The following is a 111,653-nucleotide window of genomic DNA, read 5'->3' as shown; positions in this document are numbered from 1 at the left end:
CGGCGTAGTCGCTGAGCTCCAGCGTGTCCATCGCCGAGGAGCTCATGTTGAACCAGATGATCGGGTCGGCGTCGCTCTCGACCTTGGCCACCTCCGGCGGGCGCGCTTCCAGCGGCATGCGGTCGGCGACGCGGCTGACCGCGTCGCGCACGTCGTTGGCGGCGGCTTCGATGTCGCGGTTGGCGGTGAACTCGATACTGACCGAGGCGCGGCCGTTGGTGCTGCGCGCATTGATGGTGTCGATGCCCTCGATGCCGGCCAGCGCGTCTTCCAGCACCTGGGTGATGCGGCTCTCGATCACCGCCGCCGAGGCGCCGGTGTAATCGACCGAGACCGAGACGACGGGCGGGTCGATGGCCGGCAGTTCGCGCAGGGTCAGGCGGTTGAAGGACATCAGGCCCAGCACCACCAGCAGCAGGCTCATCACCACGGCCAGTACCGGCCGCTTGATCGAGAGGTCCGACAGCTTCATTCGGCCGCGGCCTCGGCGGCGGCCGGCGCGGCCTTGGCGTCGGCGATGCGCAGGCCCGGGCGCAGCTTGCCGGTACCGTCGACGACGATGCGCTGCCCGGCCTCCAGCCCCTGCACGATCTCGACCACGCCGGAGCGGCGGGTGCCGGTCTTCACGTCGACGCGCTCGACCGTAGCGTCGTCCTTGACCCGGAACACATAGGAATCACGGCCGACCTGCACCACCGCGATCTCCGGGATCACCAGCGCCTGCCGCTCGGGGCGGAACAGGCGCACGTCCAGCAGCATGCCCGGGCGCAGGGCGTGGTCGGGATTGGGGAAATCGGCGCGTACGGTGACCGCGCGGCTGCCCGGATCCACGCGCGCATCGACCGTGCTGACCTCGCCGTCGAAGCTGCGCCCCGGGTAGGCGACGCTGCTGCCGCTGACCTTGTCGCCGGGCTTGAGCGAGGCCAGCTCGGCCTCCGGCACCTGGAAATCGACATGCATGCGCGAGATGTCGTCCAGGGTGGCGATGACCGTGGTCGGCGTGACCAGCGAGCCCGGACTGACCTGACGGATGCCGAGCACGCCGGCGAACGGCGCCCGCACCTGGCGGTCGGACACGTCCGCGCGCATCTGCCGCACCCGCGCCTCCGCGGCGTCGCGGATCGACTTCTGCGTATCGAGGGTGGAACTGGCGACCAGCTGCTGGGTGGCCAGCTCGCTCTGGCGCCGGTACAGCCGGTCGGCCTCGTCGAAGGTGGCCTGGGCCTGCGCCAGTGCGGCCTGCTGCGCGTCGATGCGCAGGGTCACCAGCGGCGCGCCGGCGGCCACTTCCTGACCGCTGCGGAAATGCACGGCGTCGATGATCTCGCTGACCTTGGCGGTGACGGTCACCGACTCACGCGCCTTGGCGGTGCCGATCGCCTGCAGGGTGTCGTTCCAGGCCGAGTGCGCCACCACCTGGGTGGTGACCGGCACGGCCCCGCCCTGCGGGCGCGGCGCCTCGCCCGCCCCACGCCCGCAGGCGGCCAGGGCCAGCATCAAGACAGCACCACCGGCGAAGGTGGCGGAAAAACGCCCCGACATACGCAATCCCGTCAAATACACGATCAGGCAGTCTAGCCGGCGTGGATGACAGTCCGGATGTGCCATTGGGTGGGGCGGGGCCGAAAATCCCGGCAGGAGCGCACTTGTAGGAGCGCACTTCAGTGCGCGAATGGGCTTCACCGGTAGAGCCCCATCGCACACTGAAGTGCGCTCCTACAGCTTTCAGCGCAGCGCCAGCCGCACCACCTGGTCGGCCATCGCGTCGAGCGCCTCGCCGTCGGCGTACAGGTGCAGCTCGGGCGCCTCCGGCGGCTCGTAAGGCGAGTCGATGCCGGTGAAGTTGGGGATCTGCCCGGCCCGCGCCTTGCGGTACAGGCCCTTTACGTCGCGCGACTCGGCGACCTCCAGCGGCACGTCGACGAAGATCTCGACGAACTCGCCCTCGGCGAAGCGCTCGCGCGCCATCTGCCGCTCGGCGCGGAACGGCGAGATGAAGCTGACCAGCACGATCAGGCCGGCATCGGCCATCAGCTTCGCCACCTCGGCCACGCGGCGGATGTTCTCCACCCGGTCCTCGTCGGTGAAGCCCAGGTCGCGGTTCAGGCCGTGGCGGACATTGTCGCCGTCGAGCAGGAAGGTGTGGCAGCCGCGCGCATGCAGGCGCTTTTCCACCTGGTTGGCAATCGTGGACTTGCCGGCGCCGGACAGGCCGGTGAACCACAGCACCTTCGGCGTCTGCCCCTTGATGCGCGCACGCGCGGCCTTGTCCACGTCCAGGTGCTGCCAGTGCACATTGCCGGCGCGGCGCAGGGCAAAGTCCAGGGTACCGGCGGCGACGGTGGCGTTGCTCTGCCGGTCGATCAGGATGAAACCGCCCAGCGCGCGGTTGCGCACGTAGGGCTCGAAGGCGATGGGCTCGTCCAGCGACAGGTTGCAGTAGCCGACCTCGTTCAACTCCAGGCGCTTGGCCGCCAGTTTGTCCTGCGTGTTCACGTCGATGCGGTGCTTGATCTCGCTGACGCTGGCGGCCACGGTGCGGCTGCCGATCTGCAGCCAGTACGGGCGGCCGGGCAGCAGCGCGGCATCGTCCATCCACAGCACGTGCGCGGCGAACTGGTCGGCCACCTCGGGCGGGTCGCCGGCGGCGGCGATGACGTCGCCGCGGCTGACGTCGATCTCGTCGGCCAGGGTCAGGGTCACCGCCTGCCCGGCCGTGGCGGCATCCAGCGGACCGTCCGGCCCCAGCACCTCGCGCACGGTGGAGCGGCGCGCGGAGGGCAGCACCACCACCGCGTCGCCGGCGGACACGCGGCCGGCGGCGACGGTGCCGGCGAAGCCGCGGAAATCCTGGTTGGGCCGGTTGACCCACTGCACCGGCAGGCGCAGGCCGCTGTCGGCGTCGTGTCCGGTGATCGCCACCGTGTCCAGGTGCTCGAGCAGGCTGGGACCGGCGTACCACGGCATCAGCGCCGAGCGCACGGACAGGTTCTGCCCTTCCAGCGCCGACAGCGGGATGGCCTGCACGTTGGCGATACCCAACTGCGCGGCCAGCGCGCAGTACTCGCCGGCGATGCGCTCGAACACGCCCTGGTCGTAGTCGACCAGGTCCATCTTGTTGACCGCCAGCACCACCTGGCCGATGCCGAGCAGCGAGATGATGTAGCTGTGGCGGCGGGTCTGCTGCAGCAGGCCCTTGCGCGCGTCCACCAGCACCACCGCCAGGTCGGCGGTGGAGGCACCGGTGGCCATGTTGCGGGTGTACTGCTCGTGGCCCGGGCAGTCGGCGACGATGTACTTGCGGCGGTCCGTATCGAAGTAGCGGTACGCCACGTCGATGGTGATGCCCTGCTCGCGCTCGGCGGCCAGGCCGTCCAGCAGCAGCGCGTAGTCGATGCGCTCGCCCTGGGTGCCGTGGCGGCGGCTGTCGGCCTCCAGCGCGGCCAGCTGGTCGTCGAACAGGCGCTTGCTCTCGTACAGCAGGCGCCCGATCAGGGTGCTCTTGCCGTCGTCGACGCTGCCGCAGGTGATGAAGCGCAGCAGCGGCTTGGATTCGTGCTGCTGCAGGTAGGTCGAGATATCGGAAGAAGTGGCGACCGCGTTCATCAGAAATAGCCCTCCAGCTTCTTCTTCTCCATGGAGGCGGACTGGTCGTGGTCGATCAGCCGGCCCTGCCGCTCGGAACTGGTGGAGACCAGCATCTCGGCGATGATCTTCTCCAGCGTGTCGGCTTGCGATTCGATGGCGCCGGTCAGCGGGTAGCAGCCCAGCGTGCGGAAGCGCACCCTGCGCAGCTGCGGCACCTCGCCCGGATGCAGCGGCAGGCGCTCGTCGTCGACCATGATCAGGCTGCCGTCGCGCTCCACGACGGGCCTTTCAGAAGCAAGGTACAGCGGCACCACCGGGATCTTCTCGCGGTAGATATAGAGCCAGATGTCCAGCTCGGTCCAGTTGGACAGCGGGAACACGCGCACGCTCTCGCCCTGGTGGATGCGGGCGTTGTACAGGTTCCACAGCTCTGGGCGCTGGTTCTTGGGGTCCCAGCGGTGACGGTCGTTGCGGAACGAGAACACACGCTCCTTGGCCCGCGACTTCTCCTCGTCGCGGCGCGCGCCGCCGATGGCGGCATCGAACTTCCACTTGTCCAGCGCCTGCTTCAGTCCCTGGGTCTTCATCACGTCGGTGTGCACGGATGCGCCGTGGCTCACCGGGCCGATGTCGCGGGCGATGCCGTCGGGGTTGATGTGCACGCGCAGGTCCACGCCGGTCTCGGCGACGCGGCGGTCGCGGAAGGCGATCATCTCGCGGAACTTCCAGCGCGTGTCCACGTGCAGCAGCGGGATCGGCGGCACCCCCGGCGCGAACGCTTTGAGCAGCAGGTGCAACAGCACCGAACTGTCCTTGCCGACCGAGTACAGCAGCACCGGGTTGGAAAAGCCCGCCGCGACCTCGCGCAGGATGTGGATGCTCTCGGCTTCCAGCCGGTCGAGGTGCGACAAGGGAACAGTAGCGGTCATTGCGGCAGGTTCTGGGAACGCTCTGGAAACGGAAGGGTAGCAATGCAGGCCGGCGGGGAATCCGGCAGAGCAGCGAGTGTGCGGCCCGTCCGCCCCGCGCAGAAATAAACGCAGGGCATGAACCGATAACCGCACATCCTTTCCCCCTCATCGCACGCCTCCCTAGCATCGGCCCTCCAATCCCAGACCGGACAGGACATGACCGCCGCCGCTGCCACCGTGCCCCCCAGCCCCCTGCCCGATGACCGCAGGGTCCTGCTGACGCGCCTGGTGGACGGCCTGGACGGCAACAGCCTGTGGTGGCTGTCCGGCTTCGCCGCCGGCCTGGCCCAGGGCCATCCGCCACCGTCGCTGGCGGTGATCGCCGGCGGCCAGCCTGCCGCACAGGCCGCCGGCCGGCTGACCATCGTCTATGGCAGCCAGACCGGCAATGCGCGCCGTGCCGCCGAGCAGCTGGCCGGCGACGCCGAAGCCGGCGGGCTGGCGGTGCGCCTGGTCCGCGCCGACGCCTACCCCACCCGCGAACTGGCCGGCGAGCGCCTGCTCTACATCGTCATCAGCACCCAGGGCGAAGGCGATCCGCCGGACGACGCCATCGGACTGGTCGAGTTCATCGCCGGCAAGCGCGCGCCCAGACTGCCGGAGCTAAAGTACGCCGTGCTCGGCCTTGGCGATTCCAGCTACGCCGATTTCTGCGGCATCGGCCGCAGGCTGGACGCGCGCCTGGCCGAACTGGGCGCGCAGCGCCTGCAGCCGCTGGGCGAGGCCGACCTCGACATCGACACCGTGGCCGCGCCGTGGCGCGCCAAGGCGCTGGCCGATGCGCGCGAAACCCTGGGCAACGCTGCCACGCCCACCGCCAGCAACGTCACCCCGCTGCGCCATGGCCAGAGCGCTGCGCACAGCGCACAGCATCCTTTCCATGCCGAACTGCTGGCCCGGCAGCGGGTCAGCGGCCGCGATTTCAAGGGCCCGGCCTACGGCCACCATGGGCGCATCGACAAGCACGTGCATCACCTGGAGCTTTCGCTGGAAGGCAGCGGCCTGCACTACGAGCCCGGCGATGCGCTGGGTATCGTCCATCGCAACCCGCCGCGCCTGGTCGATGCCATCCTCTCCGCCACCGGCCTGGATGGCGATGCCGGCGTCAGCCATGACGGCCACACCCGCCCGCTGGCGCAGTGGCTGGGCGAGCACCGCGAATTGACCCGCATCTCGCGCCCGCTGCTGGCGACCGTGGCCGAACGGAGTGGCAACGCCGACCTGGCCACCCTGCTGGAACCGGCGCGCGGCGGCGAGCTGGCCGCCGTATTCGCCGATCATCAACTGGTCGACGTGCTGCATCGCTGGCCGGCAGAGTGGAACGCCACCGCGCTGGTCGCCGCGCTGCGCCCGGCCGCGCACCGCCTGTATTCGATCGCATCCAGCCGCAAGCGGGTGGGCGAGGAAGCCCACCTGACCGTGGACGAACTGGTCTACGACGCGCACGGCCGCGGCCATGCCGGCGCCGCCAGCGCCTTCCTCGCCGCACTGGAGGAAGGCGCCCAGGTGCCGGTGTTCATCGAGCCGAACGAACGCTTCCGCGTTCCCGCCGATGCCAGCCGCGACATCGTCATGATCGGCCCGGGCACCGGCGTGGCGCCGTTCCGCGGTTTTGTGCAGGAGCGCGCCGAGACCGGTGCCGCCGGCCGCAACTGGCTGTTCTTCGGCGCCCGCCACTTCAACAGCGATTTCCTTTACCAGGTCGAGTGGCAGGACGCCCTGCAGCGCAAGGAACTGCACCGCCTCGACCTGGCCTTCTCCCGCGACCAGGCCGAAAAAATCTACGTGCAGGACCGCCTGCGCGAGCGCGGCCGCGACCTGTACGACTGGCTGCAGGGCGGCGCGCACCTGTACGTATGCGGCGCCATCGGCATGGGCAAGGACGTGCACGCCGCGCTGCTGGACGTTGTCGCCGCGCACAACGGCGGCGATGCCGAGGCCGCAGCCGACTACCTGTCCACGCTGCAGCGCGAAGGCCGCTACGCCCGCGACGTTTACTGACCTCCGGACTCCCCGCAGGAGCGCACCTTGGTGCGCGWGGGGCTTCACCGGGAAAGCTTCATCGCGCACCAAGGTGCGCTCCTACAACAAGCGCAGATATCCCACGACCATGTCCCACCCTTCCGTAGAAAAGATCAAACTCGAAAGCCGGCGCCTGCGCGGCACCATCGACGAGGGCCTGCGCGACGCCACCACCGGCTCGCTGAACTTCGAGGACCAGCGCACCATCAAGTTCCATGGCAGCTACCAGCAGGACGACCGCGACCTGCGCGACGAGCGCCGCCGGCAGAAGCTGGAACCCGCGCACCAGTTCATGATCCGCATCCGCGCGCCGGGCGGCGTGTTCACCCCCCAGCAGTGGCTCAAGCTCGACGGGATCGCCACCACTTACGCCAACCACTCGCTGCGCGTGACCACGCGCCAGACCTTCCAGTTCCACGGCGTGATCAAGCGCGAACTGAAGGCGACGATGCAGGCGATAAATTCCGCGGCGATGGACACCGTCTCGGCCTGCGGCGACGTCAACCGCAACGTGCTCGGCGCCAGCAACCCGCAGCAGTCGGCCCTGCATGCGCAGGTGAACGACTGGGCGCAGCGGCTGTCGCTGCGCTTCAAGCCGGCCACCCGCGCCTACTACGAAATCTGGCTGGACGAGGAGAAGGTCGCCGAGAGCGGCGTCGAGCACGAGCCGGTCTATGGCGACGCCTACCTGCCGCGCAAGTTCAAGATCGCCGTGGCCGTGCCGCCGTACAACGACGTGGACGTGTTCGCCAACGACCTGGGCCTGATCGCCATCGTCGACGACACCGGCAACCTGGACGGTTTCAACGTGACCATCGGCGGCGGCATGGGCGCCAGCCACGGCATCGCCGCGCACTACCCGCGCGTGGGCAATGTGATCGGCTTCGTCGCGCCGGAGCAGGTGTTCGCCATCGCCGAAGCCGCCATCACCGTGCAGCGCGATCTGGGCGACCGCGAGGAACGCAAGCACGCGCGTTTCAAGTACACCATCGACGACCACGGTTCGGACAGGATCGTGGCGATGATGGAGGAGCGCGCCGGCTTCAGGCTGCAGGCGGCGCGGCCGTTCCTGTTCGAACACAACGGCGACCGCTTCGGCTGGGTCGAGGGCGAGGACGGCCTGTGGCACCTCACCCTGTCCCTGCCGTGCGGCCGCATCGCCGACACGCCCGGGCGCCCGCTGCTGACCGGCATGCGCGAGATCGCCAGGGTGCACCAGGGCGAGTTCCGCATGACGGCCAACCAGAACGTCATCATCGCCGGCGTGCCGGCGGCGCAGCGCGCGCGCATCGACGCGCTGGTCGCGCAGCACGCGCTGGACCTGGAGAACAAGGCGCCCACCGCCATCGCGCGCAGCGCGGTGGCCTGCGTGGCGCTGCCCACCTGCGCGCTGGCGATGGCCGAGGCCGAGCGCTACCTGCCCGGCTTTCTCGCCGCGCTGGAGCCGCTGCTCGCCCGGCACGGCCTGCGCGAGGCGCCGATCCTGCTGCGCGTGTCCGGCTGCCCGAATGGCTGCTCGCGCCCCTACCTGGCCGAGATCGCCCTGGTCGGCAAGGCGCCGGGCCGCTACAACCTGTTCCTCGGCGGCGACCACCGCGGCCAGCGCCTGAACACGCTGTACCGCGACAACATCACCGAGGCGCAGATCCTCGAGGCGCTGGAACCGCTGCTGGCCCGCTACGCCGTCGAGCGCGACGCGGACGAACGCTTCGGCGACTTCCTGCACCGCAGCGGCCTGATCGAACTGCCGCCCTACCCGACCCACCGCCAGATTGCCGTGGAACTGCACGCATGAACGCCCTGTCCCTGCCTCCCCTCAACGACGAAACCATCGCCGCCCTCGACGAGGACACCGCCACGCTCGACGTGCGGCTCGAGGCGATGGACGCGGCCGCGCGCGTGCGCTGGGCGCTGCAGCACACGCCCGGTACGCATGTGCTGTCCTCCAGCTTCGGCGCGCAGTCGGCGGTGACGCTGCATCTGCTCAGCCGCGAGCAACCGGACATTCCGGTGATCCTGATCGACACCGGCTACCTGTTCCCGGAAACCTACCGCTTCGCCGACGAACTGAGCGGGCGCCTGGGCCTGAACCTGAAGGTGTACCGCCCGCTGGTCAGCCGCGCCTGGATGGAAGCCCGCCACGGCCGCCTATGGGAGCAGGGGCTGGTCGGCATCGAGCAGTACAACAACCTGCGCAAGGTCGAGCCGATGAAACGCGCCCTGGACGAACTGCAGGCGGGCACCTGGTTCACCGGCCTGCGCCGCAGCCAGTCGGCCAGCCGCGCCGCCACGCCGATCCTGCAGCGCCGCGATGCGCGCTGGAAGGTCAACCCGATCGCCGACTGGAGCGACCGCGACGTGTGGCAATACCTCAAGCAGCACGACCTGCCCTACCACCCGCTGTGGGAACAGGGCTATGTCTCCATCGGCGACTACCACACCACCCGCCGCTGGGAACCGGGCATGCGCGAGGAAGACACCCGCTTCTTCGGCCTCAAGCGCGAGTGCGGACTGCACGAGATGTAACCCGCGCCCGGCGCGGGCCGGGCAGGGATGCGGGATATCGCGGGGTTCGATGTTGACGGAGCGGCCGGCCGATGGGCGGCACCGGCTCTCCCCCATGATTCCGCCGGCGCAATTCCGGCCGGGGTGGCAGGATCAGGAGTCCGCGGCTTGCTGCTGGCGCTCCCAGAACGCGAGCAGTTCGCGCAGGCCCGGCGCATCGCCGGCGCGCGCCACGTCTTCGTGCAGATAGCGCGCCTCCTGCCGCCACTGGCGGTTGCTCAACGCCTGCAGCACGCTGCCCTCGGTATGGCTGCAGCCCATGTGCCACTGGGTGAAATACAACTGTTCCACCGGGCCGTTCTGCAGTTCCTCCAGTTCGACATGCATGCGCGAGGCGCGGATGCGCGCGTAGATGCGCGCCACGCCGTCCTTGGGCCCCTCGAAATACTGGAAGAAGCGATGGCCGTCGTGGAGCAGGACGCCGGTGACGCCCTCCATGTGGTTGTGCGCACGCGCATCCACCAGCAGGTGGTCGAGGTCGGCCGGCGTCAGCCCGGCGACGGCGGTACTGATGTAGGCCACTGCCTGATGCGTCATCTGCCGCCTCCCTGGTCCTTCCCCGATCGCGCGAGCATGCCACAGGCGTCCCGCTGCCGGCTGGCCGGCAGCGGGAGAATCCGCGTCAGTAGCGGTAGTCCAGCTTCAGCCAGAACGTGCGGCCCGGCTCGTTGATCCGCACCGGGTCGGCGGGGAAGCCGAAATCGGCGCTGCCCGCCAGGTTCAGATGCTCGGCATAGGCGCGGTCGAACACGTTGTCCACGCCGGCGCTGGCGCGCAGGCCGTCGCTGATGCGATAGGCCGCATTGAGCGAGAGTGTGGCGAAGCCGGCGCTCGGGCCGAGATCGCGCGCCACCACGTTGCCCTCATCCTGCGCGACGCGGTTCTGCCGGCCCGCCACCCGCAGCAACGCGCCGGTGGACCAGCGCGCATGTTCCCAGGACGCGGTGAAACGCCCTTCCAGCGGCGGGATCTGCGGCAGCGGACGCTGCTCGTCGCGGTTTTCGCCCCAGGCATAGGCCAGCGTGCTGCCCAGCTTCCAGCCGTGCGCGGGGCGCCATTCCAGCCCGGCCTCGGCGCCGGCGATGCGCGCATCGACATTGCCCGCGCGCGTGCTGCTGCCCATCATGCCGCCGCTGCGGTAGGCGAACAGGATGTAGTCCTGCAGGCGTCCGGCATAGGCCGATACCCAGGCATCCAGCGCTCGCCCGTGGAACTGCAGGCCGAGGTCGAGCTGGGTGGTCTTCTCCGGCTTCACCCCGGCGAAGGCGTTGGCGCTGCCGGCCGGGCCGGCGTCGGCCGAGAACAGCTCCCAGTAGTCGGGCATGCGCTCGCTGTGGCCGAGCCCGGCATACCAGGTCCAGGCCTGGCCATGGTCGCGCTCGTAGCGCAGGAAGCCGCTGCCCAGCGTTTCCTCGCGCGTCTGGCCGGCGGTGGGATTGGGCATGGCCATCATCCCGGCGGTCTGGCGCAGGTCCTTCGCCTGCGCCTTGTCCACGCGCAGGCCGCTCACCCAGCGCCGCGGGGTGTCCTCGCCGAAGGTCAGCTCGGCGAATACGCCCTGGCTGCGCAGTTCGGCGTCGCGGGTCCACGCTTTCTGCTGCCACATCCCGCGCATGCCGCTGCGCTTGCGGTGACGGCTGTCCTGCGCATCGATGCCGGCGACGATGGCCACGTCCTGCCAGCGCCATTCCGAAGCAATGCGGCCACCGCTGGTGCGCCGCTCCACGTTCGACGCCATCGGCATCGGCATGCTGCCGTGCGGGTTGGGCGTGCGCAGCGTGTAGTTGTCCATCACGTGGTCGGCGTCGTTGTAGTACAGGTTGGCCTGCAGCTTGTCCCAGGCGCCGGGCAGGTTGCCGCGCTCCAGGCGCAGGCCATAGCTGCTGCGCCTGAACGCCGCGCCGTCCATACCACGGCCGGCATAACGGGCCAGCGCGTCGCCGGTGCCGGCATTGAGTTCGAGCACGGTATCGGCGTCGGGTGTCCAGCCGATGGCGGCGTCGGCGTTCCACTTGCGCCAGCGCGAGGGCACCACGTCGCCGTTGCCGTCGTGGTAGTCGCCGGACTCGGAGCGGTTGCCGTTCACCCGCACATAGCCCGGCCTGCTGCCGAAGCTGGCGTCGAGCATCTGGTCGTTGCGGTTGTTGGAGCCGCCCAGCGCGCTGGCCTGCAATTCCATGCCCGGCGCGTCGAAGCGCGGCATGTCGCGCTCGAAGCGCACCGTGCCGGCCGAGGCGCCAGCGCCCCAGCGCACGCTCTGCGGGCCCTTGATGACGGTGAGCCGGTCGTAGGTTTCCGGTGCGATGTAGGACAGCGGGTTGTCCATGCGCGACGGGCAGGCACCGATCAGGCTGCCGTCGTTGCTGAGGATGTTCAAGCGCGAACCGGACATGCCGCGCAGCACCGGATCGCCATTGGTACCGCCGTTGCGGATGGCGGAAAAGCCGGGGACGGTCTTGAGATAGTCGGCGCCATCGCTGGCCGGCACCGGCTGCCGCGGCAGGCGCGGATCGGTGACCCAGTTCAGCGGCGAGGACGGTGCGGCACTGGTCACGACCAGCGTGTCCAGCGTCTTGATCGAATCGGGTTCGTCGGCGTGCGCGGGATGGGGAAACAGCGCCACGCAGACACAGGCGGCCAGGCACGCCGGGACACCCGGCATACGGGAAACGGGATACATGAGGTTCTCCGGTACGACATGCCGCGTACTGCCGATGGGCAGCGGGCGGCAGGAAGAAGGGGAAGTGTCGTCAGGAGAACAGCGGCGGCCCGCGCGCCAGGTGCGCCGGCCAGCGCAGGCCAGCGGTGAAGACGGTCGCCCGCGGCGACTGCGGCACGATCCGGTACAGCAGCGGCGCCAGCACCAGCAGCACCGCCAGCCACGGCAGCAGCCGCGACGCCATGGTGCAGTAGTCGCAGGCCTCGCCATGGGCGGCATGCGGATCGGCCGGGGGCGTCTTGCCGATCATGCTTTCGGCAGCCCTATGCCCGGCGTGCGCGTCCATCGCGTGGTGTTCCGCCGGCATGTCGCCCGGCATGACCATGGCGGGCATCGCATGCGCCATCGTCGCGTGCGAGCCCTGCCCTGCCTGCATCCAGCGGCTGACCACCGGCGCCAGCGCCATCAGCAGCGTGGCCGCCAGTGCGAGCAGCAACATCCAGCGATGCAGGAGCGGGGATCGGTTCACGCCCCGATTTTAAGGCGCCGTCGCGGCCTTTTACGTGCGACGGAGTGCCGCAGGGGGAGGCAGGGGAAATCGACAGGAGCGCACTGCAGGAGCGCACTTCAGTGCGCGATGGAGCATTCCCGGTACAGCCCCTCGCGCACTGAAGTGCGCTCCTACGGTGCGCGTCTGCGACTCAGCTGGTAATGGTCTGGGTCAGCTCTTCCCAGGTCGGCGGCACCGGCCAGTCGGCGTCCTGGTTGCCGTCGAGCACGCGGCGCAGGTCGCGCTTGTCGATCTGCGGGGCCAGCACGTGCACCAGCTCCAGTGCGTAATCGCGCAGCACGCGGTCGCGCGGCAGCACCGCCCAGGCCGTGCACTCGGGGATCGATGCCGGCGCCGGCCAGGCGCGCAGGTCGCTGTCGCCGGCGCTGACCGCCATTTCCGCCAGCAGGCCCGCGCCCAGGCCGGTGCGCACATAGGTCTTGATCAGGTCGGCGTCGAGCGCGGTCAGCGCCAGGTCCGGTTCCAGCCCCTGCGTGGCGAAGGCGCGGCGCAGCGAGGAGCTGGGCCGGGTCGAGGATTCGTAGCTGATCAGCGGGTGCGCGGCCAGCGCGGCCATGTCCGGCACCTTGCCGGCGCGGTCCAGCGCGTGGCCCTTGGGCACCAGCACCAGCCGCCGCCAGCGGTACAGCGGCACGGCGATGCCGGTGCTGGGTTCGCCGCCGGCGGTGCTGACGATGGCGATGTCGGCATCGCCCTGGCTGAGCAGGTCCAGCGCGTCGCTCTCGGCCGCCTGCTGCAGGTGCACGCTGACCTGCGGATAGGCCAGCTTGATCCGCGCCACCGCCGGCGGCAGCACGAAGCGCGCCTGGGTATGGGTGGTGGTCAGGATCAGCTGGCCATGGCTCTCGCGGCGCTGGTTGGCTGCGTAGGTGCGGATGTTGTTGGCCTCGGCCAGCACCAGGCGCGCCCGCGAAATCACTTCCCCGCCGGCCGGCGTCACCGACTCCAGGCTGCGTCCCTTGCGCACGAACAGCAGGAAACCCAGTTCGTCCTCCAGCTGCTTGAGCTGCTTGGACAGGCCCGGCTGGGTGGCGTGCACACGCGTCGCCGCCAGCGTGATGTTGAGCTCGGCGTCGGCAATGGCCACCAGATAGCGCAGTTGGGTCAGGGTCATTGGAGGTCGGGAAGGCGGTTCGGCAGGGACGGACGACTGTAGGTCAGATTGCCCGGCCCACTTATAACCGAAAGTAATTTAATAGGCGCCGCAAGTCATTTCCGGGCCCGGGGGGCCAGGGCTACGGTCAGCATCCCTTCCGTCACCGCCTCCCTTCCCGCCTTGGACGCCCCCCTGTTCCCCCTGTTCGCCGATCTGAACGGCCGCGCCGTGCTGGTGGTCGGCGGTGGCGCGGTGGCCGGGCGCAAGGTCGAAGCGCTGCTGCATGCAGGCGCCCGCCCGCGGGTCGGCGCACCGCAGTTGTCACCGGCGCTGCGGGACCTGGCCGAAGCCGGCCGCATCGACTGGCTGCCGGGTCTGTTCGACACGCGCTGGCTGGCCGAGGACGTGTGGCTGGTGATCGCCGCCACCGACGCGCCGGTGGTCAACCGCGCGGTGGCGACCGCCGCCGAGGCACAGCGGCTGTTCGTGAACGTGGTCGACGATGCGCAGCTGTCGCGCTTCCACGTACCGGCCGTGGTCGAACGCGGCGCGTTGCAGATCGCCGTTTCCAGCGGCGGTGCGGCACCGATGGTGGCGCGCCATGTGCGCCGCCGCCTGGAAGAACTGTTCGACGGCGCCTGGGGCCGGTTGACCGAACTGGCCAGCCGCCATCGCCCGGCCATCCGCGCGCGCTTCCCCGACACCGGCGCGCGCCGCCGCTTCTTCGACCGCCTGCTCGACGGCCCGGTACTGGACCTGCTGCGCCGCCACCGCCAGGCCGACGCCGAGCTCGCCCTGCAGCAGGCGATGGCCGATGAACCGCCGGCCGCCGCTGGTTCGGTGGTGCTGGTCGGCGCCGGTTCCGGCGATCCCGGCCTGCTCACCCTGGCCGCACTGCGTGCACTGAACCAGGCCGACGTGATCCTCCATGACCGTCTGGTCAGCGCCGACGTACTGCAACTGGCCCGCCGCGACGCCGAGCGCATCGAGGTCGGCAAGTCCGCGCGCGGCCACAGCACTGGCCAGGAGCATATCCACGCGCTGATGCTGGAACACGCCCGCGCCGGCCGCCGCGTGGTGCGGCTCAAGGGCGGCGACGCCTTCGTGTTCGGCCGCGGCGGCGAGGAACTGCAGTTCCTGCGCGCGCATGGCGTTCCCTATGAAGTGGTGCCCGGCATCACCGCGGCGCTGGCCTGCGCCGCGTACACCGGCATCCCGCTCACCCATCGCGACCATGCCCAGCAGCTGCGCCTGGTCACCGCCCACTGCAAGGATTCGCTGGACACGCTGGACTGGCCGGCGCTGGCCGCGCCGCGGCAGACCCTGGTGTTCTACATGGGCGTGGCCGCACTGGCACAGATCCAGGCGCGCCTGCTCGATGCCGGCCTGCCCGCCGCCACGCCGTTCGCGCTGGTGGAAAACGGCTCGCGTGCCGACCAGCGCGTGGTCAGCGGCCAACTGCGACAGCTGGCCGACGCCGCCACCCGGCACGCCGTGCAGTCTCCGGCGCTGCTGATCCTCGGCGACGTGGCCGCGCTGGCCGGCGAGCTGCACTGGTTCGGCGACGCGCCGCTGCCAGCCTCCCCCCGCACATCCTCACCTTCCGCAAAGACGCCGCCGCCGACACTGGCCGACGCCGCCTGATTCCTTTCCAGGAGATCTCCATGGCCATCTACAGCAACATCCTCGACACCGTCGGCAACACCCCGGTGGTGAAACTCAACCGCCTGGCACCGGCCGGCGTGGACGTCTACGTCAAGGTCGAATCCTTCAACCCCGGCGGCTCGGTCAAGGACCGCCTGGCACTGGCGATCGTGCTCGACGCCGAGAAGCGCGGCGTGCTCAAGCCCGGCGACACCATCGTCGAGGCCACCTCGGGCAACACCGGCGTCGCCCTGGCCATGGTCGCCGCCGCGCGCGGCTACAAGTTCGTCGCGGTGATGACCGAGACCTTCTCGGTCGAACGCCGCAAGGCCATGCGCGCCTATGGCGCCAAGGTGATCCTGACCCCGGCCGCCGCGCGCGGCACCGGCATGGTGGAGAAGGCGAAGGAACTGGCCGCCAAGCACGGTTGGTTCCTGGCCAGCCAGTTCGCCAACCCGGCCAACCCGGCCTACCACCGCAACACCACCGCCGCCGAGATCCTGCGCGACTTCGCCGGCAGGCGCCTGGACTATTTCGTCAGCGGCTGGGGCACCGGCGGCACCCTGACCGGCGTCGGCGAAGTGCTGAAGCTGGCGCGCCCCGACACCCGCATCATCGCCACCGAACCGGCCGGCGCCTCGCTGCTCAAGGGCGACGAGTGGAAGCCGCACAAGATCCAGGGCTGGACCCCGGATTTCGTGCCGGAAGTGCTCAACCACAACGCCTACGACGAGCTGTATTCGGTACAGGACGAGCGTGCGATCGAGACCTCGCGCCGGCTGGCCGCCGAGGAAGGCATCTTCGTCGGCATCTCCTCCGGCGCCACCGCCGCCACCGCGCTGGACGTGGCCACCAAGGCTCCGGCCGGCTCGGTGATCCTGGCGATGCTGCCGGATACCGGCGAGCGCTACTTCTCCACCCCGCTGTTCGCCGACATCAACGAAGGCAGCGACGACGACTGGCTGGCCGGCCTGCCGTAAGCCAGGGCCCCAGGACGTTCCGCACCACGACCGGGGGACGCCCCGGTCGTCCCCGCAGTCCGCAACCGCTCCATCCCCGCGTCTTCTGCTTGCATCCCCTGCTCCTCCCCCGGCACGAAGGCCGCCCCGCGCGGCCTTCGTGCTGTCCGGCCGCCCCGTCGCAGCCGCCGAGACGCCCCCTCCTCAGACTTTGCCGCGAGCGGACGCAAGCCGTGCATCCGTCACGTTTTGCTCATATACGGGAAGGGAAGATCGCGGGCATGAACATCGACATCTGGCAGGGCGACATCACCACCCTCGACGTGGACGCCATCGTCAACGCGGCCAACGAGAGCCTGCTCGGCGGCGGCGGCGTGGACGGGGCGATCCACCGCGCGGCCGGCCCCGGCCTGCTGGCCGAATGCGAACGCCTGCCGGAACTGCGCCCGGGCGTGCGCTGCCCCACCGGCGAGGTCCGCGCCACCGCCGGCCACGCGCTGCCGGCACGCCATGTCTTCCACGCCGTCGGCCCGGTCTGGCATGGCGGCCAGCGCGACGAGGCCGCACTGCTGGCCAACTGCTACTGGCAGTCGCTGCGGCTGGCCGAGCAGATGCGGCTGGAATCGATCGCCTTCCCGGCCATCAGCTGCGGCGTCTACGGCTACCCGATGCACCAGGCCGCCGCCATCGCCGTCACCGAGACCGTCACCTGGCAGAAGAGCCACGCGCGCCCGGTGCGCATCGTCCTGGTGGCCTACAACACCGCCACCTTCAAGGCCTACCAGCAGGCGCTGGCCGTCGCCGGCCAGGCCAGCACGGCGATGCCCGTCATCGACGATCCGCTGCTGCCATCCTTCGCACGCTAGCGGGCGCCGGCCGCACGCAGCGTGCCTTGCCTGTGCATGACCGTGGAAGCGCATGTCGGCCGACACAGGCCTGTAGTCGATTCGCCCGTCGCCCGAGCGACATCCGGCGCGCTGGATGCGTGCATCACGGGTCGGCCGGCGAAGCGGGCGGACCCGCCGGCCTGCCTCGCCCCGGCATGGGCGCGGCGCGAAACCCGGCTCGCGCGGCATCCGCAGGGCAGGCACGCATCGTGCCCAGGCGCCATCACCTCCGCACATGAAAACGCCGGCACGAGGCCGGCGTTTTCATTTTCATCGCGGGCGGTCGGCGATCAGCCTTCCCATTTGCCCAGCGCCGCCAGGCCATTTTCCTTGGCGCGCTCGTACACGGTCTTCTGTGCGGCGTCGTAATTGCCCTTCATGTCCTGGCCCCACAGCTTCAGCGCGGCCTGCTGCATGGCGCGGCCGTAGGAGAAGCTCAGCGGCCACGGCAGCTTGTCGAGCTGGTTCATGGCGTTCAGGTGCGCGGTGGACTGCTCGTCGCTCTGGCCGCCGGACAGGAACACCACGCCCGGCAGGATCGCCGGCACCACCGACTTCAGGCACATCACGGTGGCTTCGGCCACTTCCTCGACGTCGGCCTGCTCGTCGCAGTCCTTGCCGGAGATGACCATCGAGGCCTTCAGGATGGTGCCTTCCAGCAGCACGTTCTGCTGGTACAGCGCGTCGAACAGCGAGCGCAGGGTGGCTTCGGTGACTTCGTAGCAGGTCTCGATGTCGTGGTCGCCGTCCATGATCACTTCCGGCTCGACCATCGGCACCAGGCCGCATTCCTGGCACAACGCGGCATAGCGGGCCAGCGCGTGGGCGTTGGACTCGATGCAGGTGCCCGACGGGATGCTCTCGCCGATGTTGATGACCGCGCGCCACTTGGCGAAGCGGGCGCCGAGCTTGTAGTACTCCTGCAGGCGCTCGCGCAGGCCGTCCAGGCCTTCGGTGACCAGCTCGCCCGGGCAACCGGCCAGCGGGTGCGCGCCCTTGTCGACCTTGATGCCGGGGATCATGCCGTGGTCGGCCATGTACTTGGCGAACGGCACGCCGTCCCTGGTCGACTGGCGGATGGTTTCGTCGTACAGGATCGCGCCGGAGATGTGCTCGTTGAGCTTGGGCGTGGTCAGCAGCAGCTCACGGTAGGCACGGCGGTTCTCTTCCGTGTTCTCGATGCCGACGCTGGCGAAGCGCTTGGCGATCGTGCCGGTGGATTCGTCGATGGCGATGATGCCCTTGCCCGGGGCGACCATGGCCTGGGCGGTTTCAGCCAGCAGTTCGATGCTCATGAAGTTCCTGTGACGGGGTGCGGGAAAACCCGGATTATAGCCCGCGGCAGTCGCGGGCCGGCCGTGGAAATGGCCTGCAAACGTTTCCATCTTGTCCGCAACAGACAAAACCTGTCGTCACCGATGCTCGTGCGCGGCAACGGGGCGCTTGCCTCAACGCAGGCCCGCACGCAGTGCCATGGCTTCCCCGCCGATAGCCGCGCCCGCCGGTCCCAATGCGGCGACCAGACCATCGAGCGCATCCAGATCGCCGCGCGCGCCACTGTGATCGCCCGCTCCCAGCCGCAGCCGGGCACGCAGCAGCAGGCCACTGGCGTGCAGCGGGCCACGCGTATCGCCCTGCAGCTCCGCCAGGCGGAACTGCGTCGCCAGCAGGATCGTCGCTTCGGCCGTCTTGCCTTGTCGCTGCAGCAACTCGGCCAGCCGCAGTCGCGTCCCCATCGCCACGCGGCTGCCCTCGCCCCCCAGGCGCGTGCCCATGTCCAGTGCCTGTTCGAGATCGGCGCGCGCTTCGTCCAGCCGGCCCTGCTTCAGTTCCAGCGTGCCCAGGTTGCTCAGCAGCGCGGCCAGGTGCGGCGATTGCGGATTGGCCTGCCGGTAGATTTCGGCCGCGCGGCGGAACGACTGCTCGGCCGTCGCCAGGTCGCCCAACTGCACCGAGGCCACCGCGGCATTGTTGAGCGCGCCGAGTGCGTCGCTGGTGGACTGCAGCTGCAGTCGCTCGAACATCGCCCCTGCCGACTGCGCCGTCTCCCGTGCCCGCGCCGCATCGCCCATGCCCATGTAGGCAGCGGCCAGATCGGCCGTGCGTGCGGCGACGATGCGGTCGGGGCCGCCGTCCAGCAGCGCGCGGCGTGCGGCAATGGCCTGCTCCAGTATCCGCGCCGCCACGTCCGGGTGGCCGCCGGCCCGCTCCAGATTGGCCTGCAGCGACGCGCTCTCCTGCAGGTCCACCACATGCCGGGCCGGATCGCGCTTCCAGTACGCCAGCGCCTCGTCCAGCAGCGCACGCGCGCCGACGTTGTCGCCGTTGAAGTAGCGCACCACGCCCAGCCCGTATTGCGCGGTGGCGCGCTGATCGGGGAAACGCTCCACGCCCGGCCACGCCAATGCCTGTTCGTACAGCGCCTCCGCTGCTTTCAGGTCGCCCAGTCGCTGCGACAGGTCCGCGGTGGTGACCGCCAGGTGGATGCCGGTGGCCGGATCGCCGCGATAGCTGTCGGCGATGCGGCGCGCGCCGTCGCCCAGCACATCCGATGCCGTCGCCCGTTCGCCGTCGATGCGGTCGCCGGCGTCGCGGAACAGCATGGCGAAATAGTCGCCGATGGCCGCGTTGCGGCGCGCTTCGGCCAATGCCGCATCGCGCTGCACGCGCACCTGGCGCAGCTGCCAGGTGGTGCCCGCCAGGCCCGCCAGCATCGCCAGCACCGCCAGTACCGCCATCGCCACGCTCCAGCGGTTGCGCTGGACGAACCGGCGCGCGCGATAGCCGAACGTATCTCCCATCACCGATACCGTGCGTCCCTGCAGGAAACGCAGCAGGTCGTCGGAGAACGCCTGTACGCTGGCGTAGCGCCGCCCGGGCTCCTTGGCCAGTGCGGTCTGCACGATGCGGCCGAGATCGCCGCGCACGAAGCGACGGAACGCCGCTTCGCTGGTGCGCCGGTTGGCGATGCGCGCGGCCACTTCCCCGGGATCGCCAGAGGACAGCACCACGTCCATCCGCGCCGGTGCATCGACAGTGATGGCCTGCACCGCCTCCTGCAGATTGGCCGGATCGAAGCGCCAGGGGCGTTCGCCGCACAGCAGCTCATACAGCACCACGCCCAGCGCATGCACATCGGTGGCGACGCTCGCCGGCTGCCCGAGGATCTGCTCCGGCGCGGCATATTCGGGGGTGAAGCCGGCAGACAGGCCGGTCCGGGTGGTGCCGGCATCGACATCCAGGCGCTTGGCCACGCCGAAGTCCAGCACCTTGGCATGGCCTTCGCCATCGACCAGCAGGTTGGCCGGCTTGAGGTCGCGATGCACGACCAGGTGCGCATGGGCGTGCTGTACGGCGCCGCACACCTGCCGCAGCAGTTCCACGCGCTGGCGCAGGTCAAGCCGCTGCGCGTCGGCATGCCGCAGCAGGTCGCCGCCATTCACGTATTCCAGCGCGAACCAGGGGCGCGCCTGCCCGTCGACGCCATGGTCGATCAGCGCGGGAATGCCTGGATGCGACAACCGCGCCAGGATGTCGCGTTCCTCCAGGAAGCGCTTCGCGTGCACGGTGCCGGTCCACTGCGGCTGCAGGCGCTTGACCGCCGCGTGCTGGCCGCTGTCGTCCTCGCGCCGCGCTTCATAGACACAGCCCATGCCGCCATGGCCGAGCATGCGCAGCAGACGCCAGGGCCCGAGCCGCTGGCCGGATTCGTCCACCGGTGCGTGCGGCGGCCAGCTGGCGTCGAACATCCCGGCCGCCTGTGCGTCCAGCGGACCACGCTCGTCCACCGCCGCCAGCATCCGGCCCAGTTCGGCGGCCAGCGCCGGCTCCTCCCGCCCAAGGCGCTCCAGCAGAGCCGCGCGCTGCCGCGCATCGCCATCGAACGCCTGCTCGAACAATATCGAGAGCTGCTGCCAGCGTTCGCGCTCCATGCTCATGTCGCCTCTCCCAGGCGCGCGTGCAGCCAGGCCCGCGCCCGCTGCCAGTCGCGATAGACGGTACGTTCACTGCAGCCACGCAGGGCGGCGATCTCGGAAAACTCCATGCCGCCGTAGAAGTGACACTCCACCAGTTCGGCCAGGCGCGGCTCCAGCTGCTCCAGCGCCTGCATGCCCGATTCCAGATCCAGCGCGTCGGTATCGGCAGTGCCGCCGGACAGGCCGGTGTGCAGCGTGATCCTCTCCAGCCCCCCGCCACGCTTGCCCGCCTGGCGGTCGCGCAGGGAGTTGGCGATCACCTGGCGCATGGCCTTGCCGGCCAGCGCCATGAACTGTCCACGCCCGGCCACGAGCGCGACCTTGCCGTCGAGCTTGAGGAAGGTTTCGTGCAGCAGGCCCACCGTATCGAGCGCGGTATGCCGCGCACGACCCAGCCGGCGATGCGCCAGGCGCTGCAGCTCCTCGTACAACTCGCTGAATGCCGCGCGCACGGCGGCATCCCCTGCCGGGTCGCCCATCCCTTCGCCCTCCCCATCCTGACGGCGATCTTCCATCGCCCAGCCCAGCGGGGCAACCAGGGCAAGAGAGAACGAGGCCAGGGTCGCGCCTCCCTTCTGTACCGGCCCGCCGGCACCGCCGCAGGGACGAGGCGACTCCCTGCCCGGTTTCTCAAGGCCAGTGGATGCCGATCTCGCCCACGACCAGGTTCCTGCCGATATCCGGCCACTTCGCGTCATCGCTGCGGAAGCTGCTGTCGCCCACCGGCACGGCATCGGCACCCGCGCCTTCGCGCGCAGCCAGCCTCACCGCACGGAAGCGCACCGCCCCTTCCGCATTGTCGAGCTTGCCGCCATGCCAGTCCTCGACCGTGCCGCCATGATCCCAGTCCAGGCCGAAGAAACTGATCGGCGCGCCATTCAAGGCCACCAGTCCGGCCAGCGGCATGCCCACGCGCAGGCCGCCGGCGTCATGCCACAGCGATTGCGCATCGGACACGCTCACCCCGGTGACGACCGCTTCCGCGCGGGCGGTGTCCAGCTCCAGCACCAGGCGTTTTTCCGGATCGTCCGGGAACAGCACCAGTACGGGATACTCGCCCTCTCCTTCCGGCCCGTAACGGGTTTCGGCGTGCAGATTGGCCTTGCCGAAGCGCGCTTCCCATTGCGCGCGGGTGCCTGGCGTGGTGGGAAGCTCCCAGGTTTCGGCCGCCGGCTCTGCCGCTGCCTGCACGGCTCCGGCCGTCTCGACAGGCACCGCCTGCGCGGGGTGGGCAGGCGCCGTCGAAGGTGGGGACGGCGAGCAGGCGACAAGCACGGCTGAAAGCGGCAACGACAGGAAACGGGACTGGCGCATGCACGGGGCTCCAACGGTCGGCTGCGTGCACGATAGCCCAAAAGGCGGCCCGCCTCCGGTTCCGGCATTTCCCCGGACAGATGTCAGTCGACGGCCGTATTCCGTGTTCTTCCCGTTGGTGGCAATGAAGCCCCGCCCAACCGGAGAACATCATGCGCATCCGCAAGCCCTGTATTTCCCAGCATCCCGCGCTTCCCCTGCTGGCGATCGCGCTGGCCTCATCCTTCGCATCGCCGGCATCGGCCGCCGATCCTCCATGCTACGTATGGGATGCGGCCGCGCAGGACTGGGTGGCCGATCCAGCGAAAAACACCGACCAGGGCACCGAGCACGGCAGCAATGCCACGACCTGCGATTCAAGCGCGGTCGCCTATGGACGCAACGTCAATGCCAGCGGCGTATTCACCACGGTCTTCGGCCAGGCCAGTACGGCTGCGGGCCAGTCCAGTGTCGCTTTCGGCAATCTCAACTTCGCCGGAGGATCGTTCAGCAGTGCATTCGGCATCCAGAACTCGACCGATGGATTCGGCAGCAGCGCTTTCGGCATGAACAACCTCGCCCAAGGCGACAGCAGCAGCGCCTTCGGCTACTGGAACATCGCCAGCGGTGTCGCCAGCAGCGCCTTCGGCCATCTCGGCGAGGCTTCGGGCAAGGGCAGCGTCGTCCTTTCCGGCTGGTTCGATCTCAATGGGGATGGGTTCTGGAACAGCGGCGAAACGGCCATCGCCAGCGGCACCGGCTCGGTGGCGATGGGGGCAGCGGTCACCGCCAGCGGCGAAGCCAGCGGCGCGATAGGCGTGGGCGGCAAAGCCAATGTCGACTTCAGCTATGCGATCGGCGGGTTCAATACCGCCAACGGCCTGGCCAGCAGCGCCGTCGGCTACAACAACACTGCCAATGGCTGGGGCAGCAGCGCCTTCGGCGCCTTCAGCGTAGCCAACGCCCAGTACGGCAGCGCTTTCGGCTATGCGGCGAGCGCCAGCAACACCGGCAGCACCGCCATCGGCTACATGGCCATCGCCGACCGCGACTACGCCGTGGCCGTGGGCCGCGCCGGTGGCGAGAACCAGATCATCCACGTCGCCGACGGCACCCAGGCCACCGATGCGGTGAACCTGCGCCAGTTGCAGGCCGGCAATGCCGGCACCCTTGCCGCCGCCAACGCGTATACGGATACGAAGGTGGCGGCAGCGGCCGACGCGGCCGCCACGGGCGCGCTGGACGCCGCCAAGGCCCATGCCGATGCCGGCGATGCGGCGACGCTTGCCTCGGCCAATGCCTATACCGATGCCCAGGTGGCCTCCGTCGCCGGCACTGCATTGAGCGGGGCGAAGGACTACACCGATACCCGCGAAGCCCTCGTCCGCGACGACATGGTCGCCGGCGATGCCGCCACGCTCGCCACGTCCAAGTCCTACACCGACACCACCGCCGCGCAGACGCTGGCATCGTCCAGGTCCTATGCCGACCAGAAATTCGCCACCTTCAACGACCAGTTCAATCAGTTCCGCAGCGACGTCGACCGCCGCCTGGGCCATATGGACGCGCGCATCGACCGCATGGGCGCGATGGGCGGAGCGATGGCTGCCGCCGCGCTCAACACCGCCGGCCTGCCGGGACAGAACCGGGTGGGCGTGGGCATCGGTGCGCAGGGTGGACGCTCGGCACTGGCGGTGGGTTACCAGCGGATCGTCGCGCCCAATACCAGCGTGTCGTTGAGCGGGGCGTTCTCCGGCAGCGAGAAGAGCGTGTCGGCGGGCGCCGGCTTCAGCTGGTGAACCGCCGCCGCATCGGATGATGCCCCGTTCCACGCGAACCGATGGCAACAGCCCGCCCGTTTTCCATGCCGGTGCGGTACGACAGGGAAGTCACCGGGGGCGGGCAACCGCCCCCGTTCATTGCCGCAGCCATGCCGGCGGCGGCGAAGACCCTGTCCGGCAAGGCGCAAAGAAGGCGGCGCCGGCAGCGCGCTGCCGCACCTCGCCGGCCGCGGGCGCGCCATCCTGCTGGAACCGCTCGATCAACCGGCCTGTGTGGCTGGCCATGTCCCGGCAGCGCGCTGCCGGTCCGCAGGATTACAGCTCGCCCAGCCCGCCAGCGCGGCCATCGCTGCCGACTTCGAGCAGGCGCAGGGTGTTGGTGGCGCCGTGGGTTTCCATGTGCTCGCCGCTGGTGAACACCACGCGGTCGCCGGCCTGCAGCAGGCCGGCCTCGACCAGCAGGCGGATGCTGCCGCGCGCGGCTTCGCGCGGGGTGAAACCGCGGCTGTCGAAGTTGATCGGGAACACATCGCGCATCAGCGCCATCTGCCGGCGCGCGCCGTCGTGGCGGGTCACCGCGAACACCGGCGCCTTGGCGCGGAAGCGCGACAGGTAGCGCGCGGTGCCGCCGGATTCGGTCATCGCCACGATCGCGCGCACGCCCACGTGCTGGGACAGGAACATGGTCGCCATGGCGATGGCCTGGTCGGCACGCTCCAGGTTGCGCGGCGACGCGTTGAAATCGGTATCGATCTGGAACTGGCGCTCGGCGCCGAGGCAGATGCGCGCCATCGCCTCGACCGCCTTGACCGGGTAGGCGCCGGCCGCGGTTTCGGCCGACAGCATCACCGCGTCGGTACCGTCGATGACCGAGTTGGCCACGTCCAGCACCTCGGCGCGGGTCGGGATCGGGCTTTCGACCATCGACTGCAGCATCTGCGTGGCGGTGATCACCACCTTGTTCTGCGCCAGCGCGGCCTTGATGATCTTCTTCTGCAGGCCCGGCAGCTCGGCGTCGCCGATCTCCACGCCCAGGTCGCCGCGCGCGACCATCACCACGTCGCTGGCCTCGACGATTTCTTCCAGATTCTCGATGGCTTCGGTGCGCTCGATCTTGGACACCAGCGCCGCATCGCAGCCGTGCTGGCGGGCGATGGCGCGCGCGTCATTCATGTCCTGCGCGTTGCGGCAGAACGAGACGGCGATGAAGTCCACGCCGATCTTGGCGACGATGCCGATCAGTTCCTTGTCGCGCTCGGTCAGCGCGCCCAGCGACAGGCCGCCGCCCTGCTTGTTCAGGCCCTTGCGGTCGGACAGCACGCCGTCGTTGAGCACGGTGTTGACGATGCGCTCGCCCTGCACTTCAACCACCTGCAACTGCATCAGGCCGTCGTCGAGCAGCAGCACATCGCCCGGGCCCACGTCCTGCGGCAGGCCGAGGTAGCTCACGCCCACCTGGGTGGCGTCGCCGGGTGCCGCATCGGCGCTGGCGATCAGGTCGAAGCGGTCGCCGGCCTTGAGCTGCACCTTGCCCTCGGCGAAGCGCTCGATGCGGATCTTCGGGCCCGGCAGGTCGGCCAGGATGCCCACTTCCACGCCGATGCGGTTGGCGGCGGCGCGCACTTCGGCGGCGCGCTTGGCCTGGCCGGACGGATCGCCATGGGAGAAGTTCAGCCGCACCACGTTGACGCCCGCGCGGAACAGATCGTCGAGCACGCCCGGCGCATCGGTGGCCGGTCCGAGGGTGGCGAGGATCTTGGTGCGGCGCTGGCGTTCGATCATGGTGCGAAAACTCCCGGAAAGACCGCCGAAATTAGCATATCCAGTGCATGACAACGATGTCGCATACGATTTCAGAAGACACTTTCCACGCTGTCCCGCAGACAGGGCGGACAGCCTGTCCGGACAGCGCGGCGGTGGTACCGGACGGTGTCCCGCGCAGCCGCACCGGCAGGACATGCGCCGGCACATGCAGGGCATCGCGGGACAACCGACAGGCCAACCAGGACATCGTTCCGCTGCACGGACGCGGGCCGCGCACCCGGCGTCCCGCCCGTATCGACGGCCACCGGAACAGACGCAATCAACGCGGGAAAGAACGTCGTTGCCCGGGCGACACGCGGGCAACGACGTCATGGCCCCCCACGGGGCCATCGATGCCCTACGGCGAGAGCAGCCGCCCCAGGTCCACCGGCGTGGCCACCAGCACGTCGGCCCCCGCAGCGGCCAGTTCCTCGCGGCCGCCGAAGCCCCACAGCACGCCGACATTGCGCATGCCGTGGTGGCGCGCGCCTTCGATGTCCATGCGCCGGTCGCCGATCATCCTGCACTGCCCGGACGCCAGCGACAGTCGCCGCAACGCTTCGGCAATCAGCTCCGGCTTGTCGCTGCGCGAACCATCGGCGGTCGCGCCGATGATGTCCTCGAAGCAATCGCCGAACGGCAGGTGCTCGACGATGCGCCGCGCATGCGGTTCGTTCTTGGCGGTGACCACGGCCAGGCGGTGGCCAGCGGCGTGCAGGCCCAGCACCACCTCACCGATGCCGGGGTAGACCTCATGCTCCAGCCAGCCATGCAGCTCGAAGCGCTCGCGGTACAGCTCCACCGCGCGTTCGACGCGCTGCGCGTCGCCGAACACCGGGCCGAAACTGGTGCGCAGCGACGGGCCGATCCACTTGCGCAGTTCGGCCTCGCCGGGCACCGGCTGCTCCATCTTCTCCAGCGCATGGGCCACGCAGCGGGTGATGCCGATGGCCGAATCGATCAGCGTGCCGTCGAGATCGAAGAACAGGACATCGCGGCTCACGCGCCGCGGGCCTCCAGCGCCGCCACGGCGGGCAGGGTCTTGCCCTCCAGGAACTCGAGGAACGCGCCGCCGCCGGTGGAGATGTAGCTCACCTCGTCGGCGATGCCGTACTTGTCCACGGCCGCCAGGGTGTCGCCGCCGCCGGCGATGGAGAACGCGCTGGACGCGGCGATGGCACGGGCGAGCGCCTCGGTGCCCTTGCCGAACGCGTCGAACTCGAACACGCCGACCGGGCCGTTCCACACCACGGTGCCGGCCTTGGCGATCAGTTCGGCGTACTGCGCGGCGGTCTTCGGGCCGATGTCCAGGATCATGTCGTCCGCACCCACCGCATCAACGGCCTTGACCGTGGCCGGGGCATCGGCGGCGAACGCCGGGGCGACCACCACGTCGACCGGCAGCGGGATTTCGGCACCACGCGCCTTCGCATCGGCGTCGATCTTGCGGGCGGTGTCGAGCAGGTCGTTCTCGACCAGCGACTTGCCCACGCCGTGGCCTTCGGCGGCGATGAAGGTGTTGGCGATGCCGCCGCCGACGATCAGCTGGTCCACCTTGCCGACCAGGCTGGAGAGCAGCTCCAGCTTGGTCGAGACCTTGGAGCCGGCGACGATGGCCAGCAGCGGCCGCGCCGGGTTGGCCAGCGCCTTGTCCAGCGCATCCAGTTCGGCCATCAGCAGCGGGCCGCCGGCGGCGACCGGGGCGAAACGGATCACGCCATGGGTCGAAGCCTGCGCGCGGTGCGCGGTGCCGAAGGCATCCATCACGAACACGTCGCACAGCGCCGCGTACTTCTTCGACAAGGCCTCGTCGTCCTTGCCCTCGCCAACGTTCATGCGGCAGTTCTCCAGCAGCACGATGCTGCCCGGCGCGACCTCGACGCCATCCACCCAGTCGCGGACCAGCGGCACGTCCACACCCAGCAGTCCGGACAGGCGCGCGGCTACCGGCGCCAGCGAATCGGCCTGGCTCCACACGCCCTCCTGCGGCCGGCCCAGGTGCGAAGTAACCAGCACCGTGGCGCCCTTTTCCAGCGCCAGCTTCAGCGTCAGCAGCGAGGCGGTGATGCGCTGCTCGGAGGTGATCCTGCCGTTCCCGTCGATCGGCACGTTGAGGTCTTGCCGGATCAGGACACGCTTGCCGGAAAGATCAAGGTCGGTCATGCGAACGATGGACATGGCGGGGTCGGCTCCGGAAGACTGTGGGGAAACCGCGATTCTCGCCCGCCCCCGCAAGCGGGGCAAACCCGAGGTGCACCGCATGCCGCCGCGTCTGCCGCAACCCGAACTGTCCAGCCCGCGGCTGCGCCTGCGCGAAGTGCGCGGGGACGACGCACCGGCCCTGTTCGCCATCCACAGCGACCCGCAGGTGATGCGCTACTGGAGCCATCCGGCCTGGACCGAACCGGCGCAGGCCGATCGGAAGGTGGCCGACATCCAGCGCCAGCGCCGCGAGCTGGACATGCTCGTCTGGGCCATCGCCGACGCGCACAGCGACCGGTTGATCGGCACCAGCGCGGTATTCGCGATGCAGCTGGAGCAGGGCCGCGCCGAGATCGGCTACAGCCTGCACCCCGACTGGCAGGGACGCGGGCTGGCCAGCGAGGCGCTGCGCCTGATCCTGCGCCACCTGTTCGACGGCATGGGACTGCGCCGCATCGAAGCCGACATCGACCCGCGCAACCAGGCCTCGTGCCGATTGGTCGAAAAGCTCGGCTTTGTCCGCGAGGGTGTACTGCGCGAACGCTGGCACGTGAACGGCGAACTCGCCGACACCGCGCTGTACGGCCTGCTGCGCGGGGATTTCATCGACCGCACGTAGGAGCGCACTTGTAGGAGCGCACTTCAGTGCGCGATGGGGCTTTCCCGGTAGAGCCTCTTCGCGCACTGAAGTGCGCTCCTACAAGCGCCTCCTGCAAGTGCGCCCCTGGGTCTGCTTCAGTCGTTCGCGGGGCGGTTGCCGCGCAGCAGGTTCATCGCGAAACCGGCCACCGCCAGCGCGCCGGCCACCAGCACGGCCCACAGCACCAGGTTCTTCCAGTCGCGCACCGGCGCCGCCGGCGCATAGGCCTTGTCGCCCGCGCGCACCGCGCCTTCGCCGAGGCTGGCGGCCGCTGGCTGCCATTGCGCGCCATTGCGGGCGCGCAGGGCGGCCAGCATCGGCTCCAGGTTGCTCTCGCGCACGCCGGCGCGCGCATTGCCGGCCACCAGCAGGTACGGCGCGCGCCCCTGGGCGAGGAACACCACGCTGCCCGGCCGGTAGCCCAGCTTCAAGGCCGGCGCCGGCGTACCGGCCACCGCCGGTTCGGCCTGCAGCTGCCAGTCGCGGTCGCTGGTTTCCTGCCCGAGTTCCAGCGGCGCCGAGGCCTGCGTGCGCCCGTCTTCCTGCAACGTCCAGGTGTTCCAGCCGCTGGCCCGCACCTGCCAGGCCTGCTCCGCATCGGCCACCTTGCGGTCGTCGTCGCTGCTGGAAACATTCCACGACACCGCGGTGTTGGCCGGCATCGTTACGTCCACGCGCTGCACCGGGAAGCGGCCCTGCGCCCGATAGCGGAACCGGGCCGGTGCGCGGTTGTCGGGCGCCGACGCGGCCAGTTCGATCCACTGCCAATCGCCCAGGGCCACGTCGCCGGCCAGTTCGCCCTGCAGCGCGCGCAGCGGCGGCGCGCCTTCGCGCTGCAGCGGCACCAGCCGCAGGTAACGCAGCGACGTGGACACCGCGACCCGGTCGTTGCGCAACTGCCGTCCCTGGTTGTGCAGGCGCACCAGCCGCACTTCCGGGTCGAGCACCTGCCAGCGGCGCAGGTCGTCGCTGCCTTCCAGCCGATAGCCCAGGTCCAGCGCCGTCGGCTCGCCGTCCCATTCCACGCGCAGCGCCTGTACCTGCCCGGCCTGCCGGCCGAGGTCCACCAGCCACGACGGATCGCCCTTGCCCGTGCCAGCGGCGCCCAGCGTATTGCGCACCGACACCACGTTGCCGCCGGCATCGCGCTGCACCACCACGCTCAGGTCATCGCCCGTCGTCGTGGCGGCGCTGGCGGGCAAGGCAAACCAGTCCAGCGCCACCTGCCGCACCGGTCCGGCGATCGGCATGGCCGCGGCCTGCACCGCGCTGGCCATGGGCCTGCCGTCGGCGTCGATCACCTGCACGTCGTGCAGGTCGCGCCAGTACGCGGCGCGGTAGACCCCCGCGTCCAACGTGACGCGGTAGGCGCCGGCCTCGGCCTGGGCCAGCTGCAGCGGCCATTGCGTCGCGAAATCGTCGGCGGCCTGCGCCGTCAGCGGCAGCAGCGCCATCCACCACAAACGCCTGATCATGCGGAAGCTTCCTCTTGTTGCGTCTCGTCGCCGCGCTTGCGCGGCGGTGCCGGGGCCAGCCAGCCGACCAGCGTGCACAGCAGTCCATAGGCGATGAAAGCGCCGATGCCCAGCAGGTCGCCAAGATTGCCGCGGTCGATCAGCAGCAGCTTGGCCAGCACCACGGCCATCAGGATCGCACCGGCCAGCCACAGCCCCCATTGCCCGCGCCGCGAGCCGCTCACCCAGCCGATCACGCCGAACAGGCTCCACACCACGGTCAGGCTGGTCTGCGCCAGGCTGGTATCGATCAACCGGCCATCCCAGTCGATGCCGCCCCAGTGATGCACCGCGCGCAGGGTGATGGTGCTGACCAGCACCAGCGCCGCCAGCGGCAGCAGGCCCAGGCGCAGCCCGGCCAGGCGCGAGCGCGCCTCGACCGACCACAGCCGCAGCGCCGCCAGCACCAGCACGGCCAGTTGCGCCAGGTCCAGCGGATTGAGCAGCGCGATCCACGACAGCGGCGCCGAGGCGCCATCGCTGGCCAGCGATACCAGCCACCACAGGCCCAGCACCGCGAAGGTCGTCGCCTGCAGGATCGGCCGGTAGCGGTCGAACGCCGCGCCCAGCGGCTGCGCCAGCCAATGCCAGCGACGGATCGACAGCGCCGCCAGCAGCAGCCACGGCAGCGCCAGCAACATGCCGACCCAACCGCCGGCCAGTTCGAAGCGCTTGCCCAGGTGCCAGGACAGCAGCGACAGCACCGTCGGCCACAGCAGCCACCAGGCAAGCTGCGCCGCACCGGCGATGGCGTCACCCGCCGCGCGCAGGCAGAGCAGGCTGCGCACGCCCAGCGCGGCGAACAACGGCCAGGCCCATGCGCCGTGGCCGGCGAACGGCTGGCCATAAGCCGCCAGTTGCAGGAAGGCCAACGGGAACGCCAGCACCAGGCAGCCCAGCGTGGTCAGCGACAGCGCCAGTGCCGGCCGGCGCCGATGTACCTCGGCCGCCAGCCAGCCGGTGACACCCAGCAGCAGCAATACCCCGTGCAGGGTGCTGGACGGTTCGACGAAGCGCTCGATCTCGGTACCGACATTGCCCATCCACCAGACCAGGCCCCAGGCGTAGGCGATCACCGCCACCGGTCGGTTGCCGGTGCCGCGGTACAGCCATGCGGTGGCGAAGGCGGCCAGTGCGATCAGCAGCGCGCCCATGAAGACCGCGTTGGCAACGGCGAACCGGGCGCCATCGTGGATCGCATGGGCGCCGTCGATACCCATCGCCAGCGCGAACGCCGCGGCCAGCTGCAGGCCGATGCCGGTCCAGCGTGCCAGCCGGCGCTGCTGGGCCAGACCGAGCCAGACCAGGCCGGCGCCTTCCAGCGCGAACACCGAGGCGGTGGCCTTGGCCGACAGCGCCAGCGGCACCGCCAGCGTGGCGAATCCCACCGCGAGGATGGCGTAGCCCTGCGCCAGCAGATGCAGGCGCTCGCGGCCCAGCAGCGCGCGCGCCAGCATGGCGTAGAGCACGGCCACGCCCAGCGCGCACAGCGCCAGCGGCATGCGCTCGCCCTGCAGCAGGCCGGCCTGCAGCGAGAACGCCACCAGCGGCGTGCCGAACAGCAGGCAACCGTCGATGCGCGCGCCGCCCGGCGTCGTCGCCTTGCGCGCATACAGCAGCGGCAACAGCAGGTAGAAAACGAAGAACAGCAGCAGGAACGGCTCGGTGCTGGCGAACTTGGCCGGGACATAGTCCAGCACGCCCCAGATCGTGCCGATGCCCCAGGTGAAGGCGAAGCCGAGCAKGTTGAGGATGCGCCACGGCCGCACCCAGGCGATGGCGAAGATACCGGCGTTGAGCAGGGCGTAATACGAGAACAGGCCGACATGGTTGCCGCTGCCGTCGGACAGCCAGACCGGTGCCATGAATCCGGCCAGCACGCCGAGGATGGCGAGCGTGCGCGACTCCTGCAGCACGGCCATCACGCACAACCCGGCGATCAGCACCACGCTGATGGCGAACGCCGGCAGGGGATCCAGTACGCCGTAGTTCTTGGTCGCGGCGAACACGGTCAGCAGCAGCACGCCGATCGCACCGCCCTGCAGGGCCAGGGCAAAGGCGCGGTGGCTCTCGCGCTTGCGCCAGGCGAACACCAGTCCGGCCAGCGCCGCGGCGCTGATGCCGGCCAGGCGCAGCTCGATCGGCAGGCGCAGCCAACCCTGGTCGCTGACGTACTTGAGCAGCGCCGCCACGCCGGCCAGCAGCACCAGCATGCCGACCTTGACCGGCACGTTGCCGGTGGTGAACCACTGCTTGACGCGCGCGATGCCGCGCTCGATGACACCCGGCTCCATCGGCGCCCGAGGTTCCGGCGACGGCGCGGAGGCCGGGACGGCACGGGCCAGCGGCGGCGCCACGGGCTCCGGCAACGGTGGCAACGGCGGCGTGGCGCCAGGCAGCGGCGGCTCCGGCGCCTCCATCGCGGGCCCAGGCAGGGGTTCGTCGGGCCCGTCAGGCGCGGACTCGAACTCCCCCGCCTCTGGCAACGACTCTTCCCAGGCGCTGCTCCATGCGGCGGCCGGGGGCGGCGCCGCGTCGCCAACCTGCCCGCGCGCCAGCGACGCCTCGAGCGCGGCCACGCGCTGCTTGAGCGAGGACACCGACACCAGGGCCATGACCAGCAGCACCGGCACCGCCAGCACCACCACGACAACCAGCAACCCAAAGAACATCAACGCGCCATCCATTCCTCGTCCTTGTCACCGGGAGGTGCGGCACCACCTTATCCACGCCTCGCCGAAACGCAAGATGCGGCATGGCCGGTCTGTGGCGTGCTGCAGGAAAACCGCAGGGCATGGCCCGCCGCCACGCAGGAGCGCACTTCGGTGCGCGATGAGACCCTCAGGGGAAGCCCCATCGCGCACCGAAGTGCGCTCCTGCAAATGCACCCAGCCCGGCGCCACGGTGGCGGGCCGGGAAAAAAGAAGGGCGCCCATGGCGCCCTTCCCTTCATCCAACCGCGACGGATCGATCAGGCCGCGATCACGCGCACCATTTCCAGGCACTTGTTGGAATAGCCCCACTCGTTGTCGTACCAGCTGACCAGCTTGACGAAAGTGGAGTCCAGCGCGATGCCGGCGTCGGCGTCGAACACCGAAGTGTGGGTCTCGCCGCGGAAGTCGGTGGCCACCACCTTGTCCTCGGTATAGGCCAGCACGCCCTTCAGCGCGCCTTCGCTCTGCGCCTTCACTTCGGCGCAGATCTCGGCGTAGGTGGCCGGCTTCTCCAGCTCGACGGTCAGGTCGACCACCGACACGTCCGAGGTCGGCACGCGGAAGCTCATGCCGGTGAGCTTCTTGTTGAGTTCCGGGATCACCACGCCCACGGCCTTGGCCGCGCCGGTGGAGGACGGGATGATGTTCTCCAGGATGCCGCGGCCGCCGCGCCAGTCCTTGTTGGACGGGCCGTCGACGGTCTTCTGGGTGGCGGTGGCGGCGTGCACGGTGGTCATCAGGCCACGCTTGATGCCCCACTTGTCGTTGATGACCTTGGCCAGCGGAGCCAGGCAGTTGGTGGTGCACGAGGCGTTGGAGATGATCGTCTGGCCGGCGTAGGTCTTGTGGTTGACGCCGAACACGAACATCGGCGTGTCGTCCTTGGACGGGGCCGACAGCAGCACCTTCCTGGCGCCGGCATCGATGTGCTTCTGCGCGCTGGCCTTGTCCAGGAACAGGCCGGTGGACTCGATCACCACGTCCACGTCCACTTCGTTCCATTTCAGGTTGGCCGGATCGCGCTCCTGGGTCAGGCGGATCTTCTTGCCGTTGACCAGCAGGTGCCCGTCTTCGACGGCGACGTCGGCCTTGAAACGGCCATGCACGGAGTCGTACTTGAGCATGTAGGCCAGGTAGTCCGGCTCCAGCAGATCGTTGATGGCCACGATCTCGATGTCGTTGCCGAAGTTCAACACCGCCGAACGCAGCACGTTGCGTCCGATGCGACCGAAACCGTTGATGCCGACCTTGATTGCCATGTTCACGAACTCCTGCAGCCGCAGACCGCTGCGGCGGGGGTGGAAAGGGACCGGCATTGTAGCAGCCGGGCTTGTCCGGCTGGCTTGAGGCCCCCGCGCCGCACATGAAAAAGCGGTGCCGGGCCACAGGGCAAAACCATGAACGCCCCATGAGCACAAACGCACGTTTGATCCGGATCAAGGCGGGTACCAGGCACGCGGCAGAGACTGGCCGCAACTTCACCAAGCAACGGAAACACACCATGCGCAAGACCCCCGCCCTGCTGCTGTCCGGCCTCGCCGCCGCCCTGGTCCTGGCCGCCTCCCCCGCCATGGCACAGTCCAAGGGCGACTGGACCCTGGGCGTCGGCGTCCACAACGTCGATCCGAAGTCCAGCGCAGGCGACCTCGATGGCTCGGCCCTGGGCCTGGGCGCACTGCCGACCAAGGTGGACAGCAGCGTACGTCCGACCGTGACCTTCGAGTACTTCGTCGCCGACAACGTGGGCCTGGAAGTGCTGGCCGCGCTGCCGTTCCAGCACGACATCAGCATCGACGGCGTGGGCACGGTGGGCCGCACCAAGCAGCTGCCGCCGGTGGTCTCGCTGCAGTACCACTTCGCCAACAGCAGCAAGGTCACTCCGTTCGTCGGCCTGGGCGTGAACTACACCACGTTCTTCAGCACCGACAGCAAGGGCGCGCTGCAGGGCACCAAACTCAAGCTGGCCAACTCCTGGGGCCTGGCCGCGCATGCCGGCCTGGACTTCGCCCTGACCAAGAAGGACGCGCTGCGCGTGGACCTGCGCTGGGCCGACATCGACACCAAGGTCAAGGTGAACGGCCACACGCTCGGTACCGCCAACATCGACCCGCTGGTGTACGGCGTGGCCTACGTCCGCACGTTCTGATCCAGCCTTCCCCCGGTACCGCGGGGGAAGCCGGTTCCCAGGGCCTGTTCATGACCCGCCGCGAGCCAAGCGCGGCGGAATCGTGGACAGGCCCGCCACTTTCGGCACACGGCCGCGGCGGTGCGGCCGCTAGAATGCGGCGATGAAAATCCGCGTCCGCATTCCCCTCCTCATCTCCGGCGTCGTCCTGGCCGCTTCCACCCTGTTTTCGGCCCCCGCCTTCGCCTGGGGCGCGCAGGGCCACCGCCTGGTCGCGCGCCTCGCCGAAGCGCAGCTGGACCCCGCCGCCAAGGCGGAAGTAGCGCGCCTGCTCGCCACCGAGCCCGGCGCAACCCTGGCCAGCATCGCGCCGTGGGCCGACCAGCTGCGCGCCGAAGACCCCGACCTGGGCAAGCGCTCGGCCGGCTGGCATTACGTCAACATGGCCGAAGACGGCTGCATCTACGACCCGCCGAAGCACTGCCGCGACGGCGACTGCGTGATCGAGGCGTTGAAGACGCAGAGCGCGCGCCTGGCCGACCGCGGCCTCTCCGACGCCGAGCGCCTGCAGGCGCTCAAGTTTGTCGTGCACCTGGTCGGCGACATGCACCAGCCGATGCACGCCGGCTACGGCCACGACAAGGGCGGCAACACCTACCAGCTGCAGTTCAACGAGCGCGGCACCAACCTGCACTCGTTGTGGGACAGCGGCATGTTCTACGCCCTGCAGCTGGACGACGACCAGTACCTGCAGCGCCTGCAGGCACTGCCCGCCCCGACGGGCGTCGTTGCGCCGCAACTGCAGCGCGATGCCGCACAGTGGGCCGAACAGAGCTGCCGCATCGCCACGCGCGAGGGTGTATATCCGCCCGGCCACAAGGTCGACGATGCCTATGCCGCCACCTGGCGTCCGGTCGCCGAGGCACAGTTGCGCCTGGCGGGTGGACGGCTGGCGGCGCTGCTGAACGAGTTGCTGGATACCCCGCAGAAGCAGCACTGACCGGCATGTGACGCTGCGTCGCCGGAAGGCCCGGCACCTGTATCGACAGGCGTCAATTCGCAGATGCGGGGCTTGCCCCGCATCTGCGGCATCGCCGGCTCAGTGCGGCGCCTTGCCGACCTGCACCCGTGCCTGCCCCTGCACGATCTCGAAGGTGAACGCATAGGGCAGCGTCACCGGTACTTCTTCCACCTTCGCCACGCCGGTGCAGTCGTCCGGCGCGACAGGCGACGAGCCGGGGGCGAAGTGGCAGATCGCCGCGGGCGTGAAGCGCCATTGGCGCACGGCATCACCCGCGGCCTGCAGCAGGTATCCATTGTCCGCATCGTTGCCGGCACCGCATTGGCTATGCGCCAGCAACGGGAAGCTGCGCTGCACCTGCCCCTGCGCATCGACGACGACGTTCAGGCACACCGTCACCGGTGGCAGCGATTGCCGGCCCTGCAGGGTCGGCAGCTCCGGCAATGGCGCATGCACCGGTTCGGGCATGCGGAAGACTTCGCGTCCGGACAGTACATAGCGCTGCACTTCCCCGCCCTGCCCGCCCGCCGACTCCGGCAGCAGCAGGCGCTGGCCGATGTTGTAGCTGCTGTCCGGTGCATCCCCGGTGGCAGCCGGTCGCGTCGCGCAGCCGGCCAATGCCAGCAGCAGGCATAGCGCGCCGCATGCAGGGCTCCGCGTCACGATGCACCGTCTGCGCCGGGGGCGGTGGTTTCGTCCCTGTCGAAACGCACCGGCACGCGCACCTTGCCGGCGACGGCCTTGCCATCCTTGTAGGCCGGAACGAACTTCCACTCACGGGCTGCTTCCATCGCCGCCTCATCCAGGTCGGCATGCCCCGAACTGCGATCGACCGTGACACCGGCAGCCGTGCCATCGGCGGCCACCTCGACCTTCAGCACGACCTCGCCGGTGTTCATGCTCGGCGGATAGCGCGGCGGCGACATGTTGGCGAATCCCGGTGTGCTGGCCGGCGCATCCGTCGGGACCACGTTGATGCGCCCCTGCCCGGCAGGGGCCGGGACGGCGTCCGTGGGGCTGGCCTCCATGCCGAGGTCAGCAACGATGGCTTCCATCTTGAACAATGAAGCTCCGTCCTTCGTGTTGACGTGGATGCCGGCCGTGCTGTCGGTCGTCACCACCAGCGTCGGCGTGGCGACCACCTCTCCGCCTTCGCGCAGAGTGCCGGACAACACGACCTTGGCCGCATCCAGCGGCTCCACCTTGAACTCGCCCGTCCAGTTACGGCCGGCCGGCGTGTCCATGGAGAACGCAAACGGCTTGCCCGCATGCTCACGCACTTCGAAGTCGCGCGCCTGGCCATCCACATCCAACCGCAGCTTCACGCTGTAATAGGCGGCGCCCGCGGCGATCTTCTCCACCTGCGCAGGCTGCGCGGCCCAGGCCGCATAACCCAGTCCCGACGACAGCCCTGCCGACAACAGCACCATCGCGAACCACTGCTTCTTTCCCGGCACCGGACGCTTCAACATGGCGATACGCTCCTTCAACGGATGGCGGTCCTGCCAGTGGCAACCCACCGGCAGGGGCGACAGCGCCAGCCCGGTCTTGAGCATGGCGCTGCCATAGCTGCGGCGCGCACCATCGCCGCGGGCGATGACACGTTCGTCGCAGGACAGCTCCTGGTCCTCGCGGCAGCGGCGCACCGCCAGCGGCAGCAGCGGGTTGAACCAGTACAGGCACCGCATCGCCGCCAGCAACGCGTTGACCACGATGTCGCCGCGGCGCAGGTGTACCTGCTCATGCAGCAGCACAAGCTGGCGCTCCCGTGCGGTGTAGCGCCGCTCGAAATCCGCCGGCAGCACGATGCGCGGCCGCCACAGTCCGACGACGGCCGGCAGTCCGGCAGCGCCGCGCGCCTGCCACAGGCCATCGTCGCGACGCTGCAACGTTCCGAGGCCACGGACGAAACGATGCTGCTGGCGCAGCAGCCATGCCATCGTCAGCAGCGCACCCGCCAGCCAGATTCCGCCCAGCACCGGTACCCACGGCAGCATCGACGTGCCTTGAACAACCGCACGGGTGGCCACCGGCATCGCCGCGCCGATGGCCGTCATCGGCAGTACCGCGACGCGCGGCGCCGGCAACAGCACCCCAACCCATGCCACCAGAACCGCCAGCCACAGCAGGTAGGCCGCGCTGGCCCCCAGCCAACGCCGCACCACGCCGCGCATCAGCAGCACCACGGCCATCGCCGCACTGCCGGCCAGCGTGGTCGCCAGCAAGGCCTGCAGGAATTCAGGGCTGGTCATCGTCGAGCTCCTCCAGCAGCCTGCGCAGTTCGGCCACGTCGTCGCGGCTCAGCTTCCGGTGCTGGCTGAAATGCGCCACCAGCGGCGCGACGCGCCCATCGAACAGGCGTTCGAGCAGGCTGCTGCTCTCCTCCAGCAGCCACGCGTCGCGCTGCACCAGCGGCGCGTACAGATAGCGTCGCCCGTCCTTGATCGCGCTGATCGCGCCCTTGTTGAGCAGGCGGTTGAGCAGGGTCTTGATGGTGGCCTCGGCCCAGTCGTTGCGCCCCGCCAGGCGCGCCATCACGTCCTCGGCGGCGAGCGGATGCGCCTCCCACAGGATCTCCATCACCACCGCTTCGGCTTCGCTGATCCGGATCATCGTTTACGCCTGTAATTTTTATCGATTACACGAGTAAACGAAACACCTGTCAAGCGTCCCGACCGGAGCTTCATCGCCTCGATGCTGTAATGCGGCCTCCACGGAACAGCACACCTGCCATGCCCCATCATGTGATCGATCCCGATGCCGCCGTGGCGTGGCTGCTGGCCCATGTCGAGGGGCCGCTGCGCATCGGCGCGCCGCTGGCGCTGGGCAAGCCGCACCGCCTGCTCAACGCGCTGTATGCGCGCATCGAGCAGGATTCCTCGCGCCCGCTGCAGCTCTACACCGCGCTCTCGCTCGATCCGCCCCACGCCGGCGGCAACGATCTGCAGGCGCGCTTCCTGCGCCCGTTCGTCGAACGCCACTTCGGCGCCGACTTCCCGCGCCTGGCCTATGCGCAGGCGGTCGCGCGCGATGCCCTGCCCGCGCATGTGCAGGTGGAAGAGTTCTACATGCAGTCCGGCGCGCTGCTCGGCTCCTCGCAGGCGCAGCGTGCCTATACCAGTCTCAACTACACCCAGGCCGCCGACGCGGTGGCGCAGCGCGCGCCGCATGCCATCGTGCAGAAGGCAGCCATGCGCGAAGGCAGCGCGCGGCTGTCGCTGTCGTGCAACAACGACATCACCCAGGACACGCTCGATGCCATCGCCGCGCGCGGGCTGCCGCGCCCGCTGCTGATCGCCGAGGTCGACCCGGAACTGCCGTGGCTGGGCGGCACCGCCACGGTGGATGCGGATTTCTTCGACCTGGTGCTCACCCCGCCCGGACCGTATCCGAAACTGTTCGGCCTGCCGCGGCAACCGGTAAGCGATGCCGACTACGCCATCGGCCTGTATGCCAGCACGCTGGTGCGCGACGGCGGCACCCTGCAGATCGGCATCGGCACGCTGGCCGACGCGCTCAGCCATGCGCTGGTGTTGCGCCATACCGACAACGCCCGCTACCGGCAGATACTGCATGCGCTCGATCCGACGCTGGCAGAGCACCCGCTGGTGCGCGAGGCCGGCGGGCTGGAACCGTTCGAGACCGGCCTGTACGGCTGCAGCGAGATGCTCAACGAAGGTTTCCGCAAGCTGGTGCAGAGCGGCGTGATCCGCCGCAAGGTGCACGACGACCTGGCGCTGATGCAGCGCCTGGCCAACGGCAGCGCCTACACCGCCGATCATGCGCGGCTGGCCGAGGAAGGCGAATACCTGCATGGGGCGTTCTACCTCGGCTCGCCGGAGTTCTACGACTGGCTGCGGCACCTGCCCGAAGACGAATGCCGCGCCATCGGCATGCGCCGCATCAGCGAGATCAACCAGCTCTATGGCGGCGACGAGACCCTGCAGCGGCTGCAGCGCCGCGACGCGCGCTTCATCAACTCCTGCATGATGGCTACCGCACTCGGCGCGGCGGTGTCCGACGCACTGGAGGACGGCCGCGTGGTCTCCGGCGTCGGCGGCCAGCACGACTTCGTGGCGATGGCGCACGCGCTGGCGGATGCGCGCAGCGTGTTGATGTTCCGTGCACTGCGCGAAGACACAGGAAGCGCGCGCTCCAATGTCCGCTGGAACTACGGCCATACGACCATTCCCCGCCACCTGCGCGACATCTTCATCGACGAATACGGCATCGCCGACCTGCGCGGCATGACCGACGAGGATTGCGTGATCACGATGGCCGGCATCACCGACGCCGCCTTCCAGGCGCCGCTGCTGGAACAGGCGAAGGCGGCGAAGAAGCTGGCGCGCGACTTCATCGCGCCCACGCACTGGCAGCGCAACCGCGCCGACGTGCTGGCCACCGCGTTGGCACCGTTCCGCCACGACGGCAGCCTGCCCGATTACCCGCTGGGCAGCGACTTCACCCCGGTCGAGCAGGATCTGCTGCGCGCCCTGACCTGGTTGAAGGCCAACACCGGCGGTGCCGGCGGCAAGCTGCGCACCGTGCTCGCCGCGCTGCGCCAGCGCGCTGGCGACAACGACACCATGTACCTGCAGCGCATGGGCCTGGAGCGGCCGGCGGGTTTCGGCGAATGGCTCGACGCGCGCCTGCTGCGGTTGGCGCTGGCGCGCACCGTGCGGGCCTGAACGGCGGCGCGTCGCTCAGGCGGCCGCGGCGGCCGGATCGTGCTGCAGGATGTTCACCAGCCTGCCGAACGGATCACGCACGAAGAACCGGCGCACGCCCCACGGCTCGCTGGCCGGCCCGTATTCGATGGCGATGCCGGCGGCGCGGATGCGGGCGAGCGCTTCGTCCAGGTCGTCGACCTCCACCGACAGATCCGGCACCGGTGTTCCCGATCCCCCGTCGATGGCGAAGCTCAGCGGCGGGTCATGCGCGACGCCGCCGCATAGGTGCGGATCCAGCCGTGGTCCAGGACCGGATCCAGGCCGAGGATCGCGTGATGGAACGCATCGGCGGCGTCCAACTGGTCGGTGCGGATGTTGGCGACGATGCGGTTCACTTTCATCGGATTCTCCACGGTGCGCGCTATTGCCCAGCCGGCGGCTCCCACAGCTCGACTTTGTTGCCTTCCGGGTCGATGACCCAGCCGAACTTGCCCTGCTCCGAGGTTTCGGCCCTGTCCATGACGTCGCAACCCTCGGCACGGAGTACCGGCAGCAATGCATCGAGGTCGGCGACGCGGAAGTTGACCATGAACGGGGAAGTACTTGGCGCCATGTAGGTCGTGTCGGCGGCGAACGGACTCCAGATCGTCATGCCCGGCGCACTGCCCTCGCCGCCCCACGGGAAGACCGCGCCGTTCCAGCCGGCGACATCGAGCCCGAGATGATCGCGGTACCAGGCCGCCAGCGCCGCCGGGTCCTGCGCCTTGAAGAAGATGCCGCCGATACCGGTCACGCGCTTCATGTGCCTTCTCCGGATGTGCCGCCCACGACGGGAGGCCTGCGGCCGATGCTCGCACGCGGATGGAACCGGGGCCAGCGCGCAGACGGGAGGTTCTCCGGCCGACGCCCCGCCAACGCTGGATGACCTGGCCGTAGGAGCGCACTGAAGTGCGCTCCTACGAAGAGCGGGAAGCGCTCCCGCCGGAGGAGGGCCAAAGAAAAGGCCGGGAAGTCCCGGCCTTTTCTCACACCGATACGCTGCCGCGCATCAGTTCGCCAACTGCGCCTTCGCGGCGGCGACCACCGCTTCGGTGGTGATGCCGAAGTGCGGGTATAGCTTGTCGGCCGGCGCCGAGGCACCGAAGGTGTCCAGGCCGATCACCGCACCGTCCAGACCGACGTACTGGCGCCAGAAGCCGGTGACGCCGGCTTCCACGGCCACGCGCGCGCGGATGGCGTGCGGCAGCACGGATTCGCGGTAGGCCGCGTTCTGGCGGTCGAACACGTTGGTGGACGGCATCGACACCACGCGGGTCTTGATGCCGGCCGCGTCCAGCTCGGCCTTGGCGGCCATGGCCAGGCCCACTTCCGAACCGGTGCCGATCAGGATCACGTCCGGCGTGCCGGCGGCGTCGGCCAGCACGTAGCCGCCGCGTTCGATCTGCCTGACCTGCTCGGCGCTGCGCTGCTGCGGCGCCAGGTTCTGGCGGCTGAAGACCAGGCAGCTCGGGTTGTCCCTGCGCAGGATCGCTGCCTTCCAGCTCACCGCCGATTCGGCGGCGTCGCACGGACGCCACACATCGTTGTTCGGGATGTAGCGCAGCGAAGCGATGTGCTCGACCGGCTGGTGGGTCGGGCCGTCCTCGCCCAGGCCGATGGAGTCGTGGGTGAACACGTGGATGACCTGCGCCGGGATCAGCGCGCTCATGCGCAGTGCGTTGCGGGCATAGTCGCTGAACACCAGGAAGGTGGCGTCGAACGGCAGGAAACCGCCGTGCAGGGCCAGGCCATTGGCGATCGCGCTCATGCCGAACTCGCGCACGCCGTAGTGCACGTAGTTGGCCTGCGGGTCTTCGCCGACCACGGTGTGCGCGCCCTTCCACAGGGTCAGGTTGGAGCCGGCCAGGTCGGCCGAGCCGCCGATGATTTCCGGCAGCAGCGGCGCAAAGGCCTGGATGGCGTTCTGCGAGGCCTTGCGCGAGGCGATGTTCGGCGCTTCGGCCTGCACCTGGGCGATGTAGGCATCGGCCTGGGCGACGAAGTCGGCCGGCAGTTCGCCGTGCGAACGGCGGGTCAGTTCCTCGGCCTGTTCCGGGAACTGTGCGGCGTACTTGTCGAACAGCAGCTCCCACTCGGCCTGGCGCAGGGTGCCGGTGCCGCCCGCGCGCCAGCCGGCGTAGATGTCCTCGGGAATCTCGAACGGGCCGTACTCCCAGCCCAGCGCCTTGCGCGTGGCTTCCAGTTCGTCCTTGCCCAGCGGCGCGCCGTGGCTGGATTCCTGGCCGGCCTTGTTCGGCGAGCCGAAACCAATCGTGGTCTTGCAGCAGATCAGGGTCGGCCTGTCGAACTGCGACAGCGCCGCGTCGATGCCGGCCTTGATGCTTTCCGGATCGTGACCGTCCACGCCGCGCACCACGTTCCAGCCGTAGGACTCGAAACGGGCCGGGGTGTCGTCGGTGAACCAGCCTTCCACTTCACCGTCGATGGAGATGTTGTTGTCGTCCCAGAAGCAGACCAGCTTGCCCAGGCCCCAGGTACCGGCCAGCGAAGCGGCTTCGTGCGAGATGCCTTCCATCAGGCAGCCATCGCCCATGAACACCCAGGTGCGGTGGTCGACGACTTCGAATTCCGGGCGGTTGTAGCGCCGCGCCAGCAGCTTCTCGGCCAGCGCGAAGCCCACGGCATTGGCGAAACCCTGGCCCAGCGGGCCGGTGGTGGTTTCCACGCCCGGGGTTTCATGACGCTCCGGGTGGCCGGCGGTCTTGCTGCCCAGTTGGCGGAAGGCCTTGAGCTGCTCGATCGGCAGGTCGTAGCCGCTCAGGTGCAGCAGCGCGTACTGCAGCATCGAGCCGTGGCCGTTGGACAGCACGAAGCGGTCGCGGTTGAACCACTTCGGATTGTTCGGGTTGTGCCGGAGGTAGTCGTTCCAGAGCACTTCGGCGATGTCGGCCATGCCCATCGGCATGCCGGGGTGGCCGGAGTTGGCGGCTTGCACCGCATCGGCGGCGAGGAAACGGATGGCGTTCGCCAACTGGCGGCGGGTGGGCTGCGTCATGGTTCGTCGGGTCGGGAGGCTCCCGCGGAGCTGCGGGCGGCCTATTGTCCCACAGTGCACCGGGCAGGTCAGGCCATGTCCGCCTGCGGCAGAGGCAGTATCAGCCTGCTTCCGGAACGGCGAAGGCCGCCCGGAGGCGGCCTTCGTGCGGGTCCGGATTGCTGGCCAGCTCAGTGATGGCCGGCGTTGTCCGCCACTTCCGGCACCTCGTCGTCGGCCACGCCGCTGCGGTGGGAAACCACCACGGCGGTGGCGAGGTCGCCGGTGACGTTGAGCGAGGTGCGGCACATGTCCAGGAAGGTGTTGACGCCCAGGATGATGCCGATGCCTTCGGGCTTGATGCCGATGATGCCGCAGATCATCGCGATCACCGGCAGCGAGCCGGACGGGATGCCGGCGGTGCCGATGCCGCCCAGGATGCACAGCAGCAGCACCATCAGCTGCTGCGGCAGGCCCAGGTGCAGGCCATAGACCTGTGCCAGGAACAGCACGGTGATGCCCTCGAACAGCGCGGTGCCATGGTGGTTGGCCGAGGCGCCGACGGTCAGCACGAAGCGCGAGACCTTGCGCGGCAGCTTCAGGTTCTCCTCGGCCACGCGCAGGGTCACCGGCAGGGTGGCCGACGAGGAGGCGGTAGCGAAGGCGGTCAGCGTGGCTTCCTGGGTACCGCGGAAGAAGGTGCGCACGGGCATGCCGCCCAGCAGCCGCACCCACAGCGGCAGCACGATGAAACCGTGGATGGCCAGCGCCAACAGCACGGTGACAACGAACCACATCAGGCTCTGGATCACGTCCCAGCCCAGCCGCGCGGTCAGGTTGAACATGAAGGCCGCCACCGCGAACGGCGCCAGCTTGATGAACATGCCGATCAGGTGCATGCACACCTCGAACAGGCCCTGCACGGCGTTCTTGAACGCGGCGGTGCCGGCGGTCGGCTTCATCACCAGGCCGATGCCGATCATCAGCGCGAAGAACACGATGCCCAGCTTCTTGCTGTCGTCGCCCATCGCATTGACGATGTTGTGCGGCACGATGTTGACCAGCAGGTCCATCAGCCGCAGTTCGTTGCCCTTGCTGATGATCTCGCCGGTCTTGGCGCTGCTCATCGCCTGCTCTACCAGGGCCGGGTCCATGTGCGTGCCCGGCTGCAGCAGGTTGACGCAGAGCAGGCCGATGCCGACCGCCAGCGCGGTCACCACCGCGGTGTAGTTCAGCGTCTTCCAGCCCAGGCGGCCCAGCGAGGCGATGTCGCCCAGCTCGGCCACGCCCAGCACCAGCGCCGAGAACATCAGCGGCACCACCAGCATGAACAGCAGGTTGAGGAATATCTGCCCGAACGGCTGGGTCACGTAGTCGATGGTGGTCGTCACCCATGCCGCGTCCGCTGCGGTGGCGTGTGCGACCAGGCCCACGATCGTTCCCAGCATGAACCCGAGCAGCACCTTGATGTGCAGGGGCATGGAGGGCTTCCGGGGCGCGTGGGCGTGGGACATGCGGCGGTACTCGCGGGCGAAAGGTCGCGTAGCTTAACAAAAGCTGCACACCCGCCACCCCTGCCATATGGGCCAGTGCGCCCAGGTCGATGCGTTCCCGTGGATGCGGGGCTTGCCTCGCATGAAACCTTCCAGGTGAAGCCGCGTGCCGGGCAAGCCCGGCACCTGCGAAGGCCGACGGCCGGCCTCCGGCTGATACCGCTCAGCAGGATTTCCGGTGATCAGGGTAGAGCGGTGGCAACGGCCCTGCCGGCGCTCCCTCGTCAGCCCGCCATGCGGGCCCGCTGCTGAATGCGGCGCGCAGCGCGGCCCGTGCCGCGGTTCCGTCGCCATTGGCCCAGCGCGCGCGGCGCAGCGCATCCAGCGCCTCGCGCTGCGCGGCACTGCCCAGGCGCGCGGCCAGTGCGTCGAGGTCAGCGACCGGAGGACGGGCCATGCCACGCAGTGCCTGCTCGACGTCATCCAGGTCGCCGGTATCCAGCGCGCGTTTGAGGTCGGCCAGCGAATGTGTGGCCAGGCCGGTGGCACGGTGCGCCGCATCGCTTCCCGCCGGCGCGTTGCGGCCCGGCGGCGCACGCCGCCGGGTCAGTGCCCAGACCAGGGTTGCCAGCCACAACAGGGCGAATCCCGCTGCCAACAGCGGCCACAGCCGCTCCGGCAGGTTCCGGCCGCCCGGCAGCGCGATCGCGCCATCGCCGGCTTCCGGCGTGGGAACCGAAGTCGTGGTTGTGTCCGGCACGACGGGCGGCGGTATCGCCGCCGCGGTCCCCGGCGCCACCGGCAGGCTCAGATCGGGCAGCGCGGCGGTCTTCGCCTCGGCGGCGCGCACGTCCCACCAGCGCAGGCGGATGCCGGGTACCGCCAGGGTGCCGGACTGCTGCGGCACGATGGAATAGCGGCGTGTCAGCTTCAGCTGCGGCCCGTTGTCATCAAAGGTCTCTTCGTACTGGACCGGCTCGGCGAATACCTGCGCGGCGTCGCCGAGCGCGGGCACCGGCAGGTCCGGGAACTGCGCACGCGTCGCGCCGACAGCGGTGGCTTCCACCTGCAGCGTCACCGCCTCGCCGACCCGTGCCGCCTGCGGCGCGGCGACATAGCGCAGGCGCAGGTCCTTCAGCGGCAGCCAGGGCTGCGGCGCGGCATCGGGTACGGCGCGCACCTGCAGGGTCTGGTCCGGCGCACGCGCGTTGAGCGCGCCGTTGCCGCGCCCGAAGACATCGTCGAAGAAACCGCCGGCGCCGCGGCCGCTGAAGCGCGCGCCTTCCAGCCGCAGCGGGCCACTGCGCTCGGGAATCAGCAGGAAACGCCGTTCGACCACGTTGTAACGGCGGCCGCCGACCTCGCGCGACGAGCTGCGATCCTCGCCCACGCGCTGCAGAGAGGCAGAGGCCGGCGTCGCCAGATCCAGCTCGCCCGACGCCAGCTGGGTCGCGAAGTAGAGCCGCACCACCACGCCCACGCTCTGCTGCACGTAGGGCTGCGGGTCGTCGACGTCGGTTTCCACGAAGGCCACCGCATCGCCGGCACGGCTGGCCACCGGCGCGGCTTCGACCGTCAACCGCAGCGGCTGGGTCTGCGTCGCGCCGACCCGCAATGCCGGCACCTCCAGCACGCCGCTGTGGCGCGGGGTGAGCACCACACCGAATACGGCTGTATTGCTGACGCTGCCGTTGACCATGCGCGTCTGCCGGCCGCTGGTGCGCCCGCCCAGCGCGAAATCGGCCTGCAGCGGCGCGTAGTCCGGCGCCGCGCCAGCCTGGTCGGTCTCGATGTTGAGGGTGACCGCATCGCCCTCGCCGATGCGATCGCGGTCCAGCCACGCGCGCGTCTGCGCCTCCACGCTGGCGGCGCAGGCCAGCAACGCGAACAACCACACCACCATGAGAACGCTTCGCCGCTTCATCGCCCTTCCCGCCTGCGCCGCTCGTATTCGAGCTGGAATTTCGCCTTCAACAGATCGCCCGGCTCGTCGGGCACGCGCTGCATCCATGCCTCTATCGCCTGCCGCCGCTCACGCTCCTGCGGGCTCATCGCCGCCTGCGCCGCACGCTTCGCGGCGTCGCCGTCGTCGGCCTGCTGCCCGCGCATCGCCTCGGCCATGCGTTGGCGCTGGGCCTGGTCGGCCTGCTGCTGGCCCTGGGCATCTTCGGCTTCCGGCGCTTTGCGCTGCGCGTCCGGCGGCGATGGCTGGCCCTGGCCCTGCTGCGGTGATTGCGCGTCCTTCTGCTGCTGCGACGGCGACTGCCCTTGCCGCGGCTGACTCTGCGCTGGCGAATCCTGCGACTTGGACTTGCCGTCCTGCGACTGGCCCGGCGACTGCTGCCCGGGCGATGGCTTGCCCTGTTGCGTATCGGGCTTGTCCTGCTGGCCGCTGCCCTGCTGTCCCTGCGGCTTGCGCTTGCGTGCGGCATCGACCGCGGCGCGGTTGGCCGTCGCATCGGCCATGTCCGGCGCAAGCTTCAGCGCATGATCGTAGGCGTCGACCGCCTTGTCGTAGCTGCCCTGCCGCGCCAATGCGTTGCCCAGGTTGTACCAGCCCTGCGCGTTGTCGATGCCCTCGAAACGGCGCTGCGCAGTGGCGAAATCACCTTTGCGGTAGGCCTCGACACCTTCGGCCAGGCGCTGGTGGTCGCGCTGGTCGGCGCGCTGCCACCAGCCTCCGCCTTCGGCCGCATGCGCGGGCATGGCCAGCGGCAGCCACAGGCAGAGCACGCCGGCGGCCAATGCCTGCCGGCGCCGCCGGAACGCCAGCAGCGCGACCAGCATCAGCGGCGGCAGCAGCCAGTAGCCTTCGTCCTGCCAGGTCTTGTCGGTACCGCGACCGGGCCGGTCGCTGTCGGCCACCTGCGGCTGCAGGACACCCAGCGACCGCAGGTCCGCATCATTGGCCGACAGCCGCGCGTAGCTGCCGCCACCGGCAGCGGCCAGTGCACGCAGCGACCCTTCATCCAGCCGCGCCTGTTCGATATGCCCTTCACGGTCCTGGTAGGCCGCGCCCACCGGCGTGCCCAGGCCCAGTGCCGACACGCGATGGCCGGCCGCGCGCAGGCGCACGGCCTCGGCATCGGCGGCGGCATCGGCGTGGTCGCTGACCAGCAGGATCACGCCCTCGCGCGCGCTGGCCTGGTGCAGCAGGTCGCCGGCCCATTCCAGCGCCTTGTCCGCCCGCTGCCCATCCACCGGCATGACGCCCGGCGCCAGCGCGTCGAGGAACAGCGCGACATTGGCGGCGTCGTCGGTCAGCGGCGCCACGGTGAACGGTTCGTCCGCATAGGCGACCAGCGCCACGCCGCCGCCCCGGCGCTCGCGCAGCAGCATCGCAAGCTTGGCGCGCACCTGCAGCAACCGGCTCGGCGGCAGGTCCGCCGCGCCGGTGCGGCTGGACATGTCCAGCACCACGACCAGCGGCGTCTTCGATTCCCACAGCGGTTGCTCGATCTCCCGCCAGCTCGGTCCAGCCAGGGCGAGCACCGCCAGCAGCAGGCCGAGCAACAGCGCCGGCCATCCGCCGATGCCGCGCCTGCCGCCGCCCACCAGCAGGTGCGGCAGCAGATGCGCGTCCACCGCGCTGCGCCAGTCCCCGCGGCGACGGCGCCGGTACCAGCCGCCGAGCAGCACGGCCGGCAACAGCAACAATGCCCACAGCCAGTCCGGGCGGACGAAATGCAGGCTGTCCCAGAACGCGATCATCGACGCTGCCCCGGCCAGGCCAGTGCCAGCAGGCCCAGCAGCAAGGCTGCCGCCAGCGGCCAGGCATACCGTTCCAGGCGCGGACGCAACGCCGGGCCGGCACTGCGCACCGGCTCCAGGCGATCCAGCTCGGCATAGATGCCGACCAGTTCGCGGGTGTCGCGCGCGCGGAAGAAACGCCCGCCGGTTTCGTTGGCGATGCGCGTCAGCGTGTCTTCGTCGATCTGGTCCTCGCCGCCCGGGACCTGCATGCCGAACAGCGAGAATCCGCCGCTGCCGCCGAAGGCGATGGTGTGCACGCGCACGCCCTCGGCCTTGGCCAGTTCGGCCGCTTTCAGCGGATCGAGCACGCCGGCGGTGTTGACGCCGTCGGTCAGCAGGATCAGCACGCGCTGGCCTTCGGGCTGTTCGCGCAGGCGTTTGACCGCCAGCGCGATGGCGTCGCCCAGCGCGGTCTCGCGCCCGGCCAGCCCGACCACGCTGTCGCGCAGTTGCTCGCGCACACTGGCGCGGTCGCGGGTCAGCGGCGTGAGCGCATAGGCCCGCTGCCCAAACACCAGCAGACCGATGCTGTCGCCTTCGCGGCGGTCGAGGAAGTCGGCCAGCACCGCCTTGGCCGCGGTGAGCCGGTCCACTACCCGGCCACCAAGCTGCATGTCGTCCTCGCTCATGCTGCCGGACAGGTCCACGGCCAGCATCATCTGCCGCGCCTGTCGCGGTGGCTCGACCGCATCGCCCAGTTGCTGCGGCCGCGCGGCGGCGGCGCACAGGCACAACCATCCCAGCCACAGCAGCACCGTGCGGAGCGGGGGCACGCGTCGGCGCGGCGACGCCACCTGCAGCCTCGCCGGCTCCCATGGCACCCGCAGCGCCGGGCCGCCGCCCATGCGCAGCGGCCACAGCCCCATCAGCAGTGGCAAGGGCAAGGCCAGCCACAACCATGGCCAGGCGAATTCCGGCAGGCCGCCCAGCAGCATGTGCAGGTGCTCCATCACCGACGCCGCTCCATCAGGCCGATGAAGCGGCCACGCGCCAGCTCACAGGCACGCGAGGCCTGCGCGTCGTCGGCCTCGCGGCGAAAACCGCCGTCGAGCAGCAGGCGTCCATCGCCCTCGCTGAAATCCTGGCCTTGCCCGCCATCGAGGAAACGCAGCCACGGCTCACCCTGCAGCAACGCCGCCTGCGGGTCGCGGCGGCGGGCCGCGCGTCGCAGCAGTTCCGATGCGATGGCGATACGGGCCGCCGACCCGGCCGATGCCGCCAGCGATCCATCAAACAGGGATTCCCAACGCCGACGCCGGCGCAGGCGTCGTACCCGCATGGCCACAACCACCAGAAGAACGAGCAGCACGGCAGCCAGCAGCAGCCACCAGCCCGGCGCCGGTGGCCACCAGCCGGGAGCCGCAGGCAGGTGCACGTCGCGCAGCGGCAGGGCGGTGGCGATCATGCGCCCGCCTTCGCCGCGGCGGCGCCCAGCCAGGCATCGCTGGCGTCGTCAGAGGCCAGCACCTGTACCTGGATCCGGCGACCCGGCAAGGCCTGGCACAGCGTTTCGACCGGAGCGACGAAGGCCGCATGCCAGGCATCGCGCATCGCACTGGCCGCGAGATCCAGCTCCATGCGCCCGCCCGGCGCCGCCACCGGCAACAGGCACTGCGGCGGCTGCATTTCCAGCGGATCGACCAGCAGCAACAGGCGCACGTCCACGTGCATCGACAGCGCCGACCAGGTGGCCGGCGCCACAGCCAGGGCGCTGGCTGGATCCGCCAGCACCAGCGCCCGCGCGCCCGGATGCAGCAACCGCGTCGCGCGCTCCAGCGCGGACTGCAGGCCGGCACCAGCGGCGGACGGCGCGCGGTACCAGCGCACCAGGGCATCGAGCACGCGCAGCACGCCGCGCATGCCACCGGCGGGCGGCACCAGCTCATCCACGCCCCCGCTGCACAACGCGGCCACGCGATCGCCATCGCGCAACGCCGACCAGGCCGCGACGGCACCGGCGCGCGCGGCCTGCACCGACTTGAAGCGCGCGCGGGTACCGAAATACAGCGCCGGCGCGGTATCGGCCACGAGCAGGGTCAGCCGTTCGCGCTCGGCCTGGAACGTCTTGGTATGGGTGAAGCCGGTACGCGCACTCAGCTTCCAGTCGATGTGGCGGGCATCGTCGCCGGCGACGTACTCGCGCGATTCGGCGTACTCCATGCCACGCCCGCGCTGCGCCGACGTCGCGCGCGCGGATGCACCGCGCTGCCCGCGACGCGGGTCACGTACCCGCGTCGCGGAGCGTCGCAGCGCGATCAGTTCGGCCAGCGAGGGAGTGACGCCCTCGGCGACGGGAATCGGGGAATCGGGAACAGGGAATGACGCTCCGCCGCGGGCGGATGGCCCGGGTGATATCGCCTGTCCCTCTCCCCCGTTCCCACCTCCCCGCTTCATCACGGCAACGGCACGCGTTCGAGCAGCGCAGCGACCAGACGCTCGCCGTCCCAGCCCTCGGCCGCCGCTTCGTAGCTGGGCAGTATCCGGTGCCGCAACACGTCCGGCGCGACCGCGCGCACGTCATCCGGCGTCACGTAATCGCGTCCCGACAACCACGCCTTGGCCCGTGCGCAGCGCTCCAGTGCGATGGAGCCTCGCGGACTCGCGCCCCAGGCGATACGGCGCGCCAGTGACGCGTCATAGGCCGATGCATCGCGCGAGGCCAGCACCAGTTCGACCAGGTAGCGCTCCAGCTGCGGCGCCATGTGCAGTTCCAGCACCGCCCGGCGCGCCTGTTCGACCTGCTGCAGCGATAGCTTCTCCACGTGCACCGGCGCCGCATCCATCTCGCGCAGCGCACGCTCGCGCGCCAACCGCAGGATCTCGGTTTCCGCTCCGGCATCCGGATAACCGATGCGCACGTGCATCAGGAAACGGTCCAGCTGCGCCTCGGGCAGGGGGAAGGTGCCTTCCTGTTCGATCGGATTCTGCGTGGCCATGACCAGGAACACCGCCGGCAGCGGATAGGTCTTCCGGCCCACCGTCACCTGCCGCTCGCCCATCGCCTCCAGCAGGGCGGACTGCACCTTGGCCGGCGCACGGTTGATCTCGTCGGCCAGCAGGATCGGATGGAACACGGGGCCCGGCTGGAACTCGAAGCGCCCTTCCTGTGGGCGCCAGATGTCGGTGCCGGTCAGGTCGGCGGGCAGCAGGTCCGGAGTGAACTGGATGCGCGCGAAGCTGGCGTCGATGCGCGATGCCAGCGCACGGATCGCCGTGGTCTTGGCCAGGCCGGGCGCACCTTCCACAAGGAGGTGGCCATCGGCCAGCAGCGCGACCAGCAGGCGTTCGACCAGTACCGACTGGCCGACGATCTCGGTAGCCAGGGCATCGCGCAGCGCGATGAAGGCCGCATGCAGGCCGTTCTCGGCGACAGGCGGTTCGGACATGTACGGGGGCAGGTTCATAGGCGCAGTTTGACCGATCCACGATGAAATGGTTCATCGCACGACGCTCGCAGGACCTGCAACGGAAAAGGCCGCCTTGCGGCGGCCTTTCCGGTCGTACGGATCGATCCGGCTCAGTGCGGCTTGGCGACGCGCAGGATCTTAGGCGTCACGAACACCAGCAGTTCGGCCTTGTCCTTGGCGCGACCACGCTTCTTGAACAGATTGCCCAGGAACGGGACGTCGCCCAGGAAAGGCACCTTGGCCACGCTGCTGCGGTCGTTGAACTCATATACGCCACCGATCACTACCGTCTGGCCATCGTCCACCAGCACTGCCGTATTGATCTCGCGGCGGTTGATGATCGGCACGGTGCCGTAGTCGGTCACTTCAAGCATCCGGTCGACCTCGTCCTTCTTCACGTTCATGTTGAGGAAGACGCGGTTGTCCTGGGTGATGGTCGGCGTCACCTTCAGCTCGAGCAGCACTTCCTTGAACTGGACATTGGCCGTAGGTGCGCCGCCCGCGCCGCCACCGCCGGAAATGGTGACGTAACCGATTTCCTTACCCTGCTTGATCACGCCTTCGCGCTGGTTGGCGGTGACGATGCGCGGATTGGAAACCACCTCGCCCCTGCCTTCCTCCTGCATGGCGGACAGCTCCACGTCCAGCGAGAAACCGCCTCGCAGCAGCGTGTAGGCGATCGCACCGGCCGGGCTCTCGGTGTAGGTCTTGGCCGGCAGGTTCACATTGAGCCCACGGCCATCCGTCGTATTGCCAATCGTGCCGAGGGAGCCGCCATAGGCATCACCGCGTCCCGCAGCATTCATGTTGTTGACGTTGAGGCCGAATTTCGCGCCGAGGTCACGCGCGAAGGTATCCGTGGCGATCACGATGCGACCTTCGATCAGCACCTGGTCGACCGGCCGGTCGATCACCCCTATCAGTTCGCGCATCTGCGCGACCTTCTTCGGAATGTCGCTGATCATCAACGTGTTGGTACGCTCGTCGGCCACGATCATGCCGCGCTGGGACAGGAAGCCGTTCTCACGCTGCCCGCTATTGTTCCCACCCGCACCACCAGCACCGGCACCGTTGTTGCCGATGCCCTTGGCTTCGGTCAGGGCTTTGAAGATCGCCTCGGCGCTGTGGTAGTTGATCTGGATATAGTCGGTGATGAGGTTTTCGCGCTCCTCGATCGCGATGCGCGCGTCTTCCTTATCCTGCTCGAACTTGGCCAGCTCCGGCTGCGGCGCGACCCAGATCACCCCGCCGTCGCGACGCTTGTCCAGGCCCTTGGCACGCAGGACGATATCCAGCGCCTGGTCCCAAGGCACGTTGACCAGACGCAGCGTCACATTGCCCTGCACGGTGTCGGAAGCGACCACATTGAGGTTGGATTCCTCTGCGATCAGCTGCAGCACGGTACGCACCGGCACGTCCTGGAAATTGAACGTCACCGGGCGGCCGCTGTAGCCGCGCGCGGCGACCGTCGCCGCGGCCTGCGCCACTGTCCGGGCGGTCACCGCACCGGTCGCGGCCTGTTCCTGCCGGGGCGAGATCTCCACCACGTATTCGTTGCCGGACTGGTAGGCCAGCGACTCGAATGCCCCCTGGGTGCTCAGCACCAGCTGCGAACCATGGCCTGACGGCCTGGCGTCGATGCGCTGCACCGGCGTGGCGAAATCCACCACGTTCAGCGGGCGCTGCAGTTCGGCCGGCAGAGTTGCGTTCCCCATGTCGACTACCACGCTGTTGCCTTGCGTCCGCAGGTCGGGGCTGGCGCCCTGGCCGTCGAACTGCAGGACCAGGCGGCCGGCACCGTCGTCGCCACGCTTGAAGTCGACCTTGGTGACCGCGACGGTCGCCGCAGGCTGTGCTGCGGCGGCAGGTGCGACGTCAGCAGCAAAGGCAGCGAACGGAGAGCCGCAGGCCAATGCCAGCGCAACTCCCAATGCGCGGGCATGGACCATCGCTTGGCGCCGGGCGGGACGCAGGCTCAGGGCTTTGGAAAAAGTCATCGTGCTATCCCCAATAATCATTCATCGATCGTCAAGCGCCAGCGAGGCCGGGCGTTCCAGCCAGCCGCCGGCACCATCGGGCACCAGTTCAATCAGCTCAATGCCGTCCTCGCGCACGCTGGTGACGCGGCCATCGCTCTGCCCCAGGTACACACCAGGACGGACGCGGTAGGTCACCTTGTCCGGCCCCATCACCAGCGCGACCATGGCAGCGCCATTGCCGATCGTCCCGACCATGTCCAGGCTGTCGAGCGGGAAGGCCTCCAGCGGCTCCTTGCGCCGGTTCGGATCCGGCCGCAGCGCACCGTTCCCTTCCGGATTGGCCCAGGCGTCGCTGAACGGATCGCGCAGCCCCTGGGCCGAATACTCGAAGGTCTCGAACTGCTGCATCACCGGCAGCGGATCCAGTGGCGTGGCCGGGCGCGCACGTACGTCCGCCACCCATTTTTCAAGATTGGGCGCGTCACCCGGCGTGCTGGTGATGCCGCGCGAGCAACCTGCCAAGGCCAGCAGCAGAACTGCCGCACCGAACGCGCGGATGCGAAGGGACTCATTCATCACTTGCCCCCCTTCTTGCGCGCGGCCTCTTCAGCGGCAGCTTTCTTTTCCTGCTCCTCAAGCTCGGTGTCGTCCAGGTAACGGTAGGTCTTGACCGTTCCGGACAACTCCAGCGCCCCGCTGCGCGCGGAGATGCCAGCCTTGGGATCCTTTGGCTTCAGGTTGATGTCATGCATGGTCAGGATCACTACGCGCGGCAGCGAAGCCACGCCACTGACGAAGGCGCCGAACTGGTGATAGCTGCCCACCAGACGCAGCGCGATCGGCTTCTCGGCGTAGAACTCCTTCAGCTGTTCATCACCGGGCTTGAACAGTTCGTTGTTCAGGCCGCTGGACAGCGCAGTCTGCGACACGTCGATGATCAGGTCGGGCATCTCGGTCTTGCTGGGCAGCTGGCGCAGCATCTGCTGCAGTACCTGTTCCATCTGCGCGAGCTGCTGTTTCAGCGGCTCGAGGTTGACCGCGCGCTTCTGCTCATTCTCGAAGTTCTGGCGCAGAGTGACTTCCTGCGCCTCCAGACCCTCGAGTTCCTCGGCCTTGCCGCGGATCACCAGCAGATAGGACAGCCCCAGGATCACCAGTGCCAGCACGGCGCAGAACACCAGCTTCGGGCCCTGCGGCCAATTACCGATGTTGTTGAGGTCCAGATTGTTGAAACCGCTCTTCTTCTGGCTCATGGGCGAGCCTCCTTCTGCGCAGCAGTCGGCGCCTCGGGTGCCGGCTTTGCCGCATCGGCGGCAGGCGCCGTCGCGGTAGCCGCGGCGGGCTTGCCAGCCTCTGCCGGCGCCTGCGCGGCTGCCGCTTCGGCAGCTGGGTTTTCACCCGGGGCAGGCAACTTCACCTTCAGCATGAAGACATAGGGCAGCGACTTGATGTCGACGGCACTGCCGGAGGCCTCCTGTGCCTTGGCCTCGATGACCGACAACTCGGGGCTGGACATCCAGCCCGAGCTTTCAAGGTTGCGCATGTAGGTACTGACCCGCGCATTGGACTGGGTACGACCTTCCAGCGTCAGCGTCTCGCCCTCCTGCTTGAGCGCGGTCAACACCACGCCATCGGGAATGGTGCGCACCAGCGCATCGAACAGATGCACCATCTGCGAACGCTTGCCCTGCAGCTCCTCGATCACCTGTTTGCGGGCAAGCAGGCGGTCCTTCTGGCGGTCCAGCCGCTCGATTTCCTTGTTCTGCTCCTTGACCTTGGCGATCTCGGCCTCGAGGTAAGCGTTGCGTTCGTTCTGGCCGCTGACCTGCCCGTCGTAATAGAAGTACAGCAGCAGCGACAGCAGCACGCCGGCAACGGCGGCCAGGCCCAGCATGGTGTAGAACTCGCGCTGGCGCTGTTTGCGCCGGTCGGCGCGCCATGGCAATAGATTGATGCGTGCCATCAGTCGAACCCCCGCAGGGCCAGGCCGGTGGCGATCATCAGCGCCGGGGCATCCTGGGCCAGCGCGTGCGCCTGCACCTTCTGCCCCAGCGTCATCTGCGCCAGCGGATTGGCCACCGACGTGCTCACCCCCAACTGCTCTTCGACCATCGCCGGCAGGCCCGGCAGCGAAGCGCAGCCGCCCGCCAGCACGATGTGATCGACGCGATTGAACTCGCTGCCGGCATAGAAGAACTGCAGCAGGCGGCCGATCTGCTGGACCGTGGCCTCCTTGAACGGCTCCAGCACTTCGACCTCGTAGCTCTCCGGCAGGCCACCCTGGCGCTTGGCCAGCCCGGCCTCCTCGTAGCTCAGGCCGTAGCGCCGCATCACCTCGTCGGTGAGCTGCTTGCCACCGAACACCTGCTCGCGGCTGTACAGGCTGCGGCCGCCACGCAGGACGTTGAGCGTGGTCATGGTCGCGCCGATGTCCACCAGCGCCACGACACCATCGCTGGCCACCGGCAGCTCGCTGGCCACCAGCGCGAAGGCGTTCTCGATCGCGAACGCTTCCACGTCCATGACCTTGGCCACCAGCCCGCCCAGTTCCAGCGCCGACTGGCGCAGTTCGACGTTTTCCGAGCGCGAAGCCGCCAGCAGTACCTGGACCATCTCCGGGTTGTTGGGCACCGGCCCGAGCACCTCGAAGTCCAGGCTCACTTCCTCGATTGGATACGGGATGTAGTTCACCGCCTCCAGTTCGACCTGGGCTTCCATGTCGGTCTCGTCCAGCTCGGCCGGCATCGGGATCACCTTGGTGATCACCGCCGAACCAGCCACCGCGGCGGCCGCGCCCTTGGCGCGCGTCCCCGAACGTGCCACGGCCCGGCGGATGGCCTCGCCGACCGCCTCGACCTCGACGATGTTCTTCTCCACCACCGCATTCGGCGGAAGTGGTTCCACGGCATAATGTTCCACGCGAAAGCGATTGCCGCTGCGGGCGAGCTGAAGCAGCTTCACCGCAGTCGAACTGATGTCAACACCGATGATCGGTGGCTGACTCTTTGGGATAAGCCCCACGGTTTCTCCCCTGCCGACGGGCACTTGGACGCAAGTGTTGCGCCCGCGCATTAATAATGAATTTTTAGCGGTTGGCAACCGCTCCGCACGCAGGTCGAGAAACCCGTCACGTCAGCGAAGCCGCCCCCAACTGCTTGTCCCCAGAAACGGCCCCAGCCATTCCTCGGCGTACTCTATACTCTGCGGCCACGAAATCCGCAATCGGGATCCTGCTTGATGCCCCGTTTCCGCCGCTGGCTGCGCTGGCTGCTGGCCCTCTTCGTTGCCCTCGCCCTGGTTGGCGCCATCGCCGCGGGTGCCCTCTATTACGTCGTTTCCTCGAAGCTGCCCGACGTGCAGACCCTGCGCGAGGTGGAACTGCAGGAGCCGATGTACGTCTATGCCAGCGACGGCAAGCTGATGGCCGTGTTCGGCGAGACCCGGCGCTACCCGATCGAGATGAAGGACGTGCCGGAACGCCTGAAACAGGCTTTCCTGGCCACCGAGGACGCCCGCTTCTACGAACACGGCGGCGTCGACTACAAGGGCATCGCCCGCGCGGTGTGGCTGCTGGCCACCACCAGCGACAAGCGCGTGCCGGGCGGCTCGACCATCACCCAGCAGGTGGCCCGCCAGTTCTTCCTCAGCTCCGAGTACAGCTATACCCGCAAGCTGGCCGAGATCCTGCTGGCGCGGAAGATCGAGAGCGAGCTGAGCAAGGACGAGATCTTCGCGCTGTATCTGAACAAGAGCTTCTTCGGCAACCGCGCCTATGGCATCGGCGCCGCGGCCGAGTACTACTACGGCAAGAAGCTCGGCGAGCTGGACCTGGACGAGATGGCCTCGCTGGCCGGCATTCCCAAGTTCCCGTCCAGCGGCAACCCGATCAGCAATCCGGAACGCGCGCGCCAGCGCCGCGACAACTATGTCCTGCAGCGCATGGCCGACCTGGGCTTCATCAGCCAGGCCGAAGCCGATGCGGCCAAGGCGGTGCCGATGCACGCCACGCCGCACGAGCCGCCGATCGAGGTCAATGCCCCCTACGTTGCCGAGATGGTCCGCCAGGAGATGATCGCCCTGCACGGTGGCGACGTGCTCAACAAGGGCTACCGGGTCACCACCACCATCGACAGCCAGATGCAGGAAGCGGCCAACATCGCCGTGCGCGATGGCCTGCTGCTGTACGACCACCGCCACGGCTGGCGCGGGCCGGAGCAGCATTTCGATGTTCCGGCCGATGCCGACGCGGCGGCGCTCGCCCGCCACATCGCCGCGATCCCGTCGCAGTCCGGGCTGCTGCCGGCCATCGTGTCGGCGGCCCACGCCGACGGCAGCATCAGCGTGGTGCTGGCCAACCGGGCCGAACTGGTCCTGCCGGTGGCCGCCAGCCGCTGGACCACGCGCACGCCGGCCAAGCTGGTCGCGCGCGGCGACCTGATCCGCGTGCGCAGCGGCGAGAAAGAAGACGAATGGCTGATCGAGCAGTTGCCGCTCGGCCAGGCCGCACTGGTCTCGCTCGACGCCGGCAATGGCGCCCTGCGCGCCCTGGTCGGCGGCTTCAGCTTCGCCGGCAACAAGTTCAACCGCGCCACCCAGGCGCGCCGCCAGCCGGGCTCCAGCTTCAAGCCGTTCCTGTATGCCGCCGCGTTCGACAAGGGCTTCAATCCGGCCTCGATCGTGCTCGACGCGCCGGTGGTGTTCCGCGACCGCCGCGGCAAGACCTGGGAGCCGAAGAACGACGGCGGTGGCTTCCGCGGCCCGATGCGCCTGCGCGAAGCGCTGGTGCAGTCGCGCAACCTGGTGTCGGTGCGCCTGCTGGACAGCATCGGCGTGGATTTCGCGCGCCGCTACATCAGCGAATTCGGCTTCCAGGAAGCCGAGCTGCCGCCGAACCTGTCGATGTCACTGGGCACCGCCTCGCTGACGCCGCTCTCCGTCGCGCGCGGCTATGCGGTGTTCGCCAACGGCGGCTCGCGCGTGGACACCTGGGCCATCGACGAGGTCAAGGACCGCGACGGCACCGTGGTGTTCAAGGAGAACCCGGCACTGGCCTGCCGCGGCTGCGGCGGCAGCGCCGCCGGCGCGACGCCGGCCAGCCAGGTCGTGGACGGCTTCAATTTCGGCACCGAGGCCGCGCCCGCGCCAGCCAAGCCCGATGCCGTCGCCGGCGGAATCGAGCCCAAGGCCGAGCCGGAAGCGCCGAACCCCGATGCCCGTACCGCACCCCGCGCCATCGACGAACGCACCGCCTACCAGCTGGTGTCGATGATGCGCGACGTGGTCCAGCGCGGCACCGGCACCGCGGCCAAGGTGCTGGGCCGCGAGGACGTGGGCGGCAAGACCGGCTCGACCAACGACCACCGCGATGCCTGGTTCTCCGGTTTCGGCGGCGCGCTTGCCACCACCGTCTGGGTCGGCCGCGACGACTTCCGTTCGCTGGGCTACCGTGAGTATGGCGGCCGCGCCGCCCTGCCGATCTGGATCGACTACATGCGCGTGGCGCTGAAGGATGCGCCGATCGCCAGCAACGTCCCGCCCTCGGGCATGGTGGAAGCCACGATCAACGGCGCCACCGAATGGATCAAGGTCGAGGACCTGGACCGGATGCAGGAATTCGACTTCGATCAGCACGACCAGCAGGCCGACGACGCCGCGTTCGATATCTTCTGACGCATGCCGGGAGGGCGGCCTGTGCTGCCCTCCCGTACAGGCCTGGATTCCGGCGGGCTGCCGGCCACCAGAGGACACGCGATGCCACGCCCGGTACCGAATGCGCAGCGCGGCAGCCGCGAGCGGCTGTTGATCGCCCAGGAAGCCGCCCGCCTGGTCCGTGAGAGCGGCATCCACGATCTCGACCAGGCCCGGCGCAAGGCGGCCAGCCGGCTCGGCATCCACGACGAAGCGCTGTGGCCACGTCGGGCGCAGGTGGAAGAAGTGCTGCGCGAGCAGCAGCGCCTGTTCGACGCGCACTCCCAGCCGACGACGCTGCGCCGGCATCGCGAGTCGGCGGTGCAGGCCATGCAGTTCCTGCACGCCTTCCACCCACGCCTGACCGGCGCGGTGCTCGCCGGCATCGCCGACGGCGGCAGTCCGGTGATCCTGCACCTGCATTGCGACGACACCGATGCCGTGCAGCGCTTCCTGCTTGACCAGCGCATTCCCGCCGAAGCGCGCACGTCGCTGCTGCAGCTGGCCGGGCATGCGTCGCGGCAACGCCATCCGGCGTGGGAATTCGCCGCCGACGGCATCGTCTTCGAGTTGATCGTGCTGCCCGAGGACGCCCTGCGCCATCCGCCGGTTTCCAGCGACGACGGCAAACCGCTGCCAAGGGCGACGCTCGCACAATTGCGGCAGCTGTTGGCGACGGAACCGGCGTAATCCTCCTGCCGCGTTCCGCGGCCATCACCGCTGCGCGATCACTTCCACCTGCCACCAGGATCGAGCACCGCCTCGCGCATCCACGCCGCAACGCTGGCTGGACATATCTTCACCACCCCCTGGAAAAGCCCGTGGCGCACGGCCACCACCTACTTGTCCACAACTTTTGCCATGGGTGCCACACAGCCGCTGTGGAAAACGGATCATGGGGACACCCCTGTCGTCGTTCACCATCCAGCGAAAAACCGCCAAGAGCAGCTTTCGTCGTCGCTCGCCGATGGCCGGTAGCCGGCACCAGAGAGGACCGCAGCAAAGGAATCTCCGGAGATACCCCCGCATCCTGGCGGCCCGAGGGGTTGCCACCATGGGGAAGGCGGCAACAAAAAACCGCCGGGAGCGGCTTTTGATATCGCTTGTCGATGGCCCGGAGGGTGTCTGCCATGCATGGCGGACACAAAAAAGCCCCGCCGGAGCGGGGCCTTTCGCATGAGGGTGGCGCATCGCTGCGCCCGCCCCCTTACTTGTAGTCGCGCACGTCGTGGCCGGTGTAGACCTGGCGCGGGCGGCCGATCTTCATTTCCGGATCGACCTGCTGCTCCAGCCAGTGCGACACCCAGCCGGCGGTGCGGCCGAGGGCGAACATGACGGTGAACATCTCGGTCGGGATCTGCAGCGCCTTGTAGATGATGCCGCTGTAGAAATCGACGTTCGGGTACAGCTTGCGGGCGACGAAATAGTCGTCCTGCAACGCGGCCTGTTCCAGCTTCACGGCCACATCCAGCAGCGGATCCTGCACACCCAGCTGCTTGAGCACCTTGCTGGTCATCTCGCCGATGACCTTGGCGCGCGGGTCGAAATTCTTGTAGACGCGGTGGCCGAAGCCCATCAGGCGGAAGCCGGAAGTCTTGTCCTTGGCCTTGAGCACGGCGGACTCGACGTTGTCGGCGCTGCCGATCTCTTCCAGCATCTTCAGCACGGCTTCGTTGGCGCCGCCGTGCGCCGGGCCCCACAGCGCAGTGACGCCAGCGGCGACCGAGGCGTACGGGTTGGCACCAGTGGAACCGACCAGACGCACCGTCGAGGTCGAGGCGTTCTGCTCGTGGTCGGCGTGCAGGATGAACAGCAGGTCCAGCGCCTTCACCACGTCCGGATTCAGCTCGTACTTGCCGTCGGCCGACTCGAAGGTCTGCTTCAGGAAGCGGCTGACGTAGTCCAGCGAGGTGTCCGGGGTGTTGGCCGGCAGGCCCTGCCCATGACGGTAGATCAGCGACGACAGGGTCGGCACCTTGGCGATCAGGCGCACGGCGGCCTTGCGGCGCTGCTCGGCATCGGCCAGGTCCAGCGAAGCGTGGTACTTGGCCGACAGCTGCGCGATCGAGGCAGCCAGGATCGCCATCGGGTGCGCGTCCTTGGCGAAGCTGCCGATCAGCGTGTTGATCGATGCGTCGACACCGGCTTCCTCGGCCAGCTCGGCCTCGAAGGCCTTCAGCTGCGCGGCGTCCGGGCGCTCCCCATTGACCAGCATGTAGGCGACTTCGACGAAGCTGGACTTCTCGGCCAGCTGCTCGATCGGATAACCGCGGTACAGCAGCACGCCCTTGTCGCCATCGATATAGGTGATGGCCGACTTGCAGCTGGCGGTGGCGGTGTAACCGGAGTCGTAGGTGAAGAGACCGGTTTCCTTGGTCAGCTTCGAGATATCGACACAGTCGTTGCCCAGGACGGGTTTGACTACAGGCAGAACGACGGATTTGTCACCGGCGTTGAGCGTGACCTGATCAAGATCGGACACAGTGTGCGCTCCTCAAGTGGAAGGCGCCTGTCCTGACGAGGAATGACGGGCAGACGCGTGAAGTGAAGTTCCGCGGTTTTCCACCGCGGTTCGCGCCATTATCGCACAGCAGCATTTGCCGGTTGCCAGACAAAAGTCCTATGGACGGCGCATCTCCGCGACACAGCGTCGCGATCACACCACCTGCGGGTACGCGGGTGTTCAGGCGACCGATGGACAGCACGAAGAAGCTTCGGCGGGAAGCATCCGATGCGCTGGCAATGCCCCAGACGAGCGGCCGCCACGGGATGACAGGCACCCGGAAACCTCCGGCACGGCTCCGGCGTCGACTTGTGGATGGCATGCGTATCGCCGCCATGGCAGACGGCAACAAAACAACGGCCGCGCAAAGCGCGGCCGCTGCTCGGGCGAAACGACAGCTTCTATCAGCGCGCGTAGCGCTTCTGGAACTTGTCGATGCGGCCGCTGGTGTCGATGACCTTGTGCTTGCCCGTGTAGAACGGGTGCGAGGCCGAGGAAATTTCGACCTTGATCAGCGGGTACTCTTCGCCATCTTCCCACTTGACCGTTTCCTTGGAGGACATGGTCGAACGGGTCAGGAAGCGGAAATCGGAAGTGACGTCGTGGAAAACGACGTTGTGGTAATCGGGATGAATGTCGGCCTTCATGGGCTCGCACCGTGTGGGCTGGTGGTCAAGAGCGGCATTATAGTCCCGGCCGGCCCGTCGGGGCAAGCCGGGAATGCAGAAAATCAGGAAACCAGTCCCAACGCCCGCTGTACCTGGCGTTCGAAGCGCTCCCGGTCGTAGCCGATCAGCAGGGTGGTGTTGTCCGGCGCGCCGGTCTGGCGGTTCCAGTCCACCACGGTGGCGCCGCGGGTGCGGCCGCCGGCCATCTCGATCACCAGCGGGCGCTGCTCCAGCTTCGTGGCGCCTTCCGGCTGCAGCGCCCACGCCATCGCCAGCGCATCGGCTGCGTACCAGTACTCGCCACGGCTGTCCTCGGACCACAACCGGGTCTGGCGCGAGATCAGTTCGTAGAAGCGTGCCTTGTCACTATCGGCAGCCAGCCACTGCTCCACGCTCCGGTGCAGCAGGCCATGGGCGACGGTGGCCTCCCAATCCGCTACTTCGATATGCGGGAAAGCGGTGAACACGATGTGCGCCGCCTCCGGGTCGAAGGCGATGTTGAACTCGGCCACCGGGGTGATGTTGCCGTGGCCGGTGATCGCCCCGCCCATCACCAGGAAGCGCTTCACGCGCTGTGGCAGGGTCGGGTCGAGCTTGAGCGCCAGCGCGATGTTGGTCAGCGGCCCCAGCGCGACCAGCAGCAGCTCGCCGGCGTACTGGTGCGACAGGCGCAGGATCGCGAGCGCGGCGTGCTCGGCCTCGACCGCGCGCGCGGCGGCAGGCAGGTCGACATCGCCGAAGCCGTCGCGGCCGTGCACGTGGGCGGCGTCCTCGGCCGGATACACCAGCGGGTCGGGAGCGCCGGCGAACACCGGCACGTCCTCACGGCCGGCCACTTCGCACAGCTTCAGCGCGTTGCGCACGGTGTAGCCCAGGCCGACGTTGCCCGCCGCCACCGTCAACCCGACCACATCGTGGCGTTCGTCGGCAAAGGCCATCAACAGCGCCAGCGCATCGTCCACGCCCGGGTCGGTATCAATCAGCAACGGAATCTTCTTGCTCATCTCATGCTTGTCTTCTGGTCGGCCATGGAGTCTGGCACCTGGACCATGGCAGGGGAAGTCCGTGTTCAGGCCGAAGCGTAGCGCGCCGCGCCGCCCACCCAGCGCGCCACGACGCGGTCGGCAACCGCCGGCGCTTCGGCCAGCAGGCGTTCGGCCAGGGCGTGCACGCCCGGCAGCAGGGCCGCGTCGCGGGCCAGGTCGGCAACGCGGAACGCGGCCAGGCCGGTCTGGCGGGTGCCCAGCAGTTCGCCGGGACCGCGCAGTTCCAGGTCCTTTTCCGCGATCACGAAGCCGTCGCTGGTCTGGCGCATGGTCTCCAGCCGCTGCCGCGCCATCGCCGACAGCGGCGCCTGGTACATCAGCACGCAGCTCGATGCCGCTGCGCCGCGCCCCACCCGCCCGCGCAGCTGGTGCAGCTGCGCCAGGCCCAGGCGCTCGGCGTTCTCGATGATCATCAACGAAGCGTTGGGCACGTCGACGCCGACCTCGATCACGGTGGTGGCAACCAGCAGGCCGGTCTCGCCGGTCTTGAACGCACGCATCGCCGCCTGCTTCTCCGCGGCCTTCATGCGTCCGTGCACCAGCCCGACGCGCACGCCCGGCAGCTGCGCGGACAAGGCCTCGAAGGTCGCCTGCGCGGCGGCGGCCTCCATGCGTCCCGCATTCGCGCCGGGCTTGCCGTCCTCGTCGTCGCTCTCGTCGATCAGCGTGCACACCCAGTACGCCTGCCGCCCCTGCGCGCAGGCCAGGCGGATGCGCTCGACCAGTTCCGGCCGGCGTTCGGCGCTGATGACGATGGTCCGCACCGGCGTGCGCCCGGGCGGCAGTTCGTCGATCGCCGACACGTCCAGGTCGGAATACGCCGCCATCGCCAGCGTGCGCGGGATCGGCGTGGCGGTCATCACCAGCTGGTGCGGCACGCTGCGGCCATCGGCGCCCTTGTCGCGCAGCGCCAGCCGCTGGTGCACGCCGAAGCGGTGCTGTTCGTCGACGATGGCCAGCGCCAGGTCGTGGAAGACCACGTTGTCCTGCATCAGCGCATGCGTGCCGACCACCACCTGCGCCTGCCCGGAGGCGATCTCCTCCAGCACCTTCGCGCGCGCCTTGCCGGTGACCTTGCCGGCCAGCCAGGCCACACGCACGCCCAGCGGTTCCAGCCAGCCACGAAGATTGGCCAGGTGCTGCTCGGCGAGCAGTTCGGTGGGCGCCGCCAGCGCCACCTGCTTGCCCTGCTCCACCGCCAGCATCGCGGCCAGCGCCGCCACCACGGTCTTGCCGGAACCGACATCGCCCTGCACCAGCCGCAGCATCGGATGCGGGCACGCGAGGTCTTCGCGGATCTGCGCGAATACGCGCTGCTGCGCGCCGGTGAGGCGGAACGGCAGCGACTGGCGCAATTGCCGCACGCGCTTGTCGCCGCCCTTCAGCGCGGGAGCATGATGCCGCTGCAGGGCGATGCGCTGGCGGCGCAGGCTCAGGTGATGGGCGAGCAGTTCTTCCATCGCCAACCGCCGCTGCGCCGGGTGCGTGCCGGCACCGAGCGCGGCCACGTCGGCATCGGCGGGCGGGCGGTGCATGGTCAGCAGCGCCTGCCGCAGCGAAGGCAGGGACAGGCCGGCCAGCAGGTGCGCCGGCAGCAGTTCCAGCGCGGCTTCGTCGGGCAGCCGTTCCAGCGCCTGGCCGATCAGCTTGCGCAACGTCGCCGGGCCGATACCTTCGACGACCGGATAGACCGGGTCCAGCACGTCGCCGAGGCTGGCCTGCTCGCCATCGCCGAGCATGTGGTAACTGGGATGCACGATTTCCAGCCCGTGCTGGCCGGGGCGCGGGGTGCCATAGCAGCGCAGCCGCGCGCCGACCGCGAACTGCGCCACCTGTGCGGCACGGAAATGGAAGAAGCGCAGCACCAGGGTGCCGCGCGAATCGTCTTCCATCGCCACCCGCAGCATCGGCCGGTAGCGGAAGCCGCGTTCCACGGCGACCACCCTGCCCTCGACCTGCGCGGCAGCACCCGGCTGCAGCGCGGCGATGGCGCTGAGCCGGGTACGGTCCTCATAGCGCAGCGGCAGGTGCAGCCACAGGTCCTGCAGGCTGCCGATGCCGCGCGCCTGCAGCTTGGCGGCCACCGCCGGGCCGACGCCCAGCAGCGCCGTCACCGGCGTTTCGCCATTGGCCGCCAGTGCGGGGCCGGCCGGCCGGGTACGCGCCATGCGTGTGGATCAGTCGAGTATCATCACCGCATCGACCTCGAACGCCGCGCCCTTGGGCAGGCCCGACACTTCGATGGTGGAGCGCGCCGGGAACGGAGCCTGGAAGTATTCCTGCATCACCGCGTTGACCTTGGCGAACTCGCCCAGGTCGGTCAGGTACAGGCCCAGGCGCACGATCTTGTCGAACGAGCCGCCGGCTTCCTCGGCCACCGCCTTGAGGTTGTCGAAGGCACGGCGCGCCTGCGCGGCGACGTCGCCGGCGACGATGTCGCCGGTAGCCGGGTCCAGCGGGATCTGGCCGGAGAAGTACACGGTGTTGCCGGCGCGCACGGCCTGCGAATACGGGCCGATGGCGGCCGGCGCGTTGGCGGTGTTGATGATCTGGCGGGACATGGGGGAGCTCCGGTTGGGGAAAGATGCGCCATTGTAGCGTCCGCCCCTGCCCTGTCGGTTTCCGGGTGATGTCAGGCAATGCCGCAGCATCATGCTGCTGGACAATTCTTCACCACCCTCCGGGGACGCCCGCCGCGCAATGCGCACGGATGGTTATCCACAGGTTGTCGGCATGGCGTTGCACATCGACTGTGGAGAAAGCGCGGCTACTGCAGTGATCGCCCTCCGCAGCGCCGGGCGGCATCCAGCGGCAACCTGCCCGGGAATGCCCCATGCGGGGCAAGCCCCGTATCTACCCGTTCGCTGCGCTCACTGGCGCCGCACCGACTGCACGACGCTCAGGCGCCGCAGCCGGCGCATCACTTCGGCCAGATGGTTGCGGTCGCGCACCTGGATGTTGAAGCACAGCACCGCAGCGTTGAAATCGCGGTCCAGGTAGTCCACGCGTTCGATGTTGGACTGGCTCTGGGCGATGGCCGCGGCCAGCTGCGCCAGTACGCCGGTGCCGTTCTCCACCTCCACCACCAACGCGGTGTCATAGTCGCCGACCACGCTGCTGTCCCAGCCGATCGGCACCCAGCGTTCGGGCGACTTGCGCAGTTCGGCCAGATTCGGGCAATCCATGCGGTGCACCACGATGCCCTTGCCGGCGGTGTGGTAGCCCATGATCTCGTCGCCCGGAATCGGCTGGCAGCAGCCGGCGAAGCTGACCACGCCACGCTCGCTGCCGTTGATCAGGATCTTCTCCTGGGCGCGCTGCGTGGTGCCGCCGGCGCGCGGCTCGCCGTGCGCCATCAGCGCCTGCGCGGCCTGGGTCGGCATCCAGTTGCCGAGCGCAACATCAGCCAGGAAGGCTTCCAGACGCGGATAGCGGTGCTCGGCGAGGAAGGCGTCCAGCCGGCCCTTGGGCAGGCGCTCGATCGAACTGTCCATCGCTTCCAACGCGCGGTCGAGCATGCGGTGGCCCAGTTGCACCGCGTCCTCATGCTCGAGCTGCTTGAGCTGGTGGCGGATGGCGGTGCGCGCCTTCGAACTGACCACGAATTCCAGCCACTGCGGCTTGGGCGTGGCCGAGCGCGCGGTGATCACCTCCACCGTCTGCCCGCTGACCAGCCGGGTGCGCAGCGGCACCAGCTTCTTGTCCACGCGCGAGGCCACCGCGCGGTTGCCGACGTCGGTGTGCACGGCGTAGGCGAAGTCCAGCGCGGTGGAGTTGCGCGGCAGGGCGAGGATCTTGCCCTTGGGCGTGAACAGGTAGACCTCGTCCGGGAACAGGTCGACCTTGACGTTGTCGAGGAACTCGAGCGAGGAGCCGGCCGAACGCTGCGAGTCGATCAGTTCGACGATCCACGCATGGGCACGGCTCTGCGCGCTGTTGGGCGTATCGCCGCCGAACTTGTAGGTCCAGTGCGCGGCCACGCCACGCTCGGCGATCAGGTCCATTTCCTCGGTGCGGATCTGCACCTCGATCGGCGAACCGTAGGGCCCGAACAGCACGGTGTGCAGCGACTGGTAGCCGTTGGCCTTGGGAATGGCGATGAAGTCGCGGAAGCGCCCGTCCAGCGGCTTGAACGCCGCATGCACCGCGCCCAGCGCGTGGTAGCAGCTGGGCACCGAACGCATCACCAGGCGGAAGCCGAACACGTCCATCACCTGGTCGAAGGTTTTGTTCTCCTCGTGCATCTTGGTGTAGATGCTCCAGGGGGTCTTGATGCGGCTGATCAGGCGGTGTTCCAGGCCCTCGCGCGCCAGCCGCTGCGACAGCTGCACCTCCACCTGCGCCATCGCCTCGCGGCGCACCACCGGCTGGCTGCGGATGTGCTTTTCCAGGATCGCGTGGCGCCACGGGTACAGCGCCTTGAAGCCCAGGTTCTGCAGCTCGGACTTGATCAGGCTCATGCCCAGGCGCTGGGCAATGGGCGCGTAGATGTCCAGCGTCTCCATCGCGATGCGGCGCCGCGCCTCGGCGCTCTGCGCGCCCAGCGTGCGCATGTTGTGCAGGCGGTCGGCCAGCTTGATCATGATCACGCGCAGGTCGCGCGACATCGCCAGCAGCATCTTGCGGAAGCTTTCCGCCGCCGCTTCCTGGCGGTCGCGGAAGCGCAGCTTGTCCAGCTTGGTGACGCCCTCGACCAGCTCGGCCACGGTCTGCCCGAACTGCCCGGCCAGCTCGTCATGGGTGAGCGGCGTGTCCTCGATGGTGTCGTGCAGGATCGCCGCGACCAGCGCTTCGACGTCCAGGCCGAGCTCGGCCAGGATGCCGGCCACCGCGACCGGATGGGTGATGTAGGGTTCGCCGGACTTGCGGGTCTGGCCCGCATGCGCGGCCGCGCCCACTTCCCAGGCGCGGCGCAGCATCGGCAGCTGCTCGGCGGGCAGGTAGCTGGCTGCGCGTTCGAGTTGGAGTACGTAGTCCGGCACCGCGCCACCCGCGGGCGCAGCGACCTGGGCAGAGGGGCCTGGGTTCATGCTTGGAAGATATGCCAGCGGCAACAACACGGCAACGCCGGGGATGCGACATCGCTCTCGCGCTGCCGCCCCACGGTTTGCGCTGCAAACCGTGGGCCCCGTCTTTCGCTCATCCACACCCCGCCGCTTCGCGGCGCCCCCCGACTCAGGGGGCTTTCCTCCAGATGCGTCCGATGGTACGGGCTTTCCGGGTGCCGGGTGTGCAGAATGCAGACAGCCCGCACGCGGCGGGCTGTCGATGCACAACGATGACCGGCGGGGATCAGTCGTCGTTCTTGGACATGTCCTCGTCGGCGACGACTTCGGCGGCGGCCCACTCCAGCGCTTCGCGCTCGGCGCGCTCGCGCTCGGCCTTCTCCACTTCCTCGATCAGCGCGTTGTCGATCTTGCGGGCCGCGATCTCGCGCAGCGCCAGCACGGTCGGCTTGTCCTCGGACTCGCTGTTGTCGAGGGTGGCCTGCACGCCGTTGGCGAGCTGGCGGGCGCGCTTGGACGCCATCATGACCAGTTCGAAACGGTTGTTAACGACTTCCAGGCAATCTTCTACGGTAATGCGGGCCATGCGAGCTCCCGGCGACCAGCAGCGGCCGCTCGATCGGATGAGGGAAAGGGGGCGGATTGTACAGGCCGGCGCCGGCGAAAATCAAATCGCACCCCAGGCCAGTCCTTTGGAATCAATCAGTTGCCGTTCCGGGAAGGCGCCAGGAGCGGCCTCCCGGCCCCCATCGCCCCCTCCCGACGCAGCCCGGCCTCAATCCAGCAGCGAGCGGATCAGGCCGCCGTGACGGACCTGCTGCTGCGCCCGGCGCAGGCGGCTGGCGGTGAAGATGGCGCACATCTCGTCCACCGCGGTATCGAACACCTCATTGACGATGACGTAGTCGAACTCGTCGTAATGCAGCATTTCCTCGCGTGCGGCGGCCAGCCGCTGCGCCATCACCGCTTCGCTGTCCTGCCCGCGCTTGCGCATGCGGTCGTCCAGCGCCTGCTTGGACGGCGGCAGGATGAATACGCTGACCGCGTCCGGCACCTTCGCGCGCACCTGGCGGGCGCCCTGCCAGTCGATCTCCAGCAGCACGTCCTTGCCGGCGGCCAGCTGCGGCTCCACTGACTGCCGCGCGGTGCCCTTCCAGTCGCCGTGCACGCTGGCGTGCTCGAAGAAATCGCCGGCGGCGATCATGCGCTCGAACTCGGCGGCGCTGACGAAGTGGTAGTGCCGGCCGTTCTCCTCGCCCGGGCGCATCGCCCGCGAGGTGAAGGAAATGGACAGCGCGATCTGCGCATCGCGCGCCAGGGTGGCGTTGACGATGCTGCTTTTGCCGGCGCCGGAGGGTGCCGCGACGATATAGAGGGTGCCACGCATCGCGCGGATCTCCGGTCGATGGTTCGGGCGGCGCACGATAACCAGCCCGGGCCGCCGCTGCAAATGCCGGGACCGGATCAGAGATCGAAGGCCAGCATGTCGCGCCCGGTCGCCGCCCGCACGATGCGCTGGTAGACGCCGGTGCCACCGCCCCCGTTGGTCATCACCACCAGTCCGCGGCGGCGCTGCGGGTCGCCCACCGCGAAGGTCTTGTAGCGGCCGGCGTTGGAGCCGCCATGGAAGAACCAGCGGGTCCCCACATCGACGCGCTCCAGGTTCCAACCCAGGCCCTTGTCCAGCCAGCCCGGCCGCACCGCCAGCTGCGGCGTCAGCATCGCCTGCCGGGTCGCCTCGCCGATCTCCCAGTCCTGCCGCGGTTCGCGCCGCATGATGTGGGCGATGAAGCGCGCATAGTCCTGTACCGGCCCGCGCAGGCTGGCCGCGGCATTCGCAAGCAGGTCCCCCGGCCACACGAACATGCCCTCGGGCGCGGCGGCCCGCGCCTGCGGCAGCGCGCGCACCGCATCGTCCCAGGTCCAGGCCGACAGCGGCTTGCCCCGCGCTTCAGCCAGGGGCTGCAGCAGCGGCCATTGCGCGCGGAAGGTCTGCACCACCGGCTCGGCGCCGGGTGCGGGCACGCCGGTCACCGAATGGCGCGCGGCGTGCGCGTTCCAGGTGTAGGTGCTGCCGCGCATGCCGGCCGGCGCGAACAGCTGCCGCTGCGCCAGCTGGTCCAGGCTCTGGCCGGTGACGGTCTCCACCACCCGCTGCAGCCAGAAGAAGGCCTCGCCCGAATAATTCACGCGCTGCCCGGGCTCGGCGATCGTGCGCAGGGGATCGCGATCGGGATGCGCGCGCCAGTCCGGCAGGCCGCTGCCATGGCGCAGGACGTCGCGCACGCTGATCCGCTCCAGCCGGGGGTCGTCGTCGGCCAGGAAGTCGGGGCGGTGGTAGTCGACCAGCGCGCGATCAAGCTGCAGCACGCCGGCATCGACCAACTGCAGGACCAGGTAGGCGAACACCGGCTTGCTCAGCGAAGCGCACTCGAACACGCTGTCCGCATCCACTGCCGCGCCGCTTTCCACGTCGGCCACGCCGAACCCGCGATGCCAGGCCAGTTCCCCCCGCTCCACCACCGCGATGGCGACGCCGGGCACGCCGAACGCGCGCATCCATTCCGGCAGCCCGGCCAGGAAGGCATCGGGCGGAATCCAGGGGCGGTCGTCGCGCCCCGGCCCGGCCGCACGCAGCGCCGCCGCCGGCAGCAGGGCCAGCGCAGTGCAGCCCGAAGCGGCTGCCAGGAACCTGCGTCGATCGATCGGATCGGCAACCATTCCGCGCATGTCCACACCGCTCGACCAGGGAACCGACTGGATAGCAGTCCCCGTCTACGGCAGCAAGCCGGGGCGATAGGCCGCCGCTCCGGACCGCCCCGTTTTCGGTCATTCTTTCCCGGCGGCACCCGCGGGACCGGTTGGACACACAAGGGCGGCCAATGAGCGGATTCCCCCATCACCTGCTGGTTGCGGCCGGCGCCCATTGCCAGCCCTGCAATGGACCTGCGCGGCAAGCAGCCATCACCATCGCGCTGCGCCCGTTCGCGCTGGAGGAGCGGACGGTGGACACCTGCATCCGCCTCGATGGCATCGCGCTGGACATGGCCGAACCGCGCCGCCATGCCGACAGCCACCACCGCTTCCCGGTCAATCCGCAGCCCGGCTACATCGACGGCAGCCTTTGTCTGCTGCACCGGCACGTGCCGCTGGACGTGACCCAACTGTCCTTCGGCCTGCCGGGCGAAGACCGCATGCCCATGCGGCTGACCGGCACGCTGGTCTTTTCCGCCGCGGGCATCGCCACCTGGCCCGATACGCCGCTTACGCTGGACTTCGCCCTGGACCTGCCGCCCACACCGGCGCAGGTCGATGCCGCCATCGCCTCGGCCATCGCCGCCACCGGCGCCTGCACGATCCGCGACGCTGGCCGCGCCATGGCCTGGCTGGTGCGCGGGCATCCCGGCTGGGACGACCGCCAGGCGCTGCATGCCCGGCTGTGCCAGCATCTTTCCGCCACAGGAGGTGCACCGTGATCGACCGCGAGCAACTGCAGTCCATCGGCCTGGCCCCCGACGACGCCGAGCGCGCCCGGCAGGCGCTGCGCGACGGCGACCTGCGTGGCTTCGTGCACGAGTTGCTGCTGCATGGGCTGTGGAGCGACGTCGTCGACGAGACCCAGCCCACGCCGCTGTGGACCACGCGCTGGCGGGAACTGGCCGGCAACGGCTTCCCGATCATCGACGCGGCCGCGCTGCAACGCCTGCTCGATGCCGGCGCCGACGTACACGACCTGACCGGCGTGGTGCGCTCGGCGCAGATCCTGGCCATCCACAACATCGCGCAGCTGCTCGATTACCCGGCGCTGGGACTGGGCTGGGACCTGCCCGACGCCGCCACGCCGCACCTGGCCTGCGGCACGCGGGCGGCGCCGGACACGCAGCGCCTGCATGCACTTGCGCCGGAGCTGCTGTCGCGCGACCCCGGCGGGCGCTTCGGCGAGCCGCAGGCATTGGCGCTGCGCCAGTGGCAGGCGCTGCCGGCCGAAGCGCGTGAACGCCTCCGCTGGCTGGTACGCGACCACCAGCGCGCGCAGGCCGCGGCCTTGTGGAAACAGCAGGTCGGCGGCGAACCGCGCGCCTGCCTGGACGCGGTGGAAACGCTGCGCCGCGCATGGGAACAGGCGCCATGACCGCCCTCCTCCCCCGGCCCGCACGAGTACTGGCGGCCCTGTGCCTTTTCCTGTGCGGAGTGCCCGCCATGTCGCAGTCGTTCCAACCCGTCGTGAGCCTGCCATGCGCCGATGGCGAGTTCATCGTCGATGCCCGCCCCTACCGCGCGAACGCGGCCGGCACGTCCGCCGTCGAGCTGCGCCATCGCTACCGCGGCGTCCGCCTGGAGGGAATCGACTACGAGGCCTACTACCGCAATCTCGACCGTTACCTCCACCAGGGCGCACCCACCGTGTACAACCTGGGCCTGCGCCTGGACACCCGCGGGCAGAGCCGCAGCGGCGGCGATGGACACCAGCGCGGCGACACCCTGTACCTGCCGCCGGGCGCGTTCAGCGCAATCCAGGTCGAACGGCTGGCCGATTGCCTGGCGCGGCAGCAGGCACGGCTGCAGCAGGCGTTCGCCACGGCCGAGGTCCGCGGCAGCACATTCCTCGGGTTGATGAAGACGCGCGCGGGCATCGGCCGCGACGGCATCGCGCGCCTGGTCCACGCCGACGCCCCCCTGCTGGGGGTCTATGGCGACGGCAGCCGCCTGGTGCTGGTGGAGCGCGGCGGCCGCGTGCTGCTCCAGACCAACCACACCGCCGGCAGCGCCGCCGAATCCACCGAGTGGGGCCGGTTGTCCCCACGCGCCGGGAAAAAACCCGTGCTGCGGGTCCAACGGCGCCTCCTGTTCCAGGGCCAGGAGCGCGAAGGCGCGCAGTTCCTGGGCATGACCAACGCCCAGGGCCAAGGCCTGCAGGACGACTACGACGTGGAGTGGCAGTGAGATGGCCGTTTACCGCCTCAAGGCCAATGCCAGAAGCCCGTCGCACAACGTTGTGTTCAAGGCCGGCAAGGTCTTCGACCGCATCGACACCTTCTTCGTGTCGGGCGACGATCCGCCCGGGACGGCATTCCGGCCTCCATTGGAGGGCACGCTGCAACCCGGCGTCCCCGCATCGGCGCTGCACCGCCTCGACTACCTACCCTCCTTCGGCGGCATTCCACTGTTCTCCGCCGCCTTCGTGCGAGCCCTGGGCGATGTTCTCCGCACCGAAGTGGAATTCCACCCGTGCACCGTCCTGTGCGAGGACAGGCCGCACGAGTGGTACATCGCGCGACTGCTGCGCAGGGTGCACCTGCTCGCGCCGGCGCCATCGGACACGGGCGACGGCGCGATGCGGTCGCAGGCCGATTGCCTGCGCGCCGATCTGCACGAGGACTTCTTCCTGGCGCGCGAGAGGAACGAGCTCAAATGCCATGTCTTCGTGGCCAGCGACGCATTCAAGGCCGAAACCGGCAGGCACGGACTGCACATGGGCTTCGCCCCCATGCCGGTTGCGCCGCGATGAGCGGAGACGCATCTCTGCCCATCGCGCGCGACGATCTCCGGAACCGCGCGTTCGACATGCGCGGTGGAGGCGTGACCGATCCATCGGCAGCGGGGATGTTCCTACCGTGAAGCAATGGCCCCTGTGAGCACAACGCGACCCGGCAGGCCGCGCTGAAGCCTTACTCCAGGTTCTGCACCTGCTCGCGGATCTGGTCGATCAGCACCTTCAGTTCGACCGCGGCGTTGGAGGTGCGGCTGTCCACCGACTTGGAGCCCAGCGTGTTGGCCTCGCGGTTGAACTCCTGCAGCAGGAAATCCAGGCGGCGACCGACCGGCTCGCGCTGGCGCAGCACGCGGCGGATCTCGCCGATGTGGCTGCCCAGGCGGTCCAGTTCCTCGTCCACGTCGAGCTTCTGCAGCCACAGCACCAGCTCCTGCTCGGCGCGGCCCGGATCGACCGGGTGCGGCAGGTCGGCCAGGCGCGCGGCCAGCTTGGCGCGCTGGCCCTCGCGGATGGCCGGAATCAGCTCGCGCACCTCGCCGGCGATGCGCTCGATCGCATCCACCCGCTCGCTGATCGCCGCGGTCAGCTTGGCGCCCTCGCGCTCGCGCGCGGCGACGAAGCCGTCGATCGTCTCGTCCAGCAAGGCCAGCGCCTCGGTGTGCAGCGCCGCGGCATCGACCGCTTCGCCGCGCAGCACGCCCGGGTAGGCGAGCAGTTCGGTGAAGCTGACGCGCATGTCCAGGAAATGCCCGTGCAGGCGCTGGGCCACCTCGCCCAGCTGCGCGACCAGCGCCTCGTCCACCGACAGCGTGGGCGCCGCCTCGGGCGCGCGCAGGCGCATGACCAGATCCACCTTGCCGCGGCTGATTCGCCCGGCCACGCGCTCGCGCAGTTGTGGCTCCAGCGCGCGCAGTTCTTCCGGCAACCGCACCCCCACTTCGAGGAAACGGTGGTTGACCGAGCGCAGCTCGCAGCCGAGGGTGCCCCAGCGCGTGACGCGTTCGCCGCCGGCATAGGCGGTCATGCTTCGGATCATGTGGATTTCCGGTGCGTTGCAAAGGGCGAATGGTACCCTAGGCGCCTCCGGATGCCGGCCCGCGGTCCGCCCGGACACCCCACGACGCCCCATCGCCACCCGGACTTTCCATGACCTTTTCCCGTCCCAGCGGCCGCCCGGCCGACCAGCTGCGCACCGTCACCCTCGAACGCGGCTTCACCCGCCATGCCGAAGGCTCGGTGCTGGTGAGCTTCGGCCATACCCGCGTGCTGTGCACCGCCAGCGTCGAGAACCGCGTGCCGGCGTTCCTGCGCGGCAAGGGCGAAGGCTGGGTGACTGCCGAGTACGGCATGCTGCCGCGCTCCACCCACACCCGTTCCGACCGCGAAGCCGCACGCGGCAAGCAGGGCGGGCGCACGCTGGAGATCCAGCGCCTGATCGGCCGCACCCTGCGCGCCTGCATCGACCGCAACGCGCTGGGCGAACGCACCATCACCCTGGACTGCGACGTGCTGCAGGCCGATGGCGGCACCCGCACCGCGGCCATCACTGGCGCCTACGTGGCGCTGGTGGATGCGGTGAACACCCTGCTCAAGCGCGGCGAGATCAAGCGCAACCCGGTGTTCGGCGCGGTCGCCGCGGTGTCGGTCGGCGTCTACAAGGGCGTGCCGGTGCTGGACCTGGACTACGCCGAGGACAGCGACTGCGACACCGACATGAACGTCGTCATGAACGACGGCGGCGGCTTCATCGAACTGCAGGGCACGGCCGAAGGCCATGCCTTCCGCCGCGACGAACTGGACGCGCTGCTGGCGCTGGCCGAGAAGGGCATCGGTGAACTGTTCGCCGCGCAGCAGGCGGCGCTGGCGCAGGCATGAACCGGCGCATCGCCCTGGTCACCCTGGTGGTGGCCGACTACGACGAGGCCATCGCCTGGTACACCGGCAAGCTCGGTTTCCAGCTGCTGGAGGACATCGACCAGGGCCACAAGCGCTGGGTGGTGGTCGGGCCCGCCGACGGCAGCGGCGCCGCCCTGCTGCTGGCCCGCGCCAGCGACGAGGAGCAGCGCGGCCGCATCGGCAACCAGACCGGCGGCCGGGTCGGCTTCTTCCTGCACACCGACGACTTCCGGCGCGATCACGCCACGATGACCGGGCGCGGCGTCGAATTCCTCGAAGCCCCGCGCGAAGAACCCTACGCCACCGTCGCGGTGTTCCGCGACCTGTACGGCAACGCCTGGGACCTGCTGGAGCCCAAACAATGAAACTCGTCCTGGCCAGCGGCAACGCCGGCAAGCTGAAGGAACTGCAGGCGATGCTGGCCGACCTGCCGCTGCAGATCGTGCCGCAGCGCGAGCTGGGCGTGGACGACGTGCCGGAAACCGGCCTGACCTTCGTCGAGAACGCGCTGATCAAGGCGCGCCATGCCTGCGCGGTCACCGGCCTGCCGGCGCTGGCCGACGATTCGGGCCTGATCGTCGACGCCCTCGACGGCGCGCCCGGCCTGTACAGCGCGCGCTACGCCGGCAGCCCCACCGACGATGCCGCCAACAACGCCAAACTGCTCCAGGCGCTGCGCGAGGTACCGGCCGAACGCCGCAGCGCCCGCTTCCATGCGGTGATCGTGCTGCTGCGCCATGCCGACGACCCGCAGCCGCTGATCTGCGAAGGCAGCTGGGAAGGCCGCATCATCGACGCGCCGCGCGGCAGCCACGGCTTCGGTTACAACCCCGTGTTCCTGGACGAGGAACTGGGCCTGACCGCCGCGGAAATGCTGCCGGAGCAGAAGAACGCCCGCAGTCATCGCGCCATCGCGCTGCGGGTGCTGCTGCAGCGGCTTTCCAGCCAGCTGGCGCGCTGAGTCGCGGCAATGAGCGTGCATTCCCATGTGCATGACGACGCCTGCGGCTGCGACGCGCCCGGCGCGGTGCAGCTGGTTCCACCACCGCTGTCGCTGTACGTGCACCTGCCCTGGTGCGTGCGCAAATGCCCGTACTGCGATTTCAACTCGCACGCCGGCAAGGGCGCACTGCCGTTCGACGCCTACGTGGACGCGCTGATCCGCGATCTCGACCAGGACCTGCCGCTGGTCTGGGGCCGGGTGGTCAACAGCGTGTTCTTCGGCGGCGGCACGCCCAGCCTGTTCCCGCCCGAGGCGATCGACCGCTTCCTGCAGCAGGCCAGCGCGCGGCTGCGGTTCGCGCCGAACCTGGAAGTGACGCTGGAAACCAACCCCGGCACCGCCGAACACGGCCGCTTCGACCGCTACCGCGCCGCCGGCGTGAACCGCATCAGCTTCGGCATCCAGACCTTCAACGACGACGCGCTCAGGCGCCTGGGCCGCATCCACGACAGCGGCGAGGCCGAGCGCGCGGTCAAACTGGCGCAGGACGCCGGCTACCGCAACTTCAACATCGATCTGATGTACGCGCTGCCGGAACAGACCCTGGCCCAGGCCGAGCACGACCTGGAGCGCGCCTTCGCGCTCGATCCCACGCACATCTCGCACTACCAGCTCACCCTTGAGCCGAACACGGTGTTCTTCGCGCGGCCGCCGCAGGGCATCCCCGACGAGGACAGCGCCTGGGACATCCAGGAGCACTGCCAGGCGCTGCTGGCGCAGGCCGGTTACGGCCAGTACGAGGTCAGCGCCTATGCCCGCGACGGCTGGCAGTGCGCGCACAACCTCAACTACTGGCGCTTCGGTGACTACCTGGGCATCGGCGCTGGTGCGCACGGCAAGATCAGTTCCGGTGCGCAGCAGCACGTGCTGCGCCGCTGGAAGCACAAGCATCCGCAGACGTTCATGGACAGCGCCGGCACGCCCGCTTCGATCGGCGGCGACGACATGATCGACGCCGCGCGCCTGCCGTTCGAATACATGCTCAACCTGCTGCGCCTGCACGAAGGTTTCGGCCTGCGCGATTTCGAGTCGCGCACCGGCCTGGACCGCGCCGTGCTGCGGCCGGCACTGGCCGCCGCGGTGGAGCGCGGCTGGCTCCTGCACGATGGCGGACGCATCGTCCCCACCGAGCTGGGGCGGCGCTTCACCAACGACGTGGTCGAACTGTTCCTGCCCTGAACAGGGCGCGGCGGAGCGCCGCGGGTGGCGGCGCCACCGCCGAAATGTTAGAAATCGCCCACCCAGGGGGCGCGGAACGCACATCGGATGTCAGGCACTACAGCAACCTCCTCCAGCCCGGCGCTGGCACGGCTCGCCGGCGCACCGCTTCCCGAACGCGTCCGCCACCTGCTGCTGGCTGTCCATGGCACCGCCGCACAGGTCCTCACCCCGCCGCTGCAACTGACCATGGTGCAGCTGGAGCGCGAACTGTTCGGCCTCGCCGAGAAAGCGCGCAACAGCCAGGTCCAGGCCGACATCTACGCGCAGATCCGCCAGTTGGGCGTGCATGCCGCCGAATTTCCCGGTTGGTTCCTGGACGCGCTGGCCGACGACCTGGCGCGGCTGCGCGAACCATCCGCGCCCGGCACCGCGCCCGCACCGGCGATACCGGCGATGACCCTGGTCAACGACACCGACATCGATCGCGACATCATCCTGCATGAGATGGCGCGTCGCGAAAGCTATCGCGCGCAGTCGCACCTGCAGCTGCTCGGGCAGCGCTTCGGCGTGCTCGCCGCGCAGCCGGCATTCGACGCCGAACGCCTGCCGGTGGGGCCGCACGCGCTGTGCCGGATCCTGCGCGCCTGCGGCGAGCGGCTGGGCCTGAACCTGGAAGCGCAGCAGCAGCTCTACCACGTGTTCGAACGGCAGGCGCTGGAGCGGCACGTCGAACTGCTGGACCGCCTGAACATCCTGCTGGCGCGCGAAGGCGTGCTGCCCGGGCTGGTCTACATCCCCTACCTGCCACGGCCCGCGGGTCAGCGCCGCACCATCGGCGTGCAGGCCGCGGGCGCCGCGCGCGAGGGCCAGACCACAGCGACCGCGCCGCGGCCCCTGACCCATTGGCAGGGGCAGGCACCGGCCGCATCGTGGGCGGACGCCGCGATGGCGCCCACCGCGATGGGCGCCGCACCCACGCCGGCATCGCCCATGTCCGCATCCGCGGGCCCGGGCGCGGCCTCCGCCACGACAGCGGCCGGCATGGCCTCGCTGCACGAACTGCTCGATGCCGCGCGCCAGCTGCTGGCGCAGCAGTTGCAGTCCGGTGCCGGCAATGGCGCTGGCAGCGCGGCGGCACCCGCCGACATGCTCGCCAGCCTGGCCGCCCTGGCGGGTCAGCCCCGCCCCGCCGTTGGCACGCCGGCTGCTCCAGGCACCGCGAACGCTCCCGTCGCCGATCTGGCCAGCATGGCGGCAACGCTGCAGGCCGCCGCGCCGTCCGTGCCGGCGCGTGCCGTTCCCAGCGAGGCGGTGATGGACGTGCTCGCGCGCCTGCAGCCGCAGGGCGCGGCACAGGGCACGCGCCGCAGCTTCGGCGACATCCAGAAGGCGCTGCTGTCGCAGGTGCGCGCCGAACACGGCGAAAGCGCCGCGCTCTCGCCCCGCGACAGCAACACCCTCGACCTGCTGGGCATGCTCTACGGGCAGATCCAGCGCGAGGTGCGCGCCGACGGCCCGGCCAGCGACCTGCTCAACCGCCTGCAGGTGCCGCTGGCGCGCGCCGCGGTCGGCGACGAGGCGTTCTTCATCCGCGACCAGCACCCGGCGCGTGAACTGCTCAACACCGTGGCCGAGTCCGGCGCGGTGTGGCTGGGCGACGACGATGGCGACCCGGCGCTGCTGCAGAAGCTCGGCGAAGCGGTGGACCGCGTCGTCGCCGAATACCAGGGCGACGAGGCCGTGTTCGCCGCCGCCAACCGCCAGGTGCAGTCGCACCTGCAGGCGGCGGTGCGCAAGGCCGAGGTCACCGAACGCCGGCAGATCGAGGCCGCGCGCGGCAAGGAGCGGCTGGAGGCGGCCAAGCAGCTGGCCGGCCGCACCATCGGCCAGCTATGCCGCGCGGCGACGCCGCCGAAGTTCGTGCAGACCCTGCTGCACGAAGCCTGGAGCGACGTGCTGACCCTGACCCTGCTGCGCCAGGGCGAGGACTCGGAGGAATGGCGCCAGCGCCAGGAGGCCACCCGCCGCATCGGCGAGATCACCGCCAGCGCCGAGGGCGCGGCCGATCCGACTCTGGGCGGGCAGATCGAGGAATCGCTGCTGCAGGTCGGCTACCACGAGGACGAGGCCGGCGCGATCGCCCGGCGCCTGTCCACGCCCGGTGGCGAGGACGAGATCACCTCGCGCACCGAACTGGCCGCCCGGCTCAAGGCCCGCGCCCGGCTCGGCGGCGGCGATGGCAAGGACGGACCCGACCCGCAGGCGCCGCCGCAGGCCGAGCGCACGCCGGCCGAGGAAGGCTATTACCGCCAGCTGCGCACGCTGCCGTTCGGCACCTGGTTCGAATTCACCACCAACCAGCAGGGCGACACCCGCCGCCTGCGCCTGTCCTGGTACAGCCTGGTCACCGACAACGCGCTGTTCGTCAACCAGCGCGGGCAGAAGATGGCCGAGCATTCGCTCGATGCGCTGGCGCGGCTGATGGCGCGCGACCAGCTGCGCATCGTCACCGAGGACCGCGGCCGCCTGATCGACCGCGCCTGGCAGGCCACCGTGCGCGCCCTGCGCTCGCTCGCCGGCGGCCATTCCGCTCCGGAGTCCGCATGATCCCCGAAACCCGGCGCGCCCCGCGCCTGCAGGTGCCGGCCCTGGTGCCGGTCACCGACACGATGACCGCCGGCGTGATCGGGCGGCTCGGCAACGTGTCCGAGACCGGCATGCTGCTGATCGCCTCCGAACCGCTCAACGAGGATGCGCTCTACCAGCTGCGCTTCCCTGTCCCCGATGGCCGCGGCGGCGAGCAGCCGGTGGACGTCGGCGTGCACCTGCTGTGGCGCGAAGCGGCGCAGGCGCCGGGCCACTTCTGGGCCGGCTTCCGCTTCCTGACCCTGGAAAAGACCCATCGCGAACGCCTGCGGCAGTGGATCGAATCCAGCCTTCCGGCCTCCTGAGCGACGGAACCGGCACAGCGACACGGCGCCGATTGCGGCAGAATCGTGGCTCGATTCCCGTCTTGCCGCGAGCCCCACGATGAACCTGCCCGACCCCGGCGCCCTGTATTCCGACCACCTGGACGTGCTCGCCCGCCGCGCCGACGAAGCCTTGGCCCGGGGCGGCTTCGATCACCTGGTCGTACCCAGCGGCCGCCTGCACTACCAGCTGTTCGACGACCGCGACTACCCGTACGCGGTCAACCCGCAGTTCAAGACCTGGCTGCCGCTGACCCGCCTGCCCGACAGCTGGCTGGTGTATACGCCGGGCCGCCGTCCGCAGCTGGTCTACCACCAGCCGCACGACTACTGGCACGCGGTGCCGGCCGCGCCCAGCGGCTGGTGGGTCGGGCATTTCGACATCCACGTCATCCGCACGCCCGAGGAAGCCCTGGCGCTGCTGCCGAAGGACCCGGCGCGCTGCGCGATCCTCGGTGAGCCGCAGAGCGCGCTGGGCCCGGCTTCTGGCAGGCAGTTCGTGCCCAACAATCCGCAGCCGGTCATCGACTACCTGGAATACCAGCGCGCGTTCAAGACGCCCTACGAGATCGCGCTGATGCGCCAGGCGCAGGTGCATGCGGTGCGCGGCCACCGCGCCGCCGAGGCCGCGTTCCGCGCTGGCGCCAGCGAATTCGGCATCCACATGGCCTATTGCAGCGCCGTGGGCCAGGACAGCAACGAACTGCCCTACGGGAACATCATTGCCCTCAACGAGCACGCGGCGGTGCTGCACTACACCGACCTTGGCCATGCAGCGCCGCAGCCGGCGCGCAGCTTCCTGATCGACGCGGGCGCCTCCGCGTACGGCTACGCCAGCGACATCACCCGCACCTATGCCGCCGCCGGCCACGACGAGTTCCAGGCGCTGATCGACGCGGTGGACGCAGCGCAGCGGAAGATGTGCGCGACGGTGCGCGGCGGCTTCGACTACAAACAGCTGCACGTCGATGCGCACCTGGCGCTGATGGGCATCCTCAAGGACTTCGGCGTCATCACCGTCTCGCCGGAAGCGGCGCTGGCCAGCGGCGTCAGCGCGGCATTCTTCCCGCACGGCATCGGCCACCTGATCGGCGCGCAGGTGCACGACGTGGCCGGCTTCGCCGCCAGCGACCGCGGCGGTCGCATCGAACGCCCCGCCGGCCATCCCTACCTGCGCATGACCCGCGTGCTGGAGCCGGGCATGGTGGTGACCATCGAACCGGGTGTGTACTTCATCGACATGCTGCTGGACGAGGTGAAGAAGGCCGGCAACGCCGCCAGCGTGAACTGGCAGCGCGTGGATTTCTTCCGCCCCTACGGCGGCATCCGCATCGAGGACGAAGTGCTGTGCACCGACGGCGAGGCCGACAACCTCACCCGCCCGGTATTCACGGCCTGAGCCCATCGTTCGTAGATGCGGGGCTTGCCCCGCATGCCCGGCAGGAGCGCACATCTGTGCGCTCCTACCTGTGTCGCGTCATTCGCGGCCAACACCCAGCAGCCACAGATAGCTCGCCGCCGACCAGCTGAAGTTGCGCGCCTGGTAGCCCTTGCCGGTGGTCGGGTCGTAGTTCTCGTACATCGGCGCCTGTTCCGCCAGGCCATCGGCGGCCAGCAGCAGGCGCGCGGTCAGCGCATCGGCCTCGCCTGCATGGCCGTAACGGCGCAATGCCTCGACGCCGAAGCGCGCCTGGTCCAGCCACAACGGCCCGCGCCAATAGCCCTTGACCGGCGAGAAGCGCGGATCGTCGGCCGCCAGCGTCGGCAGCGGCATCGGCGTGGCGAAGCGCTTCGGGTCAAGCATCGTGGCGATCACGCCGCGCGCTTCCGCGTCGCTGGCGATGCCGGCCCACAGCGGCGTCCAGCCCTCGCTGCCGAACACGCGGACGTGTTCGCCCGAGCCGAGGCGCGCGTCGAAGAACCAGCCGGCGGCGGCGTCGAAGAAACGGTGGCCGATGCGCATCTTCATCGCCTCCGCGTCGCGCCGCCACGCCGCCGCCTCGTCGCGCTTGCCGAGCACGTCGGCGAGTTCGGCCAGGTCCAGCTTCTCGCGGTAGAGATAGGCGTTGAGGTCGACCGACTCCTGGTCCAGCGACCACGCGCCCTTGCCGTTCTCCAGCATCTTCGCGCCGTCGAAGCGCACCGCGTTGTCCATTCCGCTTTCCCATGCGGCGGCGATGCGGGTGCCGTCGGTGGCGCCGAATTCGGCCAGTCCGTTGCGGTCGTGGTCGCGCTCGGCGAACCACCAGCGGTGGTAGCGCACCAGCCGGTCGTACAGCTCGGCGACGAAGGCCGCATCGCCCGTGGCGCGGTGGATTTCCCGCGTCGCCCAGACCGCCAGCGGCGGCTTGGTGTTGCGCCAGTTGTTCTCCTTCGCGTCCAGGTACACGCTGTCGGCGACCATGCCGTTGGCGCTCTGGTAGTCGAACATCGCGCGCATCTGGTCGCGCGCCAGTTCCGGCGCGATCCACGCCAGCGCGGCGGCGTGCTTCCACGAATCCCAGGCCCAGAAGCCGTTGAAGTAGTCGGCCGAATACGACGGAATGACGCCGTCGTGGCGCAGATCGCCACGTGCGGACCGCCAGTTGCCGATCAGGGTTTCGACCGCCTTCACCGCAATGCGGCGCGCGGTCGCGTCTTCCACGCCTTCGACATGCGCGGCAGCGATCGCCTGCAGATAGCCATCCCAGCGCGCGCGGTTGCGCCGCCACAGCGCCGGCTCGTCCGCGACGGGCGCCACGGCGACGCCGGCTTCCGGCGACAGGTATTGCTCCAGCACCAGCGTCAACGGTCGTCCCGGCTGCAACCGCAGCGGCGCGGTCGAGGTGAAGCGATAGCCTTGCCGATCCTGCTGCGGCCGCATTCCCCCGGCATCCGTCCGCAGCCGGATCAGCAGCGTTTCGCTGCTGCCGGCGAAGGTCTGTACCAGCCCGTCATCCCGCAGCGCGACGGCATCGCCCGGCGCCGGCATCGACTCGCCTTCCACGGCGACATCCAGCCTGCGCGCGGTGGGCGCATCCAGTTCGATGCGCACCAGTGCACGCCGCGCATCGGCGAAGTACAGGACCTGCCGCAGGCGCACGCCATCGCCCTCGAAGCGCCGCTCCAGGCAGCCGGGCAGGCTGTGGCTGGCGACCTCGCGCAGCGCGACCGGGCTGCCGCTGGCGGCATCCTTCAGCGTCACGTTCGCCATCCGCTTGCCGACCCAGCGGCCGGCGCCGAGGCTGTGCACGAACGGCCCGCTGAAGCCGCTGCCGGCATCGGCCGCGGCCGGCAGGCTGTAGCCGTGCCAGGCGCCGGCGTCGAAGAACACGTTGAAGCCGCGATCCCCGGCATCGGCCGGCGTGCCATGCAGGTCGAGCACATCGGCATGGGGATCGGCATGGGAAGAGGCGGCTGCGGCGTGCGAGGCGAAGGCCAGCGTCGCGGCAAGCAGCAGGCGCAGGGGGAAATTCACTGACATCCGGTTCTCCGTAAATTCGTGACCGTGTAGAGGCTTGCAGAAGCCATCGCAGTAGCACCGCAGGAGCGCACTTCAGTGCGCGATGGGGACTTCCCGGTAAAGCTCCATCGCGCACTGAAGTGCGCTCCTGCCTGCGCTCCTGCGGACGCCCCTACGAATCCGCGCGCGCCATGAACGCTTCTATCCCGTCGGCGCTGTGCTCCAGTTCGCCGGTCAGCACGTGGTGGCCGTCGCCGGTGATCAGCACGTCGTCCTCGATGCGGATGCCGATGCCGCGCCAGCGCGCTTCCACGCTGCCGTCGTCCGGCGACACGTACAGCCCCGGCTCGAGGGTGAACACCATGCCCGCCTCCAGCAGCCGCGATTCGCCGGCCAGCTTGTAGTCGCCCACGTCGTGCACGTCCAGGCCCAGCCAGTGCCCGGTCTTGTGCCGGTAGAAGCGCTTGTAATGGCCCTCGATGAGGTTCTCCTCCAGGTCGCCCTTCAGCAGCCCCAGCCGCAGCAGGCCCTCGGTGAGCACCTCGACCGCGGCCAGGTGGCCTTCCTCGTAGGCGATGCCCGGCTGCGCCTGCTCCAGCGCCGCCGCCTGCGCGGCCAGCACCAGGTCGTGCAGGACACGCTGCTCGGCGCTGAAGCGGCCGTTGACCGGGAAGGTGCGGGTGATGTCGCTGGCGTAGCCGCGGTATTCGGCGCCGGCGTCGATCAGCACCAGGTCGCCGTCGCGGCTGCCGCCGCTGTTGGCGCGGTAATGCAGCACGCAGGCGTTGGCGCCGGCGCCGACGATGCTGTTGTAGGCCGGCACCGCGTCGTGGCGGCGGAACTCGCGCTCCAGCTCGGCCTGCAGTTCGTACTCGCGGATGCCGGCATGCGCGGCGCGCATCGCCGCGCGGTGCGCGCGCACGCTGATGTCGGCGGCCTGCTGCATCAGCGCGATCTCGGCCGGCGACTTGAACAGGCGCTGCTCATGCAGCAGGTGGCCCAGCTCCAGGAACTCGTGCGGCGGCTGCGCGCCGTGGCGCACCTGCGAGCGCACCCGGTTCACCCAGCCGATCAGCTTGAGGTCGAAATCGGCGTCGCGGCCGAAGTGGTAGTAGACGCGCGAGCGCCCTTCGAGCAGGCCCGGCAGGATGTCGTCCAGGTCCTCGATCGGATAGGCGTCGTCCATGCCGTAGCGCGCCACCGCGCCTTCCTGGCCTTCGCGCGGGCCGTCCCAGGCCTCGCGTTCGGGGTCGCGCTCGCGGCAGAACAGGATCGTCTCGCCATGGCGGCGGCCGGGGATCAGCACCAGCACCGCTTCCGGCTCGGGGAAGCCGCACAGGTACCAGAAGTCCGAGTCCTGCCGGTACGGGTAGTGCGTGTCGTTGCTGCGCACGCGCTCGGGTGCGGCCGGCAGCACCAGGATGGCGTCGTCACCGGCCGCCTCCATCAGCTGGCGGCGGCGGTGCGCGTACTCGGCGGGCGCGATGCCGGTCAGCGTGTGCATGGCCGGCTCAGTTCAGGCGCTGGCGGTGGCGCGCGCCCATCACGCAGTCACCGTGCAGCAGCAGCACCGCCACACGCACGAATTCCTCGATCTCGGCCAGCGCGTCCTCGTCCTCGTCGGCGCTGTCGAATTCGTCGCTGGAGGCCTGCGCCAGCCGCGCCAGGTCCTGCAGGGCTTCCTCGCCCTCCTCGCTCAGCGCCGGGCGCTTGCCCGCGGCCAGGCCGAAGCCGCCGAGGAACGCGCGGCACCAGTCGAACAGGGCGTCGGTGCGCTCCTGCAGCGGCGCCGCCGGCGTGGCCAGCACCAGCTCGAAGGCGAAATCGCGGTCTTCCAGCTGCGCCACCACGGCTTCGCGCAGGCGGTCGAGCGCGCTGCCCGGCTCGGGCGTGGGCAGGTTGTCGTCGGCCAGTACCTTGGCCGGCCAGGCCGGCAGGTCGGCGCCACCGGCGGCCAGCCAGCCGCACAGTCCACCGTGGAGTTCGGCCGGGGTGGCGCCCAGGCCCAGCGACTGGCTGGCCTGGAGGATGTCGTTGACGGCGGGAAGATCGGTCATGTCACACAGGTCTGCGGAAGCGGGAAAGGCCCATGCCGCGCGAGGCGCGGCAACGGCTGCACAGTGTAGCAACGACAACGTGCGCGCCATCTTGACCGCCCGCGACGCGCATGCCTATCGTGCCGGGCATGGATTCCTTCGACCCCGCCGCCCAGCTGCAGGCCCTGGCCGCCCGCCTCGAACTGCTGTTCGAACGCAACCAGCGCCTGGCCGACGAAAACCGCAGCCTGCGCCAGCAGCAGGAACAGCTGGTGGCCGAACGCGCGCAGCTGCTGGCCAAGAACGAGCAGGCGCGCTCGCGGGTGGAAGCGATGATCACCCGCCTCAAGTCGCTGGAGCAGCACACGTGAGCCAGAACGAGCCGGTCAGCGTCCGCATCCTCGATCGCGAATACACCGTCGGCGTGGAGCCGGCCGAGCGCGACAGCCTCACCGCTGCCGCGCGCATGCTCGATGCGCGCATGCGCGAGATCCGCGGCAACAACCGCATGGCCGCGGTGGACCGGGTGGCGGTATTGGCCGCGCTCAACCTGGCCCACGAACTGCACTTGATGCGCGATGAACTGGCGCAGCAGCAGCAGCGTTTCCAGAGCGCGATGAACGATCTCAACCGTCGCCTGGACAACGCGATCGACGACGGCCGCTGAACGCCGCGGCGCAGGCCGTGTCGTCGCCGCACCTGCAGCGTGATCGCACGCCGCGCCATGCGCACGTGGCCGCATTCACTTCGGCATGGCCAATTCATCCGATGAGTGGGCTGCCATGCGCGTGCAACACGGCTATACTGGCGCCGCGTTCTCTGCCGTGAACGACGGCGTGTGCAAACATTCGCCTTGTCCCTTAATGACGACCACGGGGGCGCGACGGAGTCAGGAGTGCAGGTCCGCCTTGCAGCGGGAAGCCCGAAGATTCCCCAGCGTTCCCACTTGAACCCCGGGTTCAAGGTCGTTTCGCACGCATCGTCATGGCGGAGAATGCAATTATTCCGGAACGGCGCCGCAAGGCGCCGTTCTTCTTTGCAGGTCCATGCACCACGGCCGGCACGTCGGCCGATAATCCCGACTGGTTCCGCTCCAACGCCGCCGATGACTGCCGACGACCGCAAGGACCTCCGCCGACAACTGCGCCAGCGCCGCCGCGGCATCCCGGCGGCCGAACGCATCGCCGCCGCCGAGGCGCTGGCCGCGCAGCTGCTCGCCCTGCCCTTCGCCGATGTCGATGGCCCGGTGGCCGGCTACTGGGCGATGGATGGCGAGATCGCCCTGCACCGCTGGCAGATGCAGCTACCGCCGCGGCAGACCTATTGCCTGCCGGTGCTGCACGGCAAGCTGCTGCGCTTCGCGCCGTGGCGGCCGGGGCAGCCCCTGCGCGCCAACCGCTACGGCATCCCGGAGCCGGACATCGATCCCGAACGCATGCTGCACGCGCAGGACATGGCGCTGGTGGTCGCGCCGCTGGTCGGCTTCGACCCACGGGGCCGGCGGCTGGGCATGGGAGGCGGCTGGTATGATCGCAGCTTCGCTTTCCGCCAGCAGTGCAGCGCGCCGCCGTGGCTGGTCGGCGCCGGCTTCGCCACCCAGCAGGTACCGGCGCTGCCGGCCCAGGACTGGGACGTGGCGGTGGATGCCATCTGCACCGAGCAGGCCACTCTCTACCCGGAACCGTCGCACGCATGACCGCCCGCAAGCGCTACTGGCTGATGAAGTCCGAACCGGACGCCTTTTCCATCGACGACCTGCAGCGCGTGGGCACCGAACCGTGGAACGGCGTGCGCAACTACCAGGCGCGCAACTTCATGCGCGATGGCATGAAGGTCGGCGACGGCATCCTGTTCTATCACTCCAATACCAAGGTGCCGGGCATCGTCGGCACCGCCACGGTGGCCAGTGCGGCCTATCCGGACGAAACCCAGTTCGATCCGACGTCGGACTACCACGATCCCAAGAGCACGCGCGAGGAACCGCGCTGGGTGCTGGTGGACGTGGCCTTCGAGCGCAAGCTGGCGCACGTGATCCCGCTGGACGCGATCAAGCGGCACACCGAGGAACTGGGCGAAGGCTTTCCGCTGACCGCCAAGGGCAACCGCCTGTCGGTGTTCCCGGTCACGGCCGCGCAGTGGAAGCTGCTGCTGGCGCTGGAAAAGAAGAAGCCGGCCTGATTTTCGCAGGAGCGCACTTCAGTGCGCGATGGGGCATTGCCGGGAAAGCCCCATCGCGCACTGAAGTGCGCTCCTACACCTGACAACCATTCCTCCAACCCCATCGAGTCCACCATGTCCGAAGCCAAGCGCCTGGCCGCCGAAAAAGCCATCGAGTACGTCCAGAAGGGAATGATCGTCGGTGTCGGCACCGGCTCCACCGTGGCTTACTTCATCGAAGCGCTGGCGCGCATCAAGGACCAGATCGAAGGCGCCGTCTCCAGCTCCGAGCAGAGCACCGCCCTGCTCAAAGGCCACGGCATCGAAGTGCTCGACCTGAACCACACCGGCGGCCTGTCGTTGTACGTGGACGGCGCCGACGAGTGCGACGGCAACAGGAACCTGATCAAGGGCGGCGGCGCCGCGCTGACCCGCGAGAAGATCATCGCCGAGGCCAGCAAACAGTTCGTCTGCATCGTCGACCCGAGCAAGCAGGTCAAGGTGCTGGGCAAATTCCCGCTGCCGGTGGAGGTGATCCCGATGGCGCGCAGCCTGGTCGCGCGCGAGATCATGGCCCTGACCGGCGGCCAGCCGGTGTGGCGCGACGGCGTGGTCACCGACAACGGCAACCTGATCCTGGACGTGCACAACCTGTCCATCACCGACCCGGTGAAGCTGGAACAGCAGCTCAACCAGATCCCGGGCGTGGTCACCGTCGGCCTGTTCGCGCGCCGCCCGGCCGACGTGGTCATCGTCGGCGGCGAGCCGCCGCAGGTGCTGTAAGCGCGCGTCCGCGGTCCGGCTGCGCTCCCGCGCGGGAGGCACGCCAATGCAATCGGTCCGGCGCGTTGGCAGGCCCGGTCTGTCCCGGCCACGATCGGCAAGCGTGGCCGGAATCGCGAATCCGGACTGGGTGCGGATTCGCGATGGCTCGCGGGACGTCAGCCAGCTGTGGCTTCCAGCCACGCCCGCCACTGCTGCTCCAGCGCGGGCAGGTTGTCCGGCAGGCCGAAGGCCGGGCCGGTGTCGGCCAGCCAGTCGTCGAAATGGCCGCCAGCCGCGATGCGCTCGCTGATGCTGCCCAGCACGCCCGGGCGCGCAGCGGCCGTGGCCTGGACCAGGAAATCGGCCCAGCCCTGCACCAGGGCGTAGTAGCGCGCCCCGGTCGCCGCGTCGCCGGCCTCGGCCGGGCTGCGATAGACCAGGCTGACGCCCTTGGTGGCAGGCGCGGCCTGGCCCACCGGGCGGGCCGGGTTGGCCATGGCCAGGAAACCGGCAAGGCCGGGCAGCGGATGGGCCGGATCGGCCTGCAGGCCGCGCAGCATCCGCCGGCGCTGGGCGACCAGTTCGTCCGCCTCCAGCGTCATCGCCGCCGCCTCGTTGAGCCAGTCGGGACTGCGCGCATGGCCATGGCCGGAGGTCCTGCCAAGATCCGGCCAATAGGCGAGATTGAAGATCACATGCCCCAGCTCGTGGCGGGTCAGGTTGCGCCAGATCGCTTGGCCGATGGCCGGATTGGCGGCAAGCAGGCGGCTGCCGGGGTCGTCGGCCGCCACGGCCGACTGCCGCGCGGCCTGGAAGGCCTGCATGCCCGGCCAGTCGATCACCTGCACGGCACCGGCGGCGACCAGGCGCGCGCGGTCATCGGCACCGATACCCTCCGGCGCGTCCAGCAGCACGGCGAGCCGGAGCGATGGCCGGGCGAAATGACGTTCGAAGGCCGCGGCGCTGGCGGCCAGGTCGCCGGCCAGCGTCCGCACCTGGCCGGCATCGCGGCCGTAGACCCAGCCATGCGCGCCGGCCGTACAGTGATCCAAGCCGGGGAGCAGCGGGCAGCCTGCCTCGGCGTGGGCATTGCCCGCGAGCAACAGCAGGAACGGCACCAATGCAGAGGTAAGGGAACGGGAAAAAGGCATGCGTGCATCTCCGGATGGGATGCTTTCCCTGACGCGCGGAACCGGCGGATGTGTCAGCCGCGTTCCGGCCACGCCGTCAGCGGGTGGACTTCCTGTCCGTCTGCGCCAGCGCCTTCACCAGCTCGCCGACCAGTTCGCGCTGCCGTGCCGGCAGGGCCAGATAGGTATCGATCACCGCGCGTTCGCGCGCGCCCACCGCATTCCACTCGGCGCGGGCCTCGGCCACGCGCGGCGCATCGCCGAAGCGCAGGGCCTGCGGCGCCACGCCGAACAGCTCGGCGAGCACCTGCAGCTTGTCCTGCTCGGGGATGGAGCGCCCGGCCAGCCAGCGCGACGCACTCTGGAAACTCACCGAACGCCCCGTGTAGCGCGCATTGAACAGACGGAAGAGGATCGCCGGCCGCGGTTCGTAACCGGCCGCGCTCATCGCCTGTCCCAAGCGTCGGGAGAATTCGAAGCGTTCGTCGCTCATGGCCGGCAACGTTACGGACCACGTTCACGGCAAGATCACCAATCACTTTCATTTGAATGAACTAATTGCTTTCATTGGCGCATGGACCCATGCGTGGCGCCGGCCAGGCGCCCGCCCCGCCAAGGAGAAGCACCATGGAAAACGTTCCCGCCGCCGGCACGGCACCGGAGCATTTCGTCCGCGGCTACATGGAGGTGGACTACCGCCGCCGCTACGCCGGCCTGCTGCGCTTGCACCCCATGCCATCGGAAGCGATCGCCGAGCTGTGCCTGTTCCGCTTCTGGCTGGCCTGCCGTGCCTACGCGCATTCAGGCGTGGCGCCGGCACCTGCACCGCCGCTCTGCGTGCCGGCCGGCTGGACACCGCCGCAGCAGGCCGCCGGCCAGGATATCGACTGCACGCTGGATGCCTGGCACGGCCACCTGCTGGAGAGCCGATTCGACCTGTACGACCGCTTCTTCCAGCTCGGCCGCAACCGCGACGATCCGCTCGGCCTGGATGCCGTGGCGCTGGCGCTGTCCTGCCAGCTGTTCGTGCAGCCTTCCCCCTTCACGCGGGCGTGGTTGCACGATGAAGTGCACACCCTGTTCTGCACGCTGCTCGACGCCTTCGCCACCGCGCCGGACGCACCGGGCCCCACCCGCGACGACGCTTGACGCCACGCCATGCATCCGTGAAGGTGCGCAACGCCCTTTCGCCCGAGAGTCCGCCATGTCCCTGCCACGCCTCGCCGCCTGCCTGTCCCTGTTGCTGCTGTTGAGCGGTTGCGCCAGCGCTGGCGGGCACTGGGTGGAACTGGGCGGGGCGCGCTACCACGTGGAACTGGCCCAGGACGACGCCAGCCGCGCGCGCGGCCTGATGTTCCGCGACAGCATGGACAGCGACCGCGGCATGCTGTTCATCCACGACCGCCTGGAACCGCAGGCGTACTGGATGAAGAACACCCGCATCCCGCTGGACATCCTCTATTTCGACGACACCCGCCGGCTGGTCAGCCAGCAGCGCGACGTGCCGCCGTGCTCGGCCGGTGATGCCTGCCCGCCCTATCCCAGCTTCCGGCCGGCGCGTTACGTGCTGGAACTCAACGCCGGACAGGCGGCGAAGCTGAAGCTGGAAGACGGCACCGAGCTGGTGTTCGGCCCCGGTATTCCGAAGGGCAAGTAACCCGCCGCCACAGCAGCGGTTGCAGCCGCGAAAGCGCCTGCCCGGCAATGTCCCATCGCGGCTCACGCCACTCCTGCATCGTTTTCCGCCGCCGCTTTCGCCCCATGCCTTGAACCGGCCGCGCTTTGCCGCCAGTCTTGGGCCATGTCCGACACACGCCTCACCCTGCCGCACTGGGACGCGTTGGCCGAGCTGGCCGACGACGCGCTGCCCCTGCTGCCCATCGCGCTGCTGATCGCGCGCGACGAATACCCGGAACTGGACCCGGCCCGCTGCGACCGCCTGCTGCAGGCCCACGCCGACCACCTGCGGGTGGAAGTGGATGCCATCACCGAGTGGCCGCTGAAGGTGGCCGCCATCAACCACCACCTGTTCAACGAGCTGGGCTACAGCGGCAACCACGACGCCTACTACGACCCGCGCAACAGCTACCTCAACGAGGTGGTCACGCGCCGGCTCGGCAACCCGATCTCGCTGGCGCTGGTGCAGATGGAAGTCTCGCGCCGGCTCGGCCTGCCGCTGGAAGGCATTTCCTTCCCGGGCCATTTCCTGGTGCGGCTGCCGGTGGAGGAAGGCGTGCTGGTGATGGACCCGTTCAACGGCGGCCGCCCGCTGGGCGTGGACGAACTGCGCGAACGCGCGCGCAGCAACCTCGGCGGCGAGACGCCCGACGACCAGGTGCTGGCGCAGATCCTGGATCCGGCGCCGGCACGCGCGATCCTGATGCGCATGCTGCGCAATCTCCATGGCGTCTACGCCGAACGCGAGGAATGGGATCGCGCTGCACGCAGCGCCGACCGCATCCTCAAGCTGGCGCCGGAGCAGAACGAGGCGCTGCGCGACCGTGGCCTGGCCTATCTGCGGCTGCAGCACCTGGCCGGCGCGCGCGCCGACCTGTCGCAGTACCTGCGGCTGGAACCGGATGCCGCCGACGCGGCGCAGGTGCGCGAACGCCTGATCGACCTCGGCGGCGAGCGCCCGCGGCTGCATTGACCTGTAGATGCAGGGCTTGCCCCGCATGAGGCTTCACCGGGAAAACCCGTGCGGGGCAAGCCCCGCACCTGCGGCATTCCCGCGCCGGCCGGACTCAGTCCAGCTCCACCATCTCGAAATCGTCCTTGGTGGTGCCGCAGTCCGGGCAGGTCCAGGTCTCCGGCACGTCTTCCCAGCGCGTACCCGCGGCAATGCCTTCCTCGGGCAGGCCATCGACCTCGCGGTAGATGAAGCCGCAGACGACGCACATCCAGGTGCGGAAAGTGGAGGCGGAAGCGTCGGACATTGGATAATCACGGCAACACAGGGGCGGCCGCAGATTGTCCCACTCCCGCCGCCGTACAGGTAGCCATCCATGCCCCACCCCATCCGCGCCGCCCGTGGCGTCTATCTGATCACCCCCGACGAGACCGACACCGCGCGCCTGCTTGAGCGCACGCGCCCGCTGCTCGCCGCCGGCGCCACCTGGCTGCAGTACCGCAACAAGGCGGTCGATGCCGCCACCGGCCATGAGCAGGCGCAGGCCCTGCAGGCGCTGTGCGCCGCCGCCGGCGTGCCGCTGATCGTCAACGACGATGCCGCGCTGGCGGCTGCCATCGGCGCGGCCGGCGTGCACCTGGGCGAGGACGACGGCGACATCGCCGCGGCGCGCGCCCTGCTCGGCCCCGGCGCCATCATCGGCGCGTCCTGCTACGACCAGCTCGACCTGGCGCAACGCGCCGTGGCCGCCGGCGCCAGCTATGTCGCCTTTGGCGCGTTCTTCCCCAGCCGCAGCAAGGCCACTACCCGCCGCGCAACCCCGCAACTGCTGCGCGAGGCCGCTGCGCTGGGCGTGCCGCGGGTGGCCATCGGCGGCCTGACCGCGGACAACAGTGCGCCACTGGTCGCTGCCGGCGCCGACCTGCTCGCGGTCATCAGCGGCGTGTTCGCCGCCGACGATCCGGTGGCGGCGCTGCGCGGCTATCAGGCGTGTTTCGTGTAGGAGCGCACCTGTAGGAGCGCACTTCAGTGCGCGATGGGGCTTGCACGCAAATCCCTTTGCAACAGCCCGCACATCCATGTGCGGGGATTCAAATGGAGAGCCCCTTCGCGCACTGAAGTGCGCTCCTACAAGATGGCTGATGCTTGCTGATGGGGCATTCCCGTTTGAATCTCCCACGCAGGAATGTGCGGGCTGTTACGGCGGGTTCTGCATGCAAGCCCCATCGCGCACCAAGGTGCGCTTCTACTCCAGCACCGCCTTCACCGCCGCCGGGTCGGCCAGCGCCTGCACCTCGCGGATCAGGCGCACGGTGTTGCCGCCGAGGATGGCGCTGATCTGCCGCTCGTCGTAGCCCGCGTCGAGCAGCGCCTGCACCACCTTGGGCAGCGCGGTGATGTCCTCGTAACCTTCGACGCCGCCACCGCCGTCCCAGTCCGCGCCCAGGCCGACATGTTCCCAGCCGGCCACCTTGATGATGTGCAGCAGGTGGCGCATGTAGTCGTCGAAATCGGCTTTGCGGATGTTGTACTTCGCGTCGAGCTCGGCCATGCGCGCCTTGACCTGTTCGCGCTCGGCGTCGGTCAGGTCGTTGCGATCGCCGAAAGATTCGTAGAGCTTGCGCCGCTCGGCGCGGTACTCGGGTGTGGCGCCGGTATCGATCAGGTAACCGCCCAGCGAGTTGACCTGGATCACGCCGCCCTTCTTCGCCAGGGCGCGGATGCGCTTGTCGTCGATGTTGCGCGAGTGCGCGAACACGTCATAGGCGCCGCTGTGCGAAAGGATGATCGGCGCCTTGCTCAGCGCGATCATCTGGTCGAACACCGCGTTGGACGAATGCGACTGGTCGATGATGATGCCCAGCCGGTTGGCCTCGACGATCATCGCCTTGCCCTTTTCGCTCAGGCCGCCGTGCTCGCCCTCCGGCGCCACGCCCATGCCGGCCGAATCGGCGAAGTCGTTGTGGCTGATGTGCGCCAGCGAGAGCATGCGCAGTCCCTGCTTGTAGTAGAAGCTGAGCAGGCTGGGGTCGTACTCCAGCGGGTAGGCGTTCTCCATGCTGATGTAGACCGATTTCTTCCCCGCCGCCTTGATCCGCGCCGCATCGTCGGCGGTGGTGGCCAGTTCGAACTTGTCCGGATTGGCCGCGACCATCTCGCGGATCTCGGACAGGCGCTTGAGGCCGGCGTCGCGCGCCTTCAGGTTGCCGGCGGCATCGCGTTCTCCCTGGCTGGTGAACACCACCCAGAAGCCGCCGTCCAGCCCGCCTTCGACCATGCGCGGGTAATCGATCTGCGAACCCTCGGTGTGGCGGTCGGTGATCTTCCAGCCCGGCTGCGAGAACAGCGCCGGCGTGTCGAGGTGGGTGTCGAGGTTGATCGCGTGGGCCTGGATGGCGCGGGCGCGCTCGGAGATCTTCGCCGGACCGGTGCCAGCCTGGGCGGTGGCGGCGAAGGCCAGCAGCAGCGCCGCCGACAGCGCGCCGGCCTTGAACGTCGTATCGAACTTCATGGCTCTCCCTTCGGAACGGATCGTCCCGCATTCTTGCACGCGTGCCGCGCGGCCTTGCAGGCCATTGGTCATGGATTCCCCGGCGCATGGCAGCGCCCGGCGCGAAAGCGGACAATAGGCACATTCTTTCGTCACCCTCCGTGCCTGCCATGTCCTTGAACCACGACCAGTCCCATGCCCTGTTCGCCCGCGCCCAGCAGTTGCTTCCGGGCGGCGTCAACTCGCCGGTGCGCGCGTTCAAGTCGGTCGGCGGCGAGCCGTTCTTCGTGCAGCGCGCCGACGGCGCGTACCTGTTCGACGTGGATGGCAACCGCTACATCGACTACGTCGGTTCGTGGGGCCCGATGATCGTCGGCCACAACCACCCGGCGGTGCGCGAGGCGGTGCAGCAGGCCATCGGCAACGGCCTGTCGTTCGGCGCGCCGTGCCCGGCCGAAGTGACCATGGCCGAGACCATCACCGGCCTGGTGCCGTCGTGCGAGATGGTGCGCATGGTCAACTCCGGCACCGAGGCCACGCTGTCGGCGATCCGCCTGGCGCGTGGCGCCACCGGGCGCAACCGCATCGTCAAGTTCGAGGGCTGCTACCACGGCCACGGCGATTCGTTCCTGGTCAAGGCCGGCAGCGGCATGCTGACCCTGGGCGTGCCAACCTCGCCGGGCGTGCCGGCCGGCCTGAGCGAACTCACCCTCACCCTGCCCTACAACGATTTCGACGCCGCCACCGCGCTGTTCGAACAGCAGGGCAGCGAGATCGCCGGCCTGATCATCGAGCCGGTGGTCGGCAACGCCAACTGCATCCCGCCACGTGAGGGTTACCTGCAGCACCTGCGCGCACTGTGCACGCAGTACGGCGCGCTGCTGATCTTCGACGAGGTGATGACCGGCTTCCGCGTGGCGCTGGGCGGCGCGCAGGCGCACTACGGCATCACCCCGGACCTGACCACCTTCGGCAAGATCATCGGCGGCGGCATGCCGGTGGGCGCCTATGGCGGCCGCCGCGAGCTGATGCAGCAGATCGCCCCGGCCGGCCCGATCTACCAGGCCGGCACCCTGAGCGGCAATCCGGTGGCGATGGCCGCCGGCCTGGCGATGCTGGAGCTGATCCAGCAGCCCGGTTTCCACGAGGTGCTGGCCGCACGCACCGCGCGCCTGTGCGAAGGCCTGGAGGCGGCCGCGCACGAGGCCGGCGTCAGCGTCACCACCACCTGCGTCGGCGCGATGTTCGGCCTGTTCTTCACCGACGAGAAGGTGGAGACCTACGCCCAGGCCACCGCCTGCGACATTCCCGCGTTCAACCGCTTCTTCCACGCGATGCTGGAGCGCGGCGTGTTCCTGGCGCCATCGGCCTACGAGGCCGGCTTCCTGTCCAGCGCGCATGACGATGCGGTGATCGACGCCACCCTGGCCGCCGCGCGCGAGGCGTTCAGGGTGGTCGCCGCGGGCTGATCGCCCCTCACCGCTTCCATGCAGGAGCGATGCAGGTCGCGACCGGAGCTTTCGCAGGAATGCGCCGGTTGCGACGGATGCCGCTCCTGCGGAAGCGGCCGCCATGGATGCCCATGATCCACGCCCTGCTGCTCGACTTCGACGGCCTGCTCGCCGACTACGACCATCCGCGCCATCTCCTGCACCTGGCCGATGCGGCCGGCTGCATGCCGGCGCAGATCGACGAACTGCTGCGTGGCGAAGGGCTGGAGCTGGCGCACGCGCGTGGCGAGCTCGATGGCGATGCGCTGTTGCAGGTCCTGAACGAGCAGCTCGGCAGCCGGTTGTCCGCCACCGACTGGCTCACCGCGCGCACCCGCGCCAGCGTCCTGCGCCGCGACACGCTCGCCCTGCTGCAACGGCTGCGTCCGGATGTCTGCGTCGCCGTACTGACCAACAACGGCCCCTTGAGCGTGGCCGCGATCACCGCCCTGCTGCCCGGCATCGACGTGCTGTGCAGCGCCACCCTGGGCGTGCGCAAGCCGGACCCGCACATCTATCTCGCCGCAACCGCACGGCTCGGCTGCGAGCCGGCACGCACCCTGTTCGTCGATCACCTGTTCCGCAACGTGCAGGGCGCGCGCGGCGCCGGCCTGCACGCCGACACCGCGCACCACACCCAGTCGCTGCGCCGCGTGCTGCGCCGCTACCGGCTGCTCTGAAACCGGCAATGCCAGCAACGATGCCGGCAACGTGGAATCGTGCCGGCCAAAACGGCAGGAGCGCACCGAAGTGCGCTCCTGCGGGTCACCCGATCGGCCCGGGCTCAGCGTGCGGCCACAAACGCCGCGATCGCCTCGCGCACGCGCTTCAGGCCTTCGGCCAGTTCCTCGTCAGTGATGTTCAGCGGCGGCACGAAGCGCAGCACGCTGGTGCCGGCCTGCAGGATCAGCACCTGCTTCTCGGCGGCCAGGTCCAGCAGCGTGCCGATGTCGGCCACGTACTCGGGCTTGAGCACCGCGCCGATCATCAGGCCCATGCCGCGCACCTGCTCGAACACGCCGAACTCGGCGCCGATGGCCTCCAGCCCGGCCTTGAGCGCGGCCGACTGGCGGGCCACGTTGGCCTTGATCCCATCCGAGGCCAGCGTGCGCAGCGCCACGCGCGCCACCGCCGCGGCCAGCGGGTTGCCGCCGAAGGTGGTGCCGTGGGCGCCAACGCCCATGACGTCGGCCACCTTCGGGCCGGCCAGCATCGCGCCGACCGGGAAGCCGCAGCCCAGCGCCTTGGCCAGGCTGACGATGTCCGGGGTCACGCCCCAGTTCCAGTGCGCGAACAGCTCGCCGGTGCGGCCCATGCCGACCTGGATCTCGTCCAGCACCAGCAGCGCGTCGTGCTGGTCACACAGTTCACGGGCGCGGCGCATGAATTCCGCCGAGGCCGGCATCACCCCGCCCTCGCCCTGCACCGGCTCGAACATCACCGCGGCCACGTCGCCGCCGGCCATCGCCGCTTCCAGCTGCGCCACGTCGTTGAAATCGGCATAGCGGAAACCGCCGGGCAGCGGCTCGTAGCCTTCCTGGTACTTGGGCTGGGCGGTGGCGGTCACCGTGGCCAGGGTGCGGCCGTGGAAGCTGCCGCGGAAAGTAAGGATGACGCGCTTCTCCGGCGGCCGGCCCTGCGCGGCGGCCCACTTGCGCACCAGCTTGATCGCCACCTCGTTGGCCTCGGCGCCGGAGTTGCACAGGAACACGCGGCTGGCGAAGCGCGAGGCCTCCACCAGTTCCTGCGCCAGGTGCAGCGGCGGCTCGCTGTAGAACATGTTGCTGGTGTGCCAGAGCTTGTCGGCCTGGGCCAGCAGCGCGGCCTTCAGGTCCGGGTGGTTGTGGCCGAGGCTGCACACCGCGATGCCGGCCGCCAGGTCGATGAACTCGCGCCCCTGCGTATCCCAGAGTCGGGCGCCCTGGCCACGCTCGAGCACGAGCTGGCGGGGCCGGTACACCGGCAGGTAGTACTGGGACAGGGACAACAGCGGCTCGGCGACAGCGGTCATGGCGTTCCGGTAGGTGTGGTGGGTGAAAGCGGCATTGTCCCCCATTACGCGGGCTGCGGCACAATGCCGCCATGCGACTGTTCTCCACCCCGCAGCTGAATCCCGCGTCCGAGACCGGCTGGCGCCGCCACTGGTTCGACATCATCTACCGCAGCGATACGCCGCCGTCGCGGCGTTTCGACCTGCTGCTGGTCTACGCCATCGTCGCCAGCGTGCTGGTGGTGATGCTGGACAGCGTGCAGCACATCCACGCCGCCTGGGCGTCGTGGTTCTACGTGGTCGAGTGGGGCTTCACCCTGCTGTTCACCGCCGAGTACGCGCTGCGGCTGCTGGTGGTGCGGCGGCCGCTGCGCTACGCGCTCAGCATCTGGGGCGTCATCGACCTGCTGGCGATCCTGCCCACCTACCTCTCGCTGCTGCTGCCCGGCGCGCAGAGCCTGCTGGTGGTGCGCGCCCTGCGCATCCTGCGCGTGTTCCGCATCCTCAAGCTGACCCGCTACATCGAAGAAAGCGGCATCCTGATGCAGGCGCTGTGGCGCAGCCGCCGCAAGATCCTGCTGTTCCTGTCGCTGGTGATCACCATCGCCATCGTCGCAGGCTCGCTGATGTACGTCATCGAGGGCCCCAGCCACGGCTTCAGCAACATCCCGGCCAGCATGTACTGGGCGGTGGTGACCATGGCCACGGTCGGCTTCGGCGACATCGTGCCGCAGACCACGCTGGGGCGCTTCGTCACCTCGGTGCTGATCCTGATCGGCTACAGCATCATCGCCGTGCCCACCGGCATCTATACCGCCGAACTGGCCAACGGCATGCGCCAGGCCGAGGCCGGCCGGCGCCGCCGCGACGACCGCGGCTGCATCGTCTGCGGCCACGAGGGCCACGAGCCGACCGCGCGCTACTGCAACCACTGCGGGCACGAACTGCCGGAACCGCTGGAGCCCTGACCGGCCCGTCGCGCACTGACGTGCGCTCCTGCGGTCCCCGACGGCGTTTCAGTCCAGGAACAGATCCGGCAGCAGCGGCCGCGACGGATCGACCGCATAGGCCGACAGGTCGGTGACGCCGGCCTGCGCCAGCACTTCGTCGTCGATCAGGAACTGTCCGCTGAAACCGGCCGCCTCGCGTACCAGCACCGCGTGCGCGGCGTCGGCCATGATCTCCGGGCTACGGCAATTGGCGGCATCGACGCCGGGAATCATGTTGATCGCATCGGTGGCGATGATGGTGCGCGGCCACAGCGCGTTGACCGCCACGCCTTGCGGGCCGAACTCGGCGGCCAGGCCCAGGGTCACGAAGCTCATGCCCATCTTGGCCAGCGTGTAACCGGTATGCGGCCCCCACCATTTCGGGTCCAGGCTCGGCGGCGGCGCGAGCGTGAGGATGTGCGGATTCGGCGCCTGCAGCAGGTGCGGCAGGCAGGCCTGCGCGCACAGGAAGCTGCCGCGCGCGTTGACCTGCTGCATCAGGTCGAAGCGCTTCATCGGCGTGTCCAGCGCGCCGCGCAGCCAGATCGCCGACGCGTTGTTCACCAGGATGTCGATGCCGCCGAAGGTGTCGACCGTTGCCGCCACGGCGGCATGCACCTGGTCTTCCTCGCGGATGTCGCACTTCAGCGCGAGGCCGCGACCGCCGGCCGCGTTCACCGCGTCCACGGCGGTATGGATGGTGCCCGGCAGCCTGGGATTGGGCACCGCCGACTTGGCGGCGATGGCGACATTGGCGCCGTCGCGCGCAGCGCGCAGCGCGATGGCCAGACCGATGCCGCGCGAAGCGCCGGTGATGAAGAGGGTCTTGCCTTGCAGGCTGCTCATGCGCGACTCCGCGATACCCGATGGAAGCGGACCGCATTATGCGCCATGACCGTCGCCGTTCATGGCCGCTTGCATCGAACACCTGCCGTTAATGCGCGATGCCGATACTGGCGCCCTTCCGTATCCGTCGTGCGTTCCAATGAAACCGTTGCCCGTTGTCGTTCCCCTGCTGCTCGTCCTGTCCCTGACCGCCTGCCAGAAGCACACCGCATCGCCGGCCGACATGGCGCATCCGCACGATGTGGCCGGGCAGACCACCGGCCTTGGCAGCAGCGATGCCACGCCGTCACGGATCGACGCCGGTGCGGTGTGGAGCGGATCGACCGACGCCTGCCGCAGCGACGCACCGCCCGGCGGTGGCGACTGCGTGGTCGAGGCCATGCGCGCCACCGGTGCGACACCGGCCGCGATCGCCGCCGCGCAACGGCTGGCCGCGCAGGACAACCCCGGCTATATCAGCGCCTGGGATGACCAGTCCGGCGTGGGCATGGCGACGCTGGAATTCCCGCTGCGCGCCAACACCAACCAGGGCACCTGGCTGGTGGATGCCGAGGGCAGGACCATCGACGTGGACGCGGACGTGCTGGACGACAGCGCGCGCGCCGGGGCACAGGCAAAGGCGTTCTTCGACGCGCATCCGGACGCCGCGCCATTCGCACCGGCACAGGCCACGGGTACCGCGCCCCTGCCCAATGGCGGCGTGCGCCTGCTCTACGCCACCCCGCTGCGCAGCTGCCACGCCTGCGCCGACCAGGGCACGCTCACGCTGGGCTACGACTTCGACGCCCAGCGCCGCTACGTCGGCCGGCAGGTGGTGGAGGTGCGCTGAGCCGCGCCGTCGCGTTGTCCGCCCAAGCCAGCTCGCCGGATCGCGACGCTCCAACGAACCCACCGTGGAGCGGGGCAAGCCCCGCTCTACACGCCCTCGCCAACGTGATGGAGCAGAGCCCCCTTTATTAAGGGGGGCGCGCCAAAGGCGCGGGGGATAGGCAAGGCAAGGAGTCGGGACCCAAAGCTCTGCACAGCAGAGCTTTGGGGACGCAGTCCGCTACGCGGGCTGCGTCACGCCTTCGGCCCCTGCCCCTCGTTGTCTTCCCAGTGCAGGATGCGCCGGGTCACGAAGCGGTACACCGGCTTGCCGGTGGCGAACCACAGTTCGCGCACCCACGAATGGCGCTTGAGCAGGCGCAGCTCCACCGGCGTCAGCGCCTGCCGGCAGTACATGCGCTTGTGCTTGAGCAGATGGCGCAGATCCTCGCGGGCGAGCAGGCGCATCCAGCGCGAGCGCGGGTCGCCGCAGACCGCCAGCTGGAAATCGATCAGCGCCGGCGAACCATCGGCGCGCACCAGCCAGTTGGCTTCCTTGGCCAGGTCGTTGTGGGCGATGCCGTGGCGGTGCACCTGCTGCAGCAGGCGACGCGCGGCATGGAACCAGGCCACGTCGCCGCGCGGCGGACGCTGGTACATCGCCGCACCCTCCATGTAGCTGCGGTCCAGCCAGCGCCCGTCCCAGCCCAGCAGCTGCGGGGTCGCCTCCATGCCGCCCAGCTTCGCCAGCGCGCGGGCCTCGCGCCGCGCCAGCCACCAGGCCGGCAGCCGCAGCCACCACGGCGTGGCGCCGAGATCGCGGCGCACGAACCGGCGCCCGCCCTCGCGCACCAGCAGGATGCGGCCGAAGCTGTCGGACTTGAGGATCTGGATGCCGTCGTCGTTCGTATTCGCCATCGCCGCCATTCTAGCGTCCGGCCGTCGGTGGCCGGACCGGCCGCGCATTGCCCGGGGGCTTTTCCTACCTGCATGGCCGCTGTCCGGAACCCCATCGCATGGCACCGGTCTGACACCCGCGCCCTTCTATAATCCCGCGATGGACTCTTCCTGGATCGACACCATCCTGGCCTGGATCGCCGCGCACCCCGTGCTGGCCGGCGCCGTCATCTTCGCCATCGCCTTCTGCGACGCCGTCATCATCCTCGGCGCGATCGTGCCGGCGCTGCCGCTGATGATCGCCGTCGGCGTGCTGATCGGCATGGGCGAGATCTCCGGCCCCTACGCAGTGGCCTGCGCCGCGCTCGGCGCGTTCTGCGGCGATGGGCTGAGCTACTGGGTCGGCCGGCGCTGGGGCGACCGCCTGCGCGGGGTATGGCCGTTCAGCCGCTATCCGCAACTGCTGGAGCGCGGCGAACTGCTGTTCAGACGCAATGCGTTCAAGAGCATCCTGGTGGCGCGCTACGTCGGCGCGATCCGGCCGTTCGTACCGGCCATTGCCGGCATGGCGAAGATGCCGCTGGCGCGCTACGCGCAGCCCAGCGCCGTCGCCAGCCTGTCGTGGGCGGTGCTGTTCCTGCTGCCGGGCTGGGCGCTGGGCCAGGCCTACGACGCGGTGGCGGCGGTGGCAGGGCGGCTGTTCGTAGTGGTGGCCCTGCTCGGGGTGATGCTGGGGCTGGTGTGGGCCATCGTGCTGTACGGCTATCGCTGGTCGGCCGCGCGCATGGACGGCTGGCTGGCGCGCCTGCTGCGCTGGTCGCAGCGCCATCCGCACCTGCTCGGCCGCTACTGGAACGACCTGTTCGACCCGCGCCGGCGCGAATCGGTGCCGCTGGCGATGCTGGCGCTGATGCTGTTGCTGCTGGGCTGGGGCTGGTTCGTGCTGCTGATGGTGGTGGTCGGCCACGGCGAGCCACTGGCGTTGGACCTGGCCGTGCACCACCTGATGCTGGCCCTGCGCAATCCGCTGGCCGACTACCCGATGGCGGCGCTGGCGGCGCTGGGCGACTGGCAGGTGCTGCTGCCGGCCACCGCCGCGGGCATGGGCTACCTGTGCTGGCGTCGGCGCTGGATGGCCGCCGCGCACTGGCTGGCGGCGCTGGCGTTCGGCCTGGCGTTGACCAAGCTGCTCGGCGCCACCGTGGACGTGGTGCGGCCGCCGGCCGCCAGCAGCGGCTTCGGCTTCCCCTCGGTGTCGGTGACCATGGCCACCATCACCTTCGGCTTCTTCGCCGTGCTGATCAGTCGCGAACTGCCCGGCCGCACGCGGGTATGGCCGTACCTGGTGTCGGGCATCGTGGTCACGATCATTGGCTTTGCCCGCCTCTACCTGGGTGCGCACTGGCTGAGCGACGTCATCGGCGGCATGTTGTTCGGCATCTTCTGGCTGCTGGTGCTGGGCATCGCCTACCGCCGCCGCTTCAACCGCTCGTTCTGGGTCAAGCCGGTGACGTGGCTGTTCTACGGCGTGTTCGTGCTGGCCGGGTTCTGGTACGCACCGCGCAACGTGCCGGCCAAGCTGGCCAAGTTCGAACCGGTGGCCGAAGCGCCGCGGATGATGGACGCGGCCGGATGGTGGCAGGACGGCTGGCGCGAACTGCCGGCGCGCCGCAACGAATTCGACGACGACCAGCGCTGGCCGCTGGACGTGCAGGTCGCCGGGCCGCTGGCGCCCTTGCAGCAGCAGCTGGAACGCCATGGCTGGACGCTGCAGCCGCAGGCCGGCTGGCAGCAGGCGCTGTCCATGCTGGACAGCAAGGCAAAGCCGGGACAGGTGCCGGTACTACCGGCGACGCTGGACACCAATGTCGAATCGCTGCTGATGCTGCGCCAGGGCGCACAGCCGGACGAGCTGTATGCGCTGCGCCTGTGGCCGGCGCCGGTACGCCTGCAACCGGGCCAGGCGCCGCTGTGGCTGGGCAGCACGCAGACCCTGCGCTACCAGCGCCATTTCAAGCTGTTCGGCCTCTGGCTGCCGTTGCGCGGCGTGGATCCGGCACTGGATGCGGTCAAGCAATCGCTGGACGGCATGGACACCCGCACCCAGGCCATGCCGGAGAGCGGGATGCCGCTGTTGATGATCCGCAGCGAACCGCAGCCGTAGATGCGGGCTTGCCCCGCCTCTACAGGTCGGCTTCCGCCGGCGGCTCGAAGTCGGGAATCCAGGTGAGCAGCTGATCCAGCCGCTGGTGCGGATCGTCTTCCTGCAACAGCACCAGCCGCTGTTCGTCCTCCAGCGGCAGCAGTTCGCCCAGCCGCCACCCCACCCACGCCGCCTGGTCCAGCTGCGCGGGACCGGCGCTGGCGAATTCGCCGCCGGCCTGCTCCAGGATGCGTTCCAGCAGCAGCCCCAGCAGCGCATGCTCGGGCCGCAGTTCGTCGTCGTGGTCCGGGTCGCGCCATTCGACCTCGGCCACCACCAGGCCGTTGTCGCGCACCCGCGTGCGGCTCACGTGGAAACGGCGCGCACCGCGCAGGCGCAGCTGCAGCACGCCATCGGCGCCGACATCGAAATCCTCGACCACCGCCTCCACGCCCCAGGCCGCAGGCGTGGCCGGCTCGCCGACTTCCTCGCCCTCCAGGATCAGGCAGATGCCGAAGGTACTGCCCTGGCGGCCGCATTCGCGCACCAGGTCCAGGTAGCGCGCCTCGAATACGCGCAGGCCGAGCGCGGCGCCGGGCAGCAGCACACCGTGCAGCGGGAACAGGGGCAGGGTCTGCGTGTCTGTCATCAGGCCGGTCGGACTCCGGAAGCGATGGAATGCGTGGCGAGGGTAACGCAGTGCCGGTTACGTCCCCGCCACGATGGAAGCCGGCGCATCAGCCCTGCAGCTGCGCCAGGAAGCGGCGCGGCGCGCCGTCGAAGCCGCCGTTGGACATGAACACCACGTGGTCGCCCTCACGCACCGACTCGCCCAGCCGCGCCAGCAGCGCATCGGTATCGGCCACCGCCTGCGCATCGCCGCGCACTGCCGCGATCACCCTGGCTGCATCCCATGGCAGTTCCGGGCGCGCCAGGAACACCACCGCATCGGCGATGTCCAGCGACGGCGCCAGCGCATCGGCATGCGCGCCCAGCCGCATCGAATTGCTGCGCGGCTCCATCGCCACCACGATCCGCGCCCCGCCGACTTTCGCGCGCAGTCCTTCCAGCGTGGTGTGGATGGCGGTGGGGTGATGGGCGAAATCGTCGTAGAGGGTCACTCCGCGCGCCTGCCCGATCACTTCCAGGCGGCGCTTGACGCTGTGGAAACCGGCCAGCGCCGGCGCCACCGCGGCCACGTCCACGCCCACCGCATGCGCGGCGGCCAGCGCAGCCAGGCCGTTGAGCACGTTATGGCGGCCCAGCAGCGGCCAGTGCACCTGCGCCACTTCCACGCCACGGTGCCGGACCGCGAACACGCTGCCGTCCTGTTCGACCAGCCGCGCGCTCCACTCCAGCGCGGGGTCGAAACCAAAACGCTCCACCGGCGTCCAGCAGCCCATCGCCAGCACCTCGGCCAGGCGCGTGTCCTCGCCGTTGACGATCAGCCGGCCGCGGCCGGGCACGGTGCGCACCAGATGGTGGAACTGGCGCTGGATCGCCGCCACGTCCGGGAAGATGTCGGCGTGGTCGTATTCCAGGTTGTTGAGGATCGCCACCAGCGGCCGGTAGTGGACGAACTTGCTGCGCTTGTCGAAGAACGCGGTGTCGTACTCGTCGGCCTCGACCACGAACTCACGGCCCTGGCCGACGCGTGCCGACACGCCGAAATCCTCGGCCACGCCGCCGATCAGGAAGCCCGGTTCGCGCCCGGCCGCCTGCAGCAGGTAGGCCAGGATCGTCGTCGTCGTGGTCTTGCCATGGGTACCGGCCACGGCCAGCGTGTCGCGGCCGGGCAGCACGTTTTCGGCCAGCCACTGCGCGCCGCTGGTATAGCGCCGGCCGGCGTCCAGCACCGCTTCCACCGCGGGGTTGCCGCGCGAGAGCGCATTGCCGATCACGACCTCGTCGCAATCGCCGCCGATGTTGCCCGGCAGGTAGCCCTGCGACAGGGTGATGCCCAGCGTTTCCAGCTGGGTGGACATGGGCGGGTACACCGCCTGGTCGCTGCCTTCGACCTGGTGGCCGAGTTCGCGGGCCAGGGCGGCCACGCCGCCCATGAAAGTACCGGCGATGCCGAGGATATGGATCTTGCTCATGCGCCGATTGTCGCCGATGCGCCGACGCGCGGGTATGTCATCCCCGCACATACCCCTACTGATCTGTAGGGGAAACTCCTATACCGCCGGTGGGCGTTCATACCGAGAATGCACGGGCCAGCCGCAGTATCCCTCAGGTCCTACTCCCCAAGAGGCCATCCCCAGGGAGCTCATGCTGCGGGGCGCTGAGCACGCCCATCTGCTGGCCCCTGTACGACGAACGCCCCGGACCAGCGCATGGTCCGGGGCGTTCGTTTTTGCGTTCCGGCTGCATGCCGGAACGGCATCATCAAGGCTTGATGGCGGCCAGGATGCGAGCCAGCACCTCGTCCAGCGCGCCCACGCCGTCGACGCGGGCCAGGGTGCCCTTGGCGGCGTAGAAGTCGATCACCGGCGCGGTGGAATCGTTGTAGACCTGCAGGCGCTGGCGCACCGATTCGGGGTTGTCGTCGGCACGGCCCTGCTCCTTGGCGCGGCCGGCGATGCGCTCGACCAGCAGTTCGGTCGGCACGTCCAGCTGCACGATGGCATCCAGCGGCTGCTGCAGGCGGGCCAGCAGTTCGCCCAGCGCGTTGGCCTGGGCCACATTGCGCGGGTAGCCGTCGAGGATGAAGCCGTTGGCGACGTCGGCCTGGGCCAGGCGCGATTCCAGCATGCCCAGCAGGATGTCGTCGGACACCAGGTTGCCGGCATCCATCACCGCCTTGGCCTGCTTGCCCAGCTCGGTGCCGGCGGCCACTTCGGCGCGCAGCAGGTCGCCGGTGGAGATGTGCGGAATCCGCAGTTCTTCCTTCAGGCGGGTCGCCTGCGTGCCCTTGCCCGAACCGGGCGGTCCCAACAGAACCAATCGCATTCCTGACTCCCTATGTATGTAGAGGACGTTTCTTCCAGGGACGGACAGCGGCGTTAGACTCAGGGGCCGATTTCACGCTGCACCGCAATAACGCAGCTTACCGCATCCGGCCAATGTCCCGGAAATGTCCCCCGCCCGGAGAGTCTCCGCATGTCCAAAGGCACCCTGCTCTATGCCCAGTCCGGCGGCGTCACCGCCGTCATCAACGCCACCGCCTCGGCCGTGATCGCCGAAGCCAGGGCGAAGAAAATCAAGGTATTGGCGGCGCGCAACGGCATCCTGGGCGCCCTGCGCGAGGACCTGATCGACACCTCGAAGGAGTCGGCCGCCAGCATCGCCGCGCTGGCCCACACCCCGGGCGGCGCGTTCGGCTCGTGCCGCTACAAGCTCAAGTCGCTGGAGGCGGACAGGGCGAAATACGAACGCCTGCTGGACGTGCTCAGGGCGCACGACGTGCGCTGGTTCCTCTACAACGGCGGCAACGATTCGGCCGACACCGCGCTGAAGGTCTCGCAGCTGGCCAGGGAATTCGGCTACCCGCTGACCTGCGTGGGCGTGCCCAAGACCATCGACAACGACCTGGCCGTCACCGACACCTGCCCGGGCTTCGGTTCGGCCGCCAAGTACACCGCCGTGTCGGTGCGCGAGGCCGCGTTGGACGTGGCGGCGATGGCCGAGACCTCCACCCGGGTCTTCATCTACGAGGCGATGGGCCGCCACGCCGGTTGGCTGGCCGCCGCGGCCGGACTGGCCGGGGAGAATCCCGACGACGCACCGCAGATCATCCTGCTGCCCGAACGCGCCTACGACGAAGCCGCCTTCCTGGCGAAGGTGAAGCAGGTGGTGGCGAAGGTCGGCTGGTGTGTGGTCGTGGCCAGCGAAGGCATCCACACCGCCGACGGCCGTTTCGTCGCCGATGCCGGCGGCGCCACCGATTCCTTCGGCCACACCCAGCTCGGCGGTGTCGCCTCGCACCTGGCCGGCCGGGTCAAGGCGGAACTGGGCTACAAGGTGCACTGGACCCTGCCCGATTACCTGCAGCGCTCGGCCCGCCATGTCGCCAGCAAGACCGACTGGGAGCAGGCACAGGCAGTGGGCAAGGCGGCGGTGCGGTTCGCACTCGAGGGGCGGAACTCGGTGATGCCGGTGATCGTGCGCGTGTCCGATGCGCCGTACCGCTGGAAGATCGAGGCCGCGCCGCTGTCCAAGGTGGCCAACCACGAGAAGAAGATGCCGGCCGGCTTCATCCGCAAGGACGGTTTCGGCATCACCGAAAAGGCGCGGCGCTACCTGCAGCCGCTGATCCGCGGTGAGGCGCCGCTGCCCTGGGGCCGCGATGGCCTGCCGAGGTATGTGACGCTGAAGAACGTGGCGGTGGCGAAGAAGCTTCCGGGCTGGGAAGGCTGAGCCCCGCGGCCGGCGCCGCCCCTGCCTTGCGTCGCGGTGACTTCAGGCAGGTGCCCGGCAACGCCCGTGGCGCGCATCCTGATACCGCGTTTCCCGCACAGGTACGGCGCCATGATCCGCAAGGTATTGATCGGCATGCTCGGCTTTCTTCTCGTCTGCCTGATCGGTGGCGCGGGCTACCGCCTGGGCCAGTAGCTGGCCGGACACAACAGCGCCGCCACGCGGCCTGCCCCGGCCTGAGCCAGGCCTGGAATCCCCCCGGCGGGTGCCGCCCTGCTGCGCCGGCTCAGCGGCAGGATTTGCCCTCCATCGCCATGTCCACCGCGAATGCCGGCAGCGACGCCAGCCTGCCGGCTTCGGCCTGCTGCCGCGCTTCGCCCAGGTACACGCGCACCTGTCCCTGGCCATCGCGGGTCAACGGCTGTTCGACAGGGCGCCGCCAGACATCGACCACAACCTGCTGGCCCGGGCAGGCCGCAGCCGGAATGCGGATACGGTCGTTGAGCCGCCATCCGTTCTCGCCCGGCGTGACCTGGGCGAAGTCCAGCAGCACGGCGCGCGGCTGGCAACGCGCATCGGTACGCACCAACTGCATGTCATAGGGCGCGTCGGCCTGGCCGGTGAAGCGGCCTTCGATGCGGGCGCAGGCTTCGGGAATCTGCCGCACGGTGTGCGCCGCGCCCACCGCCTGCGCCGTCCCCGGCGGACGCTGTATTTCCGGTTGCGCCGCGACGGGCGCCTGCGCGCCTGCGGCCAGCGGCAGCAGGGCCAGCAACGGCATCGACAGCATTCCACGCCCCTTCTTCATCGGCAGGCCTCGTTCATCACGGAAAGCCGCACGGTGCCAGCCCGGCGCTGAACGGAATGGCAAGCGTGACCGCCCCGTGACAGTGAACGACAGCTGACCCATACTCGCTGCGGCTCCAGGAAAAGTTGAACACCGCGACACGTACCACGGCCGCTGCATGGCTCCGGGTCTGTTCCAGTGCTTCATCCCCGGCGTGTCCCGCGTTCAGCCGTTGCTGGGCGACATCCACCTGTGCTGGAGGGGTTCATGCTGGAACACTACGGTCTCGTCTTCGCCCTGGCGTGTGCGGTCATCGCCATCGCCTATGGTCTGTTCGCCGCCCGCTGGGTATTGCGCCAGCCGGCCGGCAACCCGCGCATGCAGGAAATCGCTTCGGCGATCCAGGAAGGCGCGCGCGCCTACCTCAATCGCCAATACCTGACCATCGCCATCGCCGGCGTGGTGCTGTTCGTACTGGTGGGCGTCTTCCTGAGCTGGTACACCGCGGTCGGCTTCGCGATCGGCGCGGTGCTGTCCGGCGCGGCCGGCTACATCGGCATGAACGTCTCGGTCCGCGCCAACGTGCGCACCGCCGAGGCCGCACGCAACGGCATGAGCGCGGCGATGGACGTGGCGTTCAAGGGCGGCGCGATCACCGGCATGCTGGTGGTGGGGCTGGGCCTGCTGGGCGTGGCCGGCTACTACCTGCTGCTGACCCGGCACCTGGGCGTAACCGGCGAGGCCGCACTGCACGCGCTGGTCGGACTGGCGTTCGGCAGCTCGCTGATCTCGATCTTCGCGCGCCTGGGCGGCGGCATCTTCACCAAGGGCGCGGACGTGGGCGCCGACCTGGTGGGCAAGGTCGAGGCCGGCATTCCCGAGGACGACCCGCG

99 protein-coding genes, 1 other RNA gene and 2 pseudogenes (2 of these 102 cut by a window edge) are annotated in these 111,653 nt (G+C 69.5%); 42 read left to right on the top strand and 60 right to left on the bottom strand.

Going from position 1 to position 111,653, the window contains the following annotated elements; translation table 11 throughout:
• The 4 genes and pseudogenes from AC1DGW_RS09040 to cysD all read right to left on the bottom strand — a co-directional run.
• Nucleotides 1–472, bottom strand: the 5' portion of a protein-coding gene (locus AC1DGW_RS09040) for an efflux RND transporter permease subunit (protein WP_478021881.1). Its footprint begins 2,654 nt before the window's first position; the window shows 472 of its 3,126 coding nt (coding positions 1–472); its start codon is at nt 470–472; its stop codon lies beyond the left edge, outside the window.
• Nucleotides 469–1,542, bottom strand: a complete 1,074-nt coding sequence (locus tag AC1DGW_RS09035) for an efflux RND transporter periplasmic adaptor subunit (RefSeq protein WP_478021877.1) — start codon at nt 1,540–1,542, stop codon at nt 469–471. Before AC1DGW_RS09035 ends, AC1DGW_RS09040 begins: the two co-directional genes overlap by 4 nt.
• Nucleotides 1,543–1,725: 183 nt before the next feature.
• Nucleotides 1,726–3,579: pseudogene (cysN, locus tag AC1DGW_RS09030) on the bottom strand (sulfate adenylyltransferase subunit CysN); the annotation flags it as partial.
• Between the two features lie 26 nt (nt 3,580–3,605).
• A complete protein-coding gene (gene cysD / locus AC1DGW_RS09025; protein ID WP_478021873.1) occupies nt 3,606–4,517 on the bottom strand; it encodes a sulfate adenylyltransferase subunit CysD in 912 nt (303 codons plus the stop codon).
• Between the two features lie 198 nt (nt 4,518–4,715).
• Between cysD and AC1DGW_RS09020 the strand changes: the two genes are divergently transcribed.
• The 3 genes from AC1DGW_RS09020 (at nt 4,716) to AC1DGW_RS09010 (ending at nt 9,107) form a co-directional block, all read left to right on the top strand.
• Nucleotides 4,716–6,560 carry an assimilatory sulfite reductase (NADPH) flavoprotein subunit gene (locus tag AC1DGW_RS09020; protein ID WP_478021869.1) on the top strand — a complete coding sequence of 615 codons (1,845 nt, stop codon included), beginning with the start codon at nt 4,716–4,718 and terminating at the stop codon, nt 6,558–6,560.
• A gap of 109 nt (nt 6,561–6,669) precedes the next feature.
• The gene (cysI, locus tag AC1DGW_RS09015; RefSeq protein WP_478021867.1) at nt 6,670–8,376 is read left to right on the top strand and encodes an assimilatory sulfite reductase (NADPH) hemoprotein subunit; all 1,707 of its coding nucleotides are present in this window, start codon (nt 6,670–6,672) and stop codon (nt 8,374–8,376) included.
• Nucleotides 8,373–9,107 carry a phosphoadenylyl-sulfate reductase gene (locus AC1DGW_RS09010; RefSeq protein ID WP_478021863.1) on the top strand — a complete coding sequence of 245 codons (735 nt, stop codon included), beginning with the start codon at nt 8,373–8,375 and terminating at the stop codon, nt 9,105–9,107. Before cysI ends, AC1DGW_RS09010 begins: the two co-directional genes overlap by 4 nt.
• Before the next feature lie 132 nt (nt 9,108–9,239).
• Here AC1DGW_RS09010 and AC1DGW_RS09005 read toward each other — a convergent pair whose 3' ends face one another.
• The 4 genes from AC1DGW_RS09005 to AC1DGW_RS08990 all read right to left on the bottom strand — a co-directional run bounded on the left by AC1DGW_RS09005 (nt 9,240) and on the right by AC1DGW_RS08990 (nt 13,490).
• Nucleotides 9,240–9,683: a BLUF domain-containing protein gene (locus tag AC1DGW_RS09005; RefSeq protein WP_478021859.1), complete on the bottom strand. Its 444-nt coding sequence runs from the start codon at nt 9,681–9,683 to the stop codon at nt 9,240–9,242.
• Between the two features lie 85 nt (nt 9,684–9,768).
• Nucleotides 9,769–11,826 (bottom strand): TonB-dependent copper receptor, encoded by a 2,058-nt coding sequence (locus tag AC1DGW_RS09000; RefSeq protein ID WP_478021855.1) that lies wholly within the window; start codon nt 11,824–11,826, stop codon nt 9,769–9,771.
• Nucleotides 11,827–11,896: 70 nt separating this feature from the next.
• Complete coding sequence (locus AC1DGW_RS08995) at nt 11,897–12,304, bottom strand: DUF2946 family protein (protein WP_478021850.1); 408 nt, start codon at nt 12,302–12,304, stop codon at nt 11,897–11,899.
• Nucleotides 12,305–12,506: 202 nt separating this feature from the next.
• Entirely contained in the window at nt 12,507–13,490 is a 984-nt protein-coding gene (locus AC1DGW_RS08990; protein WP_478021846.1) for a LysR family transcriptional regulator, read from the bottom strand.
• A 162-nt stretch (nt 13,491–13,652) separates the two neighbouring features.
• Between AC1DGW_RS08990 and cysG the strand changes: the two genes are divergently transcribed.
• The 3 genes from cysG (at nt 13,653) to AC1DGW_RS08975 (ending at nt 16,941) form a co-directional block, all read left to right on the top strand.
• Nucleotides 13,653–15,116 carry a siroheme synthase CysG gene (cysG, locus tag AC1DGW_RS08985; RefSeq protein WP_478021842.1) on the top strand — a complete coding sequence of 488 codons (1,464 nt, stop codon included), beginning with the start codon at nt 13,653–13,655 and terminating at the stop codon, nt 15,114–15,116.
• 20 nt (nt 15,117–15,136) lie between these two features.
• Complete coding sequence (cysK, locus tag AC1DGW_RS08980; protein WP_478021840.1) at nt 15,137–16,096, top strand: cysteine synthase A; 960 nt, start codon at nt 15,137–15,139, stop codon at nt 16,094–16,096.
• A 260-nt stretch (nt 16,097–16,356) separates the two neighbouring features.
• A complete protein-coding gene (locus AC1DGW_RS08975; RefSeq protein ID WP_478021838.1) occupies nt 16,357–16,941 on the top strand; it encodes an O-acetyl-ADP-ribose deacetylase in 585 nt (194 codons plus the stop codon).
• 311 nt (nt 16,942–17,252) lie between these two features.
• On the opposite strand, the gene AC1DGW_RS08970 is transcribed toward AC1DGW_RS08975, so the two are convergent.
• The 4 genes from AC1DGW_RS08970 to AC1DGW_RS08955 form a co-directional block, all read right to left on the bottom strand.
• A complete protein-coding gene (locus AC1DGW_RS08970) occupies nt 17,253–18,257 on the bottom strand; it encodes a class I fructose-bisphosphate aldolase (protein ID WP_478021836.1) in 1,005 nt (334 codons plus the stop codon).
• Between the two features lie 153 nt (nt 18,258–18,410).
• A complete protein-coding gene (locus AC1DGW_RS08965) occupies nt 18,411–20,900 on the bottom strand; it encodes a protein kinase domain-containing protein (RefSeq protein WP_478021834.1) in 2,490 nt (829 codons plus the stop codon).
• Complete coding sequence (locus AC1DGW_RS08960) at nt 20,897–21,391, bottom strand: ECF-type sigma factor (RefSeq protein ID WP_478021832.1); 495 nt, start codon at nt 21,389–21,391, stop codon at nt 20,897–20,899. Before AC1DGW_RS08960 ends, AC1DGW_RS08965 begins: the two co-directional genes overlap by 4 nt.
• 178 nt (nt 21,392–21,569) lie before the next feature.
• A complete protein-coding gene (locus AC1DGW_RS08955; RefSeq protein ID WP_478021830.1) occupies nt 21,570–22,253 on the bottom strand; it encodes a hypothetical protein in 684 nt (227 codons plus the stop codon).
• Nucleotides 22,254–22,405: 152 nt separating this feature from the next.
• Between AC1DGW_RS08955 and AC1DGW_RS08950 the strand changes: the two genes are divergently transcribed.
• Nucleotides 22,406–24,031: a YadA-like family protein gene (locus AC1DGW_RS08950; RefSeq protein WP_478021827.1), complete on the top strand. Its 1,626-nt coding sequence runs from the start codon at nt 22,406–22,408 to the stop codon at nt 24,029–24,031.
• A gap of 297 nt (nt 24,032–24,328) precedes the next feature.
• On the opposite strand, the gene pyk is transcribed toward AC1DGW_RS08950, so the two are convergent.
• The 3 genes from pyk to AC1DGW_RS08935 form a co-directional block, all read right to left on the bottom strand.
• The gene (gene pyk / locus AC1DGW_RS08945) at nt 24,329–25,795 is read right to left on the bottom strand and encodes a pyruvate kinase (RefSeq protein WP_478021824.1); all 1,467 of its coding nucleotides are present in this window, start codon (nt 25,793–25,795) and stop codon (nt 24,329–24,331) included.
• Between the two features lie 379 nt (nt 25,796–26,174).
• A complete protein-coding gene (locus AC1DGW_RS08940) occupies nt 26,175–26,819 on the bottom strand; it encodes an HAD hydrolase-like protein (RefSeq protein WP_478021820.1) in 645 nt (214 codons plus the stop codon).
• Nucleotides 26,816–27,994, bottom strand: a complete 1,179-nt coding sequence (locus AC1DGW_RS08935; RefSeq protein WP_478021818.1) for a phosphoglycerate kinase — start codon at nt 27,992–27,994, stop codon at nt 26,816–26,818. Before AC1DGW_RS08935 ends, AC1DGW_RS08940 begins: the two co-directional genes overlap by 4 nt.
• An 82-nt stretch (nt 27,995–28,076) precedes the next feature.
• Here AC1DGW_RS08935 and AC1DGW_RS08930 point away from each other — a divergent pair, with 82 nt between their 5' ends.
• A complete protein-coding gene (locus AC1DGW_RS08930) occupies nt 28,077–28,637 on the top strand; it encodes a GNAT family N-acetyltransferase (RefSeq protein WP_478021815.1) in 561 nt (186 codons plus the stop codon).
• A gap of 116 nt (nt 28,638–28,753) precedes the next feature.
• On the opposite strand, the gene AC1DGW_RS08925 is transcribed toward AC1DGW_RS08930, so the two are convergent.
• The 3 genes from AC1DGW_RS08925 to gap form a co-directional block, all read right to left on the bottom strand.
• Entirely contained in the window at nt 28,754–30,133 is a 1,380-nt protein-coding gene (locus AC1DGW_RS08925) for a DUF3999 domain-containing protein (protein WP_478021813.1), read from the bottom strand.
• Nucleotides 30,130–32,844, bottom strand: a complete 2,715-nt coding sequence (locus AC1DGW_RS08920) for a DUF2339 domain-containing protein (RefSeq protein WP_478021811.1) — start codon at nt 32,842–32,844, stop codon at nt 30,130–30,132. The genes AC1DGW_RS08925 and AC1DGW_RS08920 overlap by 4 nt, the downstream gene beginning before the upstream one ends.
• Before the next feature lie 299 nt (nt 32,845–33,143).
• Entirely contained in the window at nt 33,144–34,145 is a 1,002-nt protein-coding gene (gap, locus tag AC1DGW_RS08915; protein ID WP_478021809.1) for a type I glyceraldehyde-3-phosphate dehydrogenase, read from the bottom strand.
• Between the two features lie 242 nt (nt 34,146–34,387).
• Between gap and AC1DGW_RS08910 the strand changes: the two genes are divergently transcribed.
• Complete coding sequence (locus AC1DGW_RS08910; RefSeq protein ID WP_478021806.1) at nt 34,388–35,032, top strand: OmpW/AlkL family protein; 645 nt, start codon at nt 34,388–34,390, stop codon at nt 35,030–35,032.
• Between the two features lie 142 nt (nt 35,033–35,174).
• Nucleotides 35,175–36,011, top strand: coding sequence for a S1/P1 nuclease (locus AC1DGW_RS08905; protein WP_478021804.1), 837 nt, complete (start codon nt 35,175–35,177; stop codon nt 36,009–36,011).
• Nucleotides 36,012–36,110: 99 nt separating this feature from the next.
• Here the strand turns inward: AC1DGW_RS08905 and AC1DGW_RS08900 are convergent, their stop codons facing one another.
• From AC1DGW_RS08900 to AC1DGW_RS08890, 3 genes are read right to left on the bottom strand one after another with little or no spacing between them, the layout of a single operon-like run.
• A complete protein-coding gene (locus AC1DGW_RS08900; RefSeq protein ID WP_478021800.1) occupies nt 36,111–36,695 on the bottom strand; it encodes a hypothetical protein in 585 nt (194 codons plus the stop codon).
• Complete coding sequence (locus tag AC1DGW_RS08895) at nt 36,692–38,284, bottom strand: TonB family protein (protein WP_478021797.1); 1,593 nt, start codon at nt 38,282–38,284, stop codon at nt 36,692–36,694. The genes AC1DGW_RS08900 and AC1DGW_RS08895 overlap by 4 nt, the downstream gene beginning before the upstream one ends.
• A complete protein-coding gene (locus AC1DGW_RS08890) occupies nt 38,271–38,645 on the bottom strand; it encodes a BlaI/MecI/CopY family transcriptional regulator (protein WP_478021795.1) in 375 nt (124 codons plus the stop codon). Before AC1DGW_RS08890 ends, AC1DGW_RS08895 begins: the two co-directional genes overlap by 14 nt.
• Before the next feature lie 119 nt (nt 38,646–38,764).
• Here AC1DGW_RS08890 and AC1DGW_RS08885 point away from each other — a divergent pair, with 119 nt between their 5' ends.
• Nucleotides 38,765–40,720, top strand: a complete 1,956-nt coding sequence (locus AC1DGW_RS08885; protein WP_478021793.1) for an acetyl-CoA hydrolase/transferase C-terminal domain-containing protein — start codon at nt 38,765–38,767, stop codon at nt 40,718–40,720.
• A gap of 15 nt (nt 40,721–40,735) precedes the next feature.
• Here the strand turns inward: AC1DGW_RS08885 and AC1DGW_RS08880 are convergent.
• From AC1DGW_RS08880 to AC1DGW_RS08810, 15 genes and pseudogenes are all read right to left on the bottom strand, one after another.
• Nucleotides 40,736–41,103, bottom strand: a pseudogene (locus tag AC1DGW_RS08880) (VOC family protein).
• Nucleotides 41,104–41,123: 20 nt separating this feature from the next.
• A complete protein-coding gene (locus tag AC1DGW_RS08875; RefSeq protein WP_478021791.1) occupies nt 41,124–41,504 on the bottom strand; it encodes a VOC family protein in 381 nt (126 codons plus the stop codon).
• A gap of 246 nt (nt 41,505–41,750) precedes the next feature.
• A complete protein-coding gene (gene tkt, locus AC1DGW_RS08870; RefSeq protein ID WP_478021787.1) occupies nt 41,751–43,757 on the bottom strand; it encodes a transketolase in 2,007 nt (668 codons plus the stop codon).
• Nucleotides 43,758–43,927: 170 nt separating this feature from the next.
• Nucleotides 43,928–45,250: a dicarboxylate/amino acid:cation symporter gene (locus AC1DGW_RS08865; RefSeq protein ID WP_478021783.1), complete on the bottom strand. Its 1,323-nt coding sequence runs from the start codon at nt 45,248–45,250 to the stop codon at nt 43,928–43,930.
• Between the two features lie 202 nt (nt 45,251–45,452).
• The gene (locus tag AC1DGW_RS08860; RefSeq protein WP_478021781.1) at nt 45,453–47,153 is read right to left on the bottom strand and encodes a BatD family protein; all 1,701 of its coding nucleotides are present in this window, start codon (nt 47,151–47,153) and stop codon (nt 45,453–45,455) included.
• Nucleotides 47,150–48,940 carry a vWA domain-containing protein gene (locus AC1DGW_RS08855; RefSeq protein WP_478021779.1) on the bottom strand — a complete coding sequence of 597 codons (1,791 nt, stop codon included), beginning with the start codon at nt 48,938–48,940 and terminating at the stop codon, nt 47,150–47,152. The genes AC1DGW_RS08860 and AC1DGW_RS08855 overlap by 4 nt, the downstream gene beginning before the upstream one ends.
• A complete protein-coding gene (locus tag AC1DGW_RS08850) occupies nt 48,937–49,932 on the bottom strand; it encodes a vWA domain-containing protein (protein WP_478021775.1) in 996 nt (331 codons plus the stop codon). The genes AC1DGW_RS08855 and AC1DGW_RS08850 overlap by 4 nt, the downstream gene beginning before the upstream one ends.
• The gene (locus tag AC1DGW_RS08845; protein ID WP_478021772.1) at nt 49,932–50,387 is read right to left on the bottom strand and encodes a DUF4381 domain-containing protein; all 456 of its coding nucleotides are present in this window, start codon (nt 50,385–50,387) and stop codon (nt 49,932–49,934) included. Before AC1DGW_RS08845 ends, AC1DGW_RS08850 begins: the two co-directional genes overlap by 1 nt.
• Entirely contained in the window at nt 50,384–51,142 is a 759-nt protein-coding gene (locus tag AC1DGW_RS08840) for a DUF58 domain-containing protein (RefSeq protein WP_478021770.1), read from the bottom strand. Before AC1DGW_RS08840 ends, AC1DGW_RS08845 begins: the two co-directional genes overlap by 4 nt.
• Before the next feature lie 233 nt (nt 51,143–51,375).
• Nucleotides 51,376–52,386 carry an AAA family ATPase gene (locus tag AC1DGW_RS08835; protein ID WP_478021767.1) on the bottom strand — a complete coding sequence of 337 codons (1,011 nt, stop codon included), beginning with the start codon at nt 52,384–52,386 and terminating at the stop codon, nt 51,376–51,378.
• 113 nt (nt 52,387–52,499) lie between these two features.
• Nucleotides 52,500–54,386 (bottom strand): type IV pilus secretin PilQ, encoded by a 1,887-nt coding sequence (locus tag AC1DGW_RS08830; protein WP_478021765.1) that lies wholly within the window; start codon nt 54,384–54,386, stop codon nt 52,500–52,502.
• A gap of 21 nt (nt 54,387–54,407) precedes the next feature.
• Complete coding sequence (locus AC1DGW_RS08825) at nt 54,408–54,944, bottom strand: pilus assembly protein PilP (protein WP_478021762.1); 537 nt, start codon at nt 54,942–54,944, stop codon at nt 54,408–54,410.
• Nucleotides 54,944–55,621, bottom strand: coding sequence for a type IV pilus inner membrane component PilO (locus AC1DGW_RS08820; protein ID WP_478021760.1), 678 nt, complete (start codon nt 55,619–55,621; stop codon nt 54,944–54,946). The genes AC1DGW_RS08825 and AC1DGW_RS08820 overlap by 1 nt, the downstream gene beginning before the upstream one ends.
• Nucleotides 55,618–56,331, bottom strand: coding sequence for a PilN domain-containing protein (locus AC1DGW_RS08815; protein WP_478021758.1), 714 nt, complete (start codon nt 56,329–56,331; stop codon nt 55,618–55,620). Before AC1DGW_RS08815 ends, AC1DGW_RS08820 begins: the two co-directional genes overlap by 4 nt.
• Complete coding sequence (locus AC1DGW_RS08810; RefSeq protein WP_478021756.1) at nt 56,331–57,389, bottom strand: pilus assembly protein PilM; 1,059 nt, start codon at nt 57,387–57,389, stop codon at nt 56,331–56,333. Before AC1DGW_RS08810 ends, AC1DGW_RS08815 begins: the two co-directional genes overlap by 1 nt.
• 216 nt (nt 57,390–57,605) lie before the next feature.
• Here AC1DGW_RS08810 and AC1DGW_RS08805 point away from each other — a divergent pair, with 216 nt between their 5' ends.
• Entirely contained in the window at nt 57,606–60,038 is a 2,433-nt protein-coding gene (locus AC1DGW_RS08805; RefSeq protein ID WP_478021754.1) for a penicillin-binding protein 1A, read from the top strand.
• Between the two features lie 81 nt (nt 60,039–60,119).
• Entirely contained in the window at nt 60,120–60,746 is a 627-nt protein-coding gene (locus AC1DGW_RS08800) for a hypothetical protein (RefSeq protein WP_478021752.1), read from the top strand.
• Nucleotides 60,747–61,263: 517 nt separating this feature from the next.
• Here the strand turns inward: AC1DGW_RS08800 and AC1DGW_RS08795 are convergent.
• The 9 genes from AC1DGW_RS08795 to AC1DGW_RS08755 all read right to left on the bottom strand — a co-directional run bounded on the left by AC1DGW_RS08795 (nt 61,264) and on the right by AC1DGW_RS08755 (nt 72,009).
• Nucleotides 61,264–62,538: a citrate synthase gene (locus tag AC1DGW_RS08795; RefSeq protein ID WP_478021750.1), complete on the bottom strand. Its 1,275-nt coding sequence runs from the start codon at nt 62,536–62,538 to the stop codon at nt 61,264–61,266.
• A 425-nt stretch (nt 62,539–62,963) separates the two neighbouring features.
• Entirely contained in the window at nt 62,964–63,206 is a 243-nt protein-coding gene (locus AC1DGW_RS08790) for a type B 50S ribosomal protein L31 (protein ID WP_478021748.1), read from the bottom strand.
• 83 nt (nt 63,207–63,289) lie between these two features.
• On the bottom strand, nt 63,290–64,231 hold the full coding sequence (locus AC1DGW_RS08785) for a nucleoside hydrolase (protein ID WP_478021745.1): 942 nt from the start codon (nt 64,229–64,231) through the stop codon (nt 63,290–63,292).
• Nucleotides 64,232–64,296: 65 nt separating this feature from the next.
• Nucleotides 64,297–66,441, bottom strand: coding sequence for an ATP-dependent DNA helicase RecG (recG, locus tag AC1DGW_RS08780; RefSeq protein WP_478021741.1), 2,145 nt, complete (start codon nt 66,439–66,441; stop codon nt 64,297–64,299).
• Between the two features lie 9 nt (nt 66,442–66,450).
• The gene (locus AC1DGW_RS08775; protein WP_055771623.1) at nt 66,451–66,834 is read right to left on the bottom strand and encodes a RidA family protein; all 384 of its coding nucleotides are present in this window, start codon (nt 66,832–66,834) and stop codon (nt 66,451–66,453) included.
• A gap of 309 nt (nt 66,835–67,143) precedes the next feature.
• Nucleotides 67,144–69,303, bottom strand: a complete 2,160-nt coding sequence (locus AC1DGW_RS08770; protein WP_478021734.1) for a RelA/SpoT family protein — start codon at nt 69,301–69,303, stop codon at nt 67,144–67,146.
• Nucleotides 69,304–69,565: 262 nt separating this feature from the next.
• Nucleotides 69,566–69,865: a DNA-directed RNA polymerase subunit omega gene (rpoZ, locus tag AC1DGW_RS08765; RefSeq protein ID WP_478021729.1), complete on the bottom strand. Its 300-nt coding sequence runs from the start codon at nt 69,863–69,865 to the stop codon at nt 69,566–69,568.
• A gap of 189 nt (nt 69,866–70,054) precedes the next feature.
• Nucleotides 70,055–70,666 carry a guanylate kinase gene (gmk, locus tag AC1DGW_RS08760; RefSeq protein ID WP_478021725.1) on the bottom strand — a complete coding sequence of 204 codons (612 nt, stop codon included), beginning with the start codon at nt 70,664–70,666 and terminating at the stop codon, nt 70,055–70,057.
• 77 nt (nt 70,667–70,743) lie between these two features.
• On the bottom strand, nt 70,744–72,009 hold the full coding sequence (locus AC1DGW_RS08755) for a serine hydrolase domain-containing protein (protein WP_478021722.1): 1,266 nt from the start codon (nt 72,007–72,009) through the stop codon (nt 70,744–70,746).
• Between the two features lie 152 nt (nt 72,010–72,161).
• Here AC1DGW_RS08755 and AC1DGW_RS08750 point away from each other — a divergent pair, with 152 nt between their 5' ends.
• The 4 genes from AC1DGW_RS08750 to AC1DGW_RS08735 all read left to right on the top strand — a co-directional run bounded on the left by AC1DGW_RS08750 (nt 72,162) and on the right by AC1DGW_RS08735 (nt 74,788).
• On the top strand, nt 72,162–72,755 hold the full coding sequence (locus AC1DGW_RS08750; RefSeq protein WP_478021720.1) for a hypothetical protein: 594 nt from the start codon (nt 72,162–72,164) through the stop codon (nt 72,753–72,755).
• Nucleotides 72,752–73,411: a hypothetical protein gene (locus tag AC1DGW_RS08745; protein ID WP_478021717.1), complete on the top strand. Its 660-nt coding sequence runs from the start codon at nt 72,752–72,754 to the stop codon at nt 73,409–73,411. Before AC1DGW_RS08750 ends, AC1DGW_RS08745 begins: the two co-directional genes overlap by 4 nt.
• Nucleotides 73,412–73,479: 68 nt before the next feature.
• Nucleotides 73,480–74,223, top strand: coding sequence for a hypothetical protein (locus AC1DGW_RS08740; RefSeq protein ID WP_478021714.1), 744 nt, complete (start codon nt 73,480–73,482; stop codon nt 74,221–74,223).
• Between the two features lies 1 nt (nt 74,224).
• Complete coding sequence (locus AC1DGW_RS08735) at nt 74,225–74,788, top strand: hypothetical protein (RefSeq protein ID WP_478021712.1); 564 nt, start codon at nt 74,225–74,227, stop codon at nt 74,786–74,788.
• 160 nt (nt 74,789–74,948) lie between these two features.
• Here the strand turns inward: AC1DGW_RS08735 and AC1DGW_RS08730 are convergent, their stop codons facing one another.
• Nucleotides 74,949–75,809, bottom strand: a complete 861-nt coding sequence (locus AC1DGW_RS08730; protein ID WP_478021708.1) for a YicC/YloC family endoribonuclease — start codon at nt 75,807–75,809, stop codon at nt 74,949–74,951.
• Nucleotides 75,810–75,919: 110 nt separating this feature from the next.
• Between AC1DGW_RS08730 and rph the strand changes: the two genes are divergently transcribed.
• The 7 genes from rph to pepQ all read left to right on the top strand — a co-directional run bounded on the left by rph (nt 75,920) and on the right by pepQ (nt 83,201).
• Nucleotides 75,920–76,648 (top strand): ribonuclease PH, encoded by a 729-nt coding sequence (rph, locus tag AC1DGW_RS08725; protein WP_478021705.1) that lies wholly within the window; start codon nt 75,920–75,922, stop codon nt 76,646–76,648.
• Complete coding sequence (locus AC1DGW_RS08720) at nt 76,645–77,034, top strand: VOC family protein (protein ID WP_478021703.1); 390 nt, start codon at nt 76,645–76,647, stop codon at nt 77,032–77,034. Before rph ends, AC1DGW_RS08720 begins: the two co-directional genes overlap by 4 nt.
• Nucleotides 77,031–77,630: an RdgB/HAM1 family non-canonical purine NTP pyrophosphatase gene (gene rdgB / locus AC1DGW_RS08715; protein ID WP_478021701.1), complete on the top strand. Its 600-nt coding sequence runs from the start codon at nt 77,031–77,033 to the stop codon at nt 77,628–77,630. The genes AC1DGW_RS08720 and rdgB overlap by 4 nt, the downstream gene beginning before the upstream one ends.
• A 9-nt stretch (nt 77,631–77,639) precedes the next feature.
• A complete protein-coding gene (hemW, locus tag AC1DGW_RS08710; protein WP_478021699.1) occupies nt 77,640–78,851 on the top strand; it encodes a radical SAM family heme chaperone HemW in 1,212 nt (403 codons plus the stop codon).
• 87 nt (nt 78,852–78,938) lie between these two features.
• Entirely contained in the window at nt 78,939–81,440 is a 2,502-nt protein-coding gene (locus AC1DGW_RS08705) for a DUF1631 domain-containing protein (RefSeq protein ID WP_478021695.1), read from the top strand.
• A complete protein-coding gene (locus AC1DGW_RS08700) occupies nt 81,437–81,784 on the top strand; it encodes a PilZ domain-containing protein (protein WP_478021692.1) in 348 nt (115 codons plus the stop codon). The genes AC1DGW_RS08705 and AC1DGW_RS08700 overlap by 4 nt, the downstream gene beginning before the upstream one ends.
• 79 nt (nt 81,785–81,863) lie before the next feature.
• Nucleotides 81,864–83,201 (top strand): Xaa-Pro dipeptidase, encoded by a 1,338-nt coding sequence (pepQ, locus tag AC1DGW_RS08695; RefSeq protein WP_478021689.1) that lies wholly within the window; start codon nt 81,864–81,866, stop codon nt 83,199–83,201.
• Between the two features lie 78 nt (nt 83,202–83,279).
• Here the strand turns inward: pepQ and AC1DGW_RS08690 are convergent, their stop codons facing one another.
• From AC1DGW_RS08690 to AC1DGW_RS08680, 3 genes are all read right to left on the bottom strand, one after another.
• On the bottom strand, nt 83,280–85,265 hold the full coding sequence (locus AC1DGW_RS08690; protein ID WP_478021687.1) for an MGH1-like glycoside hydrolase domain-containing protein: 1,986 nt from the start codon (nt 85,263–85,265) through the stop codon (nt 83,280–83,282).
• Nucleotides 85,266–85,416: 151 nt separating this feature from the next.
• Nucleotides 85,417–86,748: an aminopeptidase P N-terminal domain-containing protein gene (locus tag AC1DGW_RS08685; protein ID WP_478021685.1), complete on the bottom strand. Its 1,332-nt coding sequence runs from the start codon at nt 86,746–86,748 to the stop codon at nt 85,417–85,419.
• Between the two features lie 7 nt (nt 86,749–86,755).
• Nucleotides 86,756–87,301 carry a YecA/YgfB family protein gene (locus AC1DGW_RS08680; RefSeq protein ID WP_478021683.1) on the bottom strand — a complete coding sequence of 182 codons (546 nt, stop codon included), beginning with the start codon at nt 87,299–87,301 and terminating at the stop codon, nt 86,756–86,758.
• A gap of 128 nt (nt 87,302–87,429) precedes the next feature.
• On the opposite strand from AC1DGW_RS08680, the gene AC1DGW_RS08675 reads away from it, so the two are divergent.
• From AC1DGW_RS08675 to rpiA, 6 genes are all read left to right on the top strand, one after another.
• Nucleotides 87,430–87,651 (top strand): TIGR02449 family protein, encoded by a 222-nt coding sequence (locus AC1DGW_RS08675; protein WP_104939479.1) that lies wholly within the window; start codon nt 87,430–87,432, stop codon nt 87,649–87,651.
• Nucleotides 87,648–87,947: a cell division protein ZapA gene (locus AC1DGW_RS08670; protein WP_057505112.1), complete on the top strand. Its 300-nt coding sequence runs from the start codon at nt 87,648–87,650 to the stop codon at nt 87,945–87,947. The genes AC1DGW_RS08675 and AC1DGW_RS08670 overlap by 4 nt, the downstream gene beginning before the upstream one ends.
• Before the next feature lie 146 nt (nt 87,948–88,093).
• A non-coding RNA gene (gene ssrS / locus AC1DGW_RS08665) (6S RNA) lies at nt 88,094–88,278 on the top strand.
• Nucleotides 88,279–88,385: 107 nt separating this feature from the next.
• Nucleotides 88,386–88,976: a 5-formyltetrahydrofolate cyclo-ligase gene (locus AC1DGW_RS08660; protein ID WP_478021680.1), complete on the top strand. Its 591-nt coding sequence runs from the start codon at nt 88,386–88,388 to the stop codon at nt 88,974–88,976.
• Nucleotides 88,973–89,458, top strand: coding sequence for an EVE domain-containing protein (locus AC1DGW_RS08655; protein ID WP_478021678.1), 486 nt, complete (start codon nt 88,973–88,975; stop codon nt 89,456–89,458). Before AC1DGW_RS08660 ends, AC1DGW_RS08655 begins: the two co-directional genes overlap by 4 nt.
• Nucleotides 89,459–89,572: 114 nt before the next feature.
• Nucleotides 89,573–90,220, top strand: coding sequence for a ribose-5-phosphate isomerase RpiA (rpiA, locus tag AC1DGW_RS08650; RefSeq protein WP_478021676.1), 648 nt, complete (start codon nt 89,573–89,575; stop codon nt 90,218–90,220).
• 158 nt (nt 90,221–90,378) lie between these two features.
• Here rpiA and AC1DGW_RS08645 read toward each other — a convergent pair whose 3' ends face one another.
• Nucleotides 90,379–91,353: a hypothetical protein gene (locus AC1DGW_RS08645; RefSeq protein ID WP_478021674.1), complete on the bottom strand. Its 975-nt coding sequence runs from the start codon at nt 91,351–91,353 to the stop codon at nt 90,379–90,381.
• A gap of 76 nt (nt 91,354–91,429) precedes the next feature.
• A complete protein-coding gene (locus AC1DGW_RS08640; RefSeq protein WP_478021672.1) occupies nt 91,430–91,825 on the bottom strand; it encodes a hypothetical protein in 396 nt (131 codons plus the stop codon).
• 134 nt (nt 91,826–91,959) lie between these two features.
• Between AC1DGW_RS08640 and AC1DGW_RS08635 the strand changes: the two genes are divergently transcribed.
• From AC1DGW_RS08635 to AC1DGW_RS08625, 3 genes are all read left to right on the top strand, one after another.
• Nucleotides 91,960–92,481, top strand: coding sequence for a hypothetical protein (locus AC1DGW_RS08635; protein WP_478021670.1), 522 nt, complete (start codon nt 91,960–91,962; stop codon nt 92,479–92,481).
• 55 nt (nt 92,482–92,536) lie between these two features.
• Nucleotides 92,537–92,989, top strand: a complete 453-nt coding sequence (locus tag AC1DGW_RS08630; protein ID WP_478021668.1) for a DUF192 domain-containing protein — start codon at nt 92,537–92,539, stop codon at nt 92,987–92,989.
• A gap of 144 nt (nt 92,990–93,133) precedes the next feature.
• On the top strand, nt 93,134–93,982 hold the full coding sequence (locus tag AC1DGW_RS08625; RefSeq protein WP_478021666.1) for a SirB1 family protein: 849 nt from the start codon (nt 93,134–93,136) through the stop codon (nt 93,980–93,982).
• A 94-nt stretch (nt 93,983–94,076) separates the two neighbouring features.
• Here the strand turns inward: AC1DGW_RS08625 and AC1DGW_RS08620 are convergent, their stop codons facing one another.
• Nucleotides 94,077–94,268: a rubredoxin gene (locus AC1DGW_RS08620; protein WP_478021664.1), complete on the bottom strand. Its 192-nt coding sequence runs from the start codon at nt 94,266–94,268 to the stop codon at nt 94,077–94,079.
• A gap of 69 nt (nt 94,269–94,337) precedes the next feature.
• On the opposite strand from AC1DGW_RS08620, the gene thiE reads away from it, so the two are divergent.
• A complete protein-coding gene (gene thiE, locus AC1DGW_RS08615; protein ID WP_478021662.1) occupies nt 94,338–94,964 on the top strand; it encodes a thiamine phosphate synthase in 627 nt (208 codons plus the stop codon).
• Between the two features lie 243 nt (nt 94,965–95,207).
• Here thiE and AC1DGW_RS08610 read toward each other — a convergent pair whose 3' ends face one another.
• Complete coding sequence (locus AC1DGW_RS08610; RefSeq protein WP_478021660.1) at nt 95,208–96,473, bottom strand: dipeptidase; 1,266 nt, start codon at nt 96,471–96,473, stop codon at nt 95,208–95,210.
• Nucleotides 96,474–96,628: 155 nt separating this feature from the next.
• Here AC1DGW_RS08610 and hemL point away from each other — a divergent pair, with 155 nt between their 5' ends.
• Both hemL and AC1DGW_RS08600 read left to right on the top strand, forming a co-directional pair.
• Nucleotides 96,629–97,921: a glutamate-1-semialdehyde 2,1-aminomutase gene (gene hemL / locus AC1DGW_RS08605; protein WP_478022214.1), complete on the top strand. Its 1,293-nt coding sequence runs from the start codon at nt 96,629–96,631 to the stop codon at nt 97,919–97,921.
• 113 nt (nt 97,922–98,034) lie between these two features.
• Nucleotides 98,035–98,622 carry an HAD-IA family hydrolase gene (locus tag AC1DGW_RS08600; protein WP_478021658.1) on the top strand — a complete coding sequence of 196 codons (588 nt, stop codon included), beginning with the start codon at nt 98,035–98,037 and terminating at the stop codon, nt 98,620–98,622.
• A gap of 104 nt (nt 98,623–98,726) precedes the next feature.
• Here AC1DGW_RS08600 and AC1DGW_RS08595 read toward each other — a convergent pair whose 3' ends face one another.
• Nucleotides 98,727–99,953, bottom strand: a complete 1,227-nt coding sequence (locus AC1DGW_RS08595) for an acetylornithine transaminase (RefSeq protein ID WP_478021655.1) — start codon at nt 99,951–99,953, stop codon at nt 98,727–98,729.
• Nucleotides 99,954–100,024: 71 nt separating this feature from the next.
• Here AC1DGW_RS08595 and AC1DGW_RS08590 point away from each other — a divergent pair, with 71 nt between their 5' ends.
• Entirely contained in the window at nt 100,025–100,900 is an 876-nt protein-coding gene (locus tag AC1DGW_RS08590; protein ID WP_478021651.1) for an ion transporter, read from the top strand.
• Between the two features lie 48 nt (nt 100,901–100,948).
• Here the strand turns inward: AC1DGW_RS08590 and AC1DGW_RS08585 are convergent, their stop codons facing one another.
• Nucleotides 100,949–101,767: an SDR family oxidoreductase gene (locus AC1DGW_RS08585; protein ID WP_478021648.1), complete on the bottom strand. Its 819-nt coding sequence runs from the start codon at nt 101,765–101,767 to the stop codon at nt 100,949–100,951.
• Between the two features lie 139 nt (nt 101,768–101,906).
• Here AC1DGW_RS08585 and AC1DGW_RS08580 point away from each other — a divergent pair, with 139 nt between their 5' ends.
• A complete protein-coding gene (locus AC1DGW_RS08580; protein WP_478021643.1) occupies nt 101,907–102,596 on the top strand; it encodes a hypothetical protein in 690 nt (229 codons plus the stop codon).
• Between the two features lie 233 nt (nt 102,597–102,829).
• On the opposite strand, the gene AC1DGW_RS08575 is transcribed toward AC1DGW_RS08580, so the two are convergent.
• A complete protein-coding gene (locus AC1DGW_RS08575; RefSeq protein WP_478021641.1) occupies nt 102,830–103,492 on the bottom strand; it encodes a phosphotransferase in 663 nt (220 codons plus the stop codon).
• Nucleotides 103,493–103,631: 139 nt separating this feature from the next.
• On the opposite strand from AC1DGW_RS08575, the gene AC1DGW_RS08570 reads away from it, so the two are divergent.
• On the top strand, nt 103,632–105,635 hold the full coding sequence (locus AC1DGW_RS08570) for a bifunctional DedA family/phosphatase PAP2 family protein (protein ID WP_478021639.1): 2,004 nt from the start codon (nt 103,632–103,634) through the stop codon (nt 105,633–105,635).
• Between the two features lie 19 nt (nt 105,636–105,654).
• Here the strand turns inward: AC1DGW_RS08570 and AC1DGW_RS08565 are convergent, their stop codons facing one another.
• The 3 genes from AC1DGW_RS08565 to AC1DGW_RS08555 form a co-directional block, all read right to left on the bottom strand.
• A complete protein-coding gene (locus AC1DGW_RS08565; RefSeq protein ID WP_478021637.1) occupies nt 105,655–106,263 on the bottom strand; it encodes an LON peptidase substrate-binding domain-containing protein in 609 nt (202 codons plus the stop codon).
• Nucleotides 106,264–106,351: 88 nt separating this feature from the next.
• Complete coding sequence (mpl, locus tag AC1DGW_RS08560) at nt 106,352–107,713, bottom strand: UDP-N-acetylmuramate:L-alanyl-gamma-D-glutamyl-meso-diaminopimelate ligase (RefSeq protein ID WP_478021635.1); 1,362 nt, start codon at nt 107,711–107,713, stop codon at nt 106,352–106,354.
• Nucleotides 107,714–108,002: 289 nt separating this feature from the next.
• A complete protein-coding gene (locus AC1DGW_RS08555) occupies nt 108,003–108,566 on the bottom strand; it encodes an adenylate kinase (protein ID WP_478021633.1) in 564 nt (187 codons plus the stop codon).
• 150 nt (nt 108,567–108,716) lie between these two features.
• On the opposite strand from AC1DGW_RS08555, the gene AC1DGW_RS08550 reads away from it, so the two are divergent.
• Both AC1DGW_RS08550 and AC1DGW_RS08545 read left to right on the top strand, forming a co-directional pair.
• The gene (locus AC1DGW_RS08550; RefSeq protein ID WP_478021631.1) at nt 108,717–109,973 is read left to right on the top strand and encodes a 6-phosphofructokinase; all 1,257 of its coding nucleotides are present in this window, start codon (nt 108,717–108,719) and stop codon (nt 109,971–109,973) included.
• A 66-nt stretch (nt 109,974–110,039) separates the two neighbouring features.
• Nucleotides 110,040–110,168, top strand: coding sequence for a hypothetical protein (locus tag AC1DGW_RS08545; RefSeq protein WP_478021629.1), 129 nt, complete (start codon nt 110,040–110,042; stop codon nt 110,166–110,168).
• A 91-nt stretch (nt 110,169–110,259) separates the two neighbouring features.
• Here the strand turns inward: AC1DGW_RS08545 and AC1DGW_RS08540 are convergent, their stop codons facing one another.
• Complete coding sequence (locus AC1DGW_RS08540; RefSeq protein WP_478021627.1) at nt 110,260–110,781, bottom strand: hypothetical protein; 522 nt, start codon at nt 110,779–110,781, stop codon at nt 110,260–110,262.
• 246 nt (nt 110,782–111,027) lie between these two features.
• Here AC1DGW_RS08540 and AC1DGW_RS08535 point away from each other — a divergent pair, with 246 nt between their 5' ends.
• On the top strand, nt 111,028–111,653 hold the start of the coding sequence (locus tag AC1DGW_RS08535; RefSeq protein ID WP_478021625.1) for a sodium-translocating pyrophosphatase. The gene runs 1,405 nt beyond the window's last position; 626 of the gene's 2,031 nt are visible here — the first part of the coding sequence; it begins with the start codon at nt 111,028–111,030; the stop codon falls past the right edge of the window.

Source organism: Stenotrophomonas sp. 05N423 (assembly GCF_056397145.1).
This window is presented reverse-complemented; position numbering and strand designations above follow the sequence as displayed.

Excerpts from the sequence above, each read along its gene's own strand:
- AC1DGW_RS09035 (WP_478021877.1), bottom strand. The coding sequence starts at position 1,542 with ATGTCGGGGCGTTTTTCCGCCACCTTCGCCGGTGGTGCTGTCTTGATG.
- cysD (WP_478021873.1), bottom strand. The coding sequence starts at position 4,517 with ATGACCGCTACTGTTCCCTTGTCGCACCTCGACCGGCTGGAAGCCGAG.
- AC1DGW_RS09020 (WP_478021869.1), top strand. The coding sequence starts at position 4,716 with ATGACCGCCGCCGCTGCCACCGTGCCCCCCAGCCCCCTGCCCGATGAC.
- cysI (WP_478021867.1), top strand. The coding sequence starts at position 6,670 with ATGTCCCACCCTTCCGTAGAAAAGATCAAACTCGAAAGCCGGCGCCTG.
- AC1DGW_RS09010 (WP_478021863.1), top strand. The coding sequence starts at position 8,373 with ATGAACGCCCTGTCCCTGCCTCCCCTCAACGACGAAACCATCGCCGCC.
- AC1DGW_RS09005 (WP_478021859.1), bottom strand. The coding sequence starts at position 9,683 with ATGACGCATCAGGCAGTGGCCTACATCAGTACCGCCGTCGCCGGGCTG.
- AC1DGW_RS09000 (WP_478021855.1), bottom strand. The coding sequence starts at position 11,826 with ATGTATCCCGTTTCCCGTATGCCGGGTGTCCCGGCGTGCCTGGCCGCC.
- AC1DGW_RS08995 (WP_478021850.1), bottom strand. The coding sequence starts at position 12,304 with ATGTTGCTGCTCGCACTGGCGGCCACGCTGCTGATGGCGCTGGCGCCG.
- AC1DGW_RS08990 (WP_478021846.1), bottom strand. The coding sequence starts at position 13,490 with ATGACCCTGACCCAACTGCGCTATCTGGTGGCCATTGCCGACGCCGAG.
- cysK (WP_478021840.1), top strand. The coding sequence starts at position 15,137 with ATGGCCATCTACAGCAACATCCTCGACACCGTCGGCAACACCCCGGTG.
- AC1DGW_RS08975 (WP_478021838.1), top strand. The coding sequence starts at position 16,357 with ATGAACATCGACATCTGGCAGGGCGACATCACCACCCTCGACGTGGAC.
- AC1DGW_RS08970 (WP_478021836.1), bottom strand. The coding sequence starts at position 18,257 with ATGAGCATCGAACTGCTGGCTGAAACCGCCCAGGCCATGGTCGCCCCG.
- AC1DGW_RS08965 (WP_478021834.1), bottom strand. The coding sequence starts at position 20,900 with ATGAGCATGGAGCGCGAACGCTGGCAGCAGCTCTCGATATTGTTCGAG.
- AC1DGW_RS08955 (WP_478021830.1), bottom strand. The coding sequence starts at position 22,253 with ATGCGCCAGTCCCGTTTCCTGTCGTTGCCGCTTTCAGCCGTGCTTGTC.
- AC1DGW_RS08950 (WP_478021827.1), top strand. The coding sequence starts at position 22,406 with ATGCGCATCCGCAAGCCCTGTATTTCCCAGCATCCCGCGCTTCCCCTG.
- pyk (WP_478021824.1), bottom strand. The coding sequence starts at position 25,795 with ATGATCGAACGCCAGCGCCGCACCAAGATCCTCGCCACCCTCGGACCG.
- AC1DGW_RS08935 (WP_478021818.1), bottom strand. The coding sequence starts at position 27,994 with ATGTCCATCGTTCGCATGACCGACCTTGATCTTTCCGGCAAGCGTGTC.
- AC1DGW_RS08930 (WP_478021815.1), top strand. The coding sequence starts at position 28,077 with ATGCCGCCGCGTCTGCCGCAACCCGAACTGTCCAGCCCGCGGCTGCGC.
- AC1DGW_RS08925 (WP_478021813.1), bottom strand. The coding sequence starts at position 30,133 with ATGATCAGGCGTTTGTGGTGGATGGCGCTGCTGCCGCTGACGGCGCAG.
- gap (WP_478021809.1), bottom strand. The coding sequence starts at position 34,145 with ATGGCAATCAAGGTCGGCATCAACGGTTTCGGTCGCATCGGACGCAAC.
- AC1DGW_RS08910 (WP_478021806.1), top strand. The coding sequence starts at position 34,388 with ATGCGCAAGACCCCCGCCCTGCTGCTGTCCGGCCTCGCCGCCGCCCTG.
- AC1DGW_RS08905 (WP_478021804.1), top strand. The coding sequence starts at position 35,175 with ATGAAAATCCGCGTCCGCATTCCCCTCCTCATCTCCGGCGTCGTCCTG.
- AC1DGW_RS08895 (WP_478021797.1), bottom strand. The coding sequence starts at position 38,284 with ATGACCAGCCCTGAATTCCTGCAGGCCTTGCTGGCGACCACGCTGGCC.
- AC1DGW_RS08890 (WP_478021795.1), bottom strand. The coding sequence starts at position 38,645 with ATGATCCGGATCAGCGAAGCCGAAGCGGTGGTGATGGAGATCCTGTGG.
- AC1DGW_RS08885 (WP_478021793.1), top strand. The coding sequence starts at position 38,765 with ATGCCCCATCATGTGATCGATCCCGATGCCGCCGTGGCGTGGCTGCTG.
- AC1DGW_RS08875 (WP_478021791.1), bottom strand. The coding sequence starts at position 41,504 with ATGAAGCGCGTGACCGGTATCGGCGGCATCTTCTTCAAGGCGCAGGAC.
- tkt (WP_478021787.1), bottom strand. The coding sequence starts at position 43,757 with ATGACGCAGCCCACCCGCCGCCAGTTGGCGAACGCCATCCGTTTCCTC.
- AC1DGW_RS08865 (WP_478021783.1), bottom strand. The coding sequence starts at position 45,250 with ATGTCCCACGCCCACGCGCCCCGGAAGCCCTCCATGCCCCTGCACATC.
- AC1DGW_RS08860 (WP_478021781.1), bottom strand. The coding sequence starts at position 47,153 with ATGAAGCGGCGAAGCGTTCTCATGGTGGTGTGGTTGTTCGCGTTGCTG.
- AC1DGW_RS08855 (WP_478021779.1), bottom strand. The coding sequence starts at position 48,940 with ATGATCGCGTTCTGGGACAGCCTGCATTTCGTCCGCCCGGACTGGCTG.
- AC1DGW_RS08850 (WP_478021775.1), bottom strand. The coding sequence starts at position 49,932 with ATGGAGCACCTGCACATGCTGCTGGGCGGCCTGCCGGAATTCGCCTGG.
- AC1DGW_RS08845 (WP_478021772.1), bottom strand. The coding sequence starts at position 50,387 with ATGATCGCCACCGCCCTGCCGCTGCGCGACGTGCACCTGCCTGCGGCT.
- AC1DGW_RS08840 (WP_478021770.1), bottom strand. The coding sequence starts at position 51,142 with ATGGAGTACGCCGAATCGCGCGAGTACGTCGCCGGCGACGATGCCCGC.
- AC1DGW_RS08835 (WP_478021767.1), bottom strand. The coding sequence starts at position 52,386 with ATGAACCTGCCCCCGTACATGTCCGAACCGCCTGTCGCCGAGAACGGC.
- AC1DGW_RS08830 (WP_478021765.1), bottom strand. The coding sequence starts at position 54,386 with ATGACTTTTTCCAAAGCCCTGAGCCTGCGTCCCGCCCGGCGCCAAGCG.
- AC1DGW_RS08825 (WP_478021762.1), bottom strand. The coding sequence starts at position 54,944 with ATGAATGAGTCCCTTCGCATCCGCGCGTTCGGTGCGGCAGTTCTGCTG.
- AC1DGW_RS08820 (WP_478021760.1), bottom strand. The coding sequence starts at position 55,621 with ATGAGCCAGAAGAAGAGCGGTTTCAACAATCTGGACCTCAACAACATC.
- AC1DGW_RS08815 (WP_478021758.1), bottom strand. The coding sequence starts at position 56,331 with ATGGCACGCATCAATCTATTGCCATGGCGCGCCGACCGGCGCAAACAG.
- AC1DGW_RS08805 (WP_478021754.1), top strand. The coding sequence starts at position 57,606 with ATGCCCCGTTTCCGCCGCTGGCTGCGCTGGCTGCTGGCCCTCTTCGTT.
- AC1DGW_RS08800 (WP_478021752.1), top strand. The coding sequence starts at position 60,120 with ATGCCACGCCCGGTACCGAATGCGCAGCGCGGCAGCCGCGAGCGGCTG.
- AC1DGW_RS08790 (WP_478021748.1), bottom strand. The coding sequence starts at position 63,206 with ATGAAGGCCGACATTCATCCCGATTACCACAACGTCGTTTTCCACGAC.
- AC1DGW_RS08785 (WP_478021745.1), bottom strand. The coding sequence starts at position 64,231 with ATGAGCAAGAAGATTCCGTTGCTGATTGATACCGACCCGGGCGTGGAC.
- recG (WP_478021741.1), bottom strand. The coding sequence starts at position 66,441 with ATGGCGCGTACCCGGCCGGCCGGCCCCGCACTGGCGGCCAATGGCGAA.
- AC1DGW_RS08775 (WP_055771623.1), bottom strand. The coding sequence starts at position 66,834 with ATGTCCCGCCAGATCATCAACACCGCCAACGCGCCGGCCGCCATCGGC.
- AC1DGW_RS08770 (WP_478021734.1), bottom strand. The coding sequence starts at position 69,303 with ATGAACCCAGGCCCCTCTGCCCAGGTCGCTGCGCCCGCGGGTGGCGCG.
- rpoZ (WP_478021729.1), bottom strand. The coding sequence starts at position 69,865 with ATGGCCCGCATTACCGTAGAAGATTGCCTGGAAGTCGTTAACAACCGT.
- gmk (WP_478021725.1), bottom strand. The coding sequence starts at position 70,666 with ATGCGTGGCACCCTCTATATCGTCGCGGCACCCTCCGGCGCCGGCAAA.
- AC1DGW_RS08755 (WP_478021722.1), bottom strand. The coding sequence starts at position 72,009 with ATGCGCGGAATGGTTGCCGATCCGATCGATCGACGCAGGTTCCTGGCA.
- AC1DGW_RS08750 (WP_478021720.1), top strand. The coding sequence starts at position 72,162 with ATGAGCGGATTCCCCCATCACCTGCTGGTTGCGGCCGGCGCCCATTGC.
- AC1DGW_RS08740 (WP_478021714.1), top strand. The coding sequence starts at position 73,480 with ATGTCGCAGTCGTTCCAACCCGTCGTGAGCCTGCCATGCGCCGATGGC.
- AC1DGW_RS08735 (WP_478021712.1), top strand. The coding sequence starts at position 74,225 with ATGGCCGTTTACCGCCTCAAGGCCAATGCCAGAAGCCCGTCGCACAAC.
- AC1DGW_RS08730 (WP_478021708.1), bottom strand. The coding sequence starts at position 75,809 with ATGATCCGAAGCATGACCGCCTATGCCGGCGGCGAACGCGTCACGCGC.
- rph (WP_478021705.1), top strand. The coding sequence starts at position 75,920 with ATGACCTTTTCCCGTCCCAGCGGCCGCCCGGCCGACCAGCTGCGCACC.
- AC1DGW_RS08720 (WP_478021703.1), top strand. The coding sequence starts at position 76,645 with ATGAACCGGCGCATCGCCCTGGTCACCCTGGTGGTGGCCGACTACGAC.
- rdgB (WP_478021701.1), top strand. The coding sequence starts at position 77,031 with ATGAAACTCGTCCTGGCCAGCGGCAACGCCGGCAAGCTGAAGGAACTG.
- hemW (WP_478021699.1), top strand. The coding sequence starts at position 77,640 with ATGAGCGTGCATTCCCATGTGCATGACGACGCCTGCGGCTGCGACGCG.
- AC1DGW_RS08705 (WP_478021695.1), top strand. The coding sequence starts at position 78,939 with ATGTCAGGCACTACAGCAACCTCCTCCAGCCCGGCGCTGGCACGGCTC.
- AC1DGW_RS08700 (WP_478021692.1), top strand. The coding sequence starts at position 81,437 with ATGATCCCCGAAACCCGGCGCGCCCCGCGCCTGCAGGTGCCGGCCCTG.
- pepQ (WP_478021689.1), top strand. The coding sequence starts at position 81,864 with ATGAACCTGCCCGACCCCGGCGCCCTGTATTCCGACCACCTGGACGTG.
- AC1DGW_RS08690 (WP_478021687.1), bottom strand. The coding sequence starts at position 85,265 with ATGTCAGTGAATTTCCCCCTGCGCCTGCTGCTTGCCGCGACGCTGGCC.
- AC1DGW_RS08685 (WP_478021685.1), bottom strand. The coding sequence starts at position 86,748 with ATGCACACGCTGACCGGCATCGCGCCCGCCGAGTACGCGCACCGCCGC.
- AC1DGW_RS08680 (WP_478021683.1), bottom strand. The coding sequence starts at position 87,301 with ATGACCGATCTTCCCGCCGTCAACGACATCCTCCAGGCCAGCCAGTCG.
- AC1DGW_RS08675 (WP_104939479.1), top strand. The coding sequence starts at position 87,430 with ATGGATTCCTTCGACCCCGCCGCCCAGCTGCAGGCCCTGGCCGCCCGC.
- AC1DGW_RS08660 (WP_478021680.1), top strand. The coding sequence starts at position 88,386 with ATGACTGCCGACGACCGCAAGGACCTCCGCCGACAACTGCGCCAGCGC.
- AC1DGW_RS08655 (WP_478021678.1), top strand. The coding sequence starts at position 88,973 with ATGACCGCCCGCAAGCGCTACTGGCTGATGAAGTCCGAACCGGACGCC.
- rpiA (WP_478021676.1), top strand. The coding sequence starts at position 89,573 with ATGTCCGAAGCCAAGCGCCTGGCCGCCGAAAAAGCCATCGAGTACGTC.
- AC1DGW_RS08645 (WP_478021674.1), bottom strand. The coding sequence starts at position 91,353 with ATGCCTTTTTCCCGTTCCCTTACCTCTGCATTGGTGCCGTTCCTGCTG.
- AC1DGW_RS08640 (WP_478021672.1), bottom strand. The coding sequence starts at position 91,825 with ATGAGCGACGAACGCTTCGAATTCTCCCGACGCTTGGGACAGGCGATG.
- AC1DGW_RS08635 (WP_478021670.1), top strand. The coding sequence starts at position 91,960 with ATGGAAAACGTTCCCGCCGCCGGCACGGCACCGGAGCATTTCGTCCGC.
- AC1DGW_RS08630 (WP_478021668.1), top strand. The coding sequence starts at position 92,537 with ATGTCCCTGCCACGCCTCGCCGCCTGCCTGTCCCTGTTGCTGCTGTTG.
- AC1DGW_RS08625 (WP_478021666.1), top strand. The coding sequence starts at position 93,134 with ATGTCCGACACACGCCTCACCCTGCCGCACTGGGACGCGTTGGCCGAG.
- AC1DGW_RS08620 (WP_478021664.1), bottom strand. The coding sequence starts at position 94,268 with ATGTCCGACGCTTCCGCCTCCACTTTCCGCACCTGGATGTGCGTCGTC.
- thiE (WP_478021662.1), top strand. The coding sequence starts at position 94,338 with ATGCCCCACCCCATCCGCGCCGCCCGTGGCGTCTATCTGATCACCCCC.
- AC1DGW_RS08610 (WP_478021660.1), bottom strand. The coding sequence starts at position 96,473 with ATGAAGTTCGATACGACGTTCAAGGCCGGCGCGCTGTCGGCGGCGCTG.
- AC1DGW_RS08600 (WP_478021658.1), top strand. The coding sequence starts at position 98,035 with ATGATCCACGCCCTGCTGCTCGACTTCGACGGCCTGCTCGCCGACTAC.
- AC1DGW_RS08595 (WP_478021655.1), bottom strand. The coding sequence starts at position 99,953 with ATGACCGCTGTCGCCGAGCCGCTGTTGTCCCTGTCCCAGTACTACCTG.
- AC1DGW_RS08590 (WP_478021651.1), top strand. The coding sequence starts at position 100,025 with ATGCGACTGTTCTCCACCCCGCAGCTGAATCCCGCGTCCGAGACCGGC.
- AC1DGW_RS08585 (WP_478021648.1), bottom strand. The coding sequence starts at position 101,767 with ATGAGCAGCCTGCAAGGCAAGACCCTCTTCATCACCGGCGCTTCGCGC.
- AC1DGW_RS08580 (WP_478021643.1), top strand. The coding sequence starts at position 101,907 with ATGAAACCGTTGCCCGTTGTCGTTCCCCTGCTGCTCGTCCTGTCCCTG.
- AC1DGW_RS08575 (WP_478021641.1), bottom strand. The coding sequence starts at position 103,492 with ATGGCGAATACGAACGACGACGGCATCCAGATCCTCAAGTCCGACAGC.
- AC1DGW_RS08570 (WP_478021639.1), top strand. The coding sequence starts at position 103,632 with ATGGACTCTTCCTGGATCGACACCATCCTGGCCTGGATCGCCGCGCAC.
- AC1DGW_RS08565 (WP_478021637.1), bottom strand. The coding sequence starts at position 106,263 with ATGACAGACACGCAGACCCTGCCCCTGTTCCCGCTGCACGGTGTGCTG.
- mpl (WP_478021635.1), bottom strand. The coding sequence starts at position 107,713 with ATGAGCAAGATCCATATCCTCGGCATCGCCGGTACTTTCATGGGCGGC.
- AC1DGW_RS08555 (WP_478021633.1), bottom strand. The coding sequence starts at position 108,566 with ATGCGATTGGTTCTGTTGGGACCGCCCGGTTCGGGCAAGGGCACGCAG.
- AC1DGW_RS08550 (WP_478021631.1), top strand. The coding sequence starts at position 108,717 with ATGTCCAAAGGCACCCTGCTCTATGCCCAGTCCGGCGGCGTCACCGCC.
- AC1DGW_RS08540 (WP_478021627.1), bottom strand. The coding sequence starts at position 110,781 with ATGAAGAAGGGGCGTGGAATGCTGTCGATGCCGTTGCTGGCCCTGCTG.